This window comes from Flavobacterium orientale (assembly GCF_014638005.1).
In the GTDB taxonomy this organism is placed as follows: domain Bacteria; phylum Bacteroidota; class Bacteroidia; order Flavobacteriales; family Flavobacteriaceae; genus Flavobacterium; species Flavobacterium orientale.
The window spans coordinates 221,353-336,695 of the sequence record NZ_BMFG01000003.1; the positions used below are offsets into that span (position 1 = coordinate 221,353).

A 115,343-nucleotide genomic window follows, 5' to 3' on the forward strand; every position below is an offset into this window, starting at 1 on the left:
AGGACGATGCCTCTGAAACCTTCAAGGAAACTTGGAGGTTTTTTTTATTGAAAATTTTTAGAAAAAATTGATTAAAGATAACGCAAAACCGTCTACTCCGCTTCTCCCGATCGCCATCGGGAGGACGATGCCTCTGAGAGAGTTACTAAAAAATAGCTCTCTCTTTTTTTAATTTCTTAATAGTATCTAGATTTACTAATCCGTAATTATTAATAGAATTGGAGTTGGTGTAGGCCAAAAAGCAGGAATATCTGGATGTATTTTATATTTTACAGCTCCGATTGTAATTATTTCACCTTTTTTAAATTTCTTTATTTTTTTCAAAGTATTTTCATCAATGGTGTTTCCTTCTACTAAAATAGCTGGTTTTTTGGGATATTTAATTACAAATCTTGTAACTTCAAACTTATAATCAAATAGAAAATCTTCAAAGTGAACTGAAATTATTGCATTTTTTAGATTTGCCAAAGTAACGTTTACGTAGCAGCTATCGCAGTTCATTTTATTAATTTTAACTATAGGATACTGAATACTTTGTATTCTAAAAACATGTTCTTCAACCACTTTTGAATCATCTTCTAAAATAATTTCTAATGTTACAAACATTTCATTTCCTGATCCTGGAGCAATATAATATTTACCATCTTCTTCTTTTACACCTAATCCAGAAACGGTAAATGATTTTGCATTTGGTACAGCAATCGAAATTGGGTTTAGAATTCCACGATAAACAACATTCAATTTATCGACAGAAACGAGTCCTAATTTGGGTTTTGAGATTAATGTAGTATCATTTTGTGCAAATAAAAATTGACAAAAAATAAGACAACATATAATTTGAAAAGTTTTCATAACTTACTCCTTCATCATTACAAACTTATCCTTAATCATTTTTTTCTCTTCCGGAAAAAAGCCTTGAATGATTAAAAAGAACCCGAAAATCATTAGAATTACACTAATAACGCGTTTGATTTTATAAATGATATAGGGTGTTAAACGGTTTTTAAGTTGTTTAGCTAAGATGATTTTAACGACATCGGTAATCAAATAAGTAATGATAATTACCGTCATAAACAGAACAATTCGATCGGTTTCCATGTTCATTTGCGGACCAAACACGATGATGATACCCACCCAAAAACCCAACACACCAATGTTGATAAAATTGAGTAAAAATCCTTTGAAAAATAAGCCTAAATAATTGTTCTTAGGAATAGAATCGGCTAAAAATTCAGGGTTTAAATTTTTCTTTTTACCTCTTTTTTCTTTGATAAAAGAAATTATACCAAACGTAAACATGATTACACCTCCGAAAATAAATAAACTGGGATCATCTTTAAGGTTTTCCAACAACTGATTTGTACTGAAATAAGCAATGAGAATAAAAACAATATCACCAAAAACAACACCTAAATCAAACGTCATGGCGGCTTTAAATCCTTTAGTAATACTGGTTTCTATCAGTACAAAAAACACAGGACCAATGGTAAAAGCCAAAAGAATTCCCCACGGAATGGCAGCTAAAATATCGTTAAGCATTTAAAATTATTACAGGTTTCAAGTTTCAGGTTTCGAAACTTTCTAAATGCTAATTTAAAATTTAAAATTCAAATAGAAACAATTCTTATTTCATTTCTTTAATTGAACCACCTAAAACTGTTTTCTGATTGATTTGTTTTGGACTACCATAAATGTAAATATCTCCTCCCGCACGAACTTTTGCATCCACAAATTCAGTAGCAAATATATCAGCACTTCCTCCGGCGTTTAATGAGATGGTGGTTTGTTCAGACTCGAAATTTTTAGCTTGTAATTCAGCACCTGAAGACATAACCACTTCTTGATTAACAGTGGTTCCTGAAATTCTAATTTTTCCTCCTGAAGTAACTCTAACAGTAGCTTTTTTAACGTCTAAAGCAATTCTAATTTCTGCTCCTTCTTTGGCATTCAAATTAAAATTAATCGCTTTTATTGGTTTTTCAGAGTTGACATACGAACCTTCACTCGCTTCAACGCCTTCTAATTTTTTATAATAAACCGTCACTTCAATTTCTTCTCCTTTTAACAGTTTCGGAAAAGGCATGCGTATTTTTAAATCGCCGTTGCTATTCACCACTTCCACTTCGGAAGCTCTGTTTCCTTTGATTTCTACTTTATTTTCAGTAGATGGAATGAGCTGAGCTGAGATTCTGTCAAATATTTTTACTGTTGTAAAATCACCAGGATTTTTGGTTTCGGTTTGAGCAAAAAGGGGAGAGGTAGCTAATAGAAATAAAATGATTGCTTTTTTCATGGTTTAAAAGTTTGTGATTGATTCAATACGTCTTCAAAAATAATACCAAGGTAAAGACACGGATTACAAATGAACGTTACAGTTCACTTAGATTTCTTTGTTATTTTCCATGCTTTAATTTTAAGACTTTAGAATTGCGTGCATCTAAAATTATAAAAAATACACCCCCTTTTGTGTTTTTTGGTAAAGAACCTTCAATAACCCAATAATACTCTTTAACTTTTAAAATTTTATAAGGCTTTTGCTTTTCGATAGTCTTTTTTCCATACTTGTTAAAAAGTATTGCCTCTGCAACAGCTACTACCGTGGTACTATCTTTCAAAATTAATTCACTACCTATATTTAATTCGGGACTTTCTTGAAGAATTGTACTTATCTCAACATCTAAATACCTGTAATAAAGCATTTCACTTCTCATTGTATTTATGTCTTCTTGCTTTTTAGAAGCACATGAAAATAAAGATAAAAGTATAAATAACAGGAACAAATGTTTCATATTAAAAGACTTTTAAATTAAAATTAATACCTACAAGGTTTTTAAAACCTTGCAGGAAACTGATCACTAAAAACTGCCAACTGAACAACTACTCTTTCCTTCTAATAAAATGAAAATCCAATTGTTTTTTAACCAAATCGGCATTTTTTACTTTAACGTAAACTTCGTCACCTAATTGTATAATGTTTTTTGAAACTTCGCCTACTAACGCATATTGTTTTTCATCAAACACATAATAATCATCTTTAATTTCGCGGATTCGCACCATTCCTTCGCATTTATTTTCGATGATTTCTACATAAATTCCCCATTCGGTTACACCGGAAATTACACCTAAAAATTCCTGATCTTTATGATCTTGCATGTATTTCACTTGCATATATTTGATGCTGTCGCGTTCAGCTTTAGCAGCCAAATTTTCCATATCAGACGAATGAGCACTTTTTTCTTCATACAATTCAGCTGAAACCGATTTTCCTCCATCCAAATAATATTGCAACAAACGATGCACCATCACATCCGGATAACGACGAATGGGCGATGTAAAATGTGAGTAATAATCAAATGCTAATCCGTAATGCCCAATATTTTCGGTAGAATAAACTGCTTTACTCATACTTCGTATGGTTAACGTATCAACTAAATTTTGTTCTTTTTTTCCAACTACATCATTCAATAATGTATTCAATGATTTAGAAATATCTTGTTTAGATTTGAAATTAATTTTATAACCAAACTTCGAAATTACCGTTTGCAAATTGATCAATTTATCTTCATTGGGTTCATCGTGAATTCTGTAAACAAACGTTTTCTTTTGTTTTCCTATAAATTCTGCCACTTTTCTATTGGCCAACAACATAAATTCTTCAATTAAATGATTGGCATCTTTGGATATTTTAAAGAAAACACCAACCGGTTCTGCTTTTTCATTCAAATTGAATTTTACTTCCACTTTATCAAAAGAAATGGCTCCGTTTGCCATTCGTTTCTGACGAAGAATTTTAGCTAATTCATCTAATTTCAACGTAGCTTCAACAATATTTTTAGGCGTTTTATAATCATTTCCGGTTAATGAAATTTCGGATGGAATAATATCTTTTTTGGTTTCAATGATGTGCTGAGCTTCCTCATACGAAAAACGCTGATCAGAATAAATCACCGTTCTTCCAAACCATTGATTGAGTACTTCTGCTTTTGGAGAAACTTCAAAAACGGCTGAGAAGGTAAATTTATCCTCGTGTGGATTCAGAGAACACGCGTCGTTACTTAAAACCTCCGGAAGCATCGGAACAACACGATCAACTAAATAAACCGATGTGGCTCGTTTATACGCTTCATCATCCAAAATCGTTCCTTCTTGCAAATAGTGGGAAACATCAGCAATGTGAATGCCAATTTCATAATTTCCATTATCTAATTTTTCAAATGACAATGCATCATCAAAATCTTTCGCATCTTTTGGGTCAATCGTAAACGTTAATGCTTTTCGCATATCGCGACGTTTGGCAATTTCTTCCTCTGTAACAGAAGTATCAATTTTGTTGGCATACGCTTCCACTTCAATCGGAAAATCATACGGCAAACCATATTCGGCTAAAATCCCGTGAATTTCTGTATTGTGTTCGCCTGGTTTTCCTAATACTTTGATAACCGAACCAAATGGACTATCTGCTTTTGCAGGCCAATCTTCCATTTTTACTAAAACTACATCACCGTGTTCGGCATCGCCAATTTTATTTTTTGGAATGAAAATATCGGTGTACATTTTAGCATTCGCAGTTGTTACAAACGCAAAATTCTTTTGAATGTCAATCACACCGACAAACTCGGTTTTAGCTCGTTCTAAAATTTCTAAAACTTCAGCTTCGGGACGGCGAGAACTTCTTCGGTTATAGATATATGCTTTAACTTTATCATTATCTAATGCATGATTCAAATTGATGAACGGAATAAACACATCTTCTTCCAGTTCATCACAAATAAAATAACCTGTTTTTCGAGAAGTCATATCGATGGTTCCTTCGTAATATTCGGCTTTGGAAACCATTTGGTATTTGCCAACTTCTACTTCGTGAATTTTATCTTGAGACTTTAAAATTTTTAAATCTCTTATAATTTCGTTTCTGCTTTTGGTATCATCTAATTCTAAAATAGCAGCTATTTGTTTGTAATTGAATGATTTGTTGGTTTCTTTTGACAGAATTTTAAATATCTGTGCGGTAAAATCTTTAGTTTTTTTACCTAATTTTCTGGGTTTCTTACTCATAATTCTTTTCTAATAAAGGTGAAAATTACGAATAAGATAGCAGAAAATGGAATTTGAAATACAGATTTATTGAAAATATAACTTTTGTATCTTTATGCAAATTTGAAAAATGAAAGACTTTGTGACCGTTGCAGTTTTTAATTTACCCACAGAAATTGCGGTTTTAAAAACTATTTTAGAAAACGAAGGTATTCACTACTTTTTTGAAAATGAAACTATTGTTTCAATAGATCCTTTTGCGAGTATTGCTTATGGCGGTATAAAATTGAAAGTGCATCAAAATGATGTGGAAGAGGTGAGAGAAATATTGGATAATTTAGATAGTCATTTGCGGATTGTAGAATAGTTATTTCTCACAGAAAGCACGGAAAACAAAGAAATATCCTTTCTAAATTCTAATATCTGAAATCTAAATTTTAAAAAGAACACTGATCTATAAAATTTAAGAAATCTAAAAAACCTTTTACCAATTACCCTTCACCCATTACCTCAAAATTCAAATAGTTTTCAACATTTATTAAATACAACAAAAAGAAAAATTAAATTAATTTAAAATTTATGATGGTTATTATAGTGTGTTCATTTGTACAATAACTTTATTAGATAAACTTGATTTTAAAAGTTGTCGTAAGTTATACAGACTTGTTAACAAGGTTACAAAAAGATAAAATCCTCAAAATGAAGAAATTTTTAGTTTTTATTAACAGTTGTTAACATCCAGTTTTTGATATAAAATATTAATAAGTTTGTTGTGAAAAACTGTTGAAAACAGAGTTTAAAAAGTTGATAATTTAAATGTAAAAAATCAAAACAAAAGTTGATTAATTCATTTCAATTTTTGATTAGAAAAAATTTCCATACTTCTTTAAAATACTTCTAAAATTCTATCTTAATTTATCAACAACCTATGTTAATTTAATGTTACCTCATTATCAAGCGATTATGAAATACTGTTAACAATGGAAAGATTTAAGGTTTAAAAAAGTTGTCTGTTATCGGTTATCCGTTGTCTGTCAACCGATAACAGACAAGGGACAACGGTTACACCAATTTCCACAAAGCCCGAAAAGTAGCCTTAATAAATAACCATTTTGGTAACGTTAACATTACTTTTAAATCAGAGGAAATAGTTCCTTCTTCATTTAAAAATTTGAAGATATTTTGAATGGAATTTTTTTGAAAAAGTGTACCAAAAAGTTGAGCTCCCAATTCATTGTTTTGATGTAAAACTTCCAGTAGAATTAAATCATACAACGAATAGCGGTTTTTTTGTTGAAATTTTGTTAGGTTTTGATTGCTTTTTAGAAACTTCACCAATTTTTCCGATTGTTTTTTACTGTTGAAAAATGTAAAACCAGTGCTGGCTTTTGTCCAACCACCGGCCGTTCCTATGAATAAAACGCGTTCCGAATTTTGTTTGTGAAACGGAAAACAAGTCATCGGAATGTTTCCGGTTTCTTTTTCTACAATTTCATAATCTGTTAGTCCTATATTTTGAAGATAGTTTTGAATTGCTTTTTCATATTCCGATTTTTCTAATAAATCTTCAGAAAATAACGTATATTCAAACAAAGCTTCGGTTTTAGATGTTGGCAAAATATACATAAAACGAGTATTTCCATCTTGTTCAATCGTAAAATCCATGAATTTAACTTCTGAATCATCAAAAATTGCTTCTTTAGTTTTGATGAACCAACCAATGAAATGTTGTTTTAAATAGGGATAGTTAGTTTGATTGAGAATTGGATTGACATCGAAAAAACTACTCAATAAAAAATTTGAAGTATAAGTTTGATTCTTTCCATTAACTTCAACCGAATTTTCAATCGTTTTCCAACTTAAAATTTCATCATTTATAAAAGTAAAATTAGATTTGGATGAAATGGAATCAAATATCAATTTGTAAAAATCACTACTTCTAATCATTTTATACAAATACGGATGCATTTCAAATGATTGTTGAAAATCCTGATTTCCTATAAATGCTTTTTCCCAGGTTTTAGATAGGATGGAATCGAATTCGCCATTTGGTTCTTCCCAAAAACACCATGTTCGATCGTTTTGGTTTTTGATTTCTTTGTCGATGATTAAAATCGATTTATCATCAAACCACGGATCATTCGCTATCCGATAAGCGGTTAGCAAACCGGATAATCCGGAACCTAGGATGATGTAATCGTATTTTTTCATTTAATTTTTGTTTGCCACGAATTCACGAATTATTTCTTCTAATTTGTAGAATTCGTGAATTCGTGGCCACTATTAAAATTTATTCTTAAAATTCTTAAAATCCTCATTCAACCCTTTAAAATCCAAAACACCTTTTCGGTTTTTCAAATGCTCTAGAATAACGAATGATTTTTCAATCCGCAGTTGCGAACTTTTGTATTTATTAATCACGTGAATCAACGTTCGTTGTTTTCCGGGTGTGAGCTGATGAAACAAATCGCTCCCATCTGGGTCACTGAAAAAAACTTCTTCCATTTCTTCAGAAAGTGGCATACCGTATTTGCTTTCGTCTTTCACTAGTTCCACTTTTACATCATCATTCAAATGTAAATTCAGCTTTTTTGAAATTTCTCTATTCAATAAAATGTAATGAAAAGTCACTTTTGGCAACATCGCACAATGAAAAGAAAAATCACCATTTAAAGTGCAAATCACGCGTTTATCTTTAGCTTCTTTGAGTAATTTTTCAAAAACAGCGGGTGGAATCGGGATGTGTAATTCCCAATACAACGCATTATCATCAAACGAAGAAACCTGACCGTTAAATTTCATTCTAACCTGATTGAAAATGATTATTTTTGTAAAGATAAAAATAACAACACAACTAAAATGAAAATCTCAATTGGAAACGATCACGCTGGCCCGGATTATAAAAAAGCCATCGTTGATTTTTTAGAAAAACAAGGTCACGAAGTCATTAATCACGGAACCAACTCAACAGATAGTGTTGATTATCCCGATTTTGGTCATCCTGTTGCGACAGATGTTGAGACCGGAAAAGCCGATTTAGGTATCGTAATTTGCGGCAGCGGAAATGGCATCGCAATGACCGTCAACAAACACCAAGGAATCAGAGCTGCTTTGTGTTGGACAAAAGAAATTGCGGCTTTGGCCAAACAACATAACGATGCGAATATCATTAGTATTCCAGCACGATTTACTTCGATTCCGCAAGCGGTGGAAATGGTTGATACTTTCTTGAAAACTGATTTTGAAGGCGGAAGACATCAGAATCGAGTGAATAAAATTGCTTGTCAATAAAACATGAATAATCTCGAAAAATTATCAGATAATCAATTGATTAATTTATTTAATGGAGGTAATATTGATACTGATTTAAAAAATAAATTGATTAATGAAATTGATAGAAGAGATTTAGAGAAAATTAAAAATAAGAAAGAATCAATTTCAAAATTTCAAAAAGTATTTGTCTTTTTTACAAGTATTTTTTTGTTTAAATATCATATTAAAATTGCAAATGGTTTTTTGATGAATGGAAATAAAAAACTTTATAATGAATATTGGAGATGGTATTCGTTTGGAGTAGGTTTTAAATTTATTTTATTACTTCTTATAGCAAAGTATTTATTAAAGCCAAAAATATTAATGTTTTAAAAAAAGACTAAATGTCCACCAACCCAAAAATCCATAAGCACAACGTAACCGGAAAAAATCTGATTTTATCGATTTTACTCAATACGTTGATTACGATTGCTCAAGTGATTGGTGGAATTATTTCGGGTAGTTTGGCTTTAATTTCGGATGCGTTGCACAATTTTTCGGATGTGCTTTCGCTGATTTTTAGTTTGGTAGCTCACAAATTATCCCGACGAAAAGCTTCTATCAGTCACACATTTGGTTACAAAAGAGCGGAATTAATTGCGGCTTTTATCAATGCCTCAACGTTGATAGTTGTGGCGTTTATATTGATTTATCATGCAATAATTAAATTAGCACATCCCGAACCAATTGAATCCAATTTAGTGATTTGGTTGGCACTTTTAGGAATTGCCGTCAATGGATTTTCGGTTTTATTACTTCGTAAAGATGCCGCTCATAATTTGAATATGAAGTCGGCTTATTTGCATTTATTCACTGATATGATGGCGTCTGTAGCGGTTTTAACCGGTGGATTGTTGATGAAATTCTATCAAATTTATTGGGTGGATAGCGTGATGACCTTACTGATTGCTGTTTACTTAATCATAGTTGGAACAGATTTATTTATAAAATCTACCAAAATGTTGATGTTGTTTACGCCGGACAACATTGATATCAAAGATATTGTTCGCGAAGTACATCAAATCAAAGGAGTTGGAAAATTACATCACATTCATGTGTGGCATTTGAATGAAGAAGAATTGCATTTAGAAGCTCATCTCGACTGTGCAGCCGACATTAAAATGAGTGAATTCAACGATTTATTGCATGAAATTGAAGAAGTGCTTTATGAAAAATTCAACATCAATCACGTGAATATTCAACCGGAATTTCAGAAGGTTGATCCGAAGGATTTTATTGTGCAGGATTGATGCTCTTATAAATGAACGAATTTACATTTTTTATCACTATAAATAGTTACAATGAATCAAACCCAATATATTCAATCCGCCACACAACTTCCGGTTAAAGGAATTGAAAATACGTTACAACTTCTTTCCGAAGATTGCACCATTCCCTTCATTTCTCGTTATCGGAAAGATCAAACCGGTAATTTAGATGAAGTGCAAATTGAGCAAATTTTTAAACTTAACAAGCAATTTGAAGAAATCCTTAAGCGAAAAGAATCCATTTTAAAAGCAATTGAAGAGCAAGGACAACTTTCTCCGGAGTTAAAATTGAAAATTGAAAATTCTTTCGATTTACAAGAAATTGAAGATTTCTACTTACCCTACAAAAAGAAGAAAAAAACCAAAGCTGATGCAGCACGTGAAAAAGGATTGGAACCCTTAGCCAAAATCATTATGGCACAAAACAGCGATGATATAGAATTTGTAGCTTCCAGATATTTGAATGAGCAAGTAGCCAATGAAGATGAAGCGTTACAAGGAGCGAGAGACATTATTGCCGAATGGATCAATGAAAATAGCTTTATTCGAAAAAATCTACGACGTTTATTTCAACGAAAAGCCGTTGTTTCAACGAAAGTGGTGAAATCAAAAAAAGACGATGAAAACGCTCAAAAATTCAATCAGTATTTTGATTGGGCAGAACCACTTTCAAAAACGCCTTCGCATCGATTATTGGCTATGTTGCGTGCAGAAGCTGAAGGTTTTGTAAAAATGAACGTAGAAATCGAACCTGAAGAAGCATTGGAATTCATCGAAAATAATACCATTAAAAACAATAAAGAAACCGCACATCAACTTAAATTAGCCATAAAAGACAGCTATAAACGCTTGTTAGAACCAGCCATTTCCAACGAAACGCTACAAGAATTTAAAACCAAAGCGGATGCAAAAGCCATTGAAGTTTTTGCTCAAAATTTAAGTCAGTTATTGCTTGCTCCGCCTTTGGGTGAAAAGCGAATTTTGGCTATCGATCCAGGTTATCGTTCGGGTTGTAAAGTGGTTTGTTTGGATGAAAAAGGTGATTTGTTATACAATGAAACCATTTATCCACATCCGCCTCAGAATGAAAATGCAATGGCTATGAAAAAAATTCGTTCGATGGTCAATGCTTATAACATTGAAGCAATTTCAATCGGAAACGGAACTGCCAGCCGTGAAACGGAATTTTTCATCAAAAAAATTGCTTTTGACAAACCGATTCAAGTGTTTGTAGTTTCTGAAGCCGGAGCATCGGTTTATTCAGCATCTAAAATTGCACGCGATGAATTTCCAAATTATGATGTAACCGTTCGTGGATCCGTTTCTATTGGAAGAAGACTTTCAGATCCGTTAGCAGAATTGGTAAAAATTGATGCCAAATCAATCGGAGTGGGGCAATACCAACACGATGTAGATCAAGCAAAATTAAAAGAAGAATTAGATACTGTAGTGGTTCGATGCGTAAATTCGGTTGGGGTAAATTTGAACACCGCCAGTAAATCATTGTTAAGTTATGTTTCCGGAATTGGCGAAAAAATGGCTGAAAACATCGTAAATTTTCGTTCGGAAAATGGTCCGTTTGAAGATCGAAAGCAATTGAAAAAAGTGCCACGATTAGGCGAAAAAGCGTATCAGCAAGCAGCAGCTTTTATTCGTATTCAAAACGGGAAAAACCCATTGGATAATTCGGCAGTACATCCTGAGGCTTATTCAATTGTGGAAAAAATGGCGAAAGATTTGAAAATTTCATTAACTGATTTAATAGGAAATAAAGAAAAAATTTCCTTAATCAAACCCGAAAATTATACCAACCAAACCATTGGAATTTTAGGAATAAAAGACATCTTAAAAGAACTCGAAAAACCCGGATTAGATCCGAGAAAATCGGCAAAGGTTTTTGAATTTGACCCGAATGTGAAGAAAATGTCTGATTTACGAACCGGAATGATTTTACCCGGAATTATCAATAACATTACTGCTTTTGGATGCTTTGTAGATATCGGATTAAAGGAAAGCGGTTTGGTTCATATTTCACAACTCAAAGCTGGATTTGTTTCGGATGTAAATGAAGTGGTGAAACTACATCAACATGTGCAAGTCAAAGTGGTTGAGGTGGATGATGTGAGGAAACGGATTCAGTTGACGATGGTGTTGTGAAAAGTGTGTAAAAACTATACATCATACTCAAATAATTATACAATTTACACACTTTTATATATAACAACTTCATTTTTAAACGCCATTGGAAATCATAGCATTTTATTTTAAAACATTGATAATCAATAAAATGATTATATAATAAAATGAGTTTACAGAAATTAAGAGTTTTTACTTTTACTAAGGCATTTTTATTGTATTATAGTAATTAGTTAAATTTTAAGTATAAGGTTTAAGGGTTAGAAAAACCAAAAACTTAAAAATAACAACCTACATATATTTTCTTTTAAGCCTCCGAAAATTAATTTTCGGAGGCTTTTCTTTTACATTAAAAAACTCCAAGTTTCACAAGTTTATTGAGTGAAATTTGGAGTTTTTAGTGATGGAATACTTTTAAAGTTATTCCTTTTTATCGTCTTCTTTTTTGTCAGCTGGTTGGTCTTCTTTAGCGGCATTTTTAAATTCCTTGATACCACTTCCTAAACCTTTCATCAATTCCGGAATTTTTTTACCTCCAAAAAGCAATAAAACCACAAGTATAATCAAACCTATTTGCCAAGGTCCAATAAATCCTAAAAAGGGAGCTAAATTGTTCATGTTTTCAACTAATTATTAAGAGGCAAAGGTAATAATAAAAATACTTTTAAATTCTGCTTAAGATAATTATTATTCTAATCAAACGTTAAAGTCATCAAAAAATAATTAAAAACAGATTCTCTCTAAAGTTTAAAGGAAACTGAATTTAGTATATTTGTGACACAAAAGTTGCACATGTTGGGAAAAAAACTAAAAAGACAAAAACTAAAAAACAGACTTTTCAATAAAAGAAGGTTGGTTATTCTCAACGAAGATACGTTTGAGGAGATATTTTCATTGAAATTAAACCTGATGAATGTTTTTGTGGTATTGACTATATCCTCAATTCTTTTAATTGCAATAACCACCTATATCATTGCTTTTACACCTTTAAGAGAATACATTCCGGGTTATACTTCCGGCAAATTAAAAAGAGAAGCTACATTACTTTCTGTTAAATCGGATTCTTTAGAAATTGAAGTTAAAAAGAACGAAGCCTATATTCAGTCCATTCGTAAAATATTGACAGGTGATTTGGAATATGCAAAATTCAATAAAGATTCGGTTTTAAATGCAGAAGTTCAAGACCCTTCAAAATATCAATTGAATCCATCAAAAGAAGAGTTGCAATTGCGAGAGCAAGTTGCTCAAGAAGACAAGTACAATCTTTTTGAAAAGGCCAAATCAAATATGAGTTTGGTTTTGTTTCCACCAGCAAAAGGTCATGTTACAGATAAATACAATGCACAAAACAAACATTTTGCTGTAGATATTGCTTTGGCAAAAGACACGCCAATCAAAGCTGTCGCAAATGGAACAGTAATTTTTTCAGATTGGACACCAACAACCGGAAACGTAATCATAATAAACCATAAAGATGGAATTCTGTCGGTTTACAAACACGCAGCCACTTTGACCAAAACACAAGGAAACGTAGTAAGAACCGGTGAAGTAATTGCTTTGGCAGGTTCAACAGGAAAAGAATCAACAGGAATTCATTTGCATTTTGAGTTATGGAAAGATGGTTATCCAATTGATCCTTCACAATTTATTGATTTTGAATAATATGCGAATTAAAGTTTTAGCCGCTAAACTTTTAGCAAAAAAAGTACATAAAGACACACTCAAGTGGACTTCCAATCCGGTTGCAACACAACAAAATGTTTTAAAAAAGCTTATTGAAGCTGCAAGTTATACCAAGTTTGGAGTAGATCATTCTTTTTCAAAAATTAAATCAGCTGAGGATTTTTCAAAACAAGTTCCGGTTCGAGATTACGAAGCATTAAAACCCTATGTTGATTTGGTTATTGAAGGTAAAAAAGACATTCTTTGGAAAGGGAAACCGGTGTATTTTGCCAAAACATCGGGCACGACTTCAGGAGCAAAATATATTCCGTTAACCAGAGAGTCTATTCCGTTTCATGTTCAAGCGGCAAGAAACGCTCTTTTGAGTTATATATATGAAACCGGTAATGCGGATTTTGTAAAAGGGAAAATGATTTTCCTGCAAGGAAGTCCTATTTTAGAAGAAAAAAACGGCATTAAATTGGGCAGACTTTCAGGAATTGTAGCCCATTATGTTCCAAAATATTTATCAAAAAACAGAATGCCATCATGGGAAACCAATTGTATTGAAGATTGGGAAACCAAAGTTAACGCCATTGTTGATGAAACGTTTAATGAAAACATGACCCTAATTTCCGGAATTCCGGCTTGGGTACAAATGTATTTTGAAAAGTTGCAACAAAAAACCGGACAAACGGTTGGCGAACTTTTTAAAAACTTCAGTTTGTATGTTTACGGCGGAGTAAATTTTGAACCTTATAGGGCCAAATTCGAAAACTTAATAGGAAGAAAAGTAGCTGCTATAGAATTATTTCCTGCGTCTGAAGGTTTTTTTGCTTATCAAGATTCGCAGAATGAAAAAGGCATGTTGTTGTTGTTAAATCATGGTATTTTTTATGAATTTATAAAAGCAGACGAATTTTTTACCAATCCCGAAGGTTCGGGACCTAAACGATATACCATTGGCGAAGTTGAGTTAGGCGTGAATTATGCTCTAATCATTTCAACCAATGCAGGACTTTGGGCTTATAATATTGGTGACACAGTTCAGTTTACTTCACTCAAACCCCACCGTGTGATTGTATCCGGTAGAATCAAGCATTTTATTTCCGCTTTTGGCGAACATGTAATTGGGAAAGAAGTAGAACATGCTTTGAAAGAAGCCATGGAAAATTCAACAATAAGAATCAACGAGTTTACAGTTGCTCCACAAATTACACCCGAAACCGGGTTGCCTTATCACGAATGGCTTATTGAGTTTGATCATGAAGCTTCGAGTGAGCCGGATAATTTAGAGGCTTTTGCTTTAAAAATTGATGACGCCATGCGAAAACAAAATAGCTATTATGACGATTTGATTGTAGGCAAAGTATTGCGAACTTTGGTTATCACAAAAGTGGAACAAAATGGTTTTCAAAATTATATGAAATCAATAGGAAAACTTGGAGGACAAAACAAATTGCCTCGTTTGAGTAACGATAGAGCTATTGCCGATATTTTGGTAAAAAACAATAAAAAATAGCAACTAAAAATAAAAACCTAAATTTGCACTAGAAACCAAATGTAAAATGGTTTAAAAATCAATAAATGAAAGAAATAAAAAACATATCCCGTTCTCGGGCTCAGGAATCTTCTGCAGCTATAGAACGATTATACATTACGATGCGTCATTTGTTCAATCGTGGGTTTTATAAACCTATGGGGGTTTCGGGTGATACACTTAGAGAAGCGTTGTTATTATTGCGTCCAGAAATTTATGGAACTATTGCAGAAGAGAAAGTAGAATTAAACGGATTATTGTATGTAATAGAAAGATTACCTGTAGGAATTGAAGAATGTCGTTTTATCAATTTGACTTCGGATGAAGGTTATTCTAAATCACATTTTCAAGCCATTGTTCCACCCAAAAGAAGACGTAATTGTTATCGCATTGATGAAGAACAGATGAACGTTGAAATTACGCGAGGACGTTCAGATATTTATGATATTCTTACTCATTTAACTTTCATTTTTATAGAATCACATAAAATTAAAGATAGGGTTTTATTAGACGAAAATAATTTTGAAGTGACCCGTGATTGGGAAAAACTAGAACAAGTTGTTTTACAAAGCAAAAAACTAACTTTAATTGATAAAGAAAAAGCAATTTCACATGCTTCAAATATTTTAGGAAGACCTTTCTCTGAAGTGTTGGCCATTTATGATGATTTTGGAACCAAAGAAAAACCGGATAGATTTCTTCACATTATCTACTGGTTAGGAAAGTTAGCCATTGATGAGGTAATTCAAAACAACAAAAGAACCATTACATTCAGCCCAATTCTTAGAGAACGATTAGGACATCACATTCATGGTGAAATTTGGGCAACAAACATCAAAGAGGTTTTACTCAAAAACAATCTTATCAATAGACCTATTCACATTATTAGTGCGAATATGCACAGTGTGATGAATTCCATTTTTTCAAAACAAGCAATTGGTTCAAAATATAAAGGTGCAGATACCTATGCAATTTATGAAGATTTAAGCAAATCAGGAGCTAATGATTTGAGAGCAAAGGTGGAGACATTGGCGTTACAAAACGGCATGATTTCGTTACCGGATCAATCAGGAACCAATATTGATGTTCAAATTTTTGATATAGAAAAAGTAGATTTTTCAAAATCAGATTTTTCTAAGGCAAACTTCAAAGAAGAAAAACCGGTAATCATTGTTATGGATTACGCCTTTGGTGAGCAAGCCTATGAAACCATTGATGAGTTGTTAAAACCTTTTAAATCAGGAAAAGAAAAGACCCATTTAAATGTAGAATCAGTTTCTATCATGGGAAAAGCCGGAATTTTAGAGGGTGGAAAAGGAGATATCATGATTCCGAATGCTCACATCAATGAAGGTACGGCAGATAATTATCCGTTTAAAAATGAATTAACCAAAAAAATGTTTGATGGAAATGGTATTCCTGTTTGTGCCGGACCAATGGTTACAGTTTTAGGAACATCATTACAAAACAAAGATTTATTAAAGTTTTTTCATGATTCCACCTGGGGCGTTATTGGTTTAGAAATGGAAGGAGCTTATTATCAAAAAGCAATTCAATCGGCATCAAAAATCAGAAAAAGTATACATCCTGACGTAAAAGTGCGTTATGCTTATTATGCTTCAGATAATCCTTTAGAAACAGGAAGCACGCTTGCTTCAGGAGGATTAGGAACTACCGGAGTTAAACCTACTTATCTGATTACAATTAAAATATTAGAACAAATTTTTAATATAAAATAACTAATTTATGAGTTCAACACCACAGCAAAACGACGACAATCAAGAAATTGATTTAAGTGAAATTTCAAAAAAAATTTCCAATGCCTTTGAAGGATTTTTAATGTTCTTTTTTAATTGGATATTATTCTTAAAAAGAAACCTTATCTGGGTGGTTTCTTTATTTGTTATTGGAGTCGGTTTGGGTTTTTATTTGGATAAAACAACAAATATCTATGACAATCAAGTAATTGTGATGCCCAATTTCGGTTCAAATGATTATCTGTATTCAAAAGTGGAACAATTGAATGCAAAAATTAAAGAGGATGATACTATTTTCTTAAAAAAAATTGGGATAAAAAATGTTTCTAAATTAAAAAAAATTGAAATTGAACCCATTAATGATGTTTACAGATTTATAAGCAATAAAACTGAAAATTTTGATTTAATCAAATTAATGTCTGAAGACGGAAATATTCAAAAAATATTAGAAGATAAAGTAACCAGTAAAAATTATCCTTATCACAGGATAAAGTTTGTTACCTCTGAAAGAACTACTGATGAAAAGACAAAACAACCTATTTTGAGTTTTTTAAATGATTCCGATTATTTTAAAATAATACAAAATCAGATAATAAATAATACAAACCTTAACATAAAATTGAACGAACAGATGCTGGAACAAATTGACGGAATTTTAGCAGAATTCTCTAGTTCGTTAGACGCATCGGCATTAAAAAGCGACAGATTGGTATATTATAACAATGAGAACTCTCAATTAAATGATGTATTAAAAACTAAAGAAAATTTGATTAAAGAGCAATCAGATTTAAAAGTTCATCGCTTAAATATCGATAAAATAATTAAGGAATTAAGTAGCACTTTAAATAATAAAAACACCAAGTCTGTAAACGGTAAGTTAAAATATATTTTACCAATTCTTTTCGTATTCGGATTTATTATTATAAGTCTGTTGTCTCATTTTTATAAAAGACAACAACAAAAATTAGCAAACGCTGAAAAATGAAAGGAATTATATTAGCAGGAGGTTCAGGCACAAGATTACATCCACTCACTTTGGCAGTAAGCAAGCAGTTGATGCCTATTTATGACAAACCCATGATTTATTATCCGTTGTCAACTTTAATGTGGGCAGGAATAAGTGAAATTTTAATAATTTCTACACCACATGATTTGCCTTTGTTTCGTCAGCTTTTGGGAGATGGAAGTAAGTTGGGATGTCGTTTTGAATATGCTGTACAAGAACATCCAAATGGTTTAGCAGAAGCTTTTATTATTGGAAAAGAGTTTGTTGGAAACGATAAAGTTGCTCTAATCTTAGGCGATAATATTTTTTATGGAACCGGTTTAGCCGAATTGTTGCAAAAAAACAATGATCCAAATGGTGGAATTATCTATGCTTATCACGTTTTGGATCCAGAACGATATGGTGTAGTTGATTTTGATAAAAACGGAAAAGTATTATCTATTGAAGAAAAGCCCGAGCATCCCAAGTCAAACTATGCAGTACCTGGAATTTATTTTTATGATAATACTGTATTGGATATTGCAGCTAATATTAAGCCCAGTCATAGAAGAGAATTAGAAATTACTGATGTAAATAAAGAATATCTGAATCGTGGAAATCTTCAAGTGAGTATTCTTGATAGAGGCACCGCATGGTTAGACACCGGAACTTTTCAATCATTAATGCAAGCCGGACAATTTGTTCAAGTAATTGAAGAACGTCAAGGTTTAAAAATTGGAGCCATTGAAGAAGCGGCCCTTAAAATGGGCTTCATTGATGCTAATCAATTAAAGAAAATAGCCGAACCGCTCTTAAAAAGTGGTTATGGAACACATTTAATGAGTTTAATTTAAAAATTTAAACCAGACTGATAGTTTTTAGAACACAGATTTTAGAAATTAAAATAAATTGTACAAATTATTTTTCAGATTATAGCAATTACTTAAATCTGTGTTCAAAGAAGTTTTAATTCTAAATAACATAACCTAAGATGAAATTTACAGAAACCAAATTAAAAGGTTGTTTTATATTAGAACCTAATGTCATTCGTGACGAACGCGGCTATTTCATGGAAAGTTTTAATGAACGAACGTTTCAAAATGCCTTAGAACAATCGGTTCATTTTGTGCAGGACAATCAATCTTTTTCTTCCAGAGGCGTTTTAAGAGGCTTGCATTATCAAACTGGTGAATTCGCTCAAGCAAAATTAGTTCGCGTAATTCAAGGCGAAGTGTTGGATGTAGCTGTTGATATCAGACCTGGTTCTGCAACTTTTGGTCAATACGAAGCTGTTGTTTTATCTGCCAAAAACCAAAAACAATTTTTTGTACCCAGAGGTTTTGCACATGGATTTTTAGTACTGAGTGAAACCGCAACGTTTTTTTATAAATGTGATAATTTTTATAATAAAGAATCAGAAGGCGGAATTATTTATAACGATGAAACGATCGGAATAAATTGGAATTTAGATGCAGAGCAGCTAATCATTTCTGAGAAAGACACGCAATTACCAACATTAGCTAACGCCAAAAAAGCATGGTAGTTTTAGTTACAGGTGCTAAAGGACAATTAGGGCAAGTACTTCAATTCATTGCTCCAAAATATCCTGATGTTCAATTTGTTTTTTGTGATTCAAGCCAGCTAGACATAACTGACTTAAACAACATTAATCCACATTTTGAACAATACAAACCGAATTTTTGTATCAATGCAGCAGCGTATACCACGGTTGACAAAGCCGAAAGCGAACCGGAGAAAGCCCATTTGATTAATGTAATAGGAGCACAAAATTTAGCTGAGGTTTGCAAATATTTTGACACAATTTTACTTCACATCTCCACTGATTTTGTGTTTGATGGCACTAAAGATTCACCCTATACTGAAGAAGATACTCCCAATCCAACAGGAGTTTATGGTCAAACCAAATTAGATGGAGAAAAAGCTATTCAAGAAATTTGGGACAAACATTTTATCATACGAACGTCTTGGGTGTATTCGCAATTTGGAAACAACTTTATGAAAACCATGCTTCGTTTAGCAAATGAAAGAGATAAATTATCAGTGGTAAACGATCAGATAGGTACTCCAACTAATGCTGTCGATTTAGCAGAAGTTTTATTAAAGATTATTCAAACCAACAACCAACAACCAACAACTGACAAGTATGGCATCTACAACTTCTCCAACGAAGGTCAATGCAGTTGGTATAATTTTGCCCAAAAAATATTTGAATATAATAACGTCAAAATTGATTTAGAACCGATTCCAACAACAAGTTTTCCAACTCCGGCAAAAAGGCCGGCATTTAGTGTGTTGGATAAAAGAAAAATTAAAGATACATTTGGTGTTGAGGTAAAGAATTGGGAAACGAGTTTGAAAAATATTTAATTGTATTTTTAAAGGTAAATATACAAGTTTAATCAAATATTATATTTTGTAAAAAACTAAAATAAAGGAAACATTTTATAAACTTAACTAACAAATATCAACTTGAAATTATCAGTAGTTTCTCCTGTTTATAGAGCTGAAAAAGATTTAGAAGAACTTATCACAAGAATAAAAAAAGCTGTTTCATCAGACGTTTTTGCTCTTGAGATTATTCTTGTGGATGATTTCAGCCCAGACAATTCATGGATAGAAATTGAACGATTATCGGCAATTCATCCTGAAATAGTTGGAATTAAATTAAGTAGAAATTTCGGTCAACACTATGCTATAACTGCCGGTTTAGACCACATTAGTGGAGATTATGTTGTGGTGATGGATTGTGATTTGCAAGACAAACCGGAAGAAATCTCAAAATTATTAGAAAAAACAAAAGAAGGATTTGATATTGTTTTAGCCCGAAGATTTAACCGACAGGATTCGTTTCTTAAAAAATTATTTTCAAAAACATTTTATAAAACACTTGGCTATTTAACCGGATCAAAACAAGACGAAACGGTGGCTAATTTTGGGGTTTATAAGAAAAATGTCATCAAAGAAGTTTGCAATCTCAGAGAAAGCATTCGTTATTTTCCTACAATGGTCAAATGGGTTGGTTTTAAAACAGCCTATGTTGATGTGCAACACGCATCAAGACAACAAGGCGAATCAAATTATAATCTAAAAAAAATGCTCAATTTGGCATTGGACATTGTTTTAGCCTTTAGCGATAAACCCCTTCGTCTCATCATAAAACTAGGAATGACTATAGCTTTTATTTCTTTTTTAATGGCGGCTTATGCCATCTATAGTAAATTTTCGGGAGATGTTTCCGTTTCGGGTTATGCAAGTTTAATAACAAGTATTTGGTTTTTAAGCGGATGCATTTTAATAACTTTAGGAGTTATTGGTTTGTATGTTGGAAAAACATTTGAAGGTGTTAAAAACAGACCCATTTATATCATTGAAAAAAAAGTGAATGCTCAACAAAATGATAAAAGTTAAAAGACTAGATTGGGATTCAGATTTTTTTAATTTAGAAGTTGGAGAATTGATTATCGATACTTCAGATGCTTTTGAACTTGGTAATTTTGATTTAATTTATGTAAGATCAAATGAAAAAAAAGAAATTGAATTAAATGGTTTTGAAAAAACATACAGCGAAACTAAAGTCATCTATCAAAAAAGAATAGTAAATTCCAATCCAATAAATAATCAAGTAATTGAACTTTCTGAAACAAATTATTCTATAATCGAACTTAATCAATTGGCTTTTGAAAGCGGAAATCATAGCCGATTTAAACTTGATAATAGACTTGATAACAGAAAATTTGAAGAATTGTACGAATTGTGGGTAAAAAATTCAATAAATAAATCATTTGCTGATGAAGTTTTTGTCTATTTGCACGAAATAAAAATAGCAGGATTTGTTAGTTATAAAGTTGTTCACGATTATGCCACAATTGGTTTAATTGCCGTTTCTAAAGCGTTTCAAGGAAAAGGAATAGGAAAGGAACTGCTTTTTAAAGTTGAGAATGAATTAGTAGAAAAAGGAATTAATGAATTGAGAATTCCTACGCAAGAAGAAAATCATCAGGCTTGTGGATTTTATGAAAAGCTTGGATATAAAAAATTTGAAACAACCAACATAAGCCATTATTGGAGAAAATGATTCCATTTAACAAACCTTACCTAACCGGTAACGAAACAAAATACATCGAAGAAGCCGTAAAATCAGGAAAAATTTCAGGTAATGGAATTTTCACCAAAAAGTGCCAACATTTTTTTGAATCAAACTATGGTATAAAAAAGGCACTACTTACCACCTCTTGCACTGATGCACTTGAAATGGCTGCTATTTTAATCAACATCAAAGAAGGTGATGAAGTGATTATGCCATCGTATACCTTTGTATCAACAGCCAATGCCTTTGTTTTACGAGGTGCAAAGATTGTTTTTGTCGATAGTCGAAAAGATCATCCAAATTTAGATGAATCCAAACTTGAAGCATTGATTACACCCAAAACAAAAGCGATTGTTCCTGTTCATTATGCCGGAGTGGCTTGTGAAATGGACACCATAATGGCATTAGCAAAAAAACATAACCTTTTTGTAATTGAAGATGCCGCTCAAGCAGTTGATAGCTATTACACCGGAAAAGATGGTGTAAAAAAAGCGTTGGGTTCCATTGGGCATTTGGCCGCATTTTCATTTCACGAAACCAAAAACATTATTTCAGGCGAAGGAGGATTGTTGGCCATTAACGACGAGCAATTTGTAGACCGAGCAGAAATTATTTGGGAAAAAGGAACCAACCGTTCTGCTTTTTTTAGAGGAGAAGTTGATAAATATGGTTGGGTTGATATTGGAAGTTCCTTTTTGCCATCCGAAATTATTGCCGCTTTTCTTTGGGCACAACTAGAAAATCTCAAAAAAATTCAATCGGTAAGAAAATCGCATTGGGAAAATTATTATTCTAAACTAAGCGACTGGGCAACAGAAAATCAAATAGAATTGCCTAAAATCCCAAGTTATGGAACCAATAACGCTCACATGTTTTATTTGGTTTGTAAAAGTTTAGAACAAAGAACAGCTTTATTGGAATATTTAAAAAAGAATGAAATTTTGGCTGTTTTTCATTATATCAGTTTGCATAAAAGTCCGTTTTATCAAGTAATTTACAACGGAAATGAATTACCCGAAACGGATAAATTTACAGATACCTTGATGAGATTACCATTATATTATGAAGTTGAAACAGATTTCATAATAAAAAAAATAGCAAAAACATGGAAATAGAAAAATATACAAAAGGCTTATCATTAAAAGATGGAATATATTTTTCACAAAGAACTTCTGCCATATCCTATCCTGAAAAAGGAAATGAAGATTTTTTTAAAATAGAAGACCAAAGCTTCTGGTTTAAGCACAGAAACAGTTGCATTTATGAAGCTTTTAAAAAACATTCAACTTCTAATTTATTTTTTGATATAGGTGGAGGAAATGGTTTTGTGGCAAAATATTTAGAAGACAAAAAAATAGAAACAGCCTTAATAGAACCGGGAGTAAAAGGTTGCTTGAATGCAAAAAAAAGAGGGCTAAAAAACGTCATTTGTGCTACATTAGAAGAAGCAAATTTTGAAAATAACGTGCTACCAAATGTTGGATTATTTGATGTTGTAGAACACATCGAAGATGATTTAGTATTTTTAAAAATGATTTATAATTATACCCAAAATAACGGTTTAGTTTATATTACTGTACCAGCTTATAATTTTTTATGGTCAAACGAAGATAAAGATGCTGGACATTACAGAAGATATACAACACAATCTATTTCTGAAACTTTACTAAAAGCAGGATTTAAGATTGAGTATGCTTCTTATATTTTTTCTGCTTTACCCTTGCCTATTTTTTTATCGCGAAGCTTACCAAGCAAACTAGGTTTTAATAAAAAATCGGATGATTTTAATAAACATAAAAACGAACATAAAATCAAAAAAGGAATGATTCAATCAATAATGGATTATTTTTTAGAAAAAGAAGTTTCTAAAATAAAGGAAGGAAGAATAACCAATATAGGAAGTAGTTGTTTTATAATTGCAAAAAAAATAGAATCATGAAAAAGTTTTTTCAAGATAATTATATTCTAGTTGCTATATTATTTATAGCTACTATACTACGGTTATTTCATTTAAACTTTCAAAGTTTGTGGTTGGATGAAATTTTTACATTAAGCATTTCTAATCCAGAATTAACTTCTCAGGAGTTTTTTGATGAAATGCATTTACGAGAAGGTTTTCCTTATTTATACTTCTACATTCTTAAAGTATTCTATTTTATATTTGGTTATTCAGAATGGACGGCTAGGTTGGTTTCTGCATTGGCAGGAGTTGGTGGAGTTTATGCAATCTATCTTATGGGAAAAGAACTTATAAATAAAAACACAGGATTAATTGCAGCTCTGTTAGTAGCTTTTAATGAATATCATATATTTATTTCTCAAGATGCAAGGCCATACACTTTATATTTCTTTACTGTAATATTGTCATTTTATTCACTTGTACTTTTTCTTAAAAACCAAAATCTGAAAAATGCTTTACTTTATGGTCTTTTCACTGCTTTACTGCTCAACACTAATTTTTTTGGTTTACTAAATGTATTTACACAAATGTGTATCATTTTATTTTATTTTACAATTGTAAACCGTTCAGAAAAAATAAATTTATTAAAAAATTCATTAATAGCAGGAGTTATTGCATTATTGTTATTTCTACCCAATTATAAATTATTTCTTAAGCTTTTTGGGTTAAAATCATTTTGGGTTCCTGCACCGCAACCAGATACTATTTCTAATTTACTAATTGAATTTTTGGGGAATTTTGAAGTAACTAGATTTATTTTTTTAATGCTATTCATTTATTATATCATTACTGTTTTTAATGATAAGTCTGAGTTTCGGTTTTCAAAAATTAAAGAAAACAAACAACACTTTAGTTTTGTTTTATTTTTCGGTTGGTTTGGAATTTTTTCTGCTTTTCTTCTTATAAAATCATATACAGATATTTCTTTAATGTTACCAAGGTACTTTGTTAGTATCACTCCTGTTCTTTTTTTAGTGCTAGCCATTCCTATTGATAGGATAAAAAATAAAATGGTAAGGTTCACCATTGTTTTATCTATAATTACACTTTGTTTGATTAATCTATTTGTAATAAAAGAACATTATACAAAAGTAAGCAAAACACAGTTCCGAGAAATAACACAGGAGATTTTAAATAAAAATGAAAAGAATGATAAAATAGTTTCCAATTGGGCATGGTTATTTAATTATTACTTTAAATTAACAACTCAAAAGAACACTATTGAATCATCATTAGAAGTTTACGTTCAAAACATGATGAATGGTAAAGTTGACAATGGTTCATTTTGGTATGTGGATGCAAATCAAAGACCTTATGGTATTTCTCCTAATTTAGAAAACTATTTAAACGAAAATTTCATAGTCAAAGAAAATCTGGAATACTTTGATACTTGGGCAAAATATTATGTTTCTAAAAATCAAAACAACTCCTTTTTAAATTTGAATAATTTTAAACCTTCTTTATTTGATGGAAGTGGAGCAATGGTGTTTGTCGAAAATATGACATCATCTTACCCCGTTTTTACCCTTGAAAAAGGTAATTATATCATTACGATTAATGGAGTAAGCCTTCCTGCTGAGCCATTAAATAATGAGAATGCTCATTTTAAATTTTTAATCAACAACAAAATAATTAACGACTTTTATCTTGATAATAATCTCTCAAATAAAGGAGTTAGTTTTTCTTATAAACAAGAAGAAAATAGTCGTGTTAAAGTAGCAATAGAGTTTGATAATGATGCATTTGTTGATGGAATTGACAGAAACGCAATAATTCATTCTATCAAAATTGAAAAATCTAATTAAGTTTAATTTTGATAAAGAAAAAATACTAATTTTACACCTTAAAATTTAATTTAAATGAAAACTAAGATTTTTATTATTACGACATTAATTTGTATTTCTCTTACGTCTTGTAAAGGAGAAAAAGCTGAAGAAAAAGTTGATTCTTCAACGGAGTCAAAAATTGAATTACCAGAAATATTTTTTATAGAGTTGGATGTCCAAATTGCTCAAAAAGATGATTTTGCCGTTTATTACACTGAAGATGGCACCAATAATTTTACAGGAGAACAAGCAGCTTGGAGAGGTGTAACAGGTGGAACAGATTTTGAAAAAATAACTTTTCAATTACCTGAACCTGTTTTGCCAACTCAAATAAGGCTTGATTTTGGAATGAACAAGGAACAAGGAAATGTTGTTGTGAAAAACATTAAACTCACTTTCAAAGATCAAACATTTGAAATAAAAGGCTCCGATTTTTTTAATTATTTTATTCAAAATGAACTTTTTAAAACAAATGTAAATACTGAAAACGGAACGTTAGAAATTTTGAAGCAAGAAAGTAATTTTGTAACTCCGTATTTTTATCCTACACAAGAACTTATAGATCGTTTAGCTATCATTACAGGTCAAAAGTAACATAATTTAGTAGTTCAATGTTTTTTTAAAAACATAAGAACATATTAAATAAAAAGTATTCAAGATTATATTCAAAGTTCAAAATACACGTATTTTGAACTTTTGTTTTTTATATTTGATACATCATAAATATTCACGATTTGAATCAAAAAATTAAAAGTGCTATTAAAAGTGATTATTTTAAAAAATTCTCGATATATGGTTTCGGGCAGTTTTTTAATTTAGTAACTCCCTTACTTTTAATACCCTATATTGTTGGTGTTTGTGGTGAAGAAAATTTTGGGAAAGTATCTATTGCATTAGCGTTAAGTTTTTTTCTAATCGTATTTATCGATTACGGCTCAGAATTAGTTGGTGTAAGAGAGGTAACCATAAATCGAAATGATCAAAAAGGGCTGCAAAAAATTCTTTTAACTAATTTGTCTTCGCGATTTATTATTTTAATCACGTTATTAATTGTATCCTTTCTTCTCATTTTTGCGATACCGTATTTAAAAGAAGAATTTATTTTATTTTCATTTTCGCTCTTGGTTATTGTTGGTCAATACCTCAATCAGTCTTGGTTTCTTCAAGGAATTGACAATATTAATTGGATATCTATATCCACTATTGTTTCAAAAATTATTTATGTAATTGGCGTTTTGTTTTTGGTTACAGAAAAAGAAGATTACATCTATGTAAATTTATGTTTCGCTTTAGGAACAATTATCTCCAACGGAATATTCACGTATTTGATTTTTAAAAAGTATAACTTCAATTACCAGAAAATAAAGAAACAGGAAATAAAAGACTTCTTGCAAAGAGATTTCAAAATGTTTACCTCACAGATTTTTGTTGCAATTCAGCTTTATTCGCCGGTTATCTTGGTCGGATTTATTGGAGGTAATTTTATGGCAGGACAATACCGAATCGTAGAACAAATCATTATAACGTTTAAAACGTACATCTTTTTGTTCTTCAATTTTACCTATCCAAGAGTTTGTCACGATATTTATGAAAAACCAACCAAAGCCAGTAAAAATTGGTTGATTATCAACAGTATAAATGTTTTTTTTATAAGTTTTTTAATGTTGATTATCTGTTTTAATGCTGAGTTTATTATCAATTTCTTTAATTCCAGTAATGTGAACGAGCTTTCCAATTTGTTAAAAATTGCCGTTTTACTTCCTGTTTTATTAGCCATTTCAATTGGTTTAAAACAATTAGTACTTGGCTATAATTACCAAAAACAGTATGTTAGAGCAACTTCTGTTTCTGTAATTTTGAGTTTAATTCTAGTCATTTTCATGTTACCGGTTTTAAACCTTCTTGGCGTTTTTTATTCTCTCATCATAACCGAGGTAATTGTCATAATATTTTACTTATTTTGTATCAGGAAGCGAGCAAACCTTTTTTAACACAAAATGTTTAGAAAACAGTTACAAAAAATAGTCCATAAAGCTGGGAAATCATACCAAATTGATCCGAGCATTCCCGACCAGTTAATAATTAGATCTTTCTATGTTAGAGGATTAATGCTAGTGAGAGGTCTTCTTAAACTGAGAAAAAAAGTGTTTTTAGGAAGAAACGTAACGATTCTCAACAAATCAAATTTTGTTTTAGGCAAAAATGTTACCATCGAGAGTTATACTATTTTAGATGGATATGCTTCTCAAAAGATTTTTTTAGGGGATAATGCAAAAATTGGATCTTTCTCAAAATTACTCTCTACAAGCCATTTCTCAAAACTAGGCGTCGGATTAAAAATGGGGAACAATTCTGCCATAGGCGATTATACTCATTTTGGAGCACCTGGCGGAATTGAAATTGGCGATAATGTAATCATGGGATCTTATATTTCTTTTCACTCAGAAAACCATAATTTTTTAGACCCTTCTAAGTTAATTAGAGAACAAGGTGTAACCTCCAGAGGTATAAAATTAGGCAACAACATTTGGGTAGGTGCAAAAGTTACTTTTTTAGACGGTTGTGAGGTGGGAAATAATTCTGTTGTGGCTGCGGGTGCTGTTGTAAACGGAGTTTATCCAGATAATTCAGTCATAGGAGGAGTTCCAGCCAAAGTGATTAAAACCATTAGCTAATGAAAATCAGTATCCCAAACAATTGGTTTTATCAGCTGTTATTCGTAATGTGTATTGGGGTAACCTATTTAGATAGTTATGAACTTACATTTGGCGTTTGGTCCTTATCGTTCATATTGTCAATTTCAAGAAATTATGCGGTATCAATAATCAAGTTAATTATCCCTTATATTTTAATTATACTGATTGCTTTTATAGTAACTTGGAGGTATGAGTATGAATATTATTTTATAATTAGGGATATAACTTATTTAGGCAAGCCAATTTTAGGTTTTTTATTGGGATATCAACTTTGCAAAAAAAATCTAAAAAACGCTTTTGATTTAATTATTAATACTGGTTTATTTATTGCAATTTGTCACATCATAATTATAATTATAGCGATTGTTGTCTATAATGCTAGAACAGTTGCCGTTCTACGTCATTATTCAGGTTTCTTCAGTGATTATGAGATTTATACATTTATAATTTTATTATTTCACAATCAATTTGAGTTAAATTACTCCAAAAAGAAATTATGGATTTATACAATTGTCATCGGTTTTTCTGCCTTTATGTACTTGGCTAGAACTAATTTTATTCAGTTTTTAATTCTATTTTTAGCTCTTAAAGGTTTTTTGGTTTTAAACAAAAAATCTGTTGCGATTATAGGAAGTATTATTCTTCTCTCAATTGTTAGTTATACAGCTATATATAACTCAAATCCTAGAAGAAGTGCCGAAGGAATAGAGGGATTTCTTTACAAAATAAAAGTTGCTCCAATGGAAGCTTTTAAAACTAAAATTAATAGAGGAAATTGGAAAGAATTTCATGACAATTATCGTTCTTATGAAAACATTATGACTATAAGACAAGTTACAGGTGAAGGAACTGCAGCAACCCTTTTTGGAAAAGGATTGGGATCTAGAATAGATTTACGTCAAGAAGTCAGTTTAGGAGGAACGGAACAACGTTTTATTTCAATTTTACATAATGGTTTTATGATTGTTTTTCTAAAATCTGGTCTTTTGGGCTTGCTAATATATTCATTTACAATTATCTATTTTTTTAGAAAAGTTGAAAGCGATAATAATATGGTCAATCAAATAAACTTTCTTTTTCTGGGGACTGGAATTTTTCTGTTTGTTTCAAATTGGGTTTTTCTTGGGTTTTATAATCTCACAGAATCCAAATCAATACTTATAGGTTTTTTAATTGCCTATAGACAAAAACTTTTAAAATAATGAAAAGTATTCTTTTTATACATCAATCGGCTGAATTGTACGGTTCAGATAAAACAATTTTAATGTTTATTTCGAGTTTAGATAAACAAAAATACAAGTCAATTGTTGTACTTCCTTTTGATGGTCCTTTAAAAACGGAATTTGAGAAAAACGGAATTGAAGTGATTATTGCACCCGTTTTAAAGCTCTATCGCAAAATGTTTACGCCAAAAAATATAGTAAAATTTTTTAGTGAGCACAAACAAGGGTTAAAAAAGCTGGAAGAATTGCACAAAAAATACAAGTTTGATATTGTTTATTCTCATACGTTAGCTTCGTTAATCGGAATTGTTTTTGCCAAAAAGAACAAAATAAAACACCTATGGCATGTTCAAGAAATAATTGCTAAACCAAAATTGTTCAATAAAGGTTTTGTAAAGCTTTTGTTGATGAAATCTAACAATGTAGCGGTTTATGATTCAAAAACAACCATGGATTTTTGGATCAAAGGAAATAAAAAGTTAGCACAAAAATCGGAATTTGTTTGCAATGGATTAGACGTAAAACAAAAACCTGAACCAAATCCCGCAGATGTTAAAATCATTAGAAATCAATTTTTCAATGTTGATAAAAATGAATTAGTCATTGCACTTGTTGGGCGAATTAACAGCTGGAAGGGACAACAATTGCTTTTGGAAGCTTTTAATAAAATAGCTCCAAAATACAATACTATCAAATTAGTTTTCATCGGATCTGCTCCACCAAACCAAGAATTTTTTGAAACAGATTTAAAAGATAAAATTCAAAAATATAATCTTATAGAAAGAGTTATTATAATACCTTTTCAGGAAAATATTTGGCGTTTTTGGGATGCTATCGATATTGCGGTTGTTCCGTCCACTGAACCAGAACCATTTGGTATGGTTGCCATAGAAGCAATGCTTTCAAAAAAACCAGTTATTGCGGCAAATCATGGCGGTTTAACAGAAACGGTTGTTCATGAATACAACGGATTATTATTTACACCAAACAGTTCAGATGCATTGGCAAATTGCTTAGAAGAACTCATAAATAATGAAGAAAAGAGAAAATTATTTGGAGAAAATGGTTATGAAAGAACGATAAATCACTTTTCTTTAGAAAAACATGTAGAAAAATTTGAGTCAATTTTCAATAAAATGTAGACACGTCTTTTAAAATTCCTATTTTTGGCACTTTGAAAAACAAGATTAATGAAAATAGCCATACTCGGAACTCGTGGAATCCCCAATTACTATGGAGGTTTTGAACAATTTGCCGAATTTTTTTCGGTATATTTGGTAGAAAAAGGACATGAGGTATATTGCTATAACTCCCACAATCATAAATTTGAAGAAAAGAATTTTAAAGGGGTTCACATCATTCACCAACACGATCCGGAATATAAATATGGCACATTTGGTCAATTTATCTATGACTACAATTGTATTTTAGATTCCCGAAAAAGAGATTTTGACATTATACTTCAGTTGGGATACACTAGTAATTCGGTTTGGTTTTTTCTTCTTCCAAAAAAGCCAATTATTATCACCAATATGGACGGAATCGAATGGAAACGTTCCAAATACAGCCGCCCCGTGCAACAGTTTCTTCGTTTTGCTGAACGTTTAGCGGCTATTAGTAGTGATTATTTGGTTTCAGATTCATTAGGAATTCAAACCTTTTTAAAGAAAAGATATAGGAAAGACTCTACTTATATTGCTTACGGAGCTCATCCGTTTAACAACCCAAACCAAGCAATTTTAGACCAATATCAAGTTGAAAAAGAAAATTTCAATATGATAATGGCCCGTTTTGAACCCGAAAATAACTTTGAAATGGTTTTGGATGGCGTTATAAAAAGTAAGGATGAAACACCTATTTTAGTTATTGGTAATCATAATACAAAATATGGTGAAGTTTTAAAAAAAAGATATAAAGGGTATTCCAACATTCGTTTTATGGGAGCCATTTACAATTTAGAACATTTGAATAACCTTCGCTACTATTCAAAACTCTATTTTCACGGACATTCTGTTGGAGGTACAAATCCATCCTTGTTGGAAGCAATGGCATCAAAAGCCTTGGTTTTAGCCCATAACAATGATTTTAATCGAGGCATCTTAAAAGAAAACAGTTATTATTTTTCAAACTCAGAAGAGGTTAAAAATTTACTGCTAACAATCAAAAAAAGTGATAACTTGCAATTCATTCAAAACAATTTTGAAGCCATTGTAAATGATTTTAATTGGGAAAAAATAAATGGAGCATATTTACACCTTTTTGAACAATGTATGGCTGGATTTAAAAACAGAAAATAGTATTCATTTTTCGTTTATTCCTTTTGTTTTATTGTGTTGCTCGATTCCGTTACCACTTGGAATTAGCAATATTTTTTTAGGCCTTTTTGTGGCTTCTGTTTTATTAAAACCAAAACAATTCACTTTCCAAGTTGCTCTGGTCTTGCCCGTTTTGTTTTTTTCGCTTTATGCAGCCTCTATTTTATGGAGCATTGACGTTTCAAAATCAATAAAGTCACTTCCAAAGGAAATAGGCTTACTGCTCATTCCTCTTTTGTTCATGATTATGAAACCTTTTTCAAAAGAGCAGGTAAACAAAATCATGAAATACTACAGTTACATGATGGTGCTTTATGTTATTTTTTACATTATAAAAGCCATTATAAGGTATTTTATTTCAGGAAATCCGGAGGTGTTTTTTTACCATGAATTAGTCACTTTACCAGTAAATGCCATTCACGTTTCCGTTTATGTTGCTCTTGCTTTTTTTTATTTTTTCAATCGTCTTTCAAAAACTATAACAGAAATTTTTATCTGTTTTTTGCTTTTTGCTTTTTTGCTTTTATTATCAAGTAAAAACATTTTATTGGTTTCATTAGGGATTTTGATTGTAAATTATTTTTTTGTTTTTCGAAAAACAATAAATTTAAAAACAAGTATATTTTTAGTAGTTGCTGTCTTTTTTGTCATCTTTTTATTTTTCGGAAAAATTAAAGAACGATTTAATGAAGAATTTCAGTCTAATCTTATAGAAAATATTGATGCTAGGAAATTCAACAATAACATGCAAGGGGTTAATGTAATCAGTGCTAAAGAAGCTTGGGAAAACAAAAAATTCACACCTAACGATTATTTTCCTGGTATAGCTTTTAGAGTGTTGCAAATTCGTATTTTTTGTGAACTTTTAGTTGAAGAACCAATTAAATGGAAAGGATTTGGCTTAAATGCAGCACAAAAAAAAATTGATGAAAAAGTAGAAACTTACAACCTTTTCGAAGGAAATGAAGAACTAGATGGTTATTTGAATAAAAATTTTCACAACCAATATATCCAAATTTTTGCAGAAATTGGCTTTTTTGGGTTGTTGATTATTTTGACAATGCTTTTTTTTAACAGTATAAAAACTATACAGACTAAAGATTTTATGCAAATTACTTTTGCAATTCTAATGATAAGTTTATTTTTGACAGAAAGTTTTTTGAGTCGACAACGAGGTATTATGTTTTTTATATTGCTATATTGTCTTTTTAATGCAAAAAATACGAATGCCCCAGAAATTAAATAATATGAAAAAAATACTAATTACAGGTGCTGCTGGCTTTTTAGGCTCTCACTTGTGTGATCGATTTATCAAAGAAGGATATTATGTAATTGGAATGGATAATCTGATTACTGGTGATCTCAAAAACATTCAACATTTATTCAAATTGCCCAATTTTGAGTTTTATCACCATGATGTAACTAAGTTTGTTTATGTGCCAGGTCAGTTGGATTATATTTTACATTTTGCTTCACCAGCAAGTCCAATAGATTATCTTAAAATACCGATTCAAACCTTAAAAGTGGGGTCTTTGGGGACACATAATTTACTTGGATTGGCTAGAGTTAAAAAAGCAAGAATTTTAATTGCATCAACTTCTGAAGTTTATGGAGACCCCTTAGTTCATCCACAAACCGAAGAATATTATGGAAACGTAAACACCATCGGACCAAGAGGAGTTTATGACGAAGCTAAACGTTTTCAGGAATCAATCACAATGGCGTATCATACATTCCATGGATTGGAAACCAGAATCGTTCGAATTTTTAATACTTACGGGCCAAGAATGCGTTTAAATGACGGACGTGTTATTCCTGCATTTATTGGTCAAGCCTTAAGAGGTGAAGATTTAACTATATTTGGAGACGGCATGCAAACCCGTTCTTTCTGTTATGTTGACGATCAAGTAGAAGGTATTTATAGACTGCTTTTGTCAGACTATAATTTACCTGTGAATATTGGAAATCCAGACGAAATTACAATTAAAGACTTTGCTGAAGAAATTATAAAACTAACAGGAACTGCTCAAAAAGTGGTTTACCATCCGTTACCAATAAACGACCCACTACAACGTCAACCAGATATTACAAAAGCAAAAGCAATTTTAGGATGGGAACCTAAAGTATCAAGATCTGAAGGGATGAAAATTACCTACGATTATTTTAAAACCCTTTCAACTGAAGAATTATTAAAAGAAGAACACAAAGATTTTTCTGGATTTATTCATTAAAATGGCAGCAGCTCATACAGGAAGGTATTCAAAATTTATAAGACCAATAAGTGTTTTAGTGGACGTATTGGCTCTTATATTTTTATCTCTTTTTTTCTATGAAGGTTTGAATATCGACTTTGTTATATTTGAAACCTATCAGATTATTTGTTGGTTTTTAATAGCTTTCTTTGTGGGGTTTTATGAAGTCTATCGGTTTACAACTCCCGTAGAAATTCTTTCAAAAATTCTTAAACAATTTGTTGTTTTTACGCTTGTTTTAATTGCTTTTTTCCCATTTGCCAAAGAATCAATTTTCAGCGGAAGAGCGACAGCATTTTTTACTACATCCAGTTTTTTTGTAATTGTTTTCATTAAATATTTATTGTTTTACTATTTAAAAAAATATAGAATAGTAACGGGAAGTAATTTCAGAAATGCAATTATTATTGGTTATTCAGAAGAAGCAAAAAACCTAAAAAAACTGTTTGAAAACCGTAATGATTTTGGATACCGTTTCTTGGGCTTTTTTTCAGACAAAAAAGCTAATCCAGAAATTAAAGGAAAGGTTTCTGAAATCAAAAGTTTTGTAATCGAAAACAAAATCGATGAAATTTATTGTTCCCTAAATGAAATTAGTAATGAGCAATTAAAAGATTTGGTTGAGTTTGCGGATGACAACAATAAAGCAATTAAATTTATTCCCGATTCAAAACAAATTTTTTCAAAAAACTTACGAATTGATTATTACGAAATGTTTCCGGTATTGTCACTTCAACGAACAATGCTTCATCAGCCGGTTACAAAAACTTTTAAAAGGACTTTTGATATCTTGTTTTCTTTATTTGTAATTGTTTTTCTGTTATCATGGTTGGCTCCATTGCTGGCTATTTTAATTAAATTAGAGTCAAAAGGACCTGTTTTTTTCAAACAAGGCAGACCAGGTTTAGATGAAGAAGAGTTTAATTGTTATAAGTTTCGTTCCATGAAGATGAACGAAACAACAGAAAAAGAAGCCTCAAAAAATGATCCTCGTGTTACAAAAATAGGACGATTTATGAGAAAAACCAGTTTAGATGAACTGCCTCAATTTTTCAATGTACTTTTTGGAGACATGTCTGTTGTTGGGCCAAGGCCGCATCTTTGGTCTCAAAATAAAACGTATGGAAATCGTATAAAAAAATACATGGTGCGTCATTACGTGAAACCTGGAATTACAGGTTTAGCTCAAGTTAGAGGTTATCGAGGAGAGATTGAAACCGAGGAAGACATGATAAACCGAATCAAATTTGATGTTTTTTATATTGAAAATTGGTCTTTTGCGATGGATATTAAAATTATAGTGCAAACGGTTATAAATATTTTTAAAGGCGAAGAAAAAGCCTATTAGTTATGGAAAGTCTCGTTTCCATTGTCACTCCAACCTTTAATTCCGCTAAATATATTGCAGAAACCATTCAATCGGTTCAAAATCAAACCTATAAAAATTGGGAAATGATTATTGTAGATGACGGTTCCACCGATGAAACAATTTCTATTATTCAAAAAATTCAAAATGAAGAACCTCGAGTTCAGTTAGTTATTCAATCCAAGAATGTTGGTCCGGCAATTACCAGAAACAAAGGAATTGAATTAGCAAAAGGGAATTACCTAACATTTCTGGATGCTGATGATATTTGGTTTTCTGATTTCATTCAAAACAGTATTGAAACAGTTCAACAAACAAGAATTCCGTTTGTTTTTTCTTCCTATAAACGCTCAGATGAACACTTGAATTTTATTTATTCTGATTTTATTGTTCCCCAAAAAGTAACCTATACTGACATCTTGAAAACAAATTCCATCAGTTGCTTAACCGCTTTTTTGGACGTTGAGGTGTTAGGCAAGAAATTCATGCCAATTATTCATAAACGACAAGATATGGGTCTTTGGTTACAATATTTAAAAGAAATTCCTTATGCTTACGGGATTCAAGAACCTCAAGCGATTTATAGAATTCGAAAAAATTCGCTTTCCAGAAAAAAAACGGATCTGATTAAATACCAATGGCAATTTTATAGAGAAGTAGAAAAGTTAACTGTTTTTCAATCATCTTATTATATGATTCATTGGATGATCAGAGGATTTTTGAAATATCGGAGTTAAAGATTACTTTGAAATTGTTTCAGTTTTCCACTTTTACTGCGTTTTAAAACCTCTTTTCTTGTAAAAATAAATTGCAAACCATCTTCTAAATAAGTTCGAATAGCTTCTTCAATTTTATTTATTTGAGAGCTGTTTAATTCAATCTTACTTACATATTCAATTTCAAAAGTGTCTAATTTTAATTGTTTAACTATAAATTCTTTAACATTTCCATCATCTTCAATTATACTTTTTGTCACATAATAGAAAGTCAAACCGGGAGATTTTTTTCCACTTGGCAAGATGGCAACATCATTTGTTCTGCCAATTAATTTTTTCAAAATTGGTTTTTTGAAAGAGCTTTTTTCATCTAAAATTCCAATATCTCCAATATCATACCTTATAAAAGGATGGGCTTTGTTGAATAAAGACGTGATTACAATTCTACCTTCAACACCATTTGGAACTGGTTTGTTGTTAATATCAAGAATTTCTACAAAAAGAGTTTCGCTGTTAACTTGCCATTCGTTGTTTGGATTTTGAAAAGCAATAAGGTCTAATTCTGAAGCACCATATTCGTTTACAATTGGAATTCCTAGGTGTTTTTGAAGTAATTTTTTGTCTTCTTCGAATAGCATTTCTGAAGTTACCATACAAACTTTTAAGCTTGGACAATACTCTTTTAAAACGATATTTTTGTGCTGTAAAAATTTTGCAAATAATACGATAGAACTCGTGTATCCATTGATGTAATCAAATTTTTTAGTTTTGAATTTGCTAAAAACTTTTTCTAATTCAGAATCGGATAGATTAAAAATTGAAAACCGATAACGCTTACTTAAAAAATCTTTTAAACGTTCTTTTTTATTTCCAACAAAATCTAAAGGAATTCCATAAAATCTAGCTTGATAAGAATGGTTAAAGTCAATGTCATACCAACCAAAAAGGCGTTTAACATTTGCCCAAGTCAATGCGTGACAAAAATTATCTTTAGCAAAAATAAAAGGATCACCACTGGAGCCTGATGTTTTGTTGATATAAATAGTTTTCTTTGAAAAGCCTTTCGAAATTCTTTCAAGTAATGGTTTTTGAAAGTCTTTTTTGGTCATAACCGGAATTTCATCCCAGTTTTCAATAGTCTTATTCCCAATAAAAGATTGATAGGATTGATTATTTAGCAAATGGAATTCAACAATATCTTTTCTCTTTTCAAGAGTGTATTTTTCATATTCGTCTTCTGAAATTTTTAAAATTTCATTCAACAATTGCTCAGCTTTCACGAGTGGAAAGCCTTTTAATTTCAATGAAAGATCAAAGAGAGGTAGCACACAAAATGAATTTACTTTTTCAAAAGTAGTAAAACCTAAATAGAGAACTATAAAACTTTTGTTTTTTTATGCGTTTACCTTTTCATTCCATTCAAAACAACTTATTTTTGCAGCTCAAACACACAACTTTTTATCATGACAATTTTATTACTTGGATCGGGCGGTAGAGAACATGCTTTAGCTTGGAAAATCGTGCAAAGCAATTTATGTTCAAAATTATTAGTTGCACCCGGTAATGCCGGAACTTCAACAATTGCAATTAATTTAGAAATAAATCCAACCGACTTTGATGCTATAAAAAAAGTAGTGGTTGAAGAAAAAGTAGCTATGGTAGTTGTGGGACCTGAAGATCCATTGGTAAAAGGAATTTATGATTTCTTTAAACAAGATAATGTGTTGCAAAATATTCCAGTGATTGGGCCCTCAAAAGTTGGAGCTCAGTTAGAAGGGAGTAAAGAATTTGCGAAAAAGTTTTTAATTAAACATAACATTCCAACAGCAGCTTATGACAGTTTTACTGCAGAAACAGTAGAAAAAGGTTGTTCTTTTTTAGAAACTTTAAACCCTCCATTCGTTTTAAAAGCAGATGGTTTGGCTGCGGGAAAAGGGGTTTTAATTATCAATGATTTAGAAGAAGCAAAAATTGAACTTCGAAATATGTTGGTGAACCAAAAATTTGGTCAAGCCAGTTCAAAAGTAGTCATTGAAGAGTTTTTGGGCGGAATTGAACTAAGTTGTTTTGTTTTAACCGACGGTAAAAATTATAAAATTCTTCCAACAGCAAAAGATTATAAGAGAATTGGTGAAGGCGACACTGGATTGAATACCGGTGGAATGGGAGCTGTTTCTCCGGTTCCTTTTGCAGATGCCGTTTTGATGGAAAAAATTGAAAACCGAATCGTAAAACCAACAATTGATGGTTTACAAAAAGACGGAATAGAATACAAAGGCTTTGTGTTTATCGGATTAATTAACGTCAAAGGCGAACCCATGGTGATTGAATACAACGTTAGAATGGGCGATCCGGAAACAGAAGTGGTAATGCCAAGAATAAAATCAGATATAGTTGCATTGTTTCAATCAGTTGCTAATCAAACATTGAACGAAGCAACTCTTGAAATAGACCCAAGAAGTGCAACAACAATTATGATGGTTTCTGGTGGTTATCCTGAGGAGTATGAAAAAGAAAAAATAATAACAGGATTGGATACAATTGAAGGTTCAATTGCATTTCATGCTGGAACAAAAATTTTAAATGGAAATGTTGTCACCAACGGAGGAAGAGTAATAGCAATGACATCGTATGGCGAAACTTTTCAAGAAGCCATAAAAAAATCTTACCAAAACATAGCAAAACTAAATTTTGATAAGATGTATTATAGAAAAGATATCGGATTTGATCTTTAAAGAATAAAGTTAGTGTTTAGAATTCAGAAATTACAATTTCAAAATTCTGAATTCTTACTTTAAAAAAGAGTGAGCCGTAGTATCTTGGTTTTCTTCGTTGTTATTTTGATGAGCAACCAATTGTTTGCACCAGTAAACAATAGCAACAGCACAAACAATCATAAAAATCCAGTTCAAAATGTTTGCACCCCACCAATTTGAAAGTTCCAAAGAACGGAACATATCAAAAGGAGCAAAAAGTATATCGACAAATAAGTATTGAATTCCTTCAAAAAATGCTTTCATGATATAATATATTATATTTACAACGCAAAAGTATAAAATATCCTAATGATTCCAAGTCTTTTTAATAAATCTAGACCAATAAATTACATAATAATAGCAGGATTGCTTTTTTTTGGCTTTGTCTTATTCCAAATTTCAAATAGTTCTGAACCTCTAACGGTTTATTTATTTTTAGAAAAAGTTAGCGTTTTGACACTTTTAATTTTTTCTCTTTTTGTATCTAATTTTATTGCAAAACGCAACGGATTGAGCAAAGACAGTAGCTACCCGTTTTTATTTTATTTTATAGCGTTGTTGTTTTTTCCATCTGTTTTTAATTCCATCAATTTGGTTATTGCTTCATTTTTTGTGCTTTTAGCGTTGAGAAGACTTTTTTCTTTACAATCGATGCAATTGACCAAAGAAAAAATATTTGATGCTTCGCTTTGGATATTTTTGGCATCATTGTTTCACTTTTGGGCAATCCTATTTATAATTTTAGTATTTGTGTCCATTATTTTTCACGTTTCTGGGGATTATAGAAATTGGATTTTACCATTTATTGCTTTTTTTACTATTGCTGTAATTACCTTATTTTTTTCCTTGTTATTCGAAAAACCATGGTTTGAAGAAATTTTAAATACAGCAAACTATAATTTTAAACTTCAATTTTCATCAATAATTGCTCAAAACAGTGCACTCTTGATTTACGGTTTTTTTGTTGTTTTGTTTTTGTTTTCAATGCTTTTTACATTTTCAAGGAGACCCATTATTCTTCATGCCGCCTACAAAAAAGTTATATATGCCATGTTAATCGGAATTTTGATTTATCTAATTTCACCTGTAAAAGCTAATGAAAATTTAATATTCACATTTTTTCCAATGGCAATACTTGCAACCGGATTTGTTGAAATGACAAAAGATGATTTTTGGAAACAAATTATTATGGGAATTTTTATTTTAATTGGAATAACCTTGTTTGTTTTCCAACTATAATTTTACACCGTAAGCCAAATCTCCCGCATCGCCTAAACCGGGAACGATGTAATTTTTTTCGTTTAATTTCTCATCCAAAGCAGCAACCCACAAGTGACAATTGGCTGGAAGACTTTTTTCTAAATAAGCAATGCCTTCCGGAGCAGCGATGACTACCGCAATGTGAATTTCTTTCGGTTTTTGTTCTAAATGCAATTTATTCAAAACCGCCACAATCGATTGACCGGTAGCTAACATCGGATCAATTAAAATTAAAGTCTTATTTTCAAAAGAAGGTGCCGCTTGGTATTCCACTAAAATATCAAAATAATCATCATTGTTAGGATGATGACGATAAGCCGATACAAATCCGTTTTCAGCATTATCAAAAATATTCATAAAACCCGTGTGCAATGCCAAACCGGCTCTCAAAATGGAACATAGAACTACGTGATCTTCTAAAGCAGTAGTTTTTTTAATGCCAAGTGGAGTTTGCACCTCAATATCAATGTAAGGAAGGGTTTTGCTCAATTCATAAGCCATTATTTCGCCGATTCGTTCAATATTTTTTCGGAAACGCATGCTGTCTTTTTGCACGGAAACATCGCGAATTTGTGCCAAAAAATGATTTAGAATGCTATTTTGCTCCGAAATATAATGAAGATGCATAAACGTTTTAGTTTTGAATTAGTTTGATAAAGGTATAAAAAGTATATTTGTATTTTAAAATTAATGACTATGTTTTCACAATTTGCCTTCTCGGTTTTTGAACAAAGTATTGCTGATTATCACGTTTATGACAACGTGTATCAACCAGTTAACAACCCATATACGAAAGATAAAATTGAGCATTTATTGTATGCAAAAAATTGGGTTGACACGGTGCAATGGCATTTTGAAGATATTATCCGAGATCCACAAATTGATCCCGTAGCTGCATTAGACCTAAAACGAAAAATTGATGCGTCAAATCAAGTTCGCACCGATATGGTGGAATATATTGATAGCTATTTTCTTCAAAAATATAGTTCTGTTTCGGTTAAATCAGAAGCAAAAATTAATACAGAAAGTCCTGCTTGGGCAATTGATCGTCTTTCTATTTTGGCTTTAAAAATTTATCACATGAGCGAAGAAGCCAATAGAATTGAAGCTTCCGCTGAACACAGAGTCAAGTGTCAAGAAAAATTAAACATTTTATTGGAACAAAAAAGCGATATGTTTTCCTCCATTGATCAATTGTTGAAAGACATCGAAAGTGGTGATAAATTCATGAAAGTGTACAAACAAATGAAAATGTACAATGATGAGGAATTGAATCCGGTTTTGTATCAAAATAAAAAATAGTCATCAATTGATGTCTAAACCAAAACACATATTGGTAATAAGGCTTTCAGCTATGGGAGATGTCGCTATGACAGTTCCTGTGTTGAGAGCCTTAGTTTTACAGCATACAGAAGTAAAAATCACAGTCATCTCCCGACAATTCTTTAAACCATTTTTCAACGGAATTCCGAATGTCAATTTCTTTGCTGTTGATTTACAAAAACGCCACAAAGGATTTTTCGGATTACTTCGATTATTTTCAGATTTAAAAAAATTGAAGATTGATGCGGTTGCTGATTTGCATAATGTTCTTAGATCTAAAGTTGTCAGAGGCTTATTCGCTTTAAGCGGAAAAAAAGTGGCGTTCACTGATAAAGGAAGAGCAGAAAAAAGAGCATTAACCCGAGCAGAAAATAAAGTTTTTAAACCAGTAAAATCAATGGTTGAAAGACATACGGAAACATTTAAAGAACTCGGATTTTCAATTGATTTAAAAAATCCTCAATTTCCAACTAAAGCTGTTTTGTCAAATGAAATTCTGAAAATTACCGGAAACAAAAATCAAAATTGGGTCGGAATTGCACCATTTGCTCAATACCAAAGCAAAGTCTATCCTTTAGATTTAATGCAAAAAGTGATTGGTGAATTGGCTAAAAATAATTCAATCAAAATTTTCCTTTTTGGTGGCGGAAACGAAGAAATTCAGAAATTAAATCAACTTCAAAATAATCATTCGAACGTAATCGTCTTAGCCGGAAAACTAAAATTTAAAGAAGAATTGGAAGTGATTTCTAACTTAGATGTTATGCTTTCTATGGATTCAGGAAATGCACACATTGCAGCGATGTTGGGTGTAAAAGTCATCACAGTTTGGGGAGCCACTCATCCGTTTGCCGGATTTTCTCCATTCAATCAACCGTTGGAAAATTGCATTGTTTCGGATAGAGAGAAATTTCCGCTTTTACCAACATCCATTTATGGAAATAAAAAAGTGGAAGGTTATGAAGATGTGATGAGAACTATTTTACCGGAAAAAGTAGTGTTCAGTGTTCAGTCGTTGCTGGGAGTTTAGTGTTCAGTGTTCAGTTTTTAGTAATCAGTCGCAGTTTTCAGTTGCAGTTACAATCTTTTAGCTTACAAGTAAATTTTATTGTCTTTGCAAATCTCTAAAATATAGTTTTTTAAATTAGAAATCGCTTCGGCATAATTTGGAGCTTCATAACCAAATCGTTCGTGTTCTAATTGCTCTTTTTCCATCGCGTTGCAACCTTTAATTACTTCACGAATCATATCAAGCAAAATCAATTCTTTGTTGTTTGTTTTTTCAAATTTGAAATCCACTAATTCATCTTCCAAACGGTCACAATAATCCAAAAGCTCTTGTACTTCCGGTTCATCCAAAAGGTCTTGAGTTTTTTTAAATATCTCCAGTTTGTTTTTCATTTTAAATTGATTTCTATTCGCAATCAAAGTAACCGACAACCAACAACCGACAACGGATAACCGATTTAAACATCATCATAATCCACAAAAATCTCACTCGAAGTCGGATGAGCTTGACACGTTAAAATCAAACCTTCGGCAATTTCACCATCGGTTAAAATGGTATTTTTTTTCATTTCTGCAGTTCCTTTGGAAATTCGAGCGATACAACTGCTGCAAATTCCACCTTGGCATGAATAAGGAGCATCTAAACCTTGTTTTAAAGCGGCTTCCAACAATGATTGCTTTTGCGACATTTCAAAAGAAGTTTCATCACCATCAACTAAAACAGTAATTTTTGTGTGACCTTCTAACGATTTTTTAATTTCATTTTCTGAGGATGAAGCAGAGAATAATTCGAATTTTATATCTTTTTCTTTGACGTTGTTTTCTTTCAAAACATCACTCACGCGATTAATCATTTCTTCCGGTCCACAAAGGTAAAACTTGTCAAATTCTTTTTCTTTATGCTTGTTTTTCAAGACAAAATTCACGGTTGATTTTTCAATTCTTCCAAACAATTGATCATCGGCTTTTTGTTGACTAAAAACATAATGGACAAAAAATCGTCCGACATATTTTAATTGTAAATCGTGTAATTGGTTATAGAAAATCGTTTCATTACTCGATTTATTTCCATAAACCAATACAAAAGTACTATCAGGCTCTTTCTCTAAAACGGTTTGCAAAATCGACATTACCGGAGTGATTCCGCTTCCGGCAACAAAAGCAGCATAATTTTTTAATCGTGCAGCATCGGGTTCAAACGTAAATTTTCCTTCGGGAGTTCCAACTTCTAATACTTTTCCAACCGTCAATTGCTCGTTGGCAAACTTAGAAAAGTAACCATTTTTGATTGATTTGATGGCAATTCTCAATTCCCCACTTTCAGGTGTAGAACAAATGGAATAAGCACGACGAATTTCGTTTCCGTCTAAAGTAAGTTTTAAGTTAATATATTGTCCGGCTGTAAAACGGTAATTGGCTTGAAGTTCGGTCGGAACTTGAAATAGAACAGAAACGGCTTCTGGGGTTTCACGAGTGATTTCTTTGACCGCTAATTTATAGAAAGTTGACATATTCTTTTTTTGCAAAGTTACGAATCTGAAAAATAATTTTTAGGGTTAGTACGTAACAAAAAATGTTTTTTTACTACTAATTACACAATTTACCAAACCAACCAACTTATGATAAAACGTTTTCTCTCACTCGAATGGAAGTCTTTTTTTAGAGCCGCTTCGTTTCAAACCAATTTGGCCATAAAAATTTTAATGATTTTTGGAGCGTTATATTTTATTGTTGCTTTTTCATTATTGGGAGCCGGATCTTATTATATCATTGAAAAAGAAACCAATTCAGAACCTTTTCAAATAATAAATAAATTCATACTTTATTATTTTGTTTTCGATTTGGTCTTTCGTTTTTTCCTCCAAAAAACACCGGTTATGAATATTCGACCGTTGTTATATATCAACATCAAAAAAGATACGATTGTCAATTTTACGTTAGGAAAATCGGCGTTATCTTTTTTCAACATCATGCATTTGTTCTTTTTTATTCCGCTTTCCGTGGTTTTATTATATAAAGGATTTGATGTGTTTGGCGTCATAACTTGGCTTGTTGGTATGATTGCAATGGTATTAATTATCAATTTTTTAAACATTTTAATCGATAAAAAAGATGCAGTTTTTTATACAGTTGCTGTCATTTTTATTGCTTTAGGGGCTTTGCAATATTTTGGTTTGTTTGATGCAACCAATTATACTGTTTTGTTTTTCAAAGGATTGTATGATTATGCTTGGATGGTAATTATACCTATAGCGGTTTTAATTTTGATTTATAAAATTGTACACAGTTTTTTCAAAAGCAACTTATACCTCGATGCCGGATTATCAACCACACACGAAATTGCTAAAACGCAAAATTTCGAATGGTTAGATCAATTTGGAACATTAGGAACATTTCTTAAAAATGACATTCGTTTAATTACACGAAATAAAAGAGCAAAATCAGTCATCATTATGAGTGTTTTGTTTCTTTTCTACGGACTTTTGTTTGGTTCAGGAGCAATTGAAGTGTATGATGGTCCGGTCTGGCAAGTATTTGGCGGGATTTTTGTCACCGGTGGATTCATGTTCAGTTTCGGACAATTTGTCCCAAGTTGGGATAGTTCGTATTATAATTTGATGATGAGTCAAAACATTCAATACCGCGAATATTTGAGTTCAAAATGGTGGTTGATGGTTATTGTAACCTTAATTGCAGCCGTTTGTGCCAGTTTTTACCTTTACTTTGGATGGCAATCTTACTTGCTGATTTTGGTGACTGCGGTTTACAACATCGGAATTAATGCCTACATCGTTTTGTTGGCTGGAGCTTATACGAAAACACCAATCGATTTAATGAGTAATAAAAATGCGTTTGGCGACAAAAAAGCATTCAATTTTAAAACGTTATTGTTAGTTATTCCGCAAATTCTTGTCCCGTTGGGATTATATTATTTAGGAATTTTGTTGTTTGATGAAGTTGTCGGACTTGGATTTATCGCCTTAGCCGGAGTTTTAGGATTTGCCTTTAAATCAAAAGTGTTTAATTGGATTGAAAACATCTACAAAACACAGAAATACGAAACTATTGCAGCATACAAACAAAAAAACTAATCAACTAATCATCCATAACCATATAATTATGATACAAGTAAAAAATCTTACCAAAACATACAACGGAACAACCGTTTTAAACATAACTAATTTAGACATTCCAAAAGGTCAAAGTTTTGGATTAGTGGGAAATAACGGAGCAGGAAAAACCACTTTTTTCAGTTTGTTATTAGATTTAATTCAGCCTTCAACAGGTATGATTACAAGTAATTCGATTCAAATCAACATTAGCGAAAAATGGAAACCGTTTACTTCTGCATTTATCGATGAAAGTTTCTTAATTGGCTATTTAACACCCGAAGAATACTTCTATTTTATTGGCGAACTTCGCGGATGGAACAAAGCCGATGTAGATAGTCTTTTAGTAAAATATGAAGATTTTTTCAACGGAGAAATCTTGAAAAACAAAAAATATTTACGTGATTTATCAAAAGGAAATTCCAAAAAAGTGGGTATTGTTGCCGCTTTAATCGGAGAACCGGAAGTGATTATTTTAGACGAACCGTTTGCCAATTTAGATCCAACCACACAAATTCGTTTGAAAAAAATTATCAAAGAATTGGCAGAAGATCCATCTGTTACAATTTTAGTTTCCAGTCACGATTTGCAACACACGGTAGAAGTTTCAAATCGAATTGTCGCTTTACAAAAAGGCGAAGTAGTTCTGGATTTAGTTCCGTCTTCAGAAACTTTAAAAGAATTAGAAGCGTTTTTTGCTGCTTAATCCATCAAAATAACACATCATTTCAAGTTAATTTTTTCGTCAAATGATGTTTATAAACAAAAAAGCCGCAATATTTTTCTCTATTTCAAAAAGAAACGTATTTTTACCCTTGCTACATACTAAAACACGAAGTTTTTAGTTATGCAATAAACCGTTTTTACTTTGAAAACCAATACTATAAAATACACTTTTTCTGCAATCTTATTTGTTTTTTTGGTAGCTTGTTCTACCAAAAAAGACAAGTTTTTAAACAGAAATTTTCAAGCACTAAACACCAAAAATAATGTATTATATAATGGTGATATTGCTCTTCAAACCGGAATAAAGGATTTGAAATCAGGATATAATGATAATTTTTGGGAAACCTTGCCAATTGAACGAATGCAAGTTTCCGAAGAAGATATGATGCCAGGTGATTCAAGAGATCCAAATTTTGAAAAATCTGAAGACAAAGCAATTAAGGCTATTCAAAAACGCTCCATGCTAATTGGTGGTCGAGAAAGAAATCCGCAAATAGACGAAGCACATTTACTTTTAGGTAAGTCACGGTATTACGACCAGCGTTTTATTCCAGCATTAGAAGCTTTCAACTATATTTTATATAAATACCCAAATAGCGATAAAATTTATGAGGCTAAAATTTGGAGAGAAAAAACCAATATTCGCCTTGAAAATGATGCTTTGGCCATAAACAATCTCAATAAACTATTGAATGAAATTGAGTTCAAAGATCAAATTTTTGCAGATGCTCATGCTAGTTTGGCTCAAGCTTATTTAAATACAGATGACAATTCAAAAGCTATAAAAAGTTTAAAGTTAGCAACAGAATTTACAAAACACACTGAAGAGAGAGCAAGATATCAGTTTATTTTAGGTCAATTGTATGATACTCAAAAATTAAAAGACAGTTCTTTTGCAATGTATCAGAATGTTATTGACATGAAAAGAAAATCGCCTAGACGATATGTCATTCAAGCTCATATTAATCAAGCAAAACAATTTGATTATAAAAACGGAGATACTTTAGCCTACCTTGAAAAATTTAAAAAATTAATTGAAGACCGTGAAAATAGACCTTTTTTAGACGCACTTCATCATCAAAAAGCATTGTTTTATGATGCTTTAGATAAAAAAAATGACGCAGTTTCCAATTATAATTTATCATTAAAAAACCGAACACAAGACAATTATTTGACAGCTTCAAATTACAGAAATATTGCAGAAATTTATTTCTACAAAGCAAAGTACCAAGAATCAGGAAAGTATTATGACAGCACTTTAGTTATGCTTCAACCAAGAACAAGAGAATTTAATGCAATTAAAAAGAAACGCGAAAATCTTGACGATGTAATTAAATATGAAGGAATTGCTCAAAAAAACGACAGTATTCTGAATATTTTAGCTTTGTCTGAAAGTGATAGAATTTCTTTCTATGAAGAGTATATAGCCAAAATTAAAAAGGAAGATGAACTAAAAGCAAAAAAGGAAAAAGAAGAAGCTAAGTTGCAAGAGCGATTAGCTGTTCAAGATGAGGTTATTGCACAAGGTTCATCGCAATCAATTGGTGCAAAAATGCAACCACCCGGCGGTACATCCTCTCAATTTTATTTCTATAATCCTGCAAGTGTTGCTCAAGGTAAACTTGAATTTGTCAAGCGTTGGGGAAAACGCAATCAAAATGGTTATTGGCGTTCTTCAACAGCTCAATCAAAAAACACACCGATTGTAGCTGAAGATTTTGATAAAGAAACAAATGATTTAGCGGTTTCAGATTCGAAAGATGAAAAGGAAAACCCCAGATATTTAGCTTCATTTTATATCAATCAGTTGCCAAAAACCATTAAAGAAAGAGACAGTTTGGCTACTGAACGCAATTTTGCCTACTATCAATTAGGAATCATTTACAAAGAAAAGTTTAAAGAATATGAGTTAGCGGCTAATCGTTTGGAAATGGTTTTAAAAAGCAAGCCAGATGAACGTTTGGTACTTCCTTCGATGTACAATTTGTATAAAATCTATGAAATTATAGACAAAAACAAAGCGGCACAAATGAAGGATAAAATTATCAATCAGTTTCCCGATTCGCGATATGCTCAAATTTTGACCAATTCAACTATTGGTTCACAAACCTTGGCAGATGACCCTGATGTGGCCTATGCTCAATTGTTTAAAATTTATGAAAATGGCGATTATAGAGCGGTCTATTTTAAAATGGACGAAGCAATTGAAAAATTTACCGGAGAGGAAATTATACCTAAGTTAGAATTATTAAAAGCAACAACCAACGGAAAATTAAAAGGGCTGAACGAATACAAAAACGGATTGAATTATGTGGCTTTAAATTATCCAAACAAGCAAGAAGGTAAAGAGTCTGAAGAATTTTTACGATTGAAAATGCCTCAATTAGAAAATTTAGATTTCAATCAAGATGCTCCTTCAAGTTGGAAAATAATTTTTGAAGCTGACGATTTAGAAAGTAAGAAAACAAAAACATTACCAGAAACTGTCGCAAAGTTTATCAAAGACCGAGGCGAAACAAAATTGACTTCTTCTGTTGATATTTACACTTTAGAACAAAATTTTTTAGTGATTCATGGCATTAGAAATGAAGAAGCAGCTGTTTCAATTGTTTCAATTTTAAAAGAATTTAAAGATTATAAAGTAACCGAACCAGCTATTATTATTTCAAACGAAAATTACAAAGTGGTTCAAATTAAAAAAAGCCTAAAAGATTATTTAAACCCAAATTATATACCGTTAGAAAAGAAAGTATTTGCACAACCATTGCCAAAACAAGATGTTCCAAAACCTCCAGTTCCGGCTACAATTAAACCCATTCAAAAACAAAACGCAAATCCTGGAAAACAACCGGCAGGTAAAGAAGTCCCGAGAGATGTTTTAAAATCTAGTGAATTATTACCACCTACAGGTGGAACAAAAAAAGGGTAATTATGTTTAAAAAAGAAACTAAATCTTATACGGATTTGTTAGGAAAAACTAACAGAATTGTAGAAGGAACAAAAATTAAAGGGGATATTCATTCCTTGGCAGATTTTAGATTTGATGGAGAATTAATTGGAAATTTTCACTCAAATGGCAAATTGGTTTTAGGGCCATCCGGCTATATTAAAGGAGAAATTAGCTGCAAAAATGCAGATATTGAAGGGAAAGTTGAAGGAAAACTAGAAATAGCCGAGGTGCTTAGTTTAAAATCAAAAGCAGTAATACGTGGCGAAGTAATTTGTGGAAAATTAGCCGTTGAACCCGGAGCAGAATTTAGTGCAACATGTATTATGAAGCCAAACGTAAAATTACTTCAACATCATAATGAATCAGGAACCGAAGAAAAAACCGCTTAATAAATGGTTGGTTCTAATGAACATTCCGTTTCAAATGGGTGTTATTATTTTTGCCGGAGTTTATTTTGGTAATTGGCTCGACGAAAAAAAACAAAACGAAAATTCACTTTATACCATTATTTTTTCATTGTTAGCTGTTTTTATAGCTTTATACAATGTTATTCAACAAGTGAAAAATCTTAATAAAGAATAATGTATGAAAGAAAAATTACTGCCTTTTATTAAACAATTTATCCCTTTTTCAATTCTTTTATTTGTTTCTCAATTACTGATTACTCGTTTTTTGTTTGCCGAAACACCTTTTTATTATTCGGTTTACAGCGTTTATGCTTTTCATTTTATACTAACTTTTTTGTTGTATTTATTTCTGGTTTTTGTCAATGTGACTTTTTTTGATAAAACCGGTTATACTTTTCTAGCCACCGGAATTCTGAAGATGATGGCATCGGTAGTGTTTCTTCTGCCATTAATTCAATCTGATTTTGAAGAAAAAATTCCTGATGTTGGAGCTTTTTTTATTCCCTTTTTTCTTTTTTTATTGTTTGAAACTATTCATTCGGTCAGACTATTAAACCAAGAATGATTGAGTAATCCGTAAAAAAAGACCTTACTTTAAACCTTTATTTAAAAATTGTGTTGATATATTTTCATTTATTAATTAAATATGTACCTTTGCACGAAATTTTAACGACATTAAATTCTGCTAAATTTTAAAAATGAGAATAACAAAAAGTACCATTCAGTTCATTGCGGTTTTATTAGTATCACTGTTGCCGATTTCCGGTTTTGCAGGAGGATCACATTCAGAAGATAAAGAGTTTAATGCCACAGACTTAATCAATTCGCACATTGGTGATTCGCATGAATTTCACATTGCCGATTGGGATGGTCATCCAATCACATTTTATTTGCCGGTTATTTTATGGACAGAAAACGGATTGAAAGTATTTTCATCCTCAAAATTTCACCATGATAATGAAGCAAAGGAAGTAGTTGAAATTGATGGAGAAAAATTCGTTCGTTACAAAGAAGTAATTTATTATGCCGATAAATTTGCTGAAATTACTGATGAGTCAGACAAAAGCGGATTAAATTTTGCTGCAAGACCGTTGAACTTTTCGATTACCAAATTGGTTTTCTCGATGTTGATGTCGGTTATCATTTTATTATTATTATTCACAGCAGTTGCTCGTTCTTATAATAAGAATAAAATGGCTCCAAAAGGATTAGCAGGTTTCTTAGAACCATTGGTGTTATTCGTAAGAGACGATATTGCGATTCCAAACATCGGACACAAAAATTATGCGAAGTATATGCCGTATTTGTTAACCATCTTTTTCTTTATTTGGATTAACAATTTAATCGGATTAATTCCTTTCTTCCCGTTTAGTTCTAACTTAACCGGAAATATTTATTTCACTTTCGTTTTAGCATTCATTACCTTTTTAATCACTACATTTAGTGCTAATAAAAACTATTGGGGACATATTTTTGCTCCACCGGTTCCAAAAGCATTATACCCGATTATGTGGCCGGTAGAAATTATCGGAATGTTTACTAAACCTTTTGCATTGATGATTCGTCTTTTTGCTAACATTACAGCGGGACACATTATTATATTGAGTTTAATTTCATTAATCTATATTTTCAAAACGGCATGGATTTCTCCTGTATCGGGAGCATTCGTATTGTTCATGAGTGTATTGGAAATGTTGGTTGCGGCTCTTCAAGCGTATGTATTTACCTTGTTGTCTGCCTTGTTTATCGGTCAAGCTGTTGAAGAGCACGACCACCACTAAAATTGAGTTTTTTTAATTATTAACTATATAAATTTAACATTATGGTATTAGCTGGAATCGGTGCTGGATTAGCTGTTATTGGAGCAGGAATCGGTATTGGAAAAATTGGTGGATCTGCTATGGACGCTATGGCAAGACAACCAGAAGCTGCTGGAAAAATTCAAACTGCTATGATTATTGCTGCTGCTCTTATTGAGGGTGTTGCACTTTTCGCAGTGGTTGTTGCTTTAATTGCTAAAGCAAACTAATTAAAAAAGAACACGTTTCGCAACGGTTGGTTGCGAAACTGTTTTTAAAAAAGTAAAACAATTTTAATCTATATAAAACATGAACTTAACTTCACCGGAAAGTTTAATTTTTTGGACAACGATAATCTTTGTGGTTTTCTTTTTCTTAATGAAAAAGTTTGCTTGGAAGCCTATTTTAGGAGCTGTAAAAAGCAGAGAAGAATCAATCAACAATGCATTAGCTGCTGCTGAAACAGCAAAATTAGAAATGCAAAACTTGACTGCTTCAAATGAGCGTTTATTAGCCGAAGCTAGAGCAGAAAGAGATGCTATGATGAAAGAAGCTCGTGAAATCAAAGAAAAAATGATAAACGATGCTAAATCTGAAGCTCAAGTTCAAGGTGAGAAAATGATTGCTCAAGCAAAAGCCGCTATTGAAAATGAGAAAAATGCAGCAATGGCCGAATTGAAAAATCAAGTTTCATCACTTTCTTTAGAAATAGCTGAAAAAGTAATTAAAAGTGAATTAGCTAACACAGAAGCTCAAACCAAATTGGTAGAGAAAATGTTAGGTGATGCTAAATTAAATTAATCCGTATGTCAAGAGCTGCGATTAGATATGCCAAAGCAATTATAGAAAATGCTGTTTCCAACGGAAGAGCCGATGTAGTGAATCAGGATATGAAATTGATTAACGAAACGGTAAATTCTAATGAGGAATTAAAGCTTTTTTTAGTTAGTCCTGTTGTAAAGCCGGGAGCGAAATATGATGCCTTATCTGAAATTTTTGCATCCGTTCAAAACGATACCAAAGGATTATTTTTATTGCTGAAAGAAAACAAACGTTTCGAGATTTTGGGAGAAATTGCAGAGCAATATAATGCTCAACACGATGTGTTAAACGGAATTGAAGTGGCAAAAGTTACCACTGCTTTCCCAATCACTCCAGATTTAGAAGCAAAAGTTTTGGCAAAAATAAATGAATTTTCAAACAAGAAAATCACGTTAATCAACACGGTAGATCCATCCATCATTGGAGGATTTATTTTGAGAATTGGCGATCAACAATACAATGCTTCTGTAGCAAACAGATTGCAACAATTAAAGAGAGAATTTAGTAATTAATATTCCAATAAAGATATAGAACAATGGCGGAAATTAAACCTGCTGAAATTTCAGCAATATTAAAAAAACAATTATCTGGTTTTGAATCAGGTGCATCGTTAGAAGAAGTAGGAACAGTACTTCAAGTGGGTGATGGTATTGCTCGTGTTTACGGGTTATCAAATGCTCAATACGGAGAGTTAGTACAATTCGACAACGGATTGGAAGCAATCGTATTAAACTTGGAAGAAGACAATGTTGGGGTAGTATTGTTAGGTCCTTCAACAGGTATTAAAGAAGGTTCTACCGTAAAAAGAACACAGCGTATCGCTTCCCTAAAAGTAGGTGAGCAAATGGTAGGTCGTGTGGTTGATACGTTAGGAAATCCAATCGATGGGAAAGGACCAATCGGTGGAGATCTTTATGAAATGCCATTGGAAAGAAAAGCGCCCGGAGTAATTTTCCGTCAACCGGTAACTGAACCGTTGCAAACAGGAATCAAATCAATTGATGCGATGATTCCGGTAGGAAGAGGTCAACGTGAGTTGGTAATTGGTGACCGTCAAACCGGTAAAACTACCGTTTGTATCGATACCATTTTAAATCAAAAAGAATTTTATGATGCAGGTCAACCTGTATTTTGTATCTATGTTGCTGTTGGACAAAAAGCGTCAACTGTAGCATTAATTGCAAAAACATTAGAAGATAAAGGGGCAATGGCTTATACGGTTATCGTAGCAGCAAATGCTTCAGATCCTGCACCAATGCAAGTATATGCTCCGTTTGCAGGTGCTGCAATTGGAGAATATTTCCGTGATACTGGTCGTCCGGCTTTGATTATCTATGATGATTTATCTAAACAAGCTGTAGCTTACCGTGAGGTTTCTCTTTTATTAAGAAGACCACCAGGACGTGAAGCTTATCCTGGAGACGTTTTCTATCTTCACTCAAGATTATTAGAAAGAGCTGCAAAAGTGATTGCAGATGATGATATTGCAAAAAACATGAACGACTTACCGGATTCTTTACGTCCAATCGTAAGAGGTGGAGGTTCATTAACCGCATTACCAATCATTGAAACACAAGCAGGTGACGTTTCTGCGTATATTCCAACCAACGTAATTTCGATTACAGATGGTCAGATATTCTTGGATGGTGATTTATTTAACTCAGGGGTTCGTCCGGCAATTAACGTAGGTATTTCGGTATCGCGTGTTGGAGGTAATGCTCAGATTAAATCAATGAAAAAAGTATCGGGTACATTGAAATTAGATCAAGCACAATTCCGTGAATTGGAAGCTTTTGCAAAATTTGGTTCTGATTTAGATTCGGTTACTTTAAATGTAATTGAAAAAGGTAGAAGAAATGTTGAAATCTTGAAACAGGCCGTAAACGATCCATATACTGTTGAAGATCAAGTTGCAATTATCTATGCAGGTTCTAAAAACTTGTTGAGAAATGTTCCTGTTAACAAAGTAAAAGAATTCGAAAGAGATTATATCGAATACTTGAACAACAAACACAGAGATGTTCTTAATTCTTTAAAAGCAGGTAAGTTGGATGACAACATTACTGATGTTTTAGAGAAAGTAGCAAAAGAAATTTCAGCGAAATATAATTAATTAGTCAATTAGACAATGTGTCAATTTTTTTTTAATTGACACATTGATAAATTGGCACATTGACTCATTATAAAAAATGGCAAACTTAAAGGAAATACGTAACAGAATTACATCCGTTTCATCAACGATGCAGATTACTTCTGCGATGAAAATGGTTTCTGCAGCTAAGCTAAAAAAGGCTCAAGATGCAATTACAGCTATGCGACCTTATGCCGAAAAATTAACGGAACTACTTCAAAGTTTAAGTGCTTCATTAGAAGGTGAGGTTGGAGGTGCTTTTACAACCCAAAGAGAGATTAAAAAAGTTTTGGTTGTTGTAATAACTTCAAATCGTGGTTTATGTGGTGCATTCAATTCAAATGTTGTAAAGCAAGCTAAAGTTATTGCTGATTCGTATGCTGGTAAACAAGTTGATATTTTTACAATTGGTAAAAAAGGAAATGATGTTTTGCGTAAAACTCATGAGGTTGTTGAAAACAGAAGTGATGTTTATGATGACTTAACTTTTGATAATGTCGCACAGATTGCTGAACATTTAACCAATTTGTTTACAACTGGTGTTTATGATAGAATTGAAATTGTTTACAATCAATTCAAAAATGCAGCTACTCAAATTGTACAAACTGAACAATTTTTACCGCTAGCTCCTTTAGTTGGAGCAGTAACTACAAGTTCAGATTATATTTTTGAACCTTCAAAAGAAGAGATTGTAATCACGTTAATTCCAAAATCACTAAAAACACAATTATACAAATCAATCAGAGATTCATTTGCAGCAGAACACGGAGCCAGAATGACCGCAATGCACAAAGCAACTGATAATGCAACTGAATTGAGAAATCAACTGAAATTGACTTATAATAAAGCCCGTCAAGCATCTATTACTAACGAAATCCTTGAAATTGTTGGTGGAGCTGAGGCGTTGAACAATTAGGCGAAGCCAAATTTTCAATTAGTGAGGTGTTGAATAATTAGAGAAGATTGAAAGGATAACAAAAAATAACATACATTTAAGAAAGTCACGTTTATAGCGTGACTTTTTTATTTTATATCTTTGAGAATCAAACTTTATTTAATGAAATATTACTTTACTTGTTTTATCCTCTTTCTTTTTCAATTGTTTTTTGGCCAATCATTAACCTTAAGTGAAATCATGAAGGGTGATGAGTTTATTGGTCATCAACCCGAAAATCACCGATGGTCAATTGATGGAACAACTGTTTATTTTGATTGGAATCCGAAAAATGAACTTGGGAATAGTGCTTTCTATTGGAAAAAAGGAATGAAAAACCCTGAAAAAGTAGCTCCAAGTGATTTAATTGCTGCAAGAATTAGAAATGACAATCAAACAGATTTCCCAACCTTATTTTTTATAAATCAAGGAGTGTTGTATGAATTTGATAAGAAAACAAAAAAGAAAAAAAAAATATACCAATCTTCTCAAGGTGTTTCCAATGTTAGAAGGAGTTCAAATCCTAATCAGATATTTTTTAATCAAAATAACAATTTATTTCAATTGGATACCAAAGCGGCAACGCTGATTCAAATTACAAATTTTAAAGGAACGAAAACAGGAAGTAAAGAGGATAAATCCAATTTTTTATCTGAACAACAAAGTGAATTATTTCAATTTATAAAAGATCAAGAATCAAAAAAACAATGGAATAAAGAACAAGCCGAAAAAGTGAAAGAAAAGTTTCCGAAAGAAATTTTTCATGATAAATCATCTTTAGAACAAATTACACCTTCACCCGACGCTAAATTCGTAACCTTTAGATTATCTGATTATGCAACAACTAGTTCAACAAAAGTAGAGCAATTCATCACGGCAGATGGTTATACAAAAAACACTAACGCCCGTTCAAAAGTTTCAATTGACAATTTGAGCAAACACAAAATGGGTATTTATTGCCACGAAAAAGACTCCGTTTATTGCGTTTCTTTTTCGGGTTTAACCGGCATTTCTGAGTTTCCAAAATACTACCAAGAATATGATAAATTAAAAGAAAAGGAAAAAGAAGAAAAAGCAATTGTGATGCAAGCCCCGATTTTTAATCAAGACGGAAGTTTAGCCGTTTTTGAAATCCGAAGCCAAGACAATAAAGACCGTTGGATTGTCCAATTAAATTTAGAAACCGGAAGTATCACAGAATTAGAACACCAACATGATGAAGCTTGGATTGGCGGACCCGGAATTCCCGGTTATGCATTTAGTCGAGGCACTTTAGGTTTTTTAAAAGACAATCAAACCATTTATTTTCAATCGGAAGCAACCGGATATTCGCATTTGTATTTGATGAATTTAAAAACCAAACAAAAAACACAACTTACCAAAGGAAATTGGGAGGTGAGAGAGGTAGTTAAACTTTCCAATGATGGAAAATCGTTTTATCTATCAACCAATACTTCGCATCCCGGAAATAGAGAATTTTATAAATTAGACATTGCTTCTCAAAAAATGATTCCGATTCTAACCAAAGAAGGAGCATACGAAGTAGAAGTATCACCAGACGAAAAAACGCTATTGGTTCGCTATTCATCAAAAAATAAACCATGGGAATTATATATTGGCGAAAACAAACCTAATGCTACGTTACAGCAAATAACCTTTTCAACAACCAAAACATTCGACGCTTATACTTGGAAATCATCTGAAGTAATCACTTTCAAAGCCAAAGACGGAGCTGATGTTTATGCTCGAGTTTACGAACCTAACGCAAAAAATAAAAACAATGCAGCGGTAGTTTTTGTTCACGGGGCCGGATATTTGCAAAATGCTCATAATTTTTGGAGTAGTTATCATCGTGAATATATGTTTCACAATTTGCTGACCGATTTGGGTTACACCGTTTTAGATATCGATTATCGTGGAAGCGACGGTTATGGACGTGATGTAAGAACCGGAATTTATAGACATATGGGTGGATTGGATTTGTCAGACCATTTGGATGGGAAAAACTATTTAGTGTCACAAAAGGGAATCAATCCTGATAAAATTGGCATTTACGGCGGTTCTTACGGCGGATTCATTACATTGATGGCACTTCTCACCACACCCGGAGAGTTTAAAGCAGGAGCAGCCTTACGTTCAGTGACAGATTGGGCTCATTACAACCATGGTTATACCGCAAACATTTTAAATTATCCGGAAACGGATCCGGAAGCTTATAAAAAAAGTTCACCGATTTATTTTGCCGATAATTTAAAAGACCGATTAGTAATGTTACACGGAATGGTTGATGATAATGTACAATTTCAAGATATTGTTAGATTGACACAACGATTTATCGAATTAGGAAAAAAAGACTGGGATTTGGCGGTTTATCCGGTAGAAGCACACGGTTTTAGAGAAACCTATTCATGGGTGGATGAATATACCCGAATTTTAAATTTGTTTAATGAAACTTTATTATCAGAATAAATGGTAACGCTCAAAGAACTTTCTTCCAAAGTTGAAATGCTTCAACAATTGCCCTTAATTCAGCAATTGTATCCCGAATTTACCGAACAAATTTACAGTGATTTGTTAGACGAAATGTTGCCCAACAACTACAAACAATTAGTTGCTTTTGAAAACGAAATACCCGTTGGTCTTTCCGGTTTTTGGGTAGGAACAAAATTATGGTGCGGAAAATATCTTGAATTAGACAACGTTATTGTTCATCCCGACTATCGTTCAAAAGGAGTTGGCAAATTATTGACAGAACATTTGAATCAAAAAGCGATTGATTTAGGTTGTAAAGTCGTTGCTTTAGATGCTTACACTAATAATTTTCCGGCTCATAAGTTTTATTTCAACCATGGATTTGTGCCGAAAGGGTTTCATTTTGTAAAGTTTTTGGAGGAGACTATATGAGAATTTTTTTAATATTATTATTTGTTTTGACAGCCACATTTACATGGAGTCAAAATCGCAATATCATTAACAATCAGGCTATACATTTTAGCCTAAAACACAAAAATGATACAATTGATTTTGTATTGATTGATACCAAAACAGACGTAAAAAAACCAATTTTTCTTTTTTGTCAGGGCTCACTTCCATTGCCGTTGTTTGTACAAACAGCAAATGATGATATTTGGATGATTGGTGGCGGTATTACAAATTTTGATATTGAAATAATAAAAAAGAGTTATCACTTAATCATCATTTCAATGCCGAAAACACCGGTTATTGTCAATGAAAAAAATTTGAATAAATCGTATTGTTATATTCCTAATCCAAATGAACCTGACGAGTTTGACCTAAATTATGTCAAATCTGATTATTTGGAAAATTATGAAAACAGAGCAAATAGTGTTTTGAAATTTTTAAGAAAACAAAAATGGGTTGACAATTCTAAATTAGTAGTGGCTGGTCATTCACAAGGATCAAAAGTTGCGACAGTAATTGCGTTAAATAATAAAAAAGTAACGCATTTAGGTTTATTTAGTGCAAACCCATTTGGCAGAATTGATCAAAGCATACGGTTTTATAGAAAACAAGCCGAAAGCAATCAAATTACTTGGCAAGAAGCCGATAAAGCAATTGAAAGGCAGTATGAACTATTCAGAAAGTCGCATGATGATAAAAAAGTCAAAGAAGATTGTAATTTGTTAGCCTGGAAATCATTTTCAAGACCATTGATTAATGATTGGTTAAAAATAGAAATTCCAACGTATTTGGCCTTTGGGACTTCGGACATTGCTTCAGATTTGTGTGATTTAGTTCCGTTGTTTTATATTCAGAACGCAAAAACAAATTTAACCTTTAAACGTTATTTAAACGTAGAACATAATTTTTTTGAAGTTGACCAACAAGGAAAAGTCAATTATGAAAAAGAAAATTGGCCACTAGTAATGAATGATTTTATAGAATGGACTTTGAGGTAAATAACATTTACTATAAAAAAAAGGATATTAAAATAATGAGAAATTTTTCAATTATCGTTTCAATAATTTTGATGGGATGTTCTTCAAAAGAAACCTTCCAAACCCAATTTCCCATTCCAATTTCTCATTATTTTTATCAAAGTAAAGACAATCAAACCCACTTTTTCATTGAATTTCAACAAGCTATTCCGGAAAACATCAAACTCGAAAAACTTTATTTCAAGAACCAAACCGCAGTAATTAAAATGATTTCCAGTCAAAAAATTGAAGCTGTTTTTATCAAAAACGATTTTATTCTTGATGCAAATCCTGAGAATGAATACGGCAACCAACTGCCAATTGCAGAAAAACCAAAATTTAATTTAAAACCCACAGAAGCCATTTTAGAATATTCACACAAAAATAAATTAATGCACCACAAATTCTTTGACGTAACCGAAAAGTCAAATAATTAGTTAATTTTGCTTGATAACAATAAAAGACCACTAACCCTTGGGACTTTACAAATCACTTTTTAAACAAACCGCCATTTATGGGTTAGCTACCGTGCTTCCCAGAATGTTGAGTTTTTTATTGGTGCGACTTTATACTGATGTTCTTGATACAGCAGCTTATGGAGAAGTGTCTGTTATCTTTTCGTGGATTGTTTTTTTTAATGTTCTTTTGGCATACGGAATGGAGACTTCTTTTTTTAGATTTTATTCAAACCAGGACGATAAAAAAGCAGTGATAGGAACATCGATGATTTCTGTTTTTTGGTCTTCCATTGTTTTTTTGGTAGTTTTTATGTTGTTCAGAAACACCATTGCAAAATTGGCAGGAATTGATGTAGAATTTATCACCTACACCATTTGGATATTAGTTTTGGATGCTTTAGTGATTATTCCTTTTTCAAAACTTAGAGCCTATCAACGCCCCGTTATTTATGCCATTATTAAAATTGGAAATGTGTTGGTAAACCTTGGCTTAAATCTTTTCTTTTTGCTTGTATTACCCAAAATGGCCGCCGCAAATCCCGATAGTTTTTTGGCAAGTATTTATATAGAAAACTTCCAAATAGGCTATATTTTTATAGCCAATATCATAGCTAGTTTGTTAACTTTAGTTGTGTTATTGCCAAATTACTTTCACATTCAATGGCATTTTGACACCCAACTATGGAAGAAAATGCTTCGTTATGGTTTCCCGATTTTAATTGCAGGTTTGGCATTTGCCATCAACGAACATTTTGATAAAATTCTATTAAAATTTCTGAATGTCAGCAAATCAGAGATTGGGGCTTATGCTGCTTGTTATAAAATCGGATTGTTTATGGTTTTGTTCAGAACTGCGTATACTTTAGGAATTGAGCCCTTCTTTTTTAGTTATGCTAAAAATGAAAATGCACCCAAAGCTTATGCAGATGTTGCTAAATATTTCGTAATCTTTGGTTCCATTATTTCATTGTCAGTAATCGTTTTTGCAGATATCATCAAAGTGTTATTAATCCCAAACAGCGATTATTGGGAAGCCATGAAAGTGGTGCCTTTGATTGTTTTAGCGAATTTCTTTTTAGGAATTTATACCAATCTCTCCGTCTGGTATAAGTTGACCGATAGAACCAAAATGGGAGCTTATATTTCTATTGTTGGAGCAATTTTAACCCTTGTTTTGAATTTTCTCCTGATCAAACATTTAAGTTATTTAGGTTCTGCTATAGCAACAATTGTAGCCTATGGCTCAATGATGTTTATATCTTATGTATTAGGAAACAAATACTATCCTATTCCTTATGATATGAAAAAAATAAGCGGTTATCTCGGACTTTCCATTCTGTTTTCTTTTGTCTATTTTTATGGTTTTAGAGAAAACTACTTTGTTGGAATTGGTTTGCTACTTGTTTTTATTTATTTCGTTTATCGAAATGAGAAAAGTGTGCTTTTAAGTATAATTAAAAAGAAATAAAACCTCGTTTATATAATCTGATTTTATCAATCAAATACACATAAACAAGGTTATAAAAATTTATTTCTTCAACACATCTTTAATCCCATTCAAACCATCTGAAAATTCAGAAAGTAATGCAATTACTTGTGCCATTCGATCATCGCCACCAACTCCTTTTAAAAGTTTGTTTTTCACAAAAGTGGTTTTAATTTCTTCCCAACGATTTTGCTCTTCTTCGGACTGAATTTGCATCAATTCTTTTAGCTTTAGTAAATTAGCTTCCGCACCATTAGTCAGCGTTTGTGATTCGTTTTGATAATGATTTAATACAATGTTTTCTACTTCTTTCTCGGTTAAAATAGGTTGAATTTTTGAAACCAATTTGTTCATATCACGATACGAACCTTGCAATTTAAAGTTCGGTTCATTGCGATAATCATCAGACATGGCAGCCGATTTTATATAAAGTGCATTGGCTTTTAAAATCGTTGTTCTCACTTGAATAATCTTTGCTAAAACCTGTTTAAAATCTTCTATTTCTTGCGAAGAAAAGTTGCCTTCCAAGTCATAATTGGTATCATTTTGCAGAATAGCATCATATAATTTATACAAGTTTTGATAAGCAGGTTGTGTTAAACGAACCATATATTCGTTAGACATTAACGCATTTTCAATTAAACTCAAGTCGAATAAATCACCTCTTGAACCGGAAATATCGCCCAAGTTATACGTATCTGCTCGGTTGGCCAACATATCCGGAATTTGAAATTTGTCGCCACTTTCGGTATAAGGATTTCCGGCCATGACTAAACAAAAACGCTTGGAGCGTAAATCATACGTTTTGGCTTCTCCGTTATAAATTCCTTCAATTTTTCGCTGACCATCGGCTAATGAAATGAATTTTTGTAAAAATTCGGGATTACAATGTTGAATATCATCTAAATACAACATCACATTATCACCCATTTCAAAAGCAAGATTTAGTTTTTCCAGTTCTTGTCTTGCTCCGGCATTTTTGGCTTCACTCGGATCGGTTGAGGTGATTTCATTTCCAATGGAAGGACCATTAATTTTCATAAAAACCAATCCCATTCTATCGGCCAAATATTCCATTAAAGTGGTTTTTCCATAACCTGGTGGCGAAACTAATAAAAGCATTCCCATTCTGTCGGTTCGTTTATTATCGCCAATTGCTCCAATTTGTTTGGCTAAATTGGCTCCGATTAATGGAAAATAAACATCGTTTATTAATTTATTTCTAACAAAAGAAGTTAAAACCTGACTGGTAAATGTGTGTAGTTTTAATTCTTTCTTTTTCGCATCGACCCACTGTTTTTTGAGTTGTTGTAAGGCTAAAAATGCGGGTTTTAATTTGGAATGAAAATAATCCAAACGTGCAGAAAATTCATAATAATCCAAGGTATAAGTCAGATTACTTTCAATGGATTTTAAACCTTGTATTTCAACCGAAGAATTGATGTTTACAATTTGCTTTTTATGATAATTTTGCGTCAATACAAAAGCGGCAATTTCTTCAATAAAAGCTTGAGAAATCGTTATGTTTTCTTCTATCAAAAACGTTTTTAAAGCATTTTCAACAATATCATAACAAGCAGAAGGATAGCTGTATAAATCTTTTACTTGATTAATGAAAACCACATCTTTCCCTTTTTCTTTTAAACTTTTAAAGAAACGCTCGTAGGCATCGGCAGCAATTTTTGAAATGGAGAAAGCTTTACGGTTTTCTTTTTTCAGATAAACTGCCGTTCGATAAGAAGAAACCAAATCGAAGCCATCAAAAGTGATATTGAATTCATCAATTTTTTGCGATAACCGTTTGTTTAAATATTTGAATTGTTCCGAACTACTGAATGTTTCTTTCAATAAACTAACGGCACTAAACTGCTTTTCATAAAATGCTTTGTCTTCTTCATTCAGAAAAAACCAAAATAGTTGTGCCAATGCTCTTTCGGAAGGCGTATATTTTAGTACACCCAACTCATTATTAATTTGTTGTAAATGTTGTAAAATGACTAATGCATCCACATCATGCACACCTTTTACTAAACCTTCACCAAAATGTGCCGCCATAAATTCTTGCACTCGTTGCAAATTCACCGATTCGGGAACAATGTTTTCTTGTTGCAAGAATATTTCCCAAGCCATGTATTCAAAGCGTTTTACCTTGTGGTTTTCGGAAATGAATTCTTGGTTCCAAACTTCTTTATATTGTTCAATTTCTTCAAATTCAACCGGTTGATAAAAATTAGTTCCGGTTAAATGATAGAAATAGTTTTGGTCTTTTAAAACCAATGTTAAGTCAAGTTTTTGCTTATTTACTGCAAATTTATAGTCGCCAAAAGCAATGACTGCATCGCCATCTTCATAAATTTCATTCTTGTCTTTTAGTTTTCTAACGGCTTCTTGTTGGGCTGTTTTTAGTAACGTATTAACTTCTTCCGATTTATTGCTATCGTTTAACTCTTTTAATTGATTGGCAATATCCCGTACTTTTTCAATCATTAAATCCGAAGCAAAATATCCGTTAATTTCGGTTTCGGTTGCAAAGGAAGCGGCTTTGTTTTTTACCCCTTTCAAAATTCGTTCAGCCGATTGATACAATTGCGTCGTACGCTTGTTTCTGGCTTCGGTTAACTGAACGGCTTTACTTTGAAAATGACCATAAACTTCTTCTCGTTTTTCGCTGATTTGTTGAATAAAATCATCAAAATCAACAAACTTCGCTTCCATTTCTTCTAATTGAATGGATAATTTATTTAGAAAATCATCGCATTTTTCAGCGGTATTTGCTAATTCTAAAAAGTTGATTACGGTTTGATCAAAAAGTGTGATTTGGGCTTTGAAATCGGCAGAAAGTTCTTTCCCGGAAATTTCTCTTTTTTTGTTGTTTAGTTCAATTCGTTGTTGATTGATTTGAGCAAAAATCAAAGAGATGTTTTCAATTATTTGTGTGGATTGCGAAGCATCTTCAATTTTTAAATTATTGACGATGTCAACCAATAATTCCAATTGAAGTGCTAATTCATCTATATCTTTTTCAAGCGTTCTAGCATCAATTGTTTTTTTAAGATCAGCAATTTGTTGATTAATTAATGCAACTTTTTCTTGATATGGAATTAAAGCATTGTCTTGCAGTAGAAAAGAAACACACGCATTGGAAAGTTCATCTGCTCTTTCATGCAATTGTTTTTCTAGCGATTCGAGCAACGGAATTTCTACATATTTTAATTCTTTTGCACCAATTAATTCGCCACGTAAGGCACGAATTTGTGACAAAGCAGCAATGTATTGATCTAATGATTGATAGGAAACAACACTAGTGTCTGATAAAATCTTTTCACATTTTTCTTCTAATTCGGCAACCGTTTGAGCAGTTTTATTTTTAATTTCTTGGGCTTTCTCAAATTCATTAATCGCTGCATGAGCAATTTTTCTGATTTCGAGTAAAGGTTCGTTGAGTTGATGTACTTCTTTTTCGCCAAGGAAATAATAGCTGTCTAAAATGATCGTAGCTTGTTTGACAATATCATCATACAAACCCGAATACGAATCTTTTTTAGACAATAAAATGTTTAATTCCTGCGATTCTGCCATCACTCGAACCAAATCTTTATTCCCAATTTTGTATAATAGATTATTTTTTAACGAATCGTCAATTGTAATTTCTTTGGTAAAAGGAGTTTGCCAAATTTGAATTAAATGGTGTTTGGTTTCTTCATTCGATTTAAAATAAGCCAATTTTCCGTTATCAAACAATGTAAAACCATTACAATTAATTGGCGTTTCAATGGTTTGTTTAATGATGTTGTACGGAATTAGCAAATAATCATACGATTGCTCGTCGTAGAAAACAAACATGAAATTTTCGCCATTATTTCCAACGATTCTTCTTTTAAAATAAACCGGTTTATCTTCCGAAGCAATCACACGAATTTCTCCGGTTTGCAAAGCGTAGCCATTTGGATAAATAACCCCTTGATTTTCGGGCAAAAGAATAATGGAATATTTTAGCGAATCAACTCGTGCAACTTTCTTCTCTTTGTGGTTATAGATGAAAAAACGTTCTGCTTCTTGATACGGTTTTATCTTAAAAATAACCAAATTGTTATAATCAAAATAATGAATTTCAGCATCATCTAACGTTTGATCTTTGTGAGCAACATCTTCGCTATAAATTCCTTTTCCACTGTTGGTATTGTCTTCAATTTTAATGGTAATATCGCCACCGATTGCTTCCACAAAAACTTTATCGGCTAATGAAACGTGCGGATGACTTCCTTTGCGTTGCATTTCGCGAGTAACTTTTGTCCAAACAAACTCTTGTTGAGTGGGATATTTTACCTCGGCTGCACTTCTGGCATCCACAAAAGTTAGTGTATTGTCTTTAATTAACCATTTGAACGCTTTAATATCCGAAGCACTATTGGATAATTGAAACACAAAATACAGGTAGTTTTGTGTAATGTGAAAGCGAACAAAAAGGGTGTTTCGGTAGTATTTATAGAGGTTTTTGAATTCTTCAATAAACGTCTCATCTTCAATAAACTGAATAGGTTGCGGTTCAAAACGATTATCGATTAACAAATAAGCCGAAAAAACATCGTTTAAATTTATTTCAGTTCGCAAACCTAAATGCGTATTGTGTCCAACTAAACACAGATTTCCTAACGAGAAAATGTCTTTTATCTGGCAATTTTGATCGGTTGAGATACGTTCATTCGCAATTAGCGAAAAATCAACACCTCCAAATACCTTTTTTCGATCTTCGTTTAAAGCTTGAATGCGTTGAATTAAATTTTCTTTTTGTTCATTCAATCGGTTTTGAATGATTTCGTATGTACCCGTATTTAATTGTTCGTTGCTCATTAATTTTTGGTAAAATTTTAAAAGTCTTTTTTTTAAAAACTTCAATTAGCTTTGAAATCAAAGGAAAGCAAAAGAAAAACCAGAATAATTCTCTACTAAAAGAGTAGAGAATTATTTAGTTTAGAATGAATCGATTAAATTTTACTTTAACGGTTTGTTGTCGATGCCTAAATGTTTAGCCATGTTCATAGCTCGGGCAAGAATTCCTTGCTCCTGATCATTGGCAACTCCTTTCAGTTGAAAAATCAAGGAAGCTACGCTTAGGTTTTTGATGTCTTCGGAGGAAATTTTATATTTTTCAACCATATTCATGATTTTGCCAATTAGGTTTTCATCGCCGTCATTACTTAGTAAAGCTTCTTTTACTAACTGTGCATTTTCGCTGTGTTGAATGAATTTGTCAATTCCTTTTCCGGCAGAAACTTGTCTTACCACATTGTCAAAGAAAGTGTTATCTCCGCCCACAATGTCAATGTTAGCCGATTTGAATGCTTCCGCTAAAACCTGAGCTTGTGCTTGAGCAATATCTTTTTGAATGGCAATTTCAGCTAATTCTACTTCTTTTTCTTTGGCTAAGGTTAATCTAAACTCTTCGTGATCTTTTCCGGCATCGTTTAGTTTTTTCATTGCTTCAGCTTTTTCGGTAATTCCGGCTGCTTCTGCAAAAGCTTTTTCTTTGATTACTTCGGCTTGTGCCAAACCTTCTTGTTTGTTGGCAGCCGCTTTTTTCTCAATGATGTTTGCTTCAATGAAACCTTGTTTTTCCATAGCTTCTGCTTTGGCATGCATTACTTGAGCTTCCGATAAACCAACAGTTGCTTCTTCTTTTGCTTGAGCATCGGCAATGATTTTACGAGCATCGGCTTCTTTTTCGGCAGCATCGCGTTTGGCTTGTGCTTCGATCACATATTTTTGAGCATCTTTTTCAGCCGATTGTTTTCTGGCTTCTGCATCACGAGTCATGGCAATCAAGTTTTCTTCTGCTTCACGAGAAGCAACAATCAATTGTACTTGTTTTTCTCTTTCGGCACCTTTGAATGCTTCCACATCATAAATATTTTGTTGTTCTTCTACCACCGTTTTTTCTTTTACTAAACGTTCGCGAATAACATCTTGAATATTTTTCTTTTCAACCTCTACTGCTTTGTCTTTTTCAATATCGGCTAAAGCTACTACTCGTTCTCTTTCAGTAGCTTCCAGCATTCGGTCTTTTTGAACTCTTTCTGTTTCAACTAATTCGGCTCTTTCTTTATTTTTTGCCGCAATAACAACTTGTCGTTGTTTGTTTTCTTCGGCCACTTGAAGGGTTTCTTCTGTAGCAATTCTAACTGATTCAGATTTTAATCTTTCTTCTTCGGCAACTTTCAAAATCTCAGCATTTTCTCTGGATTGAATGTTGGCAATTTCTCTGCGTTGTTGTTCTTCTTTTTCAGCCAATTGTTTTTCTAATTCAAGAATTGTTTCTCTTGCTTCAACATCTTGCTTTTTGATGGTTTTTTCTTCATCTCTTCTAACCAAATTGGCTTTAATGTTTTGATTGGCAGTTAATTCAGTAATTTTTTTAATCCCTTCTGCATCCAAAATATTGTCTTTATTTAGGTGTTGCAAAGAGGTTTGTTCTAAATAGTCTATGGCACAATCATCCAATACATAACCGTTTAAGTCGGTTCCGATAATATTTAAAATTTCTTGACGGAATTCGCTTCGAGCTTCATACAATTCAATAAAATCGAATTTTTTACCCACTGTTTTTAACGCCTCAGAAAATTTTGCTTCAAACAATTCTCTTAACGTAGCGATATCAGAAGCTCTTTGGCAACCGATGGTTTGTCCCACATTCACAATGTCATCAACCGATTTGTTTACACGAACAAAGAAGGCCACTTGAATGTCGGCACGCATATTGTCTTTACAAATTAATCCGTCTTTTCCTTCTCTGGATATTTCTAATTTTTTTACTGAAATATCCATATATTCCAAACGATGAATAACAGGAATTACAACTCCGGCATTAAAAAACACTTTAGCTCCACCATAACCGGTTCTTAGAAGAACAACTCCTTGAACGGTTTTTTTGTACATGGATAAAATCCAAAAAATTAAGCCAAAAAAAGCAATTACAATAACAGCAATTGTAACATAAAATGTAGTCATAAGGTTAGATTTAGAATATTAATGTGTTTTTAATGGTGTTTATAGTTCGTATGATTTTTCAATTAAATAGAATTTTTTATCAGGATTTTCATCCACAATGCAAGCCTTTTCGCCTTCTTTCAAAAGCGAACCGTCTTTGCTTTTTACTAAAAGTTTTATCGGGTCTTTGTTAATTACTAATTCAAGCATTCCTAATTTATCTTTTTCAATGGTTGATTTTAGCACGCCAACTCTTCCTAAATAATCATACGCGATTTCTCCTTTGTGATTAATTTCTTTAAAAATTGGTTTCAAAGGCATACTAATATATTTTGTAATAAATAAACTAGCAATAAAAGCAGGAACAATGGTGATAAAATACATCCAATAAGGCAAGGGAATAAAGTAACTAATGTTCACATTAATCAGCCAAGTAAACAACAAAACGAGCGTTATAAAAAAGGTAATAGGAATGATATCCAAATTTAAAAACTTTAAAAATTGAATAAAAGAAGATGGATCTTGAGGTACTTCAACCGTTGCGTCGGGAGCATCAAAATCAGCATCCATGTCAGCATCAAAATCAATATCATAATCGCCTACACCGGTAATCATTGTAAATATCCAATACACCACACTTAAAATTAAAAGAATGGAAAGAATGGTATTTGCCGGATTAAATGAAACTTCTAGTAACTCGTTTAAATTCATACTTAATTAGCGTTGAATTGTTCTTTAAGTTTTTGCAATTCCATTTCAGCATGAGCATCGGATGTGTCTACTGCTGCGTTAATTTCTTGGTCAATACTTTTTGAAGCATCTGCAATATGGCTATAAGCATCTGCCAAGGCTTCTTGTTGCAACACTTTGTCTTTCATTTTTTCTAACATAGAAATCGTGCTATCAGAATCGATTTGAGTCATTTTTTTGTTAATGTCTTGCGTAGCTTTACTTACTTGTACGCGAGCTCGTAAGGTTTTTAATTCACCTTCCCATTTAGAAATTGTAGATTTTAAAGCGTTGATGTTATTTTGCATTTTATCCACATCAGTTTCTAATTTCTGACGTTCTTTATCCGCAATTTGAGCATCCATCATTGATTGTTCTTTCTTTTTTAAAGCTTCTTTGGCTAATCGGTCTGCTTCTTCAATTGGCATTTCTTCTTTAACACCTTTTTGAACCAAAAGCATGGCCTTGTTTTGATAATCATTCGATTGATTAATCAACGATTCTTGTTCGTTTTTTCTACGAATTGACAACGCTTTCACTTGAGCAAGTGCTTGAATACTTTGATCTAATTGATCTTTCATTTCTCTGATTCCTTGTTCGGTCATTTTTATAGGGTCTTCCAAACTGTTTACGGCAGAATGTGCCTCAGCTTTACCTATTCTAAAAAGTCTTTTAATAATGTTCATGATATTGAGTGTATTATAAGGTTAATATTAATGTTTTTTTTTGAATTATTTTAAAATTTGAAATAATATTTTGGTTAAGAAACAAACGATGTGAAAGATAAAATATACCATTTTGACAATCAGTTTTTTAGTTAAAATTATTTGCTAAACGAAATCATTTCCGTTGAATATTCGCTAATTAGTAAACTCAACGAATTAATTGTAGCAATCAATTCATTTTGATTTAAGTTTTCGGTTTGAAGCGTATCTCTAAAAATCACTTTTTCTCCACTTTCATCTAATACAAATGCACCATGAACAATGTCTCTGTTTTTAATCAACAATTGTTTAAAAATATCGTGCTGATTATTTTTGCAACGAAATAAAAACTGTTCAATAATTAAAATTTGAGGAGCAATTACAATCATCATGTTTTTTATTCCTTCATTTTCTTTTTCAATGATAAAAGTTTGATGCTCTTCATTTTCCAGTTGAATATAATACTCCAGTTCTAGTAACCAATTTTTTACTCTTGAAAACAATTTTAAATCTTCCATAAATTGATAGGTTTGAATGTTGATAAAACAAATTTATACAAAATTTTTAATATTGCAAATATTTTTAGCATAAAAATCAATTTTAGTTGTTATATTTGCAAAAAAGAATAGCGGAATGACATATTTTGGCACCAATTTAAAGAAGATAAGACAAATAAAAGGACTAAGCCAACAAGCTTTTGCTGAACTTATTGACTTAAATAGAGGAGTCATTAGTTCCTATGAAGAGGGAAGAGCAGAACCAAAGATTGAAACGCTTTTGCGAATTGCAACTTATTTTGGCATACCAACTGATGATATCATCTCAAAACCGCTGACGGTTAATCAATTAGCCAATTTTACATTAATTGAAGATAGTGTAACTTCATTATCAGAAGAAAAAGTCCTTGCTATTCAGGAAATAAACCTAAAAGGAGAAAAGAAAGATATTGAGTTGCAAAAAATATTAGCACATTTTGATTTTGTTTTTTATGTAGATGAAAATTTAGCCAATAAAAGTAGCTATGAAAAAGATTCAATTTTATTCTTAAAAGAAGTAAAAAAAGAAACTAAAAATCACAGTCAGTATCTAACTTTAGAGAAAGGAATGGCTTTAATTTCTGAAAAATTCATTCCGGCTATTACAAATTATGCTATAGTTGGAGTCTTGGGAAGCTTACCCAATGATCAAAACACCATTCTACAACGCCTCAATTTACTTGAAAAAAAGGTTTTTGGGAAGTAATTTTTTTTGAATGTTTTATTTGGGTTATAAAAATCCAAAACAACCTATATTTCTTTATTTTTTTTAACTTTGGTGATTAAATTTAAGCATAATCATCAAAAGATATTTTATTTTCAATAAAGAAGAAAAAATGAACATCAAAATCATCAATAAATCACAACATCCCTTACCCAACTACGAAACAATTGCTTCTGCCGGAATGGATTTAAGAGCCAATTTATCAGAACCAATTACCTTAAAATCATTAGAAAGAACCATCGTTAAAACAGGTTTGTTTATTGAACTGCCAATTGGTTACGAAGCTCAAGTTCGTCCACGTAGCGGATTAGCTGCCAAAAAAGGAATCACCGTTTTAAATTCTCCCGGTACAGTTGATGCTGATTATCGTGGTGAAATCGGGGTAATTTTAGTAAATTTATCCCATGATGAATTTGTCATCGAAAACGGTGAGCGAATCGCTCAATTAATCATTGCGAAACACGAAAGAGCTGAATGGCTGGAAGTGGAAGAATTATCAGAAACATCCAGAGGTGAAGGTGGTTTTGGCAGCACAGGCGTGAAATAGTTTAATTATAAATTCAAAAATAACCTTTGTGAACTTTGCGAAATATCTTTGCAAGCTTTGCGGTTAAAATAAAAAATATGAAAATAATAGTTCCAATGGCCGGTCGCGGTTCAAGATTAAGACCTCATACCTTAACCGTTCCAAAACCATTAATTCCAATAGCCGGAAAACCAATCGTTCATCGATTAGTGGAAGATATAGCCGGAGTTTTAAATCAACCGATTGACGAAGTAGCTTTTATCATTCATGAAAGTTTTGGCAAACAAGTGGAAGAAGAATTAATCGCGATTGCTCAAAAATTAGGAGCAAAAGGAACCATTTATTATCAAAATGTAGCTCTCGGAACAGGTCACGCCATTATGTGTGCCAAAGATTCATTGAGCGGACCTGCTGTAATTGCTTATGCCGATACATTGATTCGAGCCGATTTTGATTTGGATACTTCAGCTGATAGCGTAATTTGGGTAAAACAAGTCGATCAGCCCGAAGCTTTTGGCGTTGTAAATTTGAATTCTGATGGAGAAATTATTGAATTAGTAGAAAAACCAAAAGAGTTTGTTTCTGATTTAGCGGTAATTGGAATATACTATTTCAAAGACGTAGCCGTTCTTAAAAACGAGTTGCAATCGGTTCTTGATAACAATATTATTCATGGTGGTGAATACCAAATTAATGACGGAATCAAACAAATGATGGCAAAGGGAATGAAGTTTGTTCCCGGAAAAGTAGATGAATGGATGGATTGCGGAAACAAAAATGTGACAGTGGAAACCAATTCAAGAATGTTGCATTTCCTTCATCAGGATGGAGAAAAATTAATTTCAAAAGCGATTGTTTCAGAGAACTCAACTATCATCGAACCTTGTTTCATTGGCGAAAATGTTGAGTTGAAAAATGCAACAGTGGGACCAAATGTTTCATTAGGATATGGTTGTAAAGTTGAAAATGCTTCAATAAAAAATAGTTTGGTTCAAAATTTGACAGTAATAAGAAATGCAAATTTAGACAATGCAATGATCGGAAGTAACGTGACATTTGACGGAAATTTTACTTCAATAAGCATTGGTGATTATTCAGTTTTAGAATAAAATTATGACAATAAAACGATTGTTTTTTGCTTTTATAGTGTTGGGGTTTTTATCTCAACCATTACAACTATGGTCTCAAGAAGAACCGGAAGATATAGCATTGGATACTGATGAATTTCAAGTGTTTTTTTATGAATCTTTAAAGCAAAAAGGAATCGAAAATTATGATAAAGCAATTAACGCATTGCAAAGATGTGAAGCATTGCAGCCCAACAATCCTGTCGTTTATTTTGAATTGGGCAAAAACTACCAAGCTCAAAAAGATTATTTACCCGCATATGAAAACTATGAAAAAGCAGTAAAATTAGATGCTAATAACAGATGGTATTGGGCGGGAATGTATGATATGGCTTTTGCAATGAGAGATTATGACAAAGCAATCAATCATTTAAACAAGCTGATTACTTTTAAAAAAGAATACAAAGAAGAATTAGTCAAACTATATATGAATACGCAAAAGTTTGATAAAGCATTAGAATTAATCACAGAATTAGATGAAACGGTTGGCAAATCGGAGCAACGAAATCAATACAAAGCTCAGATAATGTCCGCTTCAAAATATAAAGGAAATGACAAGAATAGTTTGGAATCTGCTATAAAATCATTTCCAAACGAAGAATCAAATTACATTGCTTTGATTTATATTTTTTCTGAAGAGAATCAATTTGAAAAAGCCTTCGAGGTGGCTAAACAATTAGAAAAAAACATACCAACATCGGAGTGGGCTCAAGTAAGTTTATTTAAATTTCATCTAGAAAAACAAGAAGTTGAAAAAGCAATTTTAGCCATGGAACGTGTGGTTTCCAGTCCAATAATTGATAAAAAAATAAAGCACCGGGTGTTTAATGAATTTATAGTTTTTGCAAAAGATGACCCAAAATATGTTGCAACAATAGACAAAACAATAACTTACTTTAATGACGATAAAGAAATCAATGTTGCCAAAGAATTAGGTAAGTTTTATCAAAATAAAGCCAATTGGAATGCTGCCGTAAAATATTATGAAGTGCAATTTAAAAACTCGCCTGAAGATGTTGAAAACAGAATGTTGCTTTTGCAAGCTTATGTTGAAACCAACAGATTTGAGCCGTTAGCGGAATTGTCTGACAAGAGTTTAGAATTATATCCGTTGCAACCTGATTTTTATTATTATGCCGGATTGGCAAATAATCAATCAAAAAAGCATAAAAAAGCCATAGATTTGTTAGAATCAGGACTTGATTATATTATTGATAATCCAAAGATGGAAGCTAATTTTTACATCCAACTTGGAGAAGCATTTAATGCGACGGGCGACATGAAGAAGAAAGAAATGTATTTTACAAAAGCAGAAAAACTGCTAAAACAAATAAAATAATGAAAAAAATAATTGCACTTATTCTGTTTGTTTTTGTTGTTATTGGATGCAAATCAAAAGCATCTATTGCCGAAGCCAGAGCCGCAGAAGAACTGTCTACCAGAAAAATAATTGAAAGTCATTATGATAGTAGAAATGATTTTTCGTCTGTTTATATTCGTGCCAACACAAAATATAAAGACGAGAAACAATCCTATACATTTACCTCTGAAATTAGAATTCAAAAAGACGAAAAAATATCAGTAAGTATCCGTTTTTTAGGAATAACAATGGCAAAAGCTTTGATAACTCCAACAGAAGTAAAATATTACGAGAAAAATGGCAACAAGTATTTTGAAGGCGATTATTCAACTTTGAGTAAATGGTTGGGAACAGATTTGGATTTTGAAAAAGTACAAAACCTACTTTTAGGAAAAGCGATGGACGATTTACGCAAAGGAATTTATAAAAACTCCATTGAAAGTAAATTCTATAAATTAGAAGAAACTACTTCAAGTGCTACTCAAAAATCATTTTATTTTGAAGCCGCCAATTTTCTAATAAAAAAACAACGCATTGAGCAACCGCTACAAGACAGAAGACTTCAAGTTGATTATCCGCAACATAAAGAATATAAAGAAGGAATTTTGCCTTTAAAAATTGTAATTGATGCTCTTCAAGGTGTTGAAAAAACCAGCATTGGTTTAGATTATAATTCAGTTACGTTTAACGAGAAACTGTCATTCCCTTACAGTGTTCCTGATGGTTATGAACGTATTTATATTAATTAGTCAAACAAAAAGTTGTTATATGTTTAGATTTTTCATAGTGTTATTTTCTCTTGTTTTTTCAAGTATTTCTTGGGCTCAAAATGATGCACAAAGAAAATTGGAAGAGCGAAAAGCACAATTATTACAAGAAATAAGATTGAATGAAAAATTGCTTTCTGAGCAAAAAAACAAAGAAAAATCAGTTGTTTCTGTAATTATGCAACAAAATGCAAAAATCAATTTAAGAGAACGATTAATTGCAACTACAGAAAAGCAAACGAAATTGTTGAATGACGACATTTATAGAAACCAACTTCAAATCAATAAATTAACACGAGAATTAAAAGACTTAAAAGAAGATTATGCCAACATGATTGTAAAGTCATACAAAAGCAGATCAGAACAAAGTAGAGCCATGTTTTTATTGTCTTCAAACAGTTTTTTGCAGGCTTATAAAAGAGCTCAATATATGAAGCAATATGCGGGCTACAGAAAATCGCAAGGCGATGAAATAAAAATAAAATCAGACGAATTAGCCATTCAAAATGAAAAACTTGCTACTCAAAAAACTGAAAAAGAAATTTTAATAAAAGAACAAGAAAAAGAAAAAATTGCTTTACAACAAGAGAAAAAGGAACAAGAAAAATTGGTTAATTCTATAAAAAAGGACCAAAAGAAAATAGCAGCAGAGATAAAGAAAAAGCAACAAGAAACTAAAGAAATTGATAAAAAGATACAACAAATTATTCGTGCAGCAATTGCTGAAGCAAATAAGAAAACGGCAAAATTAACCGGAGAAAAAACAGTTTCTACCGGAACGTCGAGCACTAAATTTGTATTAACACCGGAAGGTAAAATCATATCCAACAATTTTAAAGCCAATAAAGGAAACTTACCATGGCCTGTTGGCAAAGGTTTTGTTTCGGTTAAATTTGGATCGCAGCCGCATCCGGTTGTTAAATCGACATTAATTCAAAGTAGTGGTGTTGAAATCACCACAGAAGCAGGTTCCAACGCAATGGCTGTTTTTGAAGGCGAAGTAGTTTCAATTCAAATAATAACACCAATAAAAAAAGCAGTTTATATCCAACATGGAGATTTCATAACAGTTTATCATAATTTAAGTTCCGTTTCTGTAAATAAAGGAGACAAAGTAAAGGTGAAACAAACAATCGGTAAGATCCACACAGATGGAGCAGGAAGAACCACTATAAGGTTTTCAGTACTTCAGAACGATACTTTTTTGAATCCGCAACTGTGGCTTTCTAATATGTAAAAAATAAAAATGCGAATTAAAAGTTGTAAAAACTTTAATTCGCATTTTTTATAATGTCTAAAAGATAACAAGCTTATTCTATAAACAAAGCTTTTAATTCTGTAGCTTCATGTGGTTTCATTTTACCTGCTAATACTAAACTCAGTTGTTTTCTTCTCAAAGCGGCTTCAAATCGTAGTTTTTCTAATTCTGTTTGTGGTTCAACCGGTGGAACAGCAACGGGTGTTCCGGTTTCATCAACGGCAACAAAAGTATAGATAGCTTCATTTGCTTTGCTTTTAATCCCGGTTTCACGATCTTCAATCCAAACATCAATAAAAATTTCCATAGATGTTTTAAAGGTTCGCGATACTTTTGCTTCAACGGTAACCACACTTCCCAAGGGAATTGCCCTGTTGAAAGCAACATGATTTACAGAAGCGGTTACACAAATTCTTCTGGAGTGTCTTCTCGCGGTGATACTTCCCGCTCGATCCATTCTGGCTAACAATTCGCCACCAAATAAATTATTCAAAGGATTGGTCTCACCCGGTAAAACAATGTCTGTTAATGTTGTTAAAGAGTCTGAAGGATATTTAGGCTGCATAGTTTTTTTTTGCAAAGGTAAAAAACAACCTATAGAGTTATATCACATGTACCAAAAAAAAAAGACCCAATCGGGTCTTTATTGTAATTCTTGCACTAATATCCAAGCATCTTTGGAATGTGTTTTGATTATATTTTCTCTAGCTGAATGAGCGTCTTCGGCAGTGGAATAACTTCCATACAACACTTGATGTAAACCAAATTTATTTGGAGCAATTTTCTTTGCGTTAAATCCTAAATTAGTTAAAATAGAAAGCAATTTTTCTGCATTTCGCTCTTCTCTGAAAGCTCCGGCAACGATGTGATAATTTTGTTTTTTATCAGCATAAGTCATTGTTACAGATGGTAACGGATTTTGAATAAAAAAAGTAGCTTCTTGAATTTTTTGTTCCACTTTTTGTTGAACAGATTTTTCAACAGCCAATCGGTCTTCTTCAATTTTTGATTCGTACCATTGGTTTCCAAAATAAGCCGCAAACGAAATTCCTAAAGCAAAAACAGCGGCATATTTTAACCAATTGTTATTACTTTTGTTTCTTGTTTCCGGAGTAATTTTAATAGGAGCTTTTGTTTCAAATACAACAGCTTGTTCTTTTAAAACTTCTCGCTTCACCGGTGGAGAAACAAACGATGATAGTCCAAATGAATCGGTTAAATAGTTTAATCCTTCATAAGGTTCAAAAACCATGCTTCCTTCAACATTCAAAACAATCTTTCCTACATTTTTTATTACAACGGGGTCATTGCTTTTAAGCAGACTTTTCCATAAAGTCACAAAATCGTCAACTAATTCAGAAGCTTGATTGTAGTTTATTTTTTCAGACATAGCGACATGTTGAGTCAACAAGCCGTCATTGTTCTTAATATTAGCATTAAAGGCAATTATTTTCTTCGGCGGATAAAATGTATTGGTAGTTTCATCCAAATGTGCCGAGCGGATTTCGGTTAAAAAAGCACCAAATCCCGGAACGGTTACACACTGGTAACGATATAATAATTGTGATAAATAATAATCCATTCTCATACTAACAAAGAAAACAGAATTAGGGTGTCAAACAAAATTTTATTTACAAATTTTATCAACAACAAGCATATTTTCGACAAACTGCTCATTTAAAGAAATTTAATATTATAATGATTACAAATCTTTACTGAAACTTTTAAGTTTCATATAAATTTAGTTACTTTGAAATTCTATTTATAAGCCATGAAAACCACAGATTTATTTTATACGCTAGCATTAATGCAAGTGGAAGGAGTAGGAGACATAGTTGCCAAAAAACTCATTAACCATTGCGGTTCCGCTGAAAATATATTCCAAGAAAAAAAGTCTAAACTTGAGACTATTGAGGGAATAGGTCAAATTTTAATAAAAAATCTTAAAAACAACGCCGTTTTTGAACTTGCCGAAAAAGAACTTCAGTTTATTGAAAAAGAACAAATTTCGACTTGTTTTTATCAAGAAGACACCTATCCAAATCGATTGAAACATTGTATTGATGGACCTGTTTTGTTGTTTTCAACAGGAACGATTAATTATGAAAATAAAAAGATTCTCAGCGTTGTAGGAACAAGACAAATCACTAGTTATGGAACTGATTTCTGCAAACAATTGATTGAAGATTTAGCCCCTTTGGATCCAATAATTGTTAGCGGATTTGCTTATGGAGTTGATATTGTGGCTCATCAAGCCGCAATGGACAATAATTTACAAACTATTGGAGTTTTGGCTCACGGAATGAATCAAATATATCCACAATCGCATAAAAAGTATGTTTCAAAAATGGAGCAAAACGGAGGTTTTTTGACCGAATTTTGGAGTACTTCAAATCCGGATAAAGAAAATTTTGTCAGACGAAATAGGATTGTAGCCGGAATGTCTGAAGCAACCATAGTAATTGAAAGTGCAAACCGTGGCGGGTCTTTAATTACAGCAACATTGGCTTCAGATTACAATCGGGATGTGTTTGCTCTTCCGGGAAGAAATACAGATAAATATAGTGTTGGATGTAATAATCTAATTAAAACGCAACGAGCACATTTGTTAACTTCTGCTGCAGATATTCTCTATATTTTAGATTGGAAAGCATCAGTTGAAAGTGCAAAACCTGTTCAGAAACAGTTGTTTGTGGATTTAGATATTGACGAACAAAAAGTTTTTAATTATTTGCTTCAAAATGGCAAACAGCAAATAGATTTCATAGCTTTGGAATGTGATTTACCGATATTTAAAATCTCATCACTATTATTAAACATGGAACTAAAAGGTGTTGTACGACCACTTCAAGGTAAAATGTTTGAAGCAATTTAGTTAAAGTGTTTTTTCCCAAACTACTTCATATTTGGCAAATTGCCCATTTTCATAAGCTTCAAGAATATACATTTTTGGAAAAAGTTGATTGATGTCTAACTTGAATTCGGCTGCTTCTTCTTTCGACAATAGTTCGTTTAAAGTAGTTATTTTATATTTTGAAAATGTAGCTGCATCCACAATTTCAAAATGGTTGTTTTTCAACTCAAAAACAAAAATATTTCTACATAAAATAAAACGAGTAATGTTTACTTTTCTATGGCGTTTTTGTGTGTAGTTTAAATTCATTTTCTTCAGTGGTTCCTTTGAAATTACAAACTGACAATTGGCCGTTTCATTTTGATTAAACAGCAAATAAATCGGTTCAGCTTCTTGTCCTTTTGCAGTAAAACAAAGAAACAGCAACAGATAAAGAAAATAATTTTTCATTTTATAAAAAGCCTAATTTTGTTCGAACACGATGTAAAACGGCATTGGCAACTTCACCTGCTTTTTTAGCTCCGATGGCTAATGCTTTATCCAATTCATCATGATTGTTCATATAATAATTGTATTTTTCTCTTTCGTTTTTAAATCTTTCCAAAACGAGTTCAAATAAAGCTTGTTTAGCATGACCATAACCATAATTCCCTGCCAAATAATTGGAGGTCATCGTTTTTGTTTGTTCCGGATTTGCAACCAATTTATAGATAGCAAAAACCTTGCAACTTTCAGGGTCTTTAGGTTCTTCTAGTGGTTTACTGTCGGTTTCAATAGACATAATTTGTTTTCGCAATGCTTTATCATCTAGGAAAATGTTGATGATATTTCCTCTTGATTTACTCATTTTGTGACCATCAGTTCCCGGAATATACATAGTTTCTTCTTGAATTTTTGCATCCGGCAACACAAAGGTTTCACCCATTTGATGGTTAAAACGCGAAGCAACATCGCGGGTAATTTCAATATGTTGTAATTGGTCTTTTCCCACAGGAACAATTTCTGCATCATATAATAAAATATCAGCAGCCATCAACATAGGATAAGAAAATAATCCGGCATTGACATCTTCCAAACGATCGGCTTTATCTTTAAATGAATGGGCTAAAGTCAATCGTTGAAATGGAAAAAAACAACTTAAATACCACGATAATTCAGCAGTTTGAGGCACATCGCTTTGACGATAAAAGATTACTTTGTTGATGTCTAACCCACAAGCCAACCAAGTTGCAGCAACACTATAAGTATTTTCTTTTAAAGTAGTACCTTCTTTTATCTGGGTAATGGAATGTAAATCGGCGATAAATAAAAAAGAACTATTTTCAGGTTTGTTTGCCATTTCAATGGCGGGTAAAATAGCTCCCAATAAGTTTCCTAAATGTGGTGTTCCTGTCGCTTGAATTCCTGTTAAAATCTTAGCCATAGTTGTTTTTTCTAAAAAATAAATAGTTGCTTTTTTAGCAAAGGTAAATCTTTTATCAAAAATTACCAGCTAATGCTTACATTTGACTTCATGAAGTTGTTTAAAATTATTTTTTGGGTGCTGTGGAGAATTTGGTTTTATATCCTAATGGGAGGATTGATACTAATTATGTTTCCTTTGTTGTTGGTTTCAATTCTTAAAGAAGAATGGTATCCGTTTTTCTTTAAATTAGCCCGTTTCTGGGCAAAAGCTATTCTTTTTGGCATGGGTTTTTATGTGAAAATGGAGCAAGAGCAAGTTTTGGAACCCGGGAAAAGTTATATGTTAGTAGCTAATCATACCTCCATGACAGATATTATGTTGATGCTTAGTGTGATTAAAAATCCGTTTGTATTTGTCGGAAAAAAAGAGTTGGTCAAAATTCCGTTATTCGGTTTTTTCTATAAAAGAACTTGTATTTTGGTAGATAGAAACAATTCTAAAAGCAGAACTGCTGTTTTTGAAAGAGCTCAAAAAAGATTAAATCAAGGTTTGAGTATTTGTATTTTTCCAGAAGGAATGGTTCCTGATGATGAAAGTATCATTTTAGAAGAATTTAAAGACGGAGCTTTCCGATTGGCAATTGATCACCAAATTCCAATTGTTCCAATAACTTTTGCTGATAACAAAAAACGATTTTCCTATACTTTTTTTAGTGGAAGTCCCGGAAAAATGAGAGTTAAAATTCATTCTTTTTTTGAAACCAAAGGATTGCAACAAGAAGACAAGAAAAAAATAAATGAAAGTGTAAGAACTGTAATTTACAATCAATTACTAAAGTTTAATAAATAAGAAAAGAGCACTGTAGCAGCGTGCTCTTTTCTGAGTTATTACTGATTTTGGGAGAAAAAAGTAATAACGAACTTAACTAAAAACATATTTTTGAGCTGTTAAGCGAAATCTTAAAATCTATAATTTATTCCTGTATACAAGCCTATAAAATAAGGTTTGAAATTTCCTGGATTATTGTTAAATGTGTTTAGTTGGTATTTAAACATTGGTTCAAAGTTAGCTTGAAAGTTTTTCCAAAACTTGTATTCGAAACCAACACCAAAATTTGCACTAAAATGTATATTGTTGATATTATTTGCCTCCCCTAGACTTCCTGAAAAGCCGTCGTTGCTATAAAGAGAAACTTCGTTATCTGTGAGTAATAAAGTACTTGCACCACCAATAAAATTAATTCCAATTTTTTTATCAAGTATTTTATAGGATAGTTCAACAGGCATTTCAATAAAGCCCATTCGTTGATTCATATAACCTTGGTTTTTTTCTTGAATGGCATTTTCTACAAAAACGGGTGTGTTGCTAGCGTGAACCACTATGGGATTTCCTTGATTTGTATAGTTAATGGTTCTAAGCATATTTGAATTTAATTCTGCATAAAACACAATGTCATTGGTGTTATAACCCAGATTCACTTTACTGATTCCGGTTCTTAAAGAGACTTTAGGACTGATGGAATATTGCAGACCAATTCCATAAGCCATATCATTTTGATAATCTTTTGCATTAGAAGCAAATTCAGCATCAATAGGCGATCCGTTGGAGACAGAATTAAAATAAACAGGGGCAACCAGCGGACCTATTTGCCACCTGTTTACTTTTGGTTCTTTAGAGAAATTCTCTTCTTTTTCTTTTAGCAATTCTTCCAACGTAGTAGCTTCTGTTTCTTGTAAAACAATAGCAGAATCTAGTTCTTTTTCTTCCTCTTTACTCGAGGATATGTTTTGTTTTTTAGTTTCTAATTCTGTTCTTTTAATCAAATTAGCAGTTGAGTTATCATTCTTTTCACTAATAATTTGTTCAGATGAATTTTCTTCAGGGTTACTCTTTTTTTCTTTTAGATCAACAGAAGATAGATAATTTTTATTAGTTAACTGGGTATCGTTTGGCTTGTCTGTTTTAGCTATGTTACTATTTGAAGTTTTAGAGTTTGAGTTTAAATTTTTTGTAATAGAACCGTTTGTTTGATGTGTTTTTGCGTTTTGTGTTTGTTGGTCAACAATTACGGTAGTTAGTGAACTGGGATTAGTAACTGTCTTTTTGTTATTTGTTTGATTTGGTTCTGTTGTATACTGTCTTTCTATTTGTTCTTTATTTACAGTAGTTAATGAATTTTGATTAGTAATGGAATTTGGGTTATTCTTTTGATTTATTTCTTTCGATTGTTCCTCTTTAATTAAATCTTGATTTATTTCAGATTCTGAAGGACCACCGAGAACAACTTCTGTATTTTTTGAATTTTCATCTTCTTTCAAAATATTATTTGTATCAATGACAATCGGTGTTTTTTCTTCTTCAGTAGAGAAAGGAATTATGAGCAATCCTCCAAGTAATAAAGCAGCAACTCCAGCCAACTTCCACCAAATAGGAATTACTTTTCTTTTTTGATTTGAATCTAATTCAGAAGCTATGTCATTCCAAATATCGACATTAGGAACAGCCTCAAAATCTTTGAGCTTTTCCTGAAATAATCGATCAATATTCTTTTTTTCCATGTTAGGAATTATATTTTTTTTTATTCTTATACGAATCAGAGAATTCGTCAATTTTCCCTTTTAAAATGATTCGTGCTCTTGATAAATTTGATTTTGAAGTACCTTCGTTTATGTCGAGCATTTCGGCAATTTCTTTGTGTGTGTATCCATCTAATACATACAAACTAAAAACTAATCGGTATCTGTCAGGAAGTTCTTGAATTATTTTCATTAAAAAATCCATTGACACAGAATCGTTTTCAATTTCAACTTCAACTTCTTCAGCTGTATTTTCATTTAAAATATCTAAAAAACTAATTTGTCGGTATTGTTGAAGGCAAGTATTTATCATAATTCTTTTTGTCCATCCTTCAAAAGACCCCTTAAAATTGTACTGACTTATTTTTTTAAAAATTATAATAAATCCCTCTTGCAAATTATCTTGGCCTTCTTCATAATTACGTGAATATTTCAAGCAAACAGTAAACAATTTTTTCACAAATAGGCGATACAATTGTTCTTGTGCTTTTCTATCATTTTTTTGACAATTACGTATTATTTCATCTAATCCCACAAATTGATAAGGTTCATTTACAGATTATTCAACTGGTATCTCAACTTCTTCAAAAATATTGTTTCCTTGTTCGTCTTTTCCTTTATAAAACCTAAAAATATAAGTGTAAGGTGCAAATTCTGTAGGAGAAAAGTCAAAACTTTTCACAATTGCTTCTTCGTCAGGATCTGTATCAATACAATCATTTCTGTCTACTACTATATTTTGTACACCAATGGTGCGAAATTCAAAATACATATCGTAATAAAAACCTTCAAAAACATGGCAGGTAGTAGGTCGCTTATACGAGACTTTTATTTGGTAAATCTGACCGGTTTGAACAGTTTCAGGAACTTCAAAAGTTTCAACTGGTAGTATTACATAATGGTAACTTGGCGAATCATCTGGCGAACAAGAAATTACTAGTAATGCCGTTAAAATAAAAAGTACTTTTTTCATAATGCTATTAAATTCTATTTGTTAGATGTATTTGAAATTAAATGGTTGCGTCAATATGAAAAAAAAACCACGCTAACGTGGTTTTTTTTTCTTAAAGTGATTTTTCTTTTATTATTTCCTTGATTTTACCTTCCAATTCATCTGATAATTCAGGGTTGTCTTTGATTAAAGATTTTACTGCGTCTCGACCTTGGCCCAATTTGGTTTCGCCATAACTAAACCAAGAACCTGATTTTTTTATCACTTCAAATTCAACAGCTAAATCTAATATTTCTCCGGTTTTTGAAACACCTTCGCCATACATAATGTCAAATTCTGCAGTTTTAAATGGTGGTGCTACTTTGTTTTTTACAACTTTCACTTTTGTTCTGTTTCCAATCACGTTGTCACCATCTTTAATTTGAGTGGCTCTTCTGATATCTAAACGAACGGAAGCATAAAATTTCAATGCATTTCCACCTGTTGTAGTTTCCGGATTTCCAAACATCACACCAATTTTTTCACGTAATTGGTTGATAAAAAACACAGTACAATGTGTTTTGCTGATGGTTGCTGTTAATTTTCTCAAAGCTTGCGACATTAAACGAGCGTGTAATCCCATTTTCGAATCACCCATTTCGCCTTCAATTTCACTTTTTGGTGTTAAAGCGGCAACAGAGTCAATTACAACAATATCAATAGCTCCTGAACGGATTAAGTTTTCAGCAATTTCTAAGGCTTGCTCTCCGTTATCCGGTTGTGAAATAATTAAATTTTCAATGTCAACACCTAATTTTTCTGCATAATTACGATCAAAAGCATGTTCTGCATCAATAAAAGCGGCAATTCCTCCTGCTTTTTGAGCCTCAGCAATAGCATGCAAAGTCAAGGTGGTTTTACCTGATGATTCCGGACCATAAATTTCAATAACTCTTCCTCTAGGATATCCATTAACTCCTAAAGCAATATCAAGACCAAGTGATCCTGAAGAAATTACCTCAACCTCTTCAACAGCCTTGTCCCCCATTTTCATTACGGTACCTTTTCCATAGGTTTTGTCTAGCTTGTCAAGTGTTAACTGTAATGCTTTTAATTTGGCTTCTTTCTCTGAACTCATAATATAGTGGCTTTAAATTTAATTTTTTTAAGTTCTGTAAAAATACTTTTTTTTTTAATGTAGAAATAAAATATTTATCACAAAAAGAGAATGTTTTACTAAAATCGATTTCTTATTTTTGTATTCATTTTAAAACCTATGCAAAAGCTTATTTCCTATCCAATATCATTTTTATACTATCTGTTGTTTGGGACTTTGTTATGTTTTTTTCATCCGATTCAATGGATATGCTTTAACTGGTTTGGATATAAAGCTCACGCAAAGAGTGTAGCGGTTTTAAATTTTTTTTTAGTTCGAAATACGCATTTATTGGGAACAACTTATGATTTTCAAAACAGGGATTTGTTGCCAAACGATGTTCCGATTATTATTGTAGCAAACCATCAAAGTTTGTATGATATTCCACCCATAATTTGGTTTATGCGAAAGTGGCATCCAAAATTTGTTAGTAAAAAAGAACTTGGTAGAGGAATTCCGAGTGTTTCCTATAATTTAAGACACGGTGGTTCCGTTCTAATTGATAGAAAAGATTCAAAACAAGCATTAACTGCCATCAAAGAGATGGGAGAATATATTGAAAAACACCATCGATCAACAGTTATTTTTCCCGAAGGAACAAGAAGTAAAACGGGTGTTCCTAAAAAATTTTCAGAAAATGGCTTGAAAATTTTGTGCAAATATGCACCTTCAGCTTATATTGTTCCGATATCGATAAGTAATTCATGGAAAATGGTGCGTTTCGGACAATTCCCTATGGGATTGGGGAATAGATTAACTTTTACCATTCAAGAACCTTTTCCTGTTAAGGGAATGCCGTTCGAAGAAATAATGCAAAGAACAGAAAATGCCGTGGTTAGCGGAATTAAAAATTAAAATTATGTCTATTAAAAACATTCGTTTAGAAGTAATGCAGTTGTTGGAAAAAAAGGTGGATACTTTCATGAACGATTACTTGATTCCTGTTGAAAAAATTTGGCAACCCACCGATTTGTTGCCCGATTCAGAAAAAGAAACTTTTTTTGAAGAAGTAAAAGAATTACGAGAAATTGCCAAAGATTTACCCTATGATTTTTGGGTAGTTTTGGTAGGTGATACCATCACTGAAGAAGCATTGCCAACCTATGAATCTTGGTTGATGGAAGTGGAAGGTGTTGATAATGAAGAAAGAAATGGCTGGTCAAGATGGATCAGAAGTTGGACCGGAGAAGAGAATCGTCATGGTGATGTGTTGAACAAATACTTGTATTTATCAGGTAGAGTAAACATGCGTGAAATTGAAATGACGACACAACATCTTATTAATGATGGTTTTGATATTGGAACCGGAAAAGACCCCTATAAAAACTTTGTTTATACCAGTTTTCAGGAATTAGCGACGTATGTTTCACACAACCGTGTGGCTCAAATGGCAAAGAAATATGGCGACAACAAATTGTCTAAAATGTGCAAATTGATTGCCGGAGACGAAATGCGTCATCATCATGCCTATAGTGAATTTGTAAATCAAATTTTTCAAGTTGATCCAAGCGAAATGATGTTGGCTTTTCAATATATGATGAAACAAAAAATTGTGATGCCTGCTCACTTTTTGCGTGAATCGGGACAAAAAATTAGTTCTGCTTTTGAACAATTTTCTGATTCTGCTCAACGAATTGGGGTTTATACTGCCGCTGATTATGTTGACATTATGCAAAAGCTTATTGATAAATGGAAAATTGATCAAATCAACGGATTAACAGATGAAGCCGAAAAAGCTCGTGATTATTTGATGAAACTTCCTGCGAGAATGGCAAGGATTTCAGATAGATTAGTTATTCCAGAAACGAGTCATGTGTTTAAATGGGTGCAACCGGCTTTGGTAAAATAATTGATGACTATCATAGACAAAACTATTCTTTTTGTAAAAGAAAAACTCCAACATGCCGAAGGTGGTCACGATTGGTTTCACATCGAACGCGTTTTTAAAAATGCTGTTTCTATAGCTCATGAGGAAGTTTGTGATGTTACAATTGTGAAATTAGGAGCTTTATTACACGATATTGCCGATTCGAAATTTCATGATGGTGATGAAGAAATAGGTCCGAAAACAGCCCGAAAATTTTTAGAAAGCGAAAATGTTTCAGAAGAAATTATTGAGCACGTCATTCAAATCATCAAAAATATTTCGTTCAAAGGCGGAAATTTTGAAAAAACTTTTTCATCCAAAGAATTAGATATTGTACAAGATGCCGATCGACTGGATGCGTTAGGAGCCATCGGAATTGCGAGAGCTTTTAATTATGGTGGATTTAAAAACAGAGCATTATACAATCCGAATATTGCTCCAAAATTGAATATGACTAAAGAAGAATATAAAAAAAGTGATTCGCCTACTTTGAATCATTTTTATGAAAAACTCCTTCTTCTAAAAGACAAAATGAATACCGAAACCGGAAAAAAATTAGCTCAAGAACGTCACCGTTTTATGGAAACATTTTTGAGCCAATTTTATGCGGAATGGGAAGGGGAGAAGTAATTATTCTCCTTTAAAATCCGCTTTTCTCTTCTCTAAAAAAGCCGTTGTCCCTTCTTTGAAATCTGCGGTTCCAAATGATTTTCCGAAGTTTTTGATTTCTATTTCATAACCATTTATTCCGTCTTTATAATTGGCATTTACAGCTGTAATTGCATTAGAAATGGCAACAGGAGAATTTTTAGCAATTTTTGAAGCAATCCCTTTGGTAAATTCCAACAATTTTACTTGTGGAACGACATGATTAACCAAACCATAATTTTTGGCAGTTTCGGAATCAATCATCGAAGCGGACATAATCATTTCCATGGCTCGTCCTTTTCCAACTAATTGTGGTAAACGTTGCGTTCCGCCATAACCGGGAATTACACCCAAAGTTACTTCCGGCAAACCCATTTTGGCATTGTCTGAAGCAATTCTGAAATGTGCAGACATAGCTAATTCCAAACCACCACCAAGAGCAAATCCGTTAACAGCTGCAATGACTGGTGTGGATAAATTTTCTACAAAATCAAACAATAATTTTTGACCTTGTGCGGCTAATTTTCCTCCTTCTTCCACAGAAAAATGGGCAAATTCTGAAATATCAGCTCCAGCAACAAAAGCTTTTTCACCGCTTCCTGTGATGATGATTACTCGGGTTGATTTGTCTTTATCTTCGGTATCAAAAGCATGATGAAGTTCTTCAATCGTAGCTTTGTTTAAAGCATTTAATTTGGTTGGTCGGTTGATTGTGATAATCGAAATTTCGTTATCTTTTTCTATTAAAATGTTTTCGTAATTCATGGGCTTTAAATTTTTATTCAATTGTTTTTACCGGAAGTGAAACTGTAAAAGTTGTTCCAACATTAGGTTGTGATTCAAAGGTAATTGTTCCGTTATAATTTTCAATTATTTTTTTTATGATTCCTAATCCAAGTCCCATTCCGCTTGATTTTGTAGTAAACTTAGGTTCAAATATTTGATTTTTTAAATCATTGGAAATACCAATACCATTATCTTGAACTGATATCTTAATTGTATTATCTATTTGAAAAACGGAAACATTAATTGCTGGATTTTCTCTAGATTCAGGAATGGCTTGAATGGCATTTTTCACCAAATTGGTTATCACTCTAATGAGTTGGGTTCTATCCATATTGGTAATAATTTTTTCTTCATTACTCTTAAAATGGATGTAAGGTTCATTAAATATTTCAAGTGCCAATTGAACACTTTTTACCACGTTTATGGTTTCGTTTTGTTGAGCCGGCATTGAGGCAAAATTAGAAAAAGCATTTGCCACAGAACTCATAGTGTCAATTTGTTGTAAAAGTGTTTTGGTATAATCGTCAAGTTTTTTGGTAATTTCAGGGTCTGTTTGGTCAAATTTTCGCTGAAAACTTTGAACGGTCAAACGCATAGGTGTCAGCGGATTTTTTATCTCATGAGCCACTTGTTTGGCCATTTCTCTCCAGGCCTCTTCGCGTTCGCTTTGCGCTAATTTCACGGCACTTTCTTCTAATTCATCAATCATACTGTTGTAAGCATCAACTAACAATTGAATTTCAGAACTAGAAGCTAATTGGTCTATTTTTTCGTTTTTTCGGTTTAATCTGGTGATGGTAATTTTATCAGAAATATTTTTGATTGATTTTGTGATATAACTTGAAATAAAATAGGCCAAAACAAAGGCAATTAAAAACATTAGAGAGTAAACTTGAGCCAAATTGACTAAAAAGCGTTCGGCTTCTCGTTCATAATATTCATCATCTTCAATATAAGGCAAATTTAAAATTGCAATTGGTTTGAAACGCTCATCGTTGATTTGACTATAGGAAGCTCTATACTTTACATTTTGTAAATTCTTCATTTCAACATATCGCTTGTCAATGCTAGATTCAACCAATTTTAAAACAGTATTAGAAATAGGTTGTGAGACACTATCAGTAGCAAATGAGGAACGAGAAGATTTTAATAAGTTGCCTTTTAAATCGTATAAATTGATTTCTAGAGTATGAATATCCGCAAGTTCATATATTCGATCTTTAAAAATCAACGGAATATTTTCTGTATTTACGGGATAGGTTGTGTTTTCAATTACATAATAAATATGATCTCTAATAGCACTTTCTTTTCGTTCTAAACGTTGTTTGTGGTATTCTTTTGCTTCTTGTTTGAATTGATAAATAGAAATGGAAGCCATCAATATTGAAGCTAAAAGCGTCAACGAAATCATAGCAATAAATATGCGAATTCGTAGCGAAAGCTTTTTTATTTTGATGAATGAAATCACTTGTTTTTTGTTCTTATTTTTTTATAAAATTGAAAGCCAAGCATGATTATAATTGAAAATAAAAAGATGCCAACTACACCATAAATCCAATTAATCGCATTTCTTAGTATTACTAAAAAAACCACAGCAAATAAAATCAACGTTGCTCCTTCATTCCAAATTCTAAAAAAATTCGAACTATTTTTGACTTTATTTTGTTGTAATTCTTTAAAAATGAGATGACATTTGATATGATATGCATACAAAAGAACTACAAATCCTAGTTTGACTATCATCCAATCTTGTTCTAACCAAGCGGGAATTAAATGTAATAACCAAAAAGCAAAAATGCTGGCTAAAATCGCACTTGGCCAAGTGATAATGTACCACAATCGGTATTGCATCAACTGGTATTGTTTAATTAAAATGCTTTGTTCCGGTTCCGGTTTTTCTTTCGCTTCAGCATGATAAACAAATAAACGCACAATGTAAAACAGCCCGGCAAACCAAGTGATGACAAAGATGAGGTGCAAAGCTTTGATGTAGTTATAAAATTCCATCCGGTTTTTCAATCAGTTTAGTGGTCATTTCTTTCCGCAAAAAGTAGGCCGTGATTATCGTTGATAAAATATCTGCAATCGGAAAAGCAACCCATACTCCAAAAATACCAAAATAATTTGGCAAAATGAGCACAAGCGGAATCAGAAAAAATCCTTGTTTTGATAAAGTTAATAATAATGCCGGAATCGCTTTTCCCGCTGCTTGAAAATAAGCCGCCCCAATGAGTTGCAATGCAATAATTGGAGTAGCAGCAAAAACCCAACGCATTGCTTGTGGTGTTTCGGCAATTACATCGGCATCGTTTGTAAAAACGGAAACAATTGGTTTAGCAAAAACTAATATTAAAATAAATATAAATGTAGCCAAAACAGCCGCATATTTTATCGAAATAGAAATAGTTTCCTTTACACGATTGTAATTTTCTGCACCATAATTATATCCTGCAATTGGTAAAAATCCGTGCGTAATTCCCAAAATGGGAAACAACGCAAACATCAACATTCGACTGATGATTCCGTAAACCACAACAGAATGTTCGCCCCCATACGTAAACAAAGTATGATTGATGATGATGGCCAAAATACTCACAACTCCTTGACGGGAAAACGTTACTAATCCTAGCGAAGAAATTTCTTTTACAAGCGATAAATCAAGTTTATAATGATGAAGCGATGGTTTTAGTTCACTTTTTTTGATGAAAAACCAAAGAATAAAAACAAAACACATAAAATAAGAAATCGTTGTGGCCAAAGCCGCTCCGAACATTCCCATATCAAGAAATTTGATAAAAACGATATCTAAAATAATATTTCCAAATGCAGGAATTATCATTGCCATCATTGCAAATTTGGCCTTCCCTTCAGCACGAATCACATTATTTCCCATCATACAAAGAGCCAAAAAGGGAACTCCCATTAAAACCGGAATAAAAAATTCTTTGGCCGGTTTCATAATTTCGCCATTCGCTCCAAAAAGCAGTAAAATTTCATCGGAAAATAAAAAACCAATGATTACAAAAAAGAAGGCTAAAACTAAGGTCATCATAATTTGATTTCCAAAAGTTCGATAGGCTTTTTCTTTGTCTCTTGCTCCTAAAGCTCTTGAAATAATGGAGCTTCCGCCAATTCCAATGGCCATTCCCAACGAAGAAATTAAAAAGGTAATTGGTAAAACTACAGTAACAGCAGCTATGGCCAAGGATCCAATCCATTGTCCCACAAAAATGGTGTCGACCAAAATATTAATCGACATAAATAAAATTCCAATAGAGGCCGGAACAGCTTGCTTAATCAACAATTGTTTGATATCATCTGTGCCTAAAGCTCCGGATGATTTAGCCATTATTTTGCAGTTTCTGTTTCAGCAAAAGCCCATTGGTCAATCCATCGGCTTAAGGTTTTGCACCAATCGTCGTCGTCGTTTAAACAAGGGATTGCTAAAAATTCTTCGCCGCCATTTTCTTTGAATTCATGATTGGCTTCCATCGCAATTTCTTCTAACGTTTCCAAACAATCAGACACAAATGCAGGGGTTACAACCGCTAATTTTTTTATTCCTTTTTCAGGCATTTTGTTGATTTCTACATCGGTGTAAGGCGTGAGCCATTTGTCTCCGGCTAAACGCGATTGAAAAGTTTGGCTGTATTTTCCTTCGGGAATTCCTAAAAATTCAACCACTTGTTTTGTGGTTTCATAACATTGATGACGGTAGCAAAATTCGTGTGCCGGCGATGGTGTATGGCAACAAGAACCATCAATTTTGCAATGACTTTTGGTTACATCCGTTTTGCGAATATGACGTTCAGGAATGCCGTGGTACGAAAATAATAAATGATCGTATTCAAAGTTTTCCAAATGTTTTTTGATGGAATTGGATAAATCTCGGATGTAATCTTTTTGGTTGTAAAAAGCAGGTAGAATCGTAAAATTCATATTTGGGAATTTCTTTTTACGAATTTCTTCTGCCAAAACTAAAATGGTTACGGTAGAAGCCATCGCGTGTTGCGGATACAAAGGAAAAAGCATCACTTCCGTCACACCTTGATCGTGTAATTCTTGTAAGCCGGATTCAATGCTTGGTTTGCCATAACGCATCGCTAAACTTACCGGTATGCTTGTGTTGGCTTGCACTTTTTTGTGCATTCTTTTGGAAAGGACAATCAGTGGCGAACCTTCATCCCACCAAATTTTGGCATAAGCTTCGGCTGATTTTTTGGGTCTGGTTTGTAAAATTATCCCGCGAACTATCAAAGCTCGTAATAAAAATGGAACATCAATCACATATTTATCCATTAAAAATTCGTCTAGATACGGCTTGACATCTTTTGGGGTTGGACTTTCGGGCGAACCTAAGTTGACTAATAATACTCCTTTTTTCATTTTATTTAGTTGCAATTTTTATATTTATTCTTCTAAAATCCATTTTACCAAATCATTTGCATCAACAATCGACCAAGAATGAGGATGTCTGTTTCCATTTGAACGATAACCTTTATTCGTAGTTTTAATTAATTCGGTTTTTTTAAAATTTTGTTTTTTTAATTCTTCTGATAATTTTTCAATCGAATAAGCATTCAAATCTTCATACTCATTTGCTCTGTTTTCTTTCCACCAAATTGTATCGGGTTCAGTATATAACCTCAGTTTTACATCTTTTAAAGATGAAATATTTTGAATTGATTTTGATTGAAATGTGAATGGAGAATTTTCTTCATACTTTGAAATTCCCTTTGAAGGTTCTCCGAAGATTTTGTTGAATTCTGAGACTATCCATTTTGATTCTTCTAAAGATTCAGCGGAGACATTTTTTTCGATATTTTTTTGAGAAGTTTTGTAAAGTTCTAATAAATCAATCGGAGAATCCACTAAAAAAACACCTTTAGGCTGAATTTTATTCTTATCCTGAATAAGATAATTGCTAAGCAGGAAGCTTACATTTCCGCCGCTTGAAAAACCTCCAATAAAGACATTATCTGTCTTTAAATTTTCTTGTTCTAAAATTGAATTTAATTCATTGGCCAATTTTTCTTTTTCTTCCTTTTCTAAATATAAATGTTGATTGAAATTCATCATCAACACAGAAATATTATTTTTTATAGCCACTTCAAAAATCTTGAATTCAGTTTTTGTATTTTCTGCATCACAAGGAAAACACGGAAATAGAACCAGTAAAGCTTTTTGATTTTCAGCCTTGACAAGTTCATAATCAACTACAATTGTTTTTGGATTTGATTCTTTATCCGATGAAAAACAACCGGATATCATAAAAAGCATTAAAATTGATAAAATTCGCATAACTTATTCTTAACTCGACAATGACATTAAATATTTCTTCGGAGTTGTTCCGAATTTCTTTTTAAAAGCCGCAATAAAATGCGAAGCCGTGCTGTAACCAATTTGCACACCCACTTCATTTACATTGTATGTTCCGCTGTCTAACAATTTTCGGGCATATTCCATCTTATAATCAAACAAAAAACTGTAGACACTGTCGCCATAAATTTGTTTGAAACCCATTTTTAGTTTCTTCAAATTTAAACCTACTTGATCGGCTAATTCTTGTAAACCCGGTGGTTCAGCCATGTTTGCAATGACAATTTCTTTGGCTTTTTTAATTTTCAATACATTTTCTTCGTCAATCAAAAAAGGACAATGGTCTGCATTTGGATCTTCGTTGCGGTTAAAGTACAAACTTAACAGCTCATAGCCTTTACCTTTGTAATAGAGATTTTTTATAGAAGCATTGAGGTTATAATGAAAAATCTGATTAAGCACAATGGCCATTGACGGACTAATGTTTTCCTCAGCATAATATTTTTTCTCCCGATTATCATCACTCAAAAACGGAATATATTCTGCTTCGTTTGAAAACAAAGTGTGAAATTTCTTAATCGAAACTAACACAGAAATTATCCAAGATTGTGGGGCAATTTCCAAATGAACCGGTAATTCTTTTTGTGGATTATAAAGCAAAAGTGATTTTTCTTCTTTCATTTCTAAAGCATAATTGCCTTGATTAAAGATAAATTTTGCTTTTCCTTTTAATCCAAAATGAAACTGAATTAAACCCGTAGACACTTGTCTTTCAAAGCGAACCACCTCATCGGAGTCGTTTTGAAAACGGATTAAAATAAAGTCATCTTCAATTTTTATTTCTTCTTGAGAACCCATAGCGACATTTTTTCGTATATATCTCGGAGAGCTTGAATTTTGTTTATTTAGAATTATTCTAAACAAATGCATTCAAAAGCATTGAGAACACTACAAATATAAAAGAAATTACGATGAAAAGCATAATTTGGATTGGTATATCTTCAAGCGATACAAAAAGTACTTTGAGCGATACTTTTATAAAATAGATAATGATAATTTTGTTCAACTTTTTAGGAAAAGTGTATATATGGAAAATTTAAACTTGTCGAAACATCAAACCTTCTATGCGGTTGGATTGAGTTACAAAAAAGCAGATGCGGAGACACGAGGAAAGTTCAGTTTAGATGCGAAAGCAAAAACGAATATTTTGCTTCAGGCAAAATTAGAAGGAATTGACAGTTTGATTGTTACATCTACCTGTAACAGAACAGAAATATATGGTTTTGCACAACATCCGTTTCAATTGATTAAATTGATGTGTGAAAACAGCATTGGCACTGTTGAAGAGTTTCAACGTGTGGCTTATGTCTATAAAAATCAAGAAGCCATTTCGCACATGTTTCGTGTGGGAACTGGCTTAGACAGTCAGATTTTAGGTGATTTTGAAATTATCAGTCAAATTAAAAATAGTTTTGTTGAAAGCAAATCACTAGGATTGACCAATTCCTTTATGGAGCGTTTGGTTAATGCTGTGATTCAAGCGAGCAAACGCATCAAAAACGAGACAGAAATTAGTTCAGGAGCGACTTCGGTTGCATTTGCTTCGGTTCAATATATTATCAATAATGTAGAAGGAATTTCTCAAAAAAACATTCTCCTCTTCGGAACAGGTAAAATTGGTAGAAACACCTGTGAGAATCTAGTGAAACATACTAAAAATGACCATATCGTTCTCATCAACCGAACCAAAGATAAAGCAGAAAAAATTGCTGGAAAATTCAATTTAATTGTAAAAGATTATACAGAATTACAACTAGAAATTCAGAAAGCCGATGTGTTAATTGTTGCCACCGGAGCACAAAATCCTACAATCGATAAAGACATTTTAAATCTAAAAAAACCACTTTTAATTTTAGATTTATCCATCCCAAAAAATGTAAATGAAAATGTGAAATCACTGGAAAACGTTTCATTAGTTCATATGGATTATTTATCGCAATTGACAGATGATACCTTAGAAAAAAGAAAACTACATATTCCGGCTGCTGAAACGATTATAGATGAGGTGAAATCGGAATTTATTTCGTGGATGAAAGCCAGAAAATTTGCTCCAACGATTCATGCTTTAAAAGAAAAATTGAATTCAATCAAAGACGGCGAATTGGATTTTCAACGAAAAAAAATAACCAATTTTGATCAGGAACAAGCTGAGATTATCAGTAACCGAATCATTCAAAAAATCACAACCCATTTTGCCAATCATTTAAAAGATGACAACACGATGGTGGATGAAAGTATCGAATGGATTGAGAAAATTTTTCAAATTGAAACGGCTGTAAAATGAGTAAAACCATCAAAATTGGAACTCGTGACAGCGAACTCGCACTTTGGCAAGCTCATACCGTAGAAAGAAAATTAAATGATTTGGGTTATCAAACCGAAATTGTTTCTGTAAAATCGACAGGCGACATTATTCTTGACAAACCACTTTACGAACTCGGAATCACAGGAATTTTTACGAAAACTCTTGATATTGCTATGCTGAAAGGCGAAGTTGATATTGCCGTTCATTCGATGAAAGATGTGCCAACGGCTTTGCCAAAAGGAATTATGCAGGCTGCGGTTTTAGAACGAGCTTCAACTTTAGATATTTTGGTTCACAATGGCGATTTATCTTTTTTAGAAAATTCAGGTACAATTGCTTCCGGAAGTTTGCGACGAAAAGCTCAGTGGTTAAATAAATATCCTTCTCACCAAGTAGAAGATTTACGCGGAAACGTAAATACTCGAATGCAAAAATTGAAAGATAATAACTGGAACGGTGCTGTTTTTGCTGCTGCCGGCTTAGAACGAATCAATTTGAAACCCGAAACATTCATCAACCTTGATTGGATGATTCCTGCTCCAGCACAAGGTGCAATGGTGGTGGTTGCGATGGAAAATGATGCTTTTTCTCAGGAAGCATTGGCTCATTTAAACCATAAAGAAACAGAAATTTGCACGTATGTTGAGCGACAATTTCTTAAAACGCTTGAAGGCGGTTGCACAGCACCTATTGGAGCATTAGCAGAAATAAATGAAGATGTAATTACGCTAAAAGGTGTTCTTTTTTCATTAGACGGAAAAGTGAAATTAGAAATAGAAAAAACAATAAATACAACTTTGTATCAAAATTTTGGCGAACTTTGTGCTACTGAAATTTTAGAAAACGGTGGTTCTGAATTAATGCAAAGTATAAAAACCGCATTAAACCAAAAGCACTAACTATTGCTTTATGGAAAAAGATTCTATATTCAAGATAATCTATCGCTTTTTTGACCTCATTGTATTGACATACATCGTTTTCGATTTTGGATATAGCATTCATGAAGAATACCACACCCCAAAATTTATCGGATTAGTGTTGATAACAATTGCGTTATTTGCTTTCAATATCTTCAAATATTTTTATTATAAAACATCAGGAAGAAAAAAAGTAGCTTTAGTTAATTCTGTTATTATCGGACTACTTTTATTGATTTCTCTGTTTGTTTCAATAGTCAATATTGATTCTCATTATCTAGATGTTTTGCGAAAAATAAGGCCCATTTTGGAAGCCGGTTTGATATTTTATTTCATCATTCGATTGATGATTTTGGTACGATATGTCTACGAAGTGTATTACAATCCTGCTATTGTTTTTGTAGGAAGTTTTTTTGCCATTATTATCATCGGATCGTTTTTGTTGATGCTTCCAAACGCCACAACAAACGGGATTACGTTTACCGATGCACTTTTTACATCTACCAGTGCCGTTTGTGTTACAGGTTTAATTGTGTTGGATACCGCTGTTGATTTCACAACCGTAGGACAAACTATTATTGTTAGTTTAATTCAAATTGGCGGATTAGGAATTTTAACATTTACTTCCTTTTTTGCTTTCTTCTTTAGAGGTAGCTCTTCTTTTAAAGAAGGATTAAATGTTAGAGATTTTATTGCACAAGACACGTTGAAAGACGTTTTAAAAACAGCACTAAACGTGGTTGTGTTTACTTTAAGTGTAGAAATAATCGGGGCTTTATTTATCTATTCTTCTATTTATGAAAATCCTGAAATTGAGGATAAAGTTTTCTTTTCTGTTTTTCACGCAATATCTGCTTTTTGTAATGCTGGATTTTCAACCATGTCAAACGGATTAAGCGAAGCACACCTTCAATTTAATTATTATATGCAATGGGTTCTTATCATAATGATTGTTTTTGGTGGTTTAGGATATAATATTATTTTTAATTTTTATCAACTGGTTAGAACAAATGTCTTGGAATTTTTTGACAGAAAAAGAATTCACAAACAAGTGAGTATTATGACTTTAAATTCAAAAATTGTCATTTATACCACAGGTATTTTATTAGTTGGAGGCTTTATTTTTCTTTGGATTTCAGAATACCACAACACTATGAATTACCACCAAACGTTGTTTGGAAAAATAACGGCAACCGCTTTTAATGCAGTCACACCTAGAACGGCAGGTTTCAACACCGTTGATTTTTCTGAGTTCACAGTTCCTACTTTGTTGTTTATTATCTTTTTAATGTGGATTGGAGCTTCACCAGCTTCAACAGGAGGTGGAATAAAAACCAGTACCTTTGCATTAGCAACATTGAACATTTTTTCAATTGCTAGAGGGAAAAGCAGAATCCAGTTGTTTGGTAGAAGAATTTCAAGTGAATCAACCTCGAGAGCCTTTGCCATTTTATGTATATCATTAATAGTAATTGGTTTCTCAATTCTCAGTATTTTGATTTTTGAACCCAAAGGGACAGATTTATTGACTGTAGTTTTTGAGTGCTTTTCAGCTTATAGTACTGTCGGCTTAAGTTTAGGATTAACACCTAACCTTACAGAACCAAGCAAATATATTATTATCGGAACCATGTTTATTGGAAGAATAGGAATGCTCAACTTAATGATTGGAATGCTTCGTCAAATCAACCATCAGTTTTATGAATATCCTAAAGAAAATATTTTAATTAACTAATAGCAAAGAAATGAAAATCATCATTTTTGGATTGGGAAATTTTGGAATGTCATTGGCGTTAAGCTTGACAGAAACCGGAAACGAAGTGATTGGCGTTGACAAACAAATGGACAAAGTCAATCTGATAAAAGACAAAATATCGCACGCTATTTGTATGGATTCAACAAACGAATTGGCCTATGAATCGCTACCGTTAAAAGATGCCGACAAAGTAGTTGTTGCCATTGGAGAAAATGAAGGGGCGGCTATTATAACAACGGCTATTGTAAAAAAATTATCTGAAGCAAAAATTATCAGTCGTGCTTTATCACCAATTCACGATACGGTTTTGGAAGCTATGGGGATTTACAGCATCATACATCCGGAACAAGAAAGTGCTGACCGATTGACCAAACAGATAAATTTTAAAACAACACTTGAAAATTATCAGTTAGATAATAATTACACTATTTCTGAGGTAAAGGCCAAACCGGAATTTTATAGCAAAACGATTGGAGAATTGAATGCAATTGATAAGTATCATTTGAATGTGGTAACCATCATCAGAAAGAAAGAAAAAACCAATTTGATTGGAAAAAAATCAATTGTTAAAGAAACTATCGGGTTGCCAACTTCTGAAACGGTGATTTTGGAAGATGATATTCTAGTGGTGTTTGGTGAAAACAAAAATATTTCAGTGTATTGTGACGGATAAAAGTATCAGGATAGTTACAACAAAAAAACTTCAATCCAACCAAAAACAGTTTTTGCTTAATGCTGATTTTCGATTGATTGAAGCTGATTTTATTGAAATTGAACTTACCAATTTTGAATTGAATTCCACATTAGACTGTTTGATTTTTACCAGTCAAAATGCCGTTTTAAGTGTTTTAAAAAATGAAAATCATTTAATTTTAAAAGATAAAATTTGTTTTTGTGTTGGAATAAAAACAAAACAACTTTTAGAGCAAAACGGATTTAAAGTTGAAAATTCATTCCATTATGCCGATGAGTTGGTTGATTATTTATTAGAAAATCATTCTGATAAAAAATTCACTTTTTTCTCCGGAAATTTGAGAAGAGACACAATTCCGATAGTCTTTCAAAAAAAGGAGATTATTTTTGAAGAAATTGAAGTCTATAAAACCATTTTAACGCCACACAAAATAAATAGTCCTATTGATGGGATTTTGTTTTTTAGTCCGTCAGCTGTTCAAAGTTATTTAAAAGAAAATTCCATTTCAAACGAAATTTGTTTCTGCATTGGAACAACAACAGCAAATGAAGTTGAAAAAACAACGAATAAAATTGTGATTGCAAACCAACCAACGGTTGAAAACGTAATCATACAAACGATAAACTATTTTAATAAATCAAATCCTGAAAATGAATAATCAGGAGAATAATTATAAAAATTATGCTTAAAAATGATCTTTTCTTAAGAGCTTTAAATAATGAAACTGTTGAACGTCCACCCGTTTGGATGATGCGTCAAGCCGGAAGGTATTTGCCGGAATTCAGAGCTTTACGCGACAAATATGATTTTTTTACTCGTTGTGAAACACCGGAATTAGCTGCCGAAATTACAGTGCAACCTATTAGAATCGTAAAACCTGACGCTGCTATTCTGTTTTCAGACATTTTGGTTGTTCCAAGAGCAATGGGAATTCATGTGGAATTAAAAGACAATTTAGGGCCCATTATTCCCAACCCAATTCGCTCGATGGATGATGTGAATAAAACATTTGTTCCCGATGTTCATGAAACGTTAGGCTATGTTTTTGACGCCATCAAGTTAACCAAAGAAATGTTGAATGATGAGGTGCCATTGATTGGTTTTGCCGGTTCGCCATGGACAATTTTTTGCTATGCCGTGGAAGGAAAAGGTTCAAAAAGTTTTGATACTGCCAAAGGATTTTGTTTTTCAAATCCGGTAGCGGCTCATACGTTATTGCAAAAAATTACAGATACAACTATCTTGTATTTAAAAGAGAAAGTAAAAGCGGGCTGTAACGCTATCCAGATTTTTGATTCTTGGGGAGGAATGCTTTCTCCCGTTGATTATCAAGAATTTTCATGGCAATACATTAATCAAATTGTGGAAGCATTGGCTCCTCATACCAAAGTAATTGTTTTTGGAAAAGGATGCTGGTTTGCTTTGAATGATATGGCTAAATCAAAAGCTTCGGCTTTAGGAGTAGATTGGACGTGTTCAGCAAGAAATGCACGTTATTTATCCGGTGGGAAAATCACCTTACAAGGAAATTTTGATCCATCACGATTATTATCACCTATTCCAACCATCAAGAAAATGGTACATCAAATGATTGATGAATTTGGAAAAGACAGTTATATCGTTAACCTTGGACATGGCATTTTACCTAATATTCCCGTAGATCATGCCAAGGCGTTTGTGGAGGCGGTGAAGGAGTATGGGAAGTAGGCAATGTTCAGTTTTTAGTATGAAGTAATGATAATGACCATAAAAGAATTAGAAGATTGGATGTTTCAAAACAATATCAAAAACACGTTTACTCCTAATTTTAGGTATGTAACTGATATTGGAGAAGGATTAGAAAATCTTTCTGGTTTATATGTTTGGTATTATATTGACGAAAGAGGAAATCGGACAGATGTTAAATATTTTAACTCTGAAAAGGATGCAGTTTTGTTTTTAATTGATTACTTAATAAATGAAAGATAAATTTCTAATATACATTCAAACCCTCCAAAATCAAATTACTTCAAAACTAGAAGAAGTTGATGGTGTTGCCAAATTCCGAGAAGATATTTGGGAGCGACCGGAAGGTGGTGGAGGACGAACCCGCGTTATAGAAAATGGAAACGTTTTTGAAAAAGGCGGTGTCAACATTTCTGCGGTTCATGGGAAGTTGCCAGATTCGATGCAAAAATTATTCAATGTAGGCGAAGCCGATTTTTTTGCGTGCGGATTGAGTTTGGTTCTTCATCCAAAAAATCCAATGGTACCAACCGTTCATGCAAATTGGCGTTATTTTGAAATGTATGATGAAAACGGAAGTATCATAAATCAATGGTTTGGTGGCGGACAAGATTTGACACCGTATTATTTATTTGAAGAAGATGCCACTCATTTTCACCAAACTTGTAAAACCGCTTGCGACAAACACAATCCGGAGTTCTATCCAAAATATAAAAAGCATTGTGATGATTATTTTTGGAATGCTCATCGTTTTGAAGCACGCGGTATTGGGGGTTTATTTTTTGATTATTGCAAAGCATCCGATGTGATGACAATGGAAAATTGGTTCAACTTTGTAACTGAAGTGGGCAATAGTTTTCTTGAGGCTTATGTTCCAATTGTTGAAAAAAGAAAAGAGTTACCTTTTACAGAAGCACAAAGGACTTGGCAGGAAATTCGCCGTGGTCGTTATGTTGAATTTAATTTGGTTCACGATAAAGGAACGCTTTTTGGATTAAAAACCAACGGCAGAATCGAAAGTATTTTGATGAGTTTGCCTCCTCATGTGCAGTGGGTTTATGATCATCATCCGGAAAAAGGAAGTGAAGAAGAAAAATTAATTTTGGTACTGCAAAAACCAAAAGAATGGGTGTAAAAATTGTAATAGGACTTTTTTTGGGAGCAATAGGCAGCTTGTTTGCTCAGCAAGATTCTGAAGAAAACAGTCATTTTACAAATTATGATGATAAACTAATAACCAGTTTATACTATTTTGACACATCCAACAATTTTTTATTCAATTACAATTTAGACGGAACATCTAATTATTTAGAATTTCAGCCTAATCGTAGAGAACAAATCGGGGTGAATTTGAGTTATAAATTCATCGATGTTTCCTACGGGTTTTCTCCTGCTTTTCTTGCAGAAAACAAAGACAACAGCGGTTCAAAATTATTTACATTAAGCACACGATTTTATCATAAAAAATGGATGCAATCGCTCACTTTTATCAATCAAAAAGGATTTTATGTAAGCAATGGCGAAGTGCAAGCTCCGTTTCCGAGAATGCGAACCACAAAAATTGGCGGAACTACCTCGTATATTTTCAACGATAAATTTTCGTTCAAAACTATTGCGAATCAAAAAGAATGGCAATCAAAAAGTGCCGGAAGTTTTATTCCAAATCTTTCGATTTTTTATACCAATTTCGATTTGAATGACGGAGGAGAAGACACCAACAGCAATATTTATTTAGTTTCGTTGGCTCCGTCTTATTTTTATAACTTTGTAATCAATAATCAATTTTTGCTTTCGGGCGGAATGTCAACCGGAGCAGGATTTAACATTGTAGATGGAGATATATCGGCTATTTATGAATGGAGTGCGAGTTTAAAAATTGGCTATAATTCCGATTCGTTTTTTACCTTTGTAAACCTGAATTATATTGATTTTATTCAGGACTCAACCGCTCAAATTCGATTGAATGACCAAATTTCAACTGTAAAAATAACCGCAGGCTATCGTTTTGATCCGCCCAAAAAAGTAAAAGAATTTTACGATAAAACAGCAGAAAAAATCGGATTGTAAATCAATCAAAATATAAGAACATTATGTTTCCACTCAGAAGAAATAGACGACTAAGAACCAACGAAACCATTCGCTCGCTAGTACGCGAAACCATACTTTCACCCAGCGATTTTATTGTTCCGCTTTTTGTAGTGGAAGGAAATAATGTGAAAGAAGAAATTCCTTCCATGCCCAATTATTTCAGATTGAGTCTCGATTTATTGGAAAAAGAAGTAAAAGAATTAGCCAAATTAAATCTGAAAACGGTTTTGGTTTTTGTAAAAGTTCCTGACCATTTAAAAGATAACAAAGGAACCGAAGCATTAAATCCAAATGGCTTAATGCAACGAGCGGTGAAAGTAATCAAAAACGTCGTTCCGGATATGATTGTGATGACCGATGTTGCTTTAGATCCGTATTCGTCTTTTGGGCATGATGGCGTGCTTGAGAATGGTATTATCGTAAACGATTTAACATCAGCAATATTAGCAGAAATGAGTTGTTCACATGCAGAAGCCGGAGCTGATATCGTTGCTCCAAGCGATATGATGGACGGCAGAATTCTAGATATTCGCGAAGCTTTAGAAGAAGAAGGTTATGTAAACACAGGAATTATGGCTTACAGTGCCAAATATGCATCAGCTCATTACGGTCCATTTCGTGATGCATTAGACAGTGCTCCTGTTAATAGTATAAATGTACCGAAGGACAAAAAAACCTATCAAATGGATTACCACAATCGCATAGAAGCGATTCGTGAAACCAGAATGGATATTGATGAAGGAGCCGATATTGTGATGGTAAAACCGGGAATTGCTTATTTAGACATTGTTCGAGAAATTAAAAATGCATTTGATGTTCCTGTTGCTGTGTATCAAGTTTCGGGCGAATATGCAATGATTAAAGCAGCCTCGGAAAAAGGTTGGCTTGACCACGATGCTGTGATGATGGAACAAGTTACTGCTATCAAAAGAGCCGGTGCCGATATGATTGCGAGTTATTTTGCAAAAGATGTTGTGAAAATAATCTCGTAAATGATTTATATCATAAAATAAAATTTAGTTCCGATTTATCTTTGAATGAATCAAAACGGTAGCTTATGAGAAAATTATTTTTTATACTTATTATGGTAGGTTTTATTTCTTGTGGAGATAAAAAACCGGAACCTTTTGGAAAAGCATCAGATGAAGTTTTAAAAGATGCGACGCCAATTGTGGTTGATGAAAAATTAAAATTAGGAGAAGAACTTTTTAATGGTGTTGGGATGTGTAAATCATGTCATTTGCCCGATAAGAAAGTTATTGGGCCAAGCATCGTTGAAATTGCTAGAATTTATAAAGATAAAGAGGCAAATATGGTTGAATTTTTAAAAGAAAATGCCGACCCAATCGTTGATCCTTCGCAATATGAAGTGATGAAAACTAATTTTGCAATTACAAAAACCATGAGTGATGACGAACTCAAAGCAATTGAAGCTTATATGTATAGCTTTTTGAAATAGTTTATTCTACAACCAATTTGAACCCAACTCTCGGAATATTTTCAATTCGAATGTTGGGTTCTTCTTTGAAAATTTTTCGCAAACGAGAAATAAAAACATCAAGGCTTCTTCCCATAAAATAATCGTCAGTTCCCCACAATTCTAATAAAATTTTTTCTCTTTTTAAGACAGTGTTTTTATTGTCTAAAAACAATTTTAGCAAAGCAGCTTCTCTATCAGTTAAGTTGGTAGTTTGCGAATCTTTGGTGACACAATAATTATTAGGGTCAAATTCAAAAGCACCAATTTTATATAATGTCGCATTGGAAGTTGAAGTTTTCACGCTTCTGTTAAGAAAAATTTCAATTTTAAGCAGAAGTTCTTCCATGCTATAAGGTTTCACCAGATAATCATCTGCACCTAACTTCAAACCTTTAATTCGGTCTTCTTTCATGGTTTTTGCCGAAAGAAATAAAATGGGAATTTCTTGGTTGCGTTTTCGAATTTCAGTTGCAATTTCAAATCCGTCCATATCGGGCAACATCACATCCAAAATACATAAATCATAGGTGTTTTTACAAAAGGCTTCAAAAGCAGTTTTTCCATTTGTAAATCGAGCAACATCATATTGGTTTTCTAAACTATCGGCAGTTAAAAAACCCAAAGTTTCGTCGTCTTCAACATAAAATATTTTTCGCTTGCTCATATACAATCTTTTTTTGGAACAGAAATAAAAACGGTTAAACCACCTTTTAGATTGTTTTCGAGTTTTATTTTCCAGTAGTGTAAATCTATGATTTTTTTCACATAAGAAAGTCCGATTCCAAAACCCTCAATGTCTTTTTTGTCTTCTCTTGGCACGCGATAAAATTTATCAAAAACATTTTCAATATGGATTTTCTCAATGCCGGGACCATTGTCTGCAATTGAAATATCTAAACCTTTTGCGGTTTCTGTAGTTTGTATTAAAATTTCCGGAGAGTCGCCACTATATTTTATGGCATTTTCTATTAGATTAAAAAGCGTGTTGTAAAAATGAAATTCATCAGCCATAACTTTTTGTTGAACCGGAATTTCAATTGATATAGCACTTTGTTTGTTTGTTTTTAACAACACATTTTCTTTTATTAACTCAATCATTTCTTTCAACGCGATTGGTTTTTTATCTAATTCAATCCATTTTCCGTCACCTTTTGCAACAGTTAGGATTCTTTCAATATGTTGATTTAGTTTTTGACTTTGTGTTATGATGATGTCAGTATACTTTGATAATTTTGGATTGTTTTTGATTTCAGGTTGGTTTTGAGTATAATTAGAAGCAATTAAAATGGAAGCCAGAGGTGTTTTAAATTCATGTGTCATGTTATTGATAAAATCAGTTTGCAATTCCGCATATTTTTTTTGTCGCAGCAATTGAAAAACAGAATACACATAAATCACCAAAACAAGCAATAGGATTCCTGTAAAAAACCAATATTGACCCAAAGATCCGATTAGAGAATATTTTAGTTGGGGAAAACGAATAGCAAAATAATATATTAAGCCTTCTTTTTTTTCGAAACAATTTTCGCATTTTTCAGACTGTTCGACATTTGAAGAAATATAGCTGCCATACATCATTTCATCCGATGCACAATCATAAATGGCATATTCAAAATCAACATCTAATTTTACTTTTTGAAATTCTGTTTTTAAATAATATTCCAACACCTCGGCCTCAAAAACATCATCAACATTAACAATATAATAATCTTCGGTAACTTTTTTAATTTGATTATTGATTGGTAAATTAGTTTTATTATCACGATAAATTTTTTGAACAACATCCTGGAGAGCAAAATGTATTTTATCACCTACTTCTTTTTTTTCAAAAGCATAAGCTTGGTTTAGCAAAAGTAGCTGCATGATTAACACACCAACAATTGCCAAAAAACCAATAAAAATGATACTATTTAGTTTTGTAAATTTCAAAGTAGCACAAAAATAAGTAAAACAAAACTAGTAAACACTATGTTGCTAAAATCACCCAAAATAGCGGATTAACAACTCATTAACAAAACTTAGTAGGTGCTTAACATCAGACTTTTAGAGATAGTTATATATTTGTATCAATAAATTAAAATACTAACACAAAAATACTATTTATGAAAACAGTTAAAACAACTTTCTTTGCAGTAATTGCAATGTTTGCTTTCTCAGCGAATTCAAATGCTCAAGCACCAGCTAAAAATCCTTTGACAAAACCTGCTATTACAACAACTCCGGCTGCAACAAAACCATCAGCACCAGTTGCATGGAAAGCTGAAGTTTATGATTTTGGTGATATTAAAAAAGGAACACCCGTAAGTCATGACTTTACTTTTACAAACACAACAAAACAAACTGTTTTAATTACAAATGTAAAAGCATCTTGTGGTTGTACTGCTACAGATTATACAAAAACTCCAATAAAACCGGGAGAAACTGCTTATGTAAAGGCTACATATAACGCTGCAGCTCCAGGAGCATTTTCAAAAACAGTTACAGTAACTTTAAATGAAAATGAAACGCCAAAAGTTTTAACGATAAAAGGTAAAGTGGTTGAGCCTCAATCATAATACAATTTAAATACATATAAATTAACCACGCAATTTGCGTGGTTTTTTTGTTTTATTGGCGAAACATTAAAGATATTTTCCTACTTTTATATTCAAACTCAAAATCTTTTTCAAATGTTAGAGAGAATTAAATTGGATACTATATTGTTTTTAGATATTGAAACGGTTCCCGAAGAAGAAAATTTTCAGAATTTGGATGCAGAAAGACAATATTTGTATGAACAAAAAACACAATACCAACGAAAAGATGATTTTAGTGCGGAAGAGTTTTATGACCGAGCCGGAATTTGGGCAGAGTTTGGAAAAATTATTTGTATATCTGTTGGTTATTTTGTTTGTAAAGGGGACATTAGAAATTTTAGAGTAACCTCTTTTTTTGGGGATGAAATTAAGATTTTAAAAGATTTTAGTAATTTGATAAACAATCATTTTAACCAACCCCAACATTTAATGTGTGGTCACAACGCAAAAGAGTTTGACTTTCCTTTTATAGCCAGAAGAATGATAATCAACGGCGTTTCAATTCCTTCAAAATTAAATTTTATTGGTAAAAAACCTTGGGAAGTTCCTCATTTGGATACATTAGAAATGTGGAAGTTTGGCGATTATAAACATTATACATCGTTACGACTATTGACAAAAGTACTCAATATCCCATCACCAAAAGATGATATTGACGGTAGTGAAGTGGGTCATGTTTTTTATGTTGAAAAAGACATTGATCGCATTGTAACGTATTGTGAAAAAGATGTAATAGCAGTGGCTCAAATATTTCTAAAACTTCGAAATGAAGACTTGTTAGTAAATGAAGAAATACTTCATGTATAAAAAACACCTCCAAAACACAAATGACAATTTGTATTTTGGAGGTGTATAAATCTTAAAAAGATGCTAATTTGTTATAACTAGTTTGGTTGTAAACTTCAGATTGTTTTCGGAAATCGTTAAGATATAAACGCCATTATTTAAATGATTAACATTAATTTGCTCTTCATTTGATATAATTGCTTTTGAAAAAACAACTCTTCCCTGCATATCAACTAAATTCAATTCAGAATTATTTCCCGTGTAATTAGGATTTTTAATTGTAAAGACACCTTTTGTTGGGTTTGGATAAATCAAAATTTCTGAGAATAAATTATCTGATATGTTTAAGGTTTCTTGAATTAAAATAGTTACAACTTCATTAGAATACCAGCCCCAAGTAGCATTAATCACATTCACAACAAAAGAATCTGAGGCTTGAGAGTTTTGACTATTGGTATAACTGATTTTATTTTGAATTATATCCTCTTGGGTAAAGGTGTCACCAATGTTTAGGTTTATATTGTCTTTTTTCAAAATCCCTAATGAAGTATTTTCAATTACGGTATAAACATGATCAGTAGTTGATTGGTTATTTGTTTGAGCGTTTAATTCAGAAGGAACAATAACTTTCGTGCTGTTTGTATTGGTGATTACGTCATTTTTTGTAAACATCATGGTGTTTATGATATTTGCAACACTACAAAAAGTTAGGGTAAAAGCATTTATGACTCCACCATCTTGGTTGTAATTATCAATTACTTTTAATGTCCATGTGCCAGCGGTGTCTAAATTATTGAAGGTGTTCAAGGGTTCAAAAGGAATTATAGTTCCTGAAATAGCCGGATTTGTACTGCAAAACAATGGAGTTCCATTATCGTCTAAAGTTGCAGTGATATCATCGTCACTACCACAAGGTTCTTCTAATAAAATGATGGTATTATTTGGACCTTCAAGATAAATAGTCATGTCTTGTACCCATGTGTGATCAATATCAATGGTAGCAGTTACTTTGCTTACACTGAAGTTATTGGGAATAATTATCGGAACTGAAGCAACCGAATTTGCAACAGTACCAATTATTGCATCTGAAAAATCTGTTGCATTAAAAACCAAACCACAAGTTACACGACCGGTTTGAAAACTAAAAAAGTTAACATTTGATGAAACTCCACAATCATTACTTGGAATAATTCGCCAATAATAAACAGTTCTACTTTGTAAACCAGAGATAACTGCTGTGTTTTCAGTAACAGTTTGATTTTGAATGATAGTAGCAAAAGTTGGGGTAGTTGATACCTGAACTAAATAGCTTGTTGCATTTGGATCAACGTCCCATGTTAACGAAGTTGTAGCAGCAATGCCACTTTGACCATTGCTCGGATAAATTTGAATAATGGGGTTAAATAATGCATTATATACAATTAATTTAACATACCTTGTTTCAGTTTCAGAACCATTAGTTCCAACTACCCCAATGTTATATTCTCCCGGAATAGCATTTTGAAGATTAGAAACAGTCATAGTAAAAGAATCATTTGAACTCAAGGAATTTGAACTAAAAGTTACAACAGATCCAAGCGGTTGATTAATAGCAGAAAAGTTTACCGGATTTCCTGACTGAATCATAAAATTGAAATCAAAAACTGCGGATTCAGTTGCACAAACTTGTTTATCATTACCTTGAGGTATAATTGCAAAACCAGAACTAATACCTGTCACAATTAAAGAATAATCTTGTTTTCCTGAGACTAGATTTCCTTTATGAGAAACGTTAATGGTATAAACACCACCATTGGCTTGATCAATTTTAATAATTTCTACATTATCTACATTATTATCACTTTCTCTTAAGGCTACAGAATTTGCATCTTGTTGTAATCTCCATGGATAAAAAGTACTTCCATCTTGAGTTATTCTTATATCTAAATCATTTACAAGTGCAGGCGTGGGGTCGTTTAAAACGCCATTGTTTGCAATTCCGGGAACATCTGTCCAAGTTATTGAAGCTACTAAAGGCATACCAACAACAGATTGAACTGTCATGGTATATGTTTGCCCTTGAGATAAGATGTCTTCTGCTATCCAAGAACTTAATCCGTTATTGTTTAACGTTACTGCCGCAGCTTTAGCATTCAACAATCCCCATCCAAATTTTGCATCAGGACCAGGATTTTCAACATCATCCGCTGTGTGACAAGCTAAACCTTTTAAAGTTGCAGCTCGCATATATCTCCCATTGAGTTGATTGTAATATTGTTGTAATAGAGCTAAAGTTCCCATTACATTTGGAGCTGCCATAGAAGTTCCAGATAATGTAGTGTAACTTGTATCGTTAGTACTATTGGTTGAAAACAATCCTGTTCCATTACCTGTAATATCAGGTTTTATTCTTAAATCATCTGAAGGTCCTTGGCTACTTCCAGAATTGATAAAAACACTAATTAAATTTCCATCATTATCAACAGTTGCATCCTGTGCATTTGCAACCACTAAATTGTTTTTAGCATTTTTATTGCCATTAAGTTTATCATAACCAAATGTTGAAGGGCTTGAGTTTGTATTATTCCCATCATTTCCAGCAGATACAACCATTAAATAATAAGGTGCAGCATGAGCAATTTGATCCCAAGCTCTTGCCGGCTGAGAATAAGCACCTGTATACCATGGGTCATTTATGCTACTCAATGGAGTTCCGTAGGAATGATTTGAAAGTAGAAGACCATTTTGAATTTCTTGAGTAACTTCAGTCAAATCATTACTCCAATCATAAGTTTTTACAAAAATAGAGGGAGCCATTCCTTTTGCATTAGGGTTAATTCCGGATGCAGCAATGGTTCCTGTCACATGAGTAGCGTGAAAACTATTTCCATTTAGTGATGTTACCCCATCACCGGCTTCTACTCGAAAATCAAATTCTTGATGACTTAGTCGTGTAGCACCACCGTCCCAAACGCCAACAGTTAAGTTTTCACCATTTAGATTTAAGTTAAGTGAACCCCCTGAATTTAAATGATTTGCACGAGTTGACCGAGATGCATTCAGGTTTTCAATAGCATAATATAATGGATTGCCATCATCAAGAATACCTACCAACTCATCAAAAGATCCATCAGGATTAACTTTTATTAAATCCCAACCTTTTTCTTTTGCAAGTTTTTGAATTCTTATTTGATTGTTTCTGTAGTTTTGAATAAATTCATTCTCTAGTTTTTTTAACTCTTGAAGGTTTGATGCTTCTAGAATATATCTTTTATCAAGATCACTTTGAGAAAATAATAGAGAAGAACAAAATAAAAATAGTACTAGAGTACTGTTAATAATAAATAGGTAGACTTTATTCATTGTTTATTTATCGAAATTTAAAAGACAGCAAATATATTAATTTAATTTTATGTAGTTTTATTTATAATTTTTTAAACAATTGATGATTCAAATCTACTAAATTCATTATCATTATAACTTTTTTTGAATAACATTAACTATTGTTTATTACGCAATTTTTGAAAATTTGGTTTGCAAAATAGCACTATATTTATTCCAATTGAAATGAAATGGTATTACAAGTAAAAAATCTTAATATTTCTTTTAAAAAAGGAAATGGTTATCATAATGTGATAAGTAACCTTTGTTATGAATTAAATTCTAACGAAATACTTGGTATTGTTGGTGAATCCGGTTCAGGAAAATCGGTTTCTTCACTGGCAATTATGGGATTGCTTCCAAAAAAACTCGCAAAAATTGATGAAGGAGAAATCCTGTTCGATGGACAAAATCTTTTGCAAGTTGATGAAAAAAAATTTCAAAAAATCAGAGGCTCAGAAATTGCAATGATTTTTCAAGAACCAATGAGTTCCTTGAATCCTTCATTAAAATGTGGTTTTCAAGTTGGAGAAATTTTAAAAGTTCATACTAAAAAGTCAACCGCTGAAATAAAACTTGAAGTTTTACAATTGTTTGAAAAAGTAAAATTACCTAATCCTGAAAAAATTTATTCTAGTTATCCTCACGAAATTTCAGGCGGACAAAAACAACGAGTAATGATTGCAATGGCTATTGCTTGTAAACCCAAATTATTAATAGCTGATGAACCTACAACAGCACTTGATGTAACGGTTCAAAAAGAGATCATTTTACTCTTAAAAGAACTACAGCAAGAAACTAAAATGAGCATTATTTTTGTTTCACATGATTTAGCTTTGGTCTCAGAGATTGCTCACAATGTTTTGGTAATGTATAAAGGAAAGATTGTTGAACAAGGAAATACACAACAATTGTTTAATGACCCTCAGCATGATTACACAAAAGCACTTTTGGCATCTAGACCTTCTTTAGAATATCGATTAAAACGATTGCCAACTATAAATGATTTTATTGAGAAAACAACCAACTCTACAATCATAACTGATGAAATTAGAAAAAGTAATCACCTAGAAATGTATAATAAACCGCCATTGTTGGAAGTGGTTGATTTAACAAAAGAATATGTTTCAACTATTGGATTTTTTTCAAAAAAGCAAATTTTTACTGCGGTTGATTCGGTGAGTTTTAAAATATATGAAGGAGAAACTTTAGGTTTAGTAGGTGAATCCGGATGTGGAAAATCTACTTTAGGTAACACCATTATGTTGTTAGACAAAGCGACAAGCGGGCAAATTTTTTATAGAGGTAAATTGATTTCTAACCTTTCAAAAAGCGAACAACGCGATTTGAGAAAAGAAATTCAAATTATTTTCCAAGACCCTTATTCTTCATTAAATCCCAGAATTCCTGTAGGTAAAGCAATCATGGAACCGATGAAAGTTCATGGTTTGCATAAAAATGATGCAGAACGAAAAGAAAAAACTATAGAAATATTAAAACAAGTGGGATTAGGTGAGGAACATTTCAACCGTTACCCACATGAATTTTCGGGAGGACAAAGACAACGTATTGGAATTGCCAGAACCATTGCAGTTCAACCAAAATTAATTGTTTGCGATGAATCTGTTTCGGCATTAGACATTTCTGTTCAGGCACAAGTCTTGAATTTATTGAACGAACTAAAAGAAAATTTTGGATTTACCTATCTTTTTATCTCTCATGACTTAGCTGTCGTAAAATATATGTCAGATAAAGTTATGGTGATGAATAAAGGAAAAATTGAAGAAATTGAAGAAGCAGACCAATTGTATAACAATCCAAAATCTGAATACACTCAAAAACTAATTAATGCCATTCCAAAAGGAAATTAATCAGCACTATTCTTCAACAGCATCATTATAATCAGGATATAAGAATTTGTTGTAGGGAAAACGAGAAATGTGAATTTCTCTCACGGCTTCGTATACATTTTCTCTAAATTCTTCAAAATTATCTTTGTTCACAGCCGAAATAAATAGAGCATTTCGTTTGCCAACATTTGACATCCAAGTGTTTTTCCACTCTTCTAATGTTTGATGTCTTGGTGTTTTCTCAGTTAAATTATCTTCATCAAGAAGCAGTGGTTTGTAGGCATCAATTTTATTGAAAACCATAATTGTTGGTTTGCCATCGCTTTTAATATCTTTTAAAATTTGATTAACCGAATCAATATGATCTTCAAATTCCGGATGAGAAATATCTACAACATGCAATAATAAGTCGGCTTCTCTAACTTCGTCCAAAGTACTTTTGAATGATTCAATCAATTGAGTTGGTAACTTTCGTATAAATCCAACAGTATCTGAAAGTAGAAAGGGGAGGTTTTTTATCACAACTTTTCTAACGGTAGTATCTAACGTTGCAAAAAGTTTGTTTTCTACAAAAACTTCGCTTTTGCTGATAACATTCATTAAAGTAGATTTTCCAACATTGGTATAACCTACTAAAGCCACACGGACTAAAGCTCCACGATTACCTCTTTGAACAGACATTTGTTTATCAATTACCTTTATTTTTTCTTTTAATAAAGCAATTCGATCTCTAACAATTCGTCGGTCAGTTTCAATTTCAGTTTCACCCGGGCCACGCATTCCAATTCCACCACGTTGTCTTTCTAAGTGTGTCCACATTCCTGAAAGTCTGGGAAGTAAATATTGACATTGAGCTAATTCAACTTGAGTTCTGGCATAAGAGGTTTCTGCTCGTTGAGCAAAAATATCAAGAATTAGATTTGTTCGATCTAAAACTTTACAATCTAATATTTTGGTAATATTTTTTTGTTGAGCAGGAGTAAGTTCGTCATCAAAAATAACAGTCTTGACATCATTTTCTTTAATGTAAAGATGTATTTCTTCAATTTTACCAGTACCTACAAAAGTTTTTGGATTAGGTTTATCCATCTTTTGAGAAAATCTTTTAATAACTTCACCACCGGCTGTAAAAGTTAAAAACTCTAATTCATCTAAATATTCATTAAGTTTCTCATCACTTTGAAGCTGTGTTATAATTCCAACCACAACCGTTTTTTCAAAATTTATTTCTATTTTCTCTAACATAGTATCGCTTTATCACTGCAAAGCTAATCAATTGAAAAATCTTAAAGTGTAATTAATTAAAATCTTTAAAAGTTAAAAACGAATTTTTTGTTAATCAATCTTTAAAATTTGTTAAATTTGACTTCCCTAAACAGAATTTGTTACATTTTTTTAACTCTAACGTTCATTTTATGAAAAAAATTACGCTTTTACTAGTAGCGGCTTTTTGCACACTAACGGGATATTCCCAATATTTCGAAGGGTTTGAAGGAGCTACTTTTCCGCCAGCTGGATGGTTGGTTACTGACAATGGTGTCGGAACTACTTTTAGTTGGGAACGAACCAACAATGTTACAACTCCACCAACTGTTTATGAAGGTACGTTTTCTGCCTTTATGACTCGTGAAAACATCGGAATTGGTAACACCTCAGAAGATTGGTTAATTACAAATCAACTAGCAGTCCCCGCAAATGGACAGTTACGATTTTTTACTCGATCCACTTTAGGAGGAAACCAAGGTACCCTATATCAAATTAGAGTTTCAACAAGTGCTAACCAAGCAGATTTGGGAGCTTATACATTGTTGCAACAATTTACTGAAAACGAATTGACAGAGGCATTTAATGTTTATGAAGAAAAGATTATAAGCTTAAATACATTTCCAGCAAATCAACAAGTTTTTATAGCATTTGTTATGGTTTTTACACAACCAACTACTGCTTTAGGAGGTGACCGTTGGTTAGTAGATAATGTTTCTGTTGTAGAACAATGTATTGATCCAATAGACCCAACGGCTTCAAACTTTTCTTTAACCGGTGCAACACTTTCTTGGGGTAATCCTGGCGGTGCAACGCAGTTTGAAGTAGAAGTTGTTCAAGTACCAAATACTCCAACCGGAGTTGGTATTTTAACAAACAGTAATCCTGTAACAACGGAAGCTTTAGGGTTAACGCTGCAACAAGCAACACAATATGAGTTTTATGTAAGAGCAGTATGTGCC

Annotated in this window: 111 protein-coding genes (1 of these 111 running past the window's edge); 74 read left to right on the top strand and 37 right to left on the bottom strand. The window is 32.3% G+C overall.

Annotated features, from left to right (window positions below; all coding sequences use genetic code 11):
- Positions 1-195: 195 nt before the first annotated feature.
- From IEV15_RS05555 to rnr, 5 genes are all read right to left on the bottom strand, one after another.
- The gene (locus IEV15_RS05555; RefSeq protein WP_188361516.1) at positions 196-852 is read right to left on the bottom strand and encodes a GldM family protein; all 657 of its coding nucleotides are present in this window, start codon (positions 850-852) and stop codon (positions 196-198) included.
- Between the two features lie 3 nt (positions 853-855).
- A complete protein-coding gene (locus tag IEV15_RS05560) occupies positions 856-1,539 on the bottom strand; it encodes a LysE family translocator (protein ID WP_188361517.1) in 684 nt (227 codons plus the stop codon).
- Positions 1,540-1,624: 85 nt separating this feature from the next.
- A complete protein-coding gene (locus IEV15_RS05565) occupies positions 1,625-2,293 on the bottom strand; it encodes a head GIN domain-containing protein (RefSeq protein ID WP_188361518.1) in 669 nt (222 codons plus the stop codon).
- A 100-nt stretch (positions 2,294-2,393) separates the two neighbouring features.
- Positions 2,394-2,789 (bottom strand): NTF2 fold immunity protein, encoded by a 396-nt coding sequence (locus IEV15_RS05570; protein ID WP_188361519.1) that lies wholly within the window; start codon positions 2,787-2,789, stop codon positions 2,394-2,396.
- Between the two features lie 88 nt (positions 2,790-2,877).
- Positions 2,878-5,055, bottom strand: coding sequence for a ribonuclease R (gene rnr, locus IEV15_RS05575; RefSeq protein WP_188361520.1), 2,178 nt, complete (start codon positions 5,053-5,055; stop codon positions 2,878-2,880).
- A 109-nt stretch (positions 5,056-5,164) separates the two neighbouring features.
- Here rnr and IEV15_RS05580 point away from each other — a divergent pair, with 109 nt between their 5' ends.
- On the top strand, positions 5,165-5,401 hold the full coding sequence (locus IEV15_RS05580; RefSeq protein WP_188361521.1) for a putative signal transducing protein: 237 nt from the start codon (positions 5,165-5,167) through the stop codon (positions 5,399-5,401).
- Positions 5,402-6,096: 695 nt separating this feature from the next.
- Here IEV15_RS05580 and IEV15_RS05585 read toward each other — a convergent pair.
- Positions 6,097-7,245, bottom strand: coding sequence for a lycopene cyclase family protein (locus IEV15_RS05585; protein WP_188361522.1), 1,149 nt, complete (start codon positions 7,243-7,245; stop codon positions 6,097-6,099).
- Positions 7,246-7,317: 72 nt separating this feature from the next.
- Positions 7,318-7,836: a DUF1905 domain-containing protein gene (locus tag IEV15_RS05590; RefSeq protein ID WP_188361523.1), complete on the bottom strand. Its 519-nt coding sequence runs from the start codon at positions 7,834-7,836 to the stop codon at positions 7,318-7,320.
- A gap of 57 nt (positions 7,837-7,893) precedes the next feature.
- Between IEV15_RS05590 and rpiB the strand changes: the two genes are divergently transcribed.
- From rpiB to IEV15_RS05610, 4 genes are read left to right on the top strand one after another with little or no spacing between them, the layout of a single operon-like run.
- Positions 7,894-8,325 (top strand): ribose 5-phosphate isomerase B, encoded by a 432-nt coding sequence (gene rpiB / locus IEV15_RS05595; protein ID WP_188361524.1) that lies wholly within the window; start codon positions 7,894-7,896, stop codon positions 8,323-8,325.
- 3 nt (positions 8,326-8,328) lie between these two features.
- Positions 8,329-8,679 carry a hypothetical protein gene (locus IEV15_RS05600; protein WP_188361525.1) on the top strand — a complete coding sequence of 117 codons (351 nt, stop codon included), beginning with the start codon at positions 8,329-8,331 and terminating at the stop codon, positions 8,677-8,679.
- 11 nt (positions 8,680-8,690) lie between these two features.
- Positions 8,691-9,596, top strand: coding sequence for a cation diffusion facilitator family transporter (locus tag IEV15_RS05605; protein ID WP_188361526.1), 906 nt, complete (start codon positions 8,691-8,693; stop codon positions 9,594-9,596).
- 51 nt (positions 9,597-9,647) lie between these two features.
- Positions 9,648-11,771: a Tex family protein gene (locus tag IEV15_RS05610; RefSeq protein ID WP_188361527.1), complete on the top strand. Its 2,124-nt coding sequence runs from the start codon at positions 9,648-9,650 to the stop codon at positions 11,769-11,771.
- Positions 11,772-12,170: 399 nt separating this feature from the next.
- On the opposite strand, the gene tatA is transcribed toward IEV15_RS05610, so the two are convergent.
- Positions 12,171-12,368: a twin-arginine translocase TatA/TatE family subunit gene (gene tatA / locus IEV15_RS05615; RefSeq protein WP_188361528.1), complete on the bottom strand. Its 198-nt coding sequence runs from the start codon at positions 12,366-12,368 to the stop codon at positions 12,171-12,173.
- A 174-nt stretch (positions 12,369-12,542) separates the two neighbouring features.
- Here tatA and IEV15_RS05620 point away from each other — a divergent pair, with 174 nt between their 5' ends.
- From IEV15_RS05620 to IEV15_RS05725, 22 genes are all read left to right on the top strand, one after another.
- Positions 12,543-13,412, top strand: coding sequence for a M23 family metallopeptidase (locus tag IEV15_RS05620; RefSeq protein ID WP_188361529.1), 870 nt, complete (start codon positions 12,543-12,545; stop codon positions 13,410-13,412).
- A gap of 1 nt (position 13,413) precedes the next feature.
- Positions 13,414-14,934, top strand: coding sequence for a GH3 auxin-responsive promoter family protein (locus IEV15_RS05625; RefSeq protein ID WP_188361530.1), 1,521 nt, complete (start codon positions 13,414-13,416; stop codon positions 14,932-14,934).
- Between the two features lie 65 nt (positions 14,935-14,999).
- On the top strand, positions 15,000-16,691 hold the full coding sequence (locus IEV15_RS05630) for a DUF6909 family protein (protein WP_188361531.1): 1,692 nt from the start codon (positions 15,000-15,002) through the stop codon (positions 16,689-16,691).
- Positions 16,692-16,698: 7 nt separating this feature from the next.
- Positions 16,699-17,694, top strand: a complete 996-nt coding sequence (locus IEV15_RS05635) for a hypothetical protein (RefSeq protein ID WP_188361532.1) — start codon at positions 16,699-16,701, stop codon at positions 17,692-17,694.
- On the top strand, positions 17,691-18,548 hold the full coding sequence (rfbA, locus tag IEV15_RS05640) for a glucose-1-phosphate thymidylyltransferase RfbA (RefSeq protein ID WP_188361533.1): 858 nt from the start codon (positions 17,691-17,693) through the stop codon (positions 18,546-18,548). Before IEV15_RS05635 ends, rfbA begins: the two co-directional genes overlap by 4 nt.
- A 137-nt stretch (positions 18,549-18,685) precedes the next feature.
- Positions 18,686-19,237, top strand: a complete 552-nt coding sequence (rfbC, locus tag IEV15_RS05645) for a dTDP-4-dehydrorhamnose 3,5-epimerase (RefSeq protein ID WP_188361534.1) — start codon at positions 18,686-18,688, stop codon at positions 19,235-19,237.
- The gene (gene rfbD, locus IEV15_RS05650; RefSeq protein WP_188361535.1) at positions 19,231-20,082 is read left to right on the top strand and encodes a dTDP-4-dehydrorhamnose reductase; all 852 of its coding nucleotides are present in this window, start codon (positions 19,231-19,233) and stop codon (positions 20,080-20,082) included. The genes rfbC and rfbD overlap by 7 nt, the downstream gene beginning before the upstream one ends.
- 102 nt (positions 20,083-20,184) lie before the next feature.
- Entirely contained in the window at positions 20,185-21,123 is a 939-nt protein-coding gene (locus IEV15_RS05655; protein WP_188361536.1) for a glycosyltransferase family 2 protein, read from the top strand.
- Positions 21,110-21,790 (top strand): GNAT family N-acetyltransferase, encoded by a 681-nt coding sequence (locus IEV15_RS05660; RefSeq protein WP_188361537.1) that lies wholly within the window; start codon positions 21,110-21,112, stop codon positions 21,788-21,790. Before IEV15_RS05655 ends, IEV15_RS05660 begins: the two co-directional genes overlap by 14 nt.
- Positions 21,787-22,917 carry a dTDP-4-amino-4,6-dideoxygalactose transaminase gene (gene rffA, locus IEV15_RS05665; RefSeq protein ID WP_188361538.1) on the top strand — a complete coding sequence of 377 codons (1,131 nt, stop codon included), beginning with the start codon at positions 21,787-21,789 and terminating at the stop codon, positions 22,915-22,917. Before IEV15_RS05660 ends, rffA begins: the two co-directional genes overlap by 4 nt.
- A complete protein-coding gene (locus IEV15_RS05670; RefSeq protein ID WP_188361539.1) occupies positions 22,908-23,741 on the top strand; it encodes a class I SAM-dependent methyltransferase in 834 nt (277 codons plus the stop codon). The genes rffA and IEV15_RS05670 overlap by 10 nt, the downstream gene beginning before the upstream one ends.
- Positions 23,738-25,567: a glycosyltransferase family 39 protein gene (locus IEV15_RS05675; protein WP_188361540.1), complete on the top strand. Its 1,830-nt coding sequence runs from the start codon at positions 23,738-23,740 to the stop codon at positions 25,565-25,567. Before IEV15_RS05670 ends, IEV15_RS05675 begins: the two co-directional genes overlap by 4 nt.
- Before the next feature lie 54 nt (positions 25,568-25,621).
- A complete protein-coding gene (locus tag IEV15_RS05680; protein ID WP_188361541.1) occupies positions 25,622-26,182 on the top strand; it encodes a hypothetical protein in 561 nt (186 codons plus the stop codon).
- A 140-nt stretch (positions 26,183-26,322) separates the two neighbouring features.
- Complete coding sequence (locus IEV15_RS05685; protein ID WP_188361542.1) at positions 26,323-27,579, top strand: oligosaccharide flippase family protein; 1,257 nt, start codon at positions 26,323-26,325, stop codon at positions 27,577-27,579.
- Positions 27,580-27,732: 153 nt separating this feature from the next.
- The gene (locus IEV15_RS05690; protein ID WP_188361543.1) at positions 27,733-28,263 is read left to right on the top strand and encodes an acyltransferase; all 531 of its coding nucleotides are present in this window, start codon (positions 27,733-27,735) and stop codon (positions 28,261-28,263) included.
- Positions 28,263-29,486 carry a hypothetical protein gene (locus IEV15_RS05695; protein ID WP_188361544.1) on the top strand — a complete coding sequence of 408 codons (1,224 nt, stop codon included), beginning with the start codon at positions 28,263-28,265 and terminating at the stop codon, positions 29,484-29,486. The genes IEV15_RS05690 and IEV15_RS05695 overlap by 1 nt, the downstream gene beginning before the upstream one ends.
- Positions 29,486-30,649, top strand: coding sequence for a glycosyltransferase family 4 protein (locus IEV15_RS05700; protein ID WP_188361545.1), 1,164 nt, complete (start codon positions 29,486-29,488; stop codon positions 30,647-30,649). Before IEV15_RS05695 ends, IEV15_RS05700 begins: the two co-directional genes overlap by 1 nt.
- A gap of 48 nt (positions 30,650-30,697) precedes the next feature.
- Entirely contained in the window at positions 30,698-31,804 is a 1,107-nt protein-coding gene (locus tag IEV15_RS05705) for a DUF1972 domain-containing protein (protein ID WP_188361546.1), read from the top strand.
- The gene (locus IEV15_RS05710) at positions 31,746-33,068 is read left to right on the top strand and encodes an O-antigen ligase family protein (protein WP_188361547.1); all 1,323 of its coding nucleotides are present in this window, start codon (positions 31,746-31,748) and stop codon (positions 33,066-33,068) included. Before IEV15_RS05705 ends, IEV15_RS05710 begins: the two co-directional genes overlap by 59 nt.
- A 1-nt stretch (position 33,069) precedes the next feature.
- Complete coding sequence (locus tag IEV15_RS05715) at positions 33,070-34,053, top strand: UDP-glucuronic acid decarboxylase family protein (protein ID WP_188361548.1); 984 nt, start codon at positions 33,070-33,072, stop codon at positions 34,051-34,053.
- 1 nt (position 34,054) lies between these two features.
- On the top strand, positions 34,055-35,422 hold the full coding sequence (locus IEV15_RS05720) for an undecaprenyl-phosphate glucose phosphotransferase (RefSeq protein WP_188361549.1): 1,368 nt from the start codon (positions 34,055-34,057) through the stop codon (positions 35,420-35,422).
- A 2-nt stretch (positions 35,423-35,424) separates the two neighbouring features.
- On the top strand, positions 35,425-36,177 hold the full coding sequence (locus tag IEV15_RS05725) for a glycosyltransferase family 2 protein (protein ID WP_188361550.1): 753 nt from the start codon (positions 35,425-35,427) through the stop codon (positions 36,175-36,177).
- Here IEV15_RS05725 and IEV15_RS05730 read toward each other — a convergent pair.
- Entirely contained in the window at positions 36,174-37,484 is a 1,311-nt protein-coding gene (locus IEV15_RS05730) for a phenylacetate--CoA ligase family protein (protein WP_188361551.1), read from the bottom strand. The genes IEV15_RS05725 and IEV15_RS05730 overlap by 4 nt on opposite strands.
- 135 nt (positions 37,485-37,619) lie before the next feature.
- On the opposite strand from IEV15_RS05730, the gene purD reads away from it, so the two are divergent.
- Positions 37,620-38,891: a phosphoribosylamine--glycine ligase gene (purD, locus tag IEV15_RS05735; protein WP_188361552.1), complete on the top strand. Its 1,272-nt coding sequence runs from the start codon at positions 37,620-37,622 to the stop codon at positions 38,889-38,891.
- Positions 38,892-38,945: 54 nt separating this feature from the next.
- Here purD and IEV15_RS05740 read toward each other — a convergent pair whose 3' ends face one another.
- A complete protein-coding gene (locus IEV15_RS05740; RefSeq protein ID WP_188361553.1) occupies positions 38,946-39,176 on the bottom strand; it encodes a DUF6341 family protein in 231 nt (76 codons plus the stop codon).
- A gap of 45 nt (positions 39,177-39,221) precedes the next feature.
- Between IEV15_RS05740 and IEV15_RS05745 the strand changes: the two genes are divergently transcribed.
- The gene (locus tag IEV15_RS05745) at positions 39,222-40,151 is read left to right on the top strand and encodes a hypothetical protein (protein ID WP_188361554.1); all 930 of its coding nucleotides are present in this window, start codon (positions 39,222-39,224) and stop codon (positions 40,149-40,151) included.
- Here the strand turns inward: IEV15_RS05745 and upp are convergent.
- Positions 40,146-40,799: a uracil phosphoribosyltransferase gene (gene upp, locus IEV15_RS05750; RefSeq protein ID WP_188361555.1), complete on the bottom strand. Its 654-nt coding sequence runs from the start codon at positions 40,797-40,799 to the stop codon at positions 40,146-40,148. The genes IEV15_RS05745 and upp overlap by 6 nt on opposite strands.
- Before the next feature lie 69 nt (positions 40,800-40,868).
- Here upp and IEV15_RS05755 point away from each other — a divergent pair, with 69 nt between their 5' ends.
- Together IEV15_RS05755 and IEV15_RS05760 are read left to right on the top strand one after the other, a co-directional pair.
- On the top strand, positions 40,869-41,474 hold the full coding sequence (locus IEV15_RS05755; protein ID WP_188361556.1) for a DUF4254 domain-containing protein: 606 nt from the start codon (positions 40,869-40,871) through the stop codon (positions 41,472-41,474).
- Positions 41,475-41,484: 10 nt separating this feature from the next.
- Positions 41,485-42,525: a glycosyltransferase family 9 protein gene (locus tag IEV15_RS05760; protein WP_188361557.1), complete on the top strand. Its 1,041-nt coding sequence runs from the start codon at positions 41,485-41,487 to the stop codon at positions 42,523-42,525.
- Between the two features lie 62 nt (positions 42,526-42,587).
- Here IEV15_RS05760 and IEV15_RS05765 read toward each other — a convergent pair whose 3' ends face one another.
- Entirely contained in the window at positions 42,588-42,896 is a 309-nt protein-coding gene (locus tag IEV15_RS05765) for a hypothetical protein (protein ID WP_188361558.1), read from the bottom strand.
- Between the two features lie 65 nt (positions 42,897-42,961).
- Positions 42,962-44,014 (bottom strand): ferredoxin--NADP reductase, encoded by a 1,053-nt coding sequence (locus tag IEV15_RS05770; protein WP_188361559.1) that lies wholly within the window; start codon positions 44,012-44,014, stop codon positions 42,962-42,964.
- A gap of 108 nt (positions 44,015-44,122) precedes the next feature.
- On the opposite strand from IEV15_RS05770, the gene IEV15_RS05775 reads away from it, so the two are divergent.
- The 17 genes from IEV15_RS05775 to IEV15_RS05855 all read left to right on the top strand — a co-directional run bounded on the left by IEV15_RS05775 (position 44,123) and on the right by IEV15_RS05855 (position 61,246).
- On the top strand, positions 44,123-45,595 hold the full coding sequence (locus IEV15_RS05775; protein WP_188361560.1) for a DUF5687 family protein: 1,473 nt from the start codon (positions 44,123-44,125) through the stop codon (positions 45,593-45,595).
- 28 nt (positions 45,596-45,623) lie between these two features.
- Positions 45,624-46,319, top strand: coding sequence for an ABC transporter ATP-binding protein (locus IEV15_RS05780; protein ID WP_188361561.1), 696 nt, complete (start codon positions 45,624-45,626; stop codon positions 46,317-46,319).
- Between the two features lie 162 nt (positions 46,320-46,481).
- Positions 46,482-49,268 carry a type IX secretion system periplasmic lipoprotein PorW/SprE gene (porW, locus tag IEV15_RS05785; RefSeq protein ID WP_188361562.1) on the top strand — a complete coding sequence of 929 codons (2,787 nt, stop codon included), beginning with the start codon at positions 46,482-46,484 and terminating at the stop codon, positions 49,266-49,268.
- 2 nt (positions 49,269-49,270) lie between these two features.
- Positions 49,271-49,678 (top strand): bactofilin family protein, encoded by a 408-nt coding sequence (locus IEV15_RS05790; RefSeq protein ID WP_188361563.1) that lies wholly within the window; start codon positions 49,271-49,273, stop codon positions 49,676-49,678.
- A 16-nt stretch (positions 49,679-49,694) separates the two neighbouring features.
- The gene (locus IEV15_RS05795) at positions 49,695-49,871 is read left to right on the top strand and encodes an AtpZ/AtpI family protein (RefSeq protein ID WP_308418834.1); all 177 of its coding nucleotides are present in this window, start codon (positions 49,695-49,697) and stop codon (positions 49,869-49,871) included.
- Between the two features lie 3 nt (positions 49,872-49,874).
- Entirely contained in the window at positions 49,875-50,261 is a 387-nt protein-coding gene (locus IEV15_RS05800) for a hypothetical protein (protein WP_188361565.1), read from the top strand.
- Between the two features lie 133 nt (positions 50,262-50,394).
- Positions 50,395-51,477 (top strand): F0F1 ATP synthase subunit A, encoded by a 1,083-nt coding sequence (gene atpB / locus IEV15_RS05805; RefSeq protein WP_188361566.1) that lies wholly within the window; start codon positions 50,395-50,397, stop codon positions 51,475-51,477.
- A 41-nt stretch (positions 51,478-51,518) separates the two neighbouring features.
- Positions 51,519-51,725: an ATP synthase F0 subunit C gene (gene atpE / locus IEV15_RS05810; protein WP_188361567.1), complete on the top strand. Its 207-nt coding sequence runs from the start codon at positions 51,519-51,521 to the stop codon at positions 51,723-51,725.
- Between the two features lie 79 nt (positions 51,726-51,804).
- The gene (locus IEV15_RS05815; RefSeq protein WP_188361568.1) at positions 51,805-52,296 is read left to right on the top strand and encodes a F0F1 ATP synthase subunit B; all 492 of its coding nucleotides are present in this window, start codon (positions 51,805-51,807) and stop codon (positions 52,294-52,296) included.
- Positions 52,296-52,829 carry an ATP synthase F1 subunit delta gene (gene atpH, locus IEV15_RS05820; RefSeq protein WP_188361634.1) on the top strand — a complete coding sequence of 178 codons (534 nt, stop codon included), beginning with the start codon at positions 52,296-52,298 and terminating at the stop codon, positions 52,827-52,829. Before IEV15_RS05815 ends, atpH begins: the two co-directional genes overlap by 1 nt.
- A 23-nt stretch (positions 52,830-52,852) precedes the next feature.
- Entirely contained in the window at positions 52,853-54,430 is a 1,578-nt protein-coding gene (gene atpA / locus IEV15_RS05825; RefSeq protein ID WP_188361569.1) for a F0F1 ATP synthase subunit alpha, read from the top strand.
- A 76-nt stretch (positions 54,431-54,506) separates the two neighbouring features.
- Positions 54,507-55,364 carry an ATP synthase F1 subunit gamma gene (gene atpG / locus IEV15_RS05830; RefSeq protein WP_188361570.1) on the top strand — a complete coding sequence of 286 codons (858 nt, stop codon included), beginning with the start codon at positions 54,507-54,509 and terminating at the stop codon, positions 55,362-55,364.
- A 141-nt stretch (positions 55,365-55,505) separates the two neighbouring features.
- Positions 55,506-57,851: a S9 family peptidase gene (locus IEV15_RS05835; RefSeq protein ID WP_188361571.1), complete on the top strand. Its 2,346-nt coding sequence runs from the start codon at positions 55,506-55,508 to the stop codon at positions 57,849-57,851.
- The gene (locus IEV15_RS05840) at positions 57,852-58,286 is read left to right on the top strand and encodes a GNAT family N-acetyltransferase (protein ID WP_188361572.1); all 435 of its coding nucleotides are present in this window, start codon (positions 57,852-57,854) and stop codon (positions 58,284-58,286) included.
- The gene (locus IEV15_RS05845) at positions 58,283-59,302 is read left to right on the top strand and encodes a hypothetical protein (RefSeq protein WP_188361573.1); all 1,020 of its coding nucleotides are present in this window, start codon (positions 58,283-58,285) and stop codon (positions 59,300-59,302) included. The genes IEV15_RS05840 and IEV15_RS05845 overlap by 4 nt, the downstream gene beginning before the upstream one ends.
- A 35-nt stretch (positions 59,303-59,337) precedes the next feature.
- Complete coding sequence (locus IEV15_RS05850) at positions 59,338-59,757, top strand: hypothetical protein (protein ID WP_188361574.1); 420 nt, start codon at positions 59,338-59,340, stop codon at positions 59,755-59,757.
- Positions 59,758-59,794: 37 nt separating this feature from the next.
- Positions 59,795-61,246, top strand: coding sequence for a lipopolysaccharide biosynthesis protein (locus IEV15_RS05855; protein ID WP_188361575.1), 1,452 nt, complete (start codon positions 59,795-59,797; stop codon positions 61,244-61,246).
- Between the two features lie 60 nt (positions 61,247-61,306).
- Here IEV15_RS05855 and IEV15_RS05860 read toward each other — a convergent pair whose 3' ends face one another.
- The 5 genes from IEV15_RS05860 to IEV15_RS05880 all read right to left on the bottom strand — a co-directional run bounded on the left by IEV15_RS05860 (position 61,307) and on the right by IEV15_RS05880 (position 70,199).
- On the bottom strand, positions 61,307-66,115 hold the full coding sequence (locus IEV15_RS05860) for a DNA repair ATPase (RefSeq protein WP_188361576.1): 4,809 nt from the start codon (positions 66,113-66,115) through the stop codon (positions 61,307-61,309).
- 141 nt (positions 66,116-66,256) lie between these two features.
- A complete protein-coding gene (locus IEV15_RS05865; protein WP_188361577.1) occupies positions 66,257-68,269 on the bottom strand; it encodes a flotillin family protein in 2,013 nt (670 codons plus the stop codon).
- A 39-nt stretch (positions 68,270-68,308) separates the two neighbouring features.
- Complete coding sequence (locus tag IEV15_RS05870) at positions 68,309-68,959, bottom strand: hypothetical protein (RefSeq protein WP_188361578.1); 651 nt, start codon at positions 68,957-68,959, stop codon at positions 68,309-68,311.
- Between the two features lie 2 nt (positions 68,960-68,961).
- Positions 68,962-69,663, bottom strand: coding sequence for a PspA/IM30 family protein (locus IEV15_RS05875; protein ID WP_188361579.1), 702 nt, complete (start codon positions 69,661-69,663; stop codon positions 68,962-68,964).
- A 137-nt stretch (positions 69,664-69,800) separates the two neighbouring features.
- The gene (locus tag IEV15_RS05880; protein ID WP_188361580.1) at positions 69,801-70,199 is read right to left on the bottom strand and encodes a type III secretion system chaperone family protein; all 399 of its coding nucleotides are present in this window, start codon (positions 70,197-70,199) and stop codon (positions 69,801-69,803) included.
- 115 nt (positions 70,200-70,314) lie between these two features.
- Between IEV15_RS05880 and IEV15_RS05885 the strand changes: the two genes are divergently transcribed.
- The 6 genes from IEV15_RS05885 (at position 70,315) to IEV15_RS05910 (ending at position 75,958) form a co-directional block, all read left to right on the top strand.
- Positions 70,315-70,923, top strand: coding sequence for a helix-turn-helix domain-containing protein (locus IEV15_RS05885; RefSeq protein ID WP_188361581.1), 609 nt, complete (start codon positions 70,315-70,317; stop codon positions 70,921-70,923).
- Positions 70,924-71,053: 130 nt separating this feature from the next.
- Positions 71,054-71,488 (top strand): dUTP diphosphatase, encoded by a 435-nt coding sequence (dut, locus tag IEV15_RS05890; protein ID WP_188361582.1) that lies wholly within the window; start codon positions 71,054-71,056, stop codon positions 71,486-71,488.
- 77 nt (positions 71,489-71,565) lie between these two features.
- Positions 71,566-72,576: a sugar phosphate nucleotidyltransferase gene (locus tag IEV15_RS05895; protein WP_188361583.1), complete on the top strand. Its 1,011-nt coding sequence runs from the start codon at positions 71,566-71,568 to the stop codon at positions 72,574-72,576.
- A 4-nt stretch (positions 72,577-72,580) separates the two neighbouring features.
- Positions 72,581-73,933: a tetratricopeptide repeat protein gene (locus tag IEV15_RS05900; protein ID WP_188361584.1), complete on the top strand. Its 1,353-nt coding sequence runs from the start codon at positions 72,581-72,583 to the stop codon at positions 73,931-73,933.
- On the top strand, positions 73,933-74,703 hold the full coding sequence (gene lolB1 / locus IEV15_RS05905; protein ID WP_188361585.1) for a lipoprotein insertase outer membrane protein LolB1: 771 nt from the start codon (positions 73,933-73,935) through the stop codon (positions 74,701-74,703). The genes IEV15_RS05900 and lolB1 overlap by 1 nt, the downstream gene beginning before the upstream one ends.
- Before the next feature lie 19 nt (positions 74,704-74,722).
- On the top strand, positions 74,723-75,958 hold the full coding sequence (locus IEV15_RS05910) for a murein hydrolase activator EnvC family protein (RefSeq protein WP_188361586.1): 1,236 nt from the start codon (positions 74,723-74,725) through the stop codon (positions 75,956-75,958).
- Between the two features lie 73 nt (positions 75,959-76,031).
- Here IEV15_RS05910 and IEV15_RS05915 read toward each other — a convergent pair whose 3' ends face one another.
- Both IEV15_RS05915 and IEV15_RS05920 read right to left on the bottom strand, forming a co-directional pair.
- Positions 76,032-76,544, bottom strand: coding sequence for an acyl-CoA thioesterase (locus IEV15_RS05915; protein ID WP_188361587.1), 513 nt, complete (start codon positions 76,542-76,544; stop codon positions 76,032-76,034).
- Between the two features lie 78 nt (positions 76,545-76,622).
- On the bottom strand, positions 76,623-77,561 hold the full coding sequence (locus IEV15_RS05920; protein ID WP_229734100.1) for an HU domain-containing protein: 939 nt from the start codon (positions 77,559-77,561) through the stop codon (positions 76,623-76,625).
- A 189-nt stretch (positions 77,562-77,750) separates the two neighbouring features.
- On the opposite strand from IEV15_RS05920, the gene dprA reads away from it, so the two are divergent.
- Positions 77,751-78,854 (top strand): DNA-processing protein DprA, encoded by a 1,104-nt coding sequence (dprA, locus tag IEV15_RS05925; protein ID WP_188361589.1) that lies wholly within the window; start codon positions 77,751-77,753, stop codon positions 78,852-78,854.
- Here the strand turns inward: dprA and IEV15_RS05930 are convergent, their stop codons facing one another.
- Positions 78,855-79,283 (bottom strand): hypothetical protein, encoded by a 429-nt coding sequence (locus tag IEV15_RS05930; RefSeq protein ID WP_188361590.1) that lies wholly within the window; start codon positions 79,281-79,283, stop codon positions 78,855-78,857.
- Position 79,284: 1 nt separating this feature from the next.
- Positions 79,285-80,256: a tryptophan--tRNA ligase gene (gene trpS / locus IEV15_RS05935; RefSeq protein ID WP_188361591.1), complete on the bottom strand. Its 972-nt coding sequence runs from the start codon at positions 80,254-80,256 to the stop codon at positions 79,285-79,287.
- Between the two features lie 90 nt (positions 80,257-80,346).
- Between trpS and IEV15_RS05940 the strand changes: the two genes are divergently transcribed.
- The gene (locus tag IEV15_RS05940) at positions 80,347-81,087 is read left to right on the top strand and encodes a lysophospholipid acyltransferase family protein (protein ID WP_188361635.1); all 741 of its coding nucleotides are present in this window, start codon (positions 80,347-80,349) and stop codon (positions 81,085-81,087) included.
- Positions 81,088-81,197: 110 nt separating this feature from the next.
- Here IEV15_RS05940 and IEV15_RS05945 read toward each other — a convergent pair whose 3' ends face one another.
- The 4 genes from IEV15_RS05945 to recA all read right to left on the bottom strand — a co-directional run bounded on the left by IEV15_RS05945 (position 81,198) and on the right by recA (position 84,883).
- Entirely contained in the window at positions 81,198-82,796 is a 1,599-nt protein-coding gene (locus IEV15_RS05945) for an outer membrane beta-barrel protein (protein ID WP_188361592.1), read from the bottom strand.
- A 1-nt stretch (position 82,797) separates the two neighbouring features.
- Positions 82,798-83,349 (bottom strand): RNA polymerase sigma factor, encoded by a 552-nt coding sequence (locus IEV15_RS05950; protein ID WP_188361593.1) that lies wholly within the window; start codon positions 83,347-83,349, stop codon positions 82,798-82,800.
- Positions 83,350-83,373: 24 nt separating this feature from the next.
- Entirely contained in the window at positions 83,374-83,787 is a 414-nt protein-coding gene (locus IEV15_RS05955) for a hypothetical protein (RefSeq protein WP_188361594.1), read from the bottom strand.
- A gap of 91 nt (positions 83,788-83,878) precedes the next feature.
- On the bottom strand, positions 83,879-84,883 hold the full coding sequence (recA, locus tag IEV15_RS05960) for a recombinase RecA (protein WP_188361595.1): 1,005 nt from the start codon (positions 84,881-84,883) through the stop codon (positions 83,879-83,881).
- Positions 84,884-85,021: 138 nt separating this feature from the next.
- Here recA and IEV15_RS05965 point away from each other — a divergent pair, with 138 nt between their 5' ends.
- Genes IEV15_RS05965 through IEV15_RS05975 form a run of 3 tightly spaced genes read left to right on the top strand, consistent with a single transcriptional unit; the run spans position 85,022 to position 87,398 of the window.
- On the top strand, positions 85,022-85,756 hold the full coding sequence (locus IEV15_RS05965; RefSeq protein ID WP_188361596.1) for a lysophospholipid acyltransferase family protein: 735 nt from the start codon (positions 85,022-85,024) through the stop codon (positions 85,754-85,756).
- A gap of 4 nt (positions 85,757-85,760) precedes the next feature.
- On the top strand, positions 85,761-86,750 hold the full coding sequence (locus IEV15_RS05970) for an acyl-ACP desaturase (protein ID WP_188361597.1): 990 nt from the start codon (positions 85,761-85,763) through the stop codon (positions 86,748-86,750).
- 3 nt (positions 86,751-86,753) lie between these two features.
- The gene (locus tag IEV15_RS05975) at positions 86,754-87,398 is read left to right on the top strand and encodes an HD domain-containing protein (protein WP_188361598.1); all 645 of its coding nucleotides are present in this window, start codon (positions 86,754-86,756) and stop codon (positions 87,396-87,398) included.
- Here the strand turns inward: IEV15_RS05975 and IEV15_RS05980 are convergent, their stop codons facing one another.
- The 7 genes from IEV15_RS05980 to IEV15_RS06010 are packed head-to-tail and all read right to left on the bottom strand — an operon-like array spanning position 87,399 to position 94,379.
- Entirely contained in the window at positions 87,399-88,181 is a 783-nt protein-coding gene (locus IEV15_RS05980; RefSeq protein ID WP_188361599.1) for an enoyl-CoA hydratase/isomerase family protein, read from the bottom strand. It lies immediately after the preceding gene.
- A gap of 13 nt (positions 88,182-88,194) precedes the next feature.
- Positions 88,195-89,613, bottom strand: coding sequence for a sensor histidine kinase (locus IEV15_RS05985; RefSeq protein WP_188361636.1), 1,419 nt, complete (start codon positions 89,611-89,613; stop codon positions 88,195-88,197).
- 53 nt (positions 89,614-89,666) lie between these two features.
- The gene (locus tag IEV15_RS05990) at positions 89,667-90,209 is read right to left on the bottom strand and encodes a CopD family protein (RefSeq protein WP_188361600.1); all 543 of its coding nucleotides are present in this window, start codon (positions 90,207-90,209) and stop codon (positions 89,667-89,669) included.
- A complete protein-coding gene (locus IEV15_RS05995) occupies positions 90,196-91,551 on the bottom strand; it encodes an MATE family efflux transporter (protein ID WP_188361601.1) in 1,356 nt (451 codons plus the stop codon). The genes IEV15_RS05990 and IEV15_RS05995 overlap by 14 nt, the downstream gene beginning before the upstream one ends.
- On the bottom strand, positions 91,551-92,588 hold the full coding sequence (hemH, locus tag IEV15_RS06000; RefSeq protein WP_188361602.1) for a ferrochelatase: 1,038 nt from the start codon (positions 92,586-92,588) through the stop codon (positions 91,551-91,553). Before hemH ends, IEV15_RS05995 begins: the two co-directional genes overlap by 1 nt.
- A 24-nt stretch (positions 92,589-92,612) precedes the next feature.
- Positions 92,613-93,503: a hypothetical protein gene (locus IEV15_RS06005; RefSeq protein ID WP_188361603.1), complete on the bottom strand. Its 891-nt coding sequence runs from the start codon at positions 93,501-93,503 to the stop codon at positions 92,613-92,615.
- Positions 93,504-93,512: 9 nt separating this feature from the next.
- Positions 93,513-94,379: an AraC family transcriptional regulator gene (locus IEV15_RS06010; RefSeq protein WP_188361604.1), complete on the bottom strand. Its 867-nt coding sequence runs from the start codon at positions 94,377-94,379 to the stop codon at positions 93,513-93,515.
- Positions 94,380-94,608: 229 nt separating this feature from the next.
- Between IEV15_RS06010 and hemA the strand changes: the two genes are divergently transcribed.
- The 11 genes from hemA to IEV15_RS06065 all read left to right on the top strand — a co-directional run bounded on the left by hemA (position 94,609) and on the right by IEV15_RS06065 (position 104,525).
- Complete coding sequence (hemA, locus tag IEV15_RS06015; protein WP_188361605.1) at positions 94,609-95,865, top strand: glutamyl-tRNA reductase; 1,257 nt, start codon at positions 94,609-94,611, stop codon at positions 95,863-95,865.
- Positions 95,862-96,785: a hydroxymethylbilane synthase gene (gene hemC / locus IEV15_RS06020; RefSeq protein WP_188361606.1), complete on the top strand. Its 924-nt coding sequence runs from the start codon at positions 95,862-95,864 to the stop codon at positions 96,783-96,785. The genes hemA and hemC overlap by 4 nt, the downstream gene beginning before the upstream one ends.
- A gap of 10 nt (positions 96,786-96,795) precedes the next feature.
- Complete coding sequence (locus IEV15_RS06025) at positions 96,796-98,538, top strand: TrkH family potassium uptake protein (RefSeq protein ID WP_188361607.1); 1,743 nt, start codon at positions 96,796-96,798, stop codon at positions 98,536-98,538.
- A 10-nt stretch (positions 98,539-98,548) separates the two neighbouring features.
- Complete coding sequence (locus IEV15_RS06030) at positions 98,549-99,232, top strand: potassium channel family protein (protein WP_188361608.1); 684 nt, start codon at positions 98,549-98,551, stop codon at positions 99,230-99,232.
- Between the two features lie 52 nt (positions 99,233-99,284).
- Positions 99,285-99,911, top strand: coding sequence for a uroporphyrinogen-III synthase (locus IEV15_RS06035; protein WP_229734101.1), 627 nt, complete (start codon positions 99,285-99,287; stop codon positions 99,909-99,911).
- A 23-nt stretch (positions 99,912-99,934) separates the two neighbouring features.
- On the top strand, positions 99,935-100,960 hold the full coding sequence (gene hemE, locus IEV15_RS06040) for a uroporphyrinogen decarboxylase (RefSeq protein WP_188361610.1): 1,026 nt from the start codon (positions 99,935-99,937) through the stop codon (positions 100,958-100,960).
- A 33-nt stretch (positions 100,961-100,993) separates the two neighbouring features.
- Positions 100,994-101,221 carry a hypothetical protein gene (locus tag IEV15_RS06045; RefSeq protein ID WP_188361611.1) on the top strand — a complete coding sequence of 76 codons (228 nt, stop codon included), beginning with the start codon at positions 100,994-100,996 and terminating at the stop codon, positions 101,219-101,221.
- Positions 101,211-102,113 (top strand): oxygen-dependent coproporphyrinogen oxidase, encoded by a 903-nt coding sequence (gene hemF, locus IEV15_RS06050; RefSeq protein ID WP_188361612.1) that lies wholly within the window; start codon positions 101,211-101,213, stop codon positions 102,111-102,113. The genes IEV15_RS06045 and hemF overlap by 11 nt, the downstream gene beginning before the upstream one ends.
- Positions 102,104-103,045, top strand: coding sequence for a DUF4421 family protein (locus tag IEV15_RS06055; protein ID WP_188361613.1), 942 nt, complete (start codon positions 102,104-102,106; stop codon positions 103,043-103,045). Before hemF ends, IEV15_RS06055 begins: the two co-directional genes overlap by 10 nt.
- A gap of 23 nt (positions 103,046-103,068) precedes the next feature.
- Positions 103,069-104,058 carry a porphobilinogen synthase gene (hemB, locus tag IEV15_RS06060; protein WP_188361614.1) on the top strand — a complete coding sequence of 330 codons (990 nt, stop codon included), beginning with the start codon at positions 103,069-103,071 and terminating at the stop codon, positions 104,056-104,058.
- A 65-nt stretch (positions 104,059-104,123) separates the two neighbouring features.
- On the top strand, positions 104,124-104,525 hold the full coding sequence (locus IEV15_RS06065) for a c-type cytochrome (RefSeq protein ID WP_188361615.1): 402 nt from the start codon (positions 104,124-104,126) through the stop codon (positions 104,523-104,525).
- Position 104,526: 1 nt separating this feature from the next.
- Here the strand turns inward: IEV15_RS06065 and IEV15_RS06070 are convergent, their stop codons facing one another.
- Entirely contained in the window at positions 104,527-105,210 is a 684-nt protein-coding gene (locus tag IEV15_RS06070; protein WP_188361616.1) for a response regulator transcription factor, read from the bottom strand.
- Positions 105,207-106,409: a sensor histidine kinase gene (locus IEV15_RS06075; RefSeq protein ID WP_229734102.1), complete on the bottom strand. Its 1,203-nt coding sequence runs from the start codon at positions 106,407-106,409 to the stop codon at positions 105,207-105,209. Before IEV15_RS06075 ends, IEV15_RS06070 begins: the two co-directional genes overlap by 4 nt.
- A gap of 239 nt (positions 106,410-106,648) precedes the next feature.
- On the opposite strand from IEV15_RS06075, the gene IEV15_RS06080 reads away from it, so the two are divergent.
- Together IEV15_RS06080 and IEV15_RS06085 are read left to right on the top strand one after the other, a co-directional pair.
- The gene (locus tag IEV15_RS06080; protein WP_188361618.1) at positions 106,649-107,101 is read left to right on the top strand and encodes a DUF1573 domain-containing protein; all 453 of its coding nucleotides are present in this window, start codon (positions 106,649-106,651) and stop codon (positions 107,099-107,101) included.
- A gap of 114 nt (positions 107,102-107,215) precedes the next feature.
- Positions 107,216-107,929: a 3'-5' exonuclease gene (locus IEV15_RS06085; RefSeq protein ID WP_188361619.1), complete on the top strand. Its 714-nt coding sequence runs from the start codon at positions 107,216-107,218 to the stop codon at positions 107,927-107,929.
- Between the two features lie 63 nt (positions 107,930-107,992).
- Here the strand turns inward: IEV15_RS06085 and IEV15_RS06090 are convergent, their stop codons facing one another.
- Positions 107,993-111,250: a S8 family serine peptidase gene (locus IEV15_RS06090; protein WP_188361620.1), complete on the bottom strand. Its 3,258-nt coding sequence runs from the start codon at positions 111,248-111,250 to the stop codon at positions 107,993-107,995.
- A gap of 209 nt (positions 111,251-111,459) precedes the next feature.
- Here IEV15_RS06090 and IEV15_RS06095 point away from each other — a divergent pair, with 209 nt between their 5' ends.
- A complete protein-coding gene (locus IEV15_RS06095) occupies positions 111,460-113,139 on the top strand; it encodes an ABC transporter ATP-binding protein (protein WP_188361621.1) in 1,680 nt (559 codons plus the stop codon).
- Positions 113,140-113,145: 6 nt separating this feature from the next.
- Here IEV15_RS06095 and hflX read toward each other — a convergent pair whose 3' ends face one another.
- Entirely contained in the window at positions 113,146-114,363 is a 1,218-nt protein-coding gene (gene hflX / locus IEV15_RS06100; protein WP_188361622.1) for a GTPase HflX, read from the bottom strand.
- 170 nt (positions 114,364-114,533) lie between these two features.
- Here hflX and IEV15_RS06105 point away from each other — a divergent pair.
- The coding region annotated (locus IEV15_RS06105) for a choice-of-anchor J domain-containing protein (RefSeq protein ID WP_188361623.1) crosses the window boundary (this coding region is incomplete at its 3' end): on the top strand, positions 114,534-115,343 show 810 of its 3,835 nt. The annotated region continues 3,025 nt past the right edge of the window.

Coding starts and splice junctions, on each gene's coding strand:
- IEV15_RS05840 (WP_188361572.1), top strand. CDS start 57,852: ATGGTAACGCTCAAAGAACTTTCTTCCAAAGTTGAAATGCTTCAACAA.
- IEV15_RS05725 (WP_188361550.1), top strand. CDS start 35,425: ATGGAAAGTCTCGTTTCCATTGTCACTCCAACCTTTAATTCCGCTAAA.
- IEV15_RS06075 (WP_229734102.1), bottom strand. CDS start 106,409: ATGCAGCTACTTTTGCTAAACCAAGCTTATGCTTTTGAAAAAAAAGAA.
- rfbA (WP_188361533.1), top strand. CDS start 17,691: ATGAAAGGAATTATATTAGCAGGAGGTTCAGGCACAAGATTACATCCA.
- IEV15_RS05605 (WP_188361526.1), top strand. CDS start 8,691: ATGTCCACCAACCCAAAAATCCATAAGCACAACGTAACCGGAAAAAAT.
- IEV15_RS05970 (WP_188361597.1), top strand. CDS start 85,761: ATGTCTATTAAAAACATTCGTTTAGAAGTAATGCAGTTGTTGGAAAAA.
- IEV15_RS05610 (WP_188361527.1), top strand. CDS start 9,648: ATGAATCAAACCCAATATATTCAATCCGCCACACAACTTCCGGTTAAA.
- IEV15_RS05660 (WP_188361537.1), top strand. CDS start 21,110: ATGATAAAAGTTAAAAGACTAGATTGGGATTCAGATTTTTTTAATTTA.
- IEV15_RS06080 (WP_188361618.1), top strand. CDS start 106,649: ATGAAAACAGTTAAAACAACTTTCTTTGCAGTAATTGCAATGTTTGCT.
- IEV15_RS05965 (WP_188361596.1), top strand. CDS start 85,022: ATGCAAAAGCTTATTTCCTATCCAATATCATTTTTATACTATCTGTTG.
- hemC (WP_188361606.1), top strand. CDS start 95,862: ATGAGTAAAACCATCAAAATTGGAACTCGTGACAGCGAACTCGCACTT.
- IEV15_RS05945 (WP_188361592.1), bottom strand. CDS start 82,796: ATGGAAAAAAAGAATATTGATCGATTATTTCAGGAAAAGCTCAAAGAT.
- IEV15_RS05590 (WP_188361523.1), bottom strand. CDS start 7,836: ATGAAATTTAACGGTCAGGTTTCTTCGTTTGATGATAATGCGTTGTAT.
- IEV15_RS05620 (WP_188361529.1), top strand. CDS start 12,543: ATGTTGGGAAAAAAACTAAAAAGACAAAAACTAAAAAACAGACTTTTC.
- IEV15_RS05800 (WP_188361565.1), top strand. CDS start 49,875: ATGAAAGAAAAATTACTGCCTTTTATTAAACAATTTATCCCTTTTTCA.
- atpB (WP_188361566.1), top strand. CDS start 50,395: ATGAGAATAACAAAAAGTACCATTCAGTTCATTGCGGTTTTATTAGTA.
- IEV15_RS05695 (WP_188361544.1), top strand. CDS start 28,263: ATGAAAATCAGTATCCCAAACAATTGGTTTTATCAGCTGTTATTCGTA.
- IEV15_RS05560 (WP_188361517.1), bottom strand. CDS start 1,539: ATGCTTAACGATATTTTAGCTGCCATTCCGTGGGGAATTCTTTTGGCT.
- IEV15_RS06010 (WP_188361604.1), bottom strand. CDS start 94,379: ATGGGTTCTCAAGAAGAAATAAAAATTGAAGATGACTTTATTTTAATC.
- IEV15_RS05845 (WP_188361573.1), top strand. CDS start 58,283: ATGAGAATTTTTTTAATATTATTATTTGTTTTGACAGCCACATTTACA.
- IEV15_RS06065 (WP_188361615.1), top strand. CDS start 104,124: ATGAGAAAATTATTTTTTATACTTATTATGGTAGGTTTTATTTCTTGT.
- IEV15_RS05865 (WP_188361577.1), bottom strand. CDS start 68,269: ATGACTACATTTTATGTTACAATTGCTGTTATTGTAATTGCTTTTTTT.
- lolB1 (WP_188361585.1), top strand. CDS start 73,933: ATGAAAAAAATAATTGCACTTATTCTGTTTGTTTTTGTTGTTATTGGA.
- hemE (WP_188361610.1), top strand. CDS start 99,935: ATGCTTAAAAATGATCTTTTCTTAAGAGCTTTAAATAATGAAACTGTT.
- IEV15_RS05815 (WP_188361568.1), top strand. CDS start 51,805: ATGAACTTAACTTCACCGGAAAGTTTAATTTTTTGGACAACGATAATC.
- IEV15_RS05625 (WP_188361530.1), top strand. CDS start 13,414: ATGCGAATTAAAGTTTTAGCCGCTAAACTTTTAGCAAAAAAAGTACAT.
- IEV15_RS05895 (WP_188361583.1), top strand. CDS start 71,566: ATGAAAATAATAGTTCCAATGGCCGGTCGCGGTTCAAGATTAAGACCT.
- purD (WP_188361552.1), top strand. CDS start 37,620: ATGACAATTTTATTACTTGGATCGGGCGGTAGAGAACATGCTTTAGCT.
- IEV15_RS05710 (WP_188361547.1), top strand. CDS start 31,746: ATGGAGCATATTTACACCTTTTTGAACAATGTATGGCTGGATTTAAAA.
- IEV15_RS05585 (WP_188361522.1), bottom strand. CDS start 7,245: ATGAAAAAATACGATTACATCATCCTAGGTTCCGGATTATCCGGTTTG.
- rfbD (WP_188361535.1), top strand. CDS start 19,231: ATGGTAGTTTTAGTTACAGGTGCTAAAGGACAATTAGGGCAAGTACTT.
- rpiB (WP_188361524.1), top strand. CDS start 7,894: ATGAAAATCTCAATTGGAAACGATCACGCTGGCCCGGATTATAAAAAA.
- IEV15_RS05755 (WP_188361556.1), top strand. CDS start 40,869: ATGTTTTCACAATTTGCCTTCTCGGTTTTTGAACAAAGTATTGCTGAT.
- IEV15_RS05915 (WP_188361587.1), bottom strand. CDS start 76,544: ATGCAGCCTAAATATCCTTCAGACTCTTTAACAACATTAACAGACATT.
- IEV15_RS05760 (WP_188361557.1), top strand. CDS start 41,485: ATGTCTAAACCAAAACACATATTGGTAATAAGGCTTTCAGCTATGGGA.
- IEV15_RS05860 (WP_188361576.1), bottom strand. CDS start 66,115: ATGAGCAACGAACAATTAAATACGGGTACATACGAAATCATTCAAAAC.
- IEV15_RS05850 (WP_188361574.1), top strand. CDS start 59,338: ATGAGAAATTTTTCAATTATCGTTTCAATAATTTTGATGGGATGTTCT.
- IEV15_RS06055 (WP_188361613.1), top strand. CDS start 102,104: ATGGGTGTAAAAATTGTAATAGGACTTTTTTTGGGAGCAATAGGCAGC.
- IEV15_RS05955 (WP_188361594.1), bottom strand. CDS start 83,787: ATGAAAAAAGTACTTTTTATTTTAACGGCATTACTAGTAATTTCTTGT.
- IEV15_RS06045 (WP_188361611.1), top strand. CDS start 100,994: ATGACCATAAAAGAATTAGAAGATTGGATGTTTCAAAACAATATCAAA.
- IEV15_RS05700 (WP_188361545.1), top strand. CDS start 29,486: ATGAAAAGTATTCTTTTTATACATCAATCGGCTGAATTGTACGGTTCA.
- dprA (WP_188361589.1), top strand. CDS start 77,751: ATGAAAACCACAGATTTATTTTATACGCTAGCATTAATGCAAGTGGAA.
- IEV15_RS05795 (WP_308418834.1), top strand. CDS start 49,695: ATGAACATTCCGTTTCAAATGGGTGTTATTATTTTTGCCGGAGTTTAT.
- hemF (WP_188361612.1), top strand. CDS start 101,211: ATGAAAGATAAATTTCTAATATACATTCAAACCCTCCAAAATCAAATT.
- IEV15_RS05570 (WP_188361519.1), bottom strand. CDS start 2,789: ATGAAACATTTGTTCCTGTTATTTATACTTTTATCTTTATTTTCATGT.
- IEV15_RS06095 (WP_188361621.1), top strand. CDS start 111,460: ATGGTATTACAAGTAAAAAATCTTAATATTTCTTTTAAAAAAGGAAAT.
- IEV15_RS05770 (WP_188361559.1), bottom strand. CDS start 44,014: ATGTCAACTTTCTATAAATTAGCGGTCAAAGAAATCACTCGTGAAACC.
- IEV15_RS05870 (WP_188361578.1), bottom strand. CDS start 68,959: ATGAATTTAAACGAGTTACTAGAAGTTTCATTTAATCCGGCAAATACC.
- hemB (WP_188361614.1), top strand. CDS start 103,069: ATGTTTCCACTCAGAAGAAATAGACGACTAAGAACCAACGAAACCATT.
- IEV15_RS05885 (WP_188361581.1), top strand. CDS start 70,315: ATGACATATTTTGGCACCAATTTAAAGAAGATAAGACAAATAAAAGGA.
- upp (WP_188361555.1), bottom strand. CDS start 40,799: ATGCATCTTCATTATATTTCGGAGCAAAATAGCATTCTAAATCATTTT.
- IEV15_RS05910 (WP_188361586.1), top strand. CDS start 74,723: ATGTTTAGATTTTTCATAGTGTTATTTTCTCTTGTTTTTTCAAGTATT.
- IEV15_RS05900 (WP_188361584.1), top strand. CDS start 72,581: ATGACAATAAAACGATTGTTTTTTGCTTTTATAGTGTTGGGGTTTTTA.
- IEV15_RS05940 (WP_188361635.1), top strand. CDS start 80,347: ATGAAGTTGTTTAAAATTATTTTTTGGGTGCTGTGGAGAATTTGGTTT.
- IEV15_RS05740 (WP_188361553.1), bottom strand. CDS start 39,176: ATGAAAGCATTTTTTGAAGGAATTCAATACTTATTTGTCGATATACTT.
- IEV15_RS05745 (WP_188361554.1), top strand. CDS start 39,222: ATGATTCCAAGTCTTTTTAATAAATCTAGACCAATAAATTACATAATA.
- hemA (WP_188361605.1), top strand. CDS start 94,609: ATGGAAAATTTAAACTTGTCGAAACATCAAACCTTCTATGCGGTTGGA.
- trpS (WP_188361591.1), bottom strand. CDS start 80,256: ATGGCTAAGATTTTAACAGGAATTCAAGCGACAGGAACACCACATTTA.
- rffA (WP_188361538.1), top strand. CDS start 21,787: ATGATTCCATTTAACAAACCTTACCTAACCGGTAACGAAACAAAATAC.
- IEV15_RS05715 (WP_188361548.1), top strand. CDS start 33,070: ATGAAAAAAATACTAATTACAGGTGCTGCTGGCTTTTTAGGCTCTCAC.
- IEV15_RS05780 (WP_188361561.1), top strand. CDS start 45,624: ATGATACAAGTAAAAAATCTTACCAAAACATACAACGGAACAACCGTT.
- rnr (WP_188361520.1), bottom strand. CDS start 5,055: ATGAGTAAGAAACCCAGAAAATTAGGTAAAAAAACTAAAGATTTTACC.
- atpG (WP_188361570.1), top strand. CDS start 54,507: ATGGCAAACTTAAAGGAAATACGTAACAGAATTACATCCGTTTCATCA.
- IEV15_RS06090 (WP_188361620.1), bottom strand. CDS start 111,250: ATGAATAAAGTCTACCTATTTATTATTAACAGTACTCTAGTACTATTT.
- hflX (WP_188361622.1), bottom strand. CDS start 114,363: ATGTTAGAGAAAATAGAAATAAATTTTGAAAAAACGGTTGTGGTTGGA.
- IEV15_RS05920 (WP_229734100.1), bottom strand. CDS start 77,561: ATGGATTATTATTTATCACAATTATTATATCGTTACCAGTGTGTAACC.
- IEV15_RS06030 (WP_188361608.1), top strand. CDS start 98,549: ATGAAAATCATCATTTTTGGATTGGGAAATTTTGGAATGTCATTGGCG.
- IEV15_RS05765 (WP_188361558.1), bottom strand. CDS start 42,896: ATGAAAAACAAACTGGAGATATTTAAAAAAACTCAAGACCTTTTGGAT.
- tatA (WP_188361528.1), bottom strand. CDS start 12,368: ATGAACAATTTAGCTCCCTTTTTAGGATTTATTGGACCTTGGCAAATA.
- IEV15_RS05975 (WP_188361598.1), top strand. CDS start 86,754: ATGACTATCATAGACAAAACTATTCTTTTTGTAAAAGAAAAACTCCAA.
- IEV15_RS05670 (WP_188361539.1), top strand. CDS start 22,908: ATGGAAATAGAAAAATATACAAAAGGCTTATCATTAAAAGATGGAATA.
- atpA (WP_188361569.1), top strand. CDS start 52,853: ATGGCGGAAATTAAACCTGCTGAAATTTCAGCAATATTAAAAAAACAA.
- IEV15_RS05790 (WP_188361563.1), top strand. CDS start 49,271: ATGTTTAAAAAAGAAACTAAATCTTATACGGATTTGTTAGGAAAAACT.
- IEV15_RS05600 (WP_188361525.1), top strand. CDS start 8,329: ATGAATAATCTCGAAAAATTATCAGATAATCAATTGATTAATTTATTT.
- IEV15_RS05980 (WP_188361599.1), bottom strand. CDS start 88,181: ATGAATTACGAAAACATTTTAATAGAAAAAGATAACGAAATTTCGATT.
- IEV15_RS05630 (WP_188361531.1), top strand. CDS start 15,000: ATGAAAGAAATAAAAAACATATCCCGTTCTCGGGCTCAGGAATCTTCT.
- IEV15_RS05875 (WP_188361579.1), bottom strand. CDS start 69,663: ATGAACATTATTAAAAGACTTTTTAGAATAGGTAAAGCTGAGGCACAT.
- IEV15_RS05675 (WP_188361540.1), top strand. CDS start 23,738: ATGAAAAAGTTTTTTCAAGATAATTATATTCTAGTTGCTATATTATTT.
- IEV15_RS05990 (WP_188361600.1), bottom strand. CDS start 90,209: ATGGAATTTTATAACTACATCAAAGCTTTGCACCTCATCTTTGTCATC.
- IEV15_RS06025 (WP_188361607.1), top strand. CDS start 96,796: ATGGAAAAAGATTCTATATTCAAGATAATCTATCGCTTTTTTGACCTC.
- IEV15_RS05930 (WP_188361590.1), bottom strand. CDS start 79,283: ATGAAAAATTATTTTCTTTATCTGTTGCTGTTTCTTTGTTTTACTGCA.
- IEV15_RS05985 (WP_188361636.1), bottom strand. CDS start 89,613: ATGATTTCGTTGACGCTTTTAGCTTCAATATTGATGGCTTCCATTTCT.
- IEV15_RS05680 (WP_188361541.1), top strand. CDS start 25,622: ATGAAAACTAAGATTTTTATTATTACGACATTAATTTGTATTTCTCTT.
- IEV15_RS05580 (WP_188361521.1), top strand. CDS start 5,165: ATGAAAGACTTTGTGACCGTTGCAGTTTTTAATTTACCCACAGAAATT.
- IEV15_RS05775 (WP_188361560.1), top strand. CDS start 44,123: ATGATAAAACGTTTTCTCTCACTCGAATGGAAGTCTTTTTTTAGAGCC.
- IEV15_RS05720 (WP_188361549.1), top strand. CDS start 34,055: ATGGCAGCAGCTCATACAGGAAGGTATTCAAAATTTATAAGACCAATA.
- IEV15_RS05555 (WP_188361516.1), bottom strand. CDS start 852: ATGAAAACTTTTCAAATTATATGTTGTCTTATTTTTTGTCAATTTTTA.
- IEV15_RS05705 (WP_188361546.1), top strand. CDS start 30,698: ATGAAAATAGCCATACTCGGAACTCGTGGAATCCCCAATTACTATGGA.
- recA (WP_188361595.1), bottom strand. CDS start 84,883: ATGAGTTCAGAGAAAGAAGCCAAATTAAAAGCATTACAGTTAACACTT.
- IEV15_RS06085 (WP_188361619.1), top strand. CDS start 107,216: ATGTTAGAGAGAATTAAATTGGATACTATATTGTTTTTAGATATTGAA.
- rfbC (WP_188361534.1), top strand. CDS start 18,686: ATGAAATTTACAGAAACCAAATTAAAAGGTTGTTTTATATTAGAACCT.
- dut (WP_188361582.1), top strand. CDS start 71,054: ATGAACATCAAAATCATCAATAAATCACAACATCCCTTACCCAACTAC.
- IEV15_RS05835 (WP_188361571.1), top strand. CDS start 55,506: ATGAAATATTACTTTACTTGTTTTATCCTCTTTCTTTTTCAATTGTTT.
- IEV15_RS05565 (WP_188361518.1), bottom strand. CDS start 2,293: ATGAAAAAAGCAATCATTTTATTTCTATTAGCTACCTCTCCCCTTTTT.
- IEV15_RS06070 (WP_188361616.1), bottom strand. CDS start 105,210: ATGAGCAAGCGAAAAATATTTTATGTTGAAGACGACGAAACTTTGGGT.
- IEV15_RS05995 (WP_188361601.1), bottom strand. CDS start 91,551: ATGGCTAAATCATCCGGAGCTTTAGGCACAGATGATATCAAACAATTG.
- IEV15_RS05635 (WP_188361532.1), top strand. CDS start 16,699: ATGAGTTCAACACCACAGCAAAACGACGACAATCAAGAAATTGATTTA.
- IEV15_RS06005 (WP_188361603.1), bottom strand. CDS start 93,503: ATGCGAATTTTATCAATTTTAATGCTTTTTATGATATCCGGTTGTTTT.
- atpE (WP_188361567.1), top strand. CDS start 51,519: ATGGTATTAGCTGGAATCGGTGCTGGATTAGCTGTTATTGGAGCAGGA.
- hemH (WP_188361602.1), bottom strand. CDS start 92,588: ATGAAAAAAGGAGTATTATTAGTCAACTTAGGTTCGCCCGAAAGTCCA.
- IEV15_RS05880 (WP_188361580.1), bottom strand. CDS start 70,199: ATGGAAGATTTAAAATTGTTTTCAAGAGTAAAAAATTGGTTACTAGAA.